111 protein-coding genes, 1 tRNA gene and 1 pseudogene (1 of these 113 only partly in view) are annotated in these 103,719 nt (G+C 64.4%); 57 read left to right on the top strand and 56 right to left on the bottom strand.

Features of this window, described 5'->3' with window-relative positions; all coding sequences use genetic code 11:
• The 3 genes from KUL97_RS05895 to KUL97_RS05885 all read right to left on the bottom strand — a co-directional run.
• Positions 1-325: S-layer homology domain-containing protein (locus KUL97_RS05895; RefSeq protein WP_217796002.1), on the bottom strand; the 325-nt coding region annotated here is incomplete at its 3' end.
• A 197-nt stretch (positions 326-522) separates the two neighbouring features.
• Positions 523-996 carry a PPC domain-containing DNA-binding protein gene (locus KUL97_RS05890; RefSeq protein ID WP_217796001.1) on the bottom strand — a complete coding sequence of 158 codons (474 nt, stop codon included), beginning with the start codon at positions 994-996 and terminating at the stop codon, positions 523-525.
• A 644-nt stretch (positions 997-1,640) separates the two neighbouring features.
• Entirely contained in the window at positions 1,641-1,946 is a 306-nt protein-coding gene (locus tag KUL97_RS05885) for a PilZ domain-containing protein (protein WP_368656105.1), read from the bottom strand.
• 161 nt (positions 1,947-2,107) lie between these two features.
• Between KUL97_RS05885 and KUL97_RS05880 the strand changes: the two genes are divergently transcribed.
• Positions 2,108-3,106, top strand: a complete 999-nt coding sequence (locus KUL97_RS05880; protein WP_217795999.1) for an NAD(P)-dependent alcohol dehydrogenase — start codon at positions 2,108-2,110, stop codon at positions 3,104-3,106.
• A 61-nt stretch (positions 3,107-3,167) separates the two neighbouring features.
• Here the strand turns inward: KUL97_RS05880 and KUL97_RS05875 are convergent, their stop codons facing one another.
• Complete coding sequence (locus KUL97_RS05875) at positions 3,168-3,386, bottom strand: hypothetical protein (protein WP_217795998.1); 219 nt, start codon at positions 3,384-3,386, stop codon at positions 3,168-3,170.
• A 240-nt stretch (positions 3,387-3,626) separates the two neighbouring features.
• On the bottom strand, positions 3,627-3,785 hold the full coding sequence (locus tag KUL97_RS05870; protein WP_043717650.1) for a chlorophyll a/b-binding protein: 159 nt from the start codon (positions 3,783-3,785) through the stop codon (positions 3,627-3,629).
• A gap of 568 nt (positions 3,786-4,353) precedes the next feature.
• Between KUL97_RS05870 and KUL97_RS05865 the strand changes: the two genes are divergently transcribed.
• Both KUL97_RS05865 and KUL97_RS05860 read left to right on the top strand, forming a co-directional pair.
• Positions 4,354-4,554: a hypothetical protein gene (locus KUL97_RS05865; protein ID WP_217795997.1), complete on the top strand. Its 201-nt coding sequence runs from the start codon at positions 4,354-4,356 to the stop codon at positions 4,552-4,554.
• Positions 4,555-4,605: 51 nt separating this feature from the next.
• Positions 4,606-4,788, top strand: a complete 183-nt coding sequence (locus KUL97_RS05860; protein WP_217795996.1) for a hypothetical protein — start codon at positions 4,606-4,608, stop codon at positions 4,786-4,788.
• Positions 4,789-5,095: 307 nt separating this feature from the next.
• Here the strand turns inward: KUL97_RS05860 and KUL97_RS05855 are convergent, their stop codons facing one another.
• Positions 5,096-5,329, bottom strand: a complete 234-nt coding sequence (locus KUL97_RS05855; protein ID WP_217795995.1) for a hypothetical protein — start codon at positions 5,327-5,329, stop codon at positions 5,096-5,098.
• A 116-nt stretch (positions 5,330-5,445) separates the two neighbouring features.
• On the opposite strand from KUL97_RS05855, the gene KUL97_RS05850 reads away from it, so the two are divergent.
• The 4 genes from KUL97_RS05850 to KUL97_RS05835 all read left to right on the top strand — a co-directional run bounded on the left by KUL97_RS05850 (position 5,446) and on the right by KUL97_RS05835 (position 8,387).
• Positions 5,446-5,742: a hypothetical protein gene (locus tag KUL97_RS05850; protein WP_217795994.1), complete on the top strand. Its 297-nt coding sequence runs from the start codon at positions 5,446-5,448 to the stop codon at positions 5,740-5,742.
• On the top strand, positions 5,739-6,446 hold the full coding sequence (locus KUL97_RS05845) for a cupin domain-containing protein (protein ID WP_217795993.1): 708 nt from the start codon (positions 5,739-5,741) through the stop codon (positions 6,444-6,446). Before KUL97_RS05850 ends, KUL97_RS05845 begins: the two co-directional genes overlap by 4 nt.
• Positions 6,447-6,470: 24 nt before the next feature.
• Positions 6,471-6,692 carry a hypothetical protein gene (locus KUL97_RS05840; RefSeq protein WP_217795992.1) on the top strand — a complete coding sequence of 74 codons (222 nt, stop codon included), beginning with the start codon at positions 6,471-6,473 and terminating at the stop codon, positions 6,690-6,692.
• A gap of 159 nt (positions 6,693-6,851) precedes the next feature.
• Entirely contained in the window at positions 6,852-8,387 is a 1,536-nt protein-coding gene (locus tag KUL97_RS05835) for a SulP family inorganic anion transporter (RefSeq protein WP_217795991.1), read from the top strand.
• 3 nt (positions 8,388-8,390) lie between these two features.
• On the opposite strand, the gene KUL97_RS05830 is transcribed toward KUL97_RS05835, so the two are convergent.
• Positions 8,391-9,053 carry a hypothetical protein gene (locus KUL97_RS05830; protein WP_217795990.1) on the bottom strand — a complete coding sequence of 221 codons (663 nt, stop codon included), beginning with the start codon at positions 9,051-9,053 and terminating at the stop codon, positions 8,391-8,393.
• Between the two features lie 103 nt (positions 9,054-9,156).
• Between KUL97_RS05830 and KUL97_RS05825 the strand changes: the two genes are divergently transcribed.
• On the top strand, positions 9,157-10,332 hold the full coding sequence (locus tag KUL97_RS05825; RefSeq protein ID WP_217795989.1) for a sirohydrochlorin chelatase: 1,176 nt from the start codon (positions 9,157-9,159) through the stop codon (positions 10,330-10,332).
• A 339-nt stretch (positions 10,333-10,671) separates the two neighbouring features.
• Positions 10,672-10,995: a DUF2811 domain-containing protein gene (locus tag KUL97_RS13885; RefSeq protein ID WP_217795988.1), complete on the top strand. Its 324-nt coding sequence runs from the start codon at positions 10,672-10,674 to the stop codon at positions 10,993-10,995.
• Positions 10,996-11,150: 155 nt separating this feature from the next.
• Here the strand turns inward: KUL97_RS13885 and KUL97_RS05815 are convergent, their stop codons facing one another.
• The 3 genes from KUL97_RS05815 to KUL97_RS05805 all read right to left on the bottom strand — a co-directional run bounded on the left by KUL97_RS05815 (position 11,151) and on the right by KUL97_RS05805 (position 13,135).
• Complete coding sequence (locus KUL97_RS05815; RefSeq protein WP_217795987.1) at positions 11,151-12,785, bottom strand: GMC oxidoreductase; 1,635 nt, start codon at positions 12,783-12,785, stop codon at positions 11,151-11,153.
• Positions 12,785-12,958 (bottom strand): hypothetical protein, encoded by a 174-nt coding sequence (locus tag KUL97_RS05810; protein WP_217795986.1) that lies wholly within the window; start codon positions 12,956-12,958, stop codon positions 12,785-12,787. The genes KUL97_RS05815 and KUL97_RS05810 overlap by 1 nt, the downstream gene beginning before the upstream one ends.
• Positions 12,959-13,058: 100 nt before the next feature.
• Positions 13,059-13,135, bottom strand: a tRNA-Met gene (locus KUL97_RS05805).
• A gap of 107 nt (positions 13,136-13,242) precedes the next feature.
• Between KUL97_RS05805 and KUL97_RS05800 the strand changes: the two genes are divergently transcribed.
• Positions 13,243-13,923 (top strand): transaldolase family protein, encoded by a 681-nt coding sequence (locus KUL97_RS05800; protein ID WP_217796069.1) that lies wholly within the window; start codon positions 13,243-13,245, stop codon positions 13,921-13,923.
• Between the two features lie 86 nt (positions 13,924-14,009).
• On the opposite strand, the gene KUL97_RS05795 is transcribed toward KUL97_RS05800, so the two are convergent.
• From KUL97_RS05795 to KUL97_RS05780, 4 genes are read right to left on the bottom strand one after another with little or no spacing between them, the layout of a single operon-like run.
• Positions 14,010-14,990, bottom strand: coding sequence for an asparaginase (locus KUL97_RS05795; protein ID WP_217795985.1), 981 nt, complete (start codon positions 14,988-14,990; stop codon positions 14,010-14,012).
• A gap of 21 nt (positions 14,991-15,011) precedes the next feature.
• Positions 15,012-15,545, bottom strand: coding sequence for a CGLD27 family protein (locus KUL97_RS05790; protein ID WP_217795984.1), 534 nt, complete (start codon positions 15,543-15,545; stop codon positions 15,012-15,014).
• Positions 15,546-15,557: 12 nt separating this feature from the next.
• Positions 15,558-15,992 (bottom strand): ribosome silencing factor, encoded by a 435-nt coding sequence (rsfS, locus tag KUL97_RS05785; RefSeq protein ID WP_217795983.1) that lies wholly within the window; start codon positions 15,990-15,992, stop codon positions 15,558-15,560.
• Entirely contained in the window at positions 15,985-16,620 is a 636-nt protein-coding gene (locus tag KUL97_RS05780) for a DUF3318 domain-containing protein (protein ID WP_217795982.1), read from the bottom strand. The genes rsfS and KUL97_RS05780 overlap by 8 nt, the downstream gene beginning before the upstream one ends.
• Positions 16,621-16,702: 82 nt before the next feature.
• On the opposite strand from KUL97_RS05780, the gene carB reads away from it, so the two are divergent.
• The 4 genes from carB (at position 16,703) to KUL97_RS05760 (ending at position 23,307) form a co-directional block, all read left to right on the top strand.
• Positions 16,703-19,996 carry a carbamoyl-phosphate synthase large subunit gene (gene carB, locus KUL97_RS05775; protein ID WP_217795981.1) on the top strand — a complete coding sequence of 1,098 codons (3,294 nt, stop codon included), beginning with the start codon at positions 16,703-16,705 and terminating at the stop codon, positions 19,994-19,996.
• 161 nt (positions 19,997-20,157) lie between these two features.
• Positions 20,158-20,835, top strand: a complete 678-nt coding sequence (locus KUL97_RS05770; protein WP_217795980.1) for a DUF3386 domain-containing protein — start codon at positions 20,158-20,160, stop codon at positions 20,833-20,835.
• 49 nt (positions 20,836-20,884) lie between these two features.
• Positions 20,885-22,231: a sodium:alanine symporter family protein gene (locus KUL97_RS05765; protein WP_217795979.1), complete on the top strand. Its 1,347-nt coding sequence runs from the start codon at positions 20,885-20,887 to the stop codon at positions 22,229-22,231.
• Between the two features lie 74 nt (positions 22,232-22,305).
• The gene (locus KUL97_RS05760) at positions 22,306-23,307 is read left to right on the top strand and encodes a hypothetical protein (protein ID WP_217795978.1); all 1,002 of its coding nucleotides are present in this window, start codon (positions 22,306-22,308) and stop codon (positions 23,305-23,307) included.
• A gap of 6 nt (positions 23,308-23,313) precedes the next feature.
• Here KUL97_RS05760 and KUL97_RS05755 read toward each other — a convergent pair whose 3' ends face one another.
• From KUL97_RS05755 to KUL97_RS05745, 3 genes are all read right to left on the bottom strand, one after another.
• A complete protein-coding gene (locus tag KUL97_RS05755) occupies positions 23,314-24,012 on the bottom strand; it encodes an SDR family NAD(P)-dependent oxidoreductase (protein WP_217795977.1) in 699 nt (232 codons plus the stop codon).
• 3 nt (positions 24,013-24,015) lie between these two features.
• Positions 24,016-25,377 carry a glutathione-disulfide reductase gene (gene gorA / locus KUL97_RS05750; RefSeq protein ID WP_217796068.1) on the bottom strand — a complete coding sequence of 454 codons (1,362 nt, stop codon included), beginning with the start codon at positions 25,375-25,377 and terminating at the stop codon, positions 24,016-24,018.
• Between the two features lie 94 nt (positions 25,378-25,471).
• Positions 25,472-26,320, bottom strand: coding sequence for a shikimate dehydrogenase (locus KUL97_RS05745; protein ID WP_368656100.1), 849 nt, complete (start codon positions 26,318-26,320; stop codon positions 25,472-25,474).
• A 122-nt stretch (positions 26,321-26,442) separates the two neighbouring features.
• On the opposite strand from KUL97_RS05745, the gene KUL97_RS05740 reads away from it, so the two are divergent.
• On the top strand, positions 26,443-27,708 hold the full coding sequence (locus KUL97_RS05740; RefSeq protein WP_217795976.1) for a glutathione S-transferase family protein: 1,266 nt from the start codon (positions 26,443-26,445) through the stop codon (positions 27,706-27,708).
• Between the two features lie 3 nt (positions 27,709-27,711).
• On the opposite strand, the gene KUL97_RS05735 is transcribed toward KUL97_RS05740, so the two are convergent.
• A complete protein-coding gene (locus tag KUL97_RS05735; RefSeq protein WP_217795975.1) occupies positions 27,712-27,885 on the bottom strand; it encodes a hypothetical protein in 174 nt (57 codons plus the stop codon).
• A gap of 78 nt (positions 27,886-27,963) precedes the next feature.
• Between KUL97_RS05735 and KUL97_RS05730 the strand changes: the two genes are divergently transcribed.
• Positions 27,964-28,500 carry a DUF2808 domain-containing protein gene (locus KUL97_RS05730; RefSeq protein ID WP_217795974.1) on the top strand — a complete coding sequence of 179 codons (537 nt, stop codon included), beginning with the start codon at positions 27,964-27,966 and terminating at the stop codon, positions 28,498-28,500.
• A 186-nt stretch (positions 28,501-28,686) separates the two neighbouring features.
• Positions 28,687-29,046: an AraC family transcriptional regulator gene (locus KUL97_RS05725; RefSeq protein WP_217795973.1), complete on the top strand. Its 360-nt coding sequence runs from the start codon at positions 28,687-28,689 to the stop codon at positions 29,044-29,046.
• Here the strand turns inward: KUL97_RS05725 and KUL97_RS05720 are convergent.
• Positions 29,043-29,468, bottom strand: a complete 426-nt coding sequence (locus KUL97_RS05720) for an SgcJ/EcaC family oxidoreductase (RefSeq protein WP_368656099.1) — start codon at positions 29,466-29,468, stop codon at positions 29,043-29,045. The genes KUL97_RS05725 and KUL97_RS05720 overlap by 4 nt on opposite strands.
• Before the next feature lie 51 nt (positions 29,469-29,519).
• On the opposite strand from KUL97_RS05720, the gene KUL97_RS05715 reads away from it, so the two are divergent.
• Together KUL97_RS05715 and KUL97_RS05710 are read left to right on the top strand one after the other, a co-directional pair.
• Positions 29,520-30,167 (top strand): ParB-like protein, encoded by a 648-nt coding sequence (locus KUL97_RS05715; protein WP_217795972.1) that lies wholly within the window; start codon positions 29,520-29,522, stop codon positions 30,165-30,167.
• 37 nt (positions 30,168-30,204) lie between these two features.
• A complete protein-coding gene (locus tag KUL97_RS05710; RefSeq protein ID WP_217795971.1) occupies positions 30,205-30,678 on the top strand; it encodes a universal stress protein in 474 nt (157 codons plus the stop codon).
• On the opposite strand, the gene KUL97_RS05705 is transcribed toward KUL97_RS05710, so the two are convergent.
• The 6 genes from KUL97_RS05705 to pyrC form a co-directional block, all read right to left on the bottom strand.
• The gene (locus KUL97_RS05705; protein ID WP_217795970.1) at positions 30,675-32,174 is read right to left on the bottom strand and encodes a peptide ligase PGM1-related protein; all 1,500 of its coding nucleotides are present in this window, start codon (positions 32,172-32,174) and stop codon (positions 30,675-30,677) included. The genes KUL97_RS05710 and KUL97_RS05705 overlap by 4 nt on opposite strands.
• Positions 32,175-32,294: 120 nt before the next feature.
• Positions 32,295-33,605 carry a carbohydrate porin gene (locus KUL97_RS13880; RefSeq protein WP_217795969.1) on the bottom strand — a complete coding sequence of 437 codons (1,311 nt, stop codon included), beginning with the start codon at positions 33,603-33,605 and terminating at the stop codon, positions 32,295-32,297.
• Positions 33,606-33,653: 48 nt separating this feature from the next.
• Positions 33,654-34,685, bottom strand: coding sequence for a phycobilisome rod-core linker polypeptide (locus tag KUL97_RS05695; protein ID WP_217795968.1), 1,032 nt, complete (start codon positions 34,683-34,685; stop codon positions 33,654-33,656).
• Between the two features lie 86 nt (positions 34,686-34,771).
• Entirely contained in the window at positions 34,772-34,942 is a 171-nt protein-coding gene (locus tag KUL97_RS05690; RefSeq protein WP_217795967.1) for a hypothetical protein, read from the bottom strand.
• A gap of 78 nt (positions 34,943-35,020) precedes the next feature.
• Positions 35,021-35,347, bottom strand: coding sequence for a hypothetical protein (locus tag KUL97_RS05685; protein WP_217795966.1), 327 nt, complete (start codon positions 35,345-35,347; stop codon positions 35,021-35,023).
• 92 nt (positions 35,348-35,439) lie between these two features.
• Positions 35,440-36,537, bottom strand: a complete 1,098-nt coding sequence (gene pyrC, locus KUL97_RS05680) for a dihydroorotase (protein ID WP_254896202.1) — start codon at positions 36,535-36,537, stop codon at positions 35,440-35,442.
• Positions 36,538-36,592: 55 nt separating this feature from the next.
• Here pyrC and KUL97_RS05675 point away from each other — a divergent pair, with 55 nt between their 5' ends.
• On the top strand, positions 36,593-36,763 hold the full coding sequence (locus KUL97_RS05675; RefSeq protein ID WP_217796076.1) for a hypothetical protein: 171 nt from the start codon (positions 36,593-36,595) through the stop codon (positions 36,761-36,763).
• Here the strand turns inward: KUL97_RS05675 and KUL97_RS05670 are convergent.
• Together KUL97_RS05670 and KUL97_RS05665 are read right to left on the bottom strand one after the other, a co-directional pair.
• Complete coding sequence (locus KUL97_RS05670; protein WP_217795964.1) at positions 36,732-38,570, bottom strand: EAL domain-containing protein; 1,839 nt, start codon at positions 38,568-38,570, stop codon at positions 36,732-36,734. The genes KUL97_RS05675 and KUL97_RS05670 overlap by 32 nt on opposite strands.
• Before the next feature lie 33 nt (positions 38,571-38,603).
• On the bottom strand, positions 38,604-40,319 hold the full coding sequence (locus KUL97_RS05665) for a bifunctional diguanylate cyclase/phosphodiesterase (protein WP_217795963.1): 1,716 nt from the start codon (positions 40,317-40,319) through the stop codon (positions 38,604-38,606).
• A 133-nt stretch (positions 40,320-40,452) separates the two neighbouring features.
• Here KUL97_RS05665 and KUL97_RS05660 point away from each other — a divergent pair, with 133 nt between their 5' ends.
• From KUL97_RS05660 to KUL97_RS05650, 3 genes are read left to right on the top strand one after another with little or no spacing between them, the layout of a single operon-like run.
• A complete protein-coding gene (locus KUL97_RS05660) occupies positions 40,453-41,457 on the top strand; it encodes an ABC transporter substrate-binding protein (RefSeq protein ID WP_217795962.1) in 1,005 nt (334 codons plus the stop codon).
• Positions 41,454-42,425, top strand: coding sequence for an ABC transporter substrate-binding protein (locus KUL97_RS05655; RefSeq protein WP_217795961.1), 972 nt, complete (start codon positions 41,454-41,456; stop codon positions 42,423-42,425). The genes KUL97_RS05660 and KUL97_RS05655 overlap by 4 nt, the downstream gene beginning before the upstream one ends.
• Positions 42,422-43,630, top strand: a complete 1,209-nt coding sequence (locus KUL97_RS05650; protein WP_217795960.1) for a diguanylate cyclase — start codon at positions 42,422-42,424, stop codon at positions 43,628-43,630. The genes KUL97_RS05655 and KUL97_RS05650 overlap by 4 nt, the downstream gene beginning before the upstream one ends.
• On the opposite strand, the gene KUL97_RS05645 is transcribed toward KUL97_RS05650, so the two are convergent.
• Genes KUL97_RS05645 through KUL97_RS05630 form a run of 4 tightly spaced genes read right to left on the bottom strand, consistent with a single transcriptional unit; the run spans position 43,631 to position 46,659 of the window.
• Positions 43,631-44,194 (bottom strand): potassium channel family protein, encoded by a 564-nt coding sequence (locus KUL97_RS05645; RefSeq protein ID WP_217795959.1) that lies wholly within the window; start codon positions 44,192-44,194, stop codon positions 43,631-43,633. It abuts the gene before it with no gap.
• Positions 44,194-45,324, bottom strand: coding sequence for an FUSC family protein (locus KUL97_RS05640; RefSeq protein WP_217795958.1), 1,131 nt, complete (start codon positions 45,322-45,324; stop codon positions 44,194-44,196). Before KUL97_RS05640 ends, KUL97_RS05645 begins: the two co-directional genes overlap by 1 nt.
• Positions 45,314-45,502, bottom strand: coding sequence for a hypothetical protein (locus KUL97_RS05635; RefSeq protein WP_217795957.1), 189 nt, complete (start codon positions 45,500-45,502; stop codon positions 45,314-45,316). The genes KUL97_RS05640 and KUL97_RS05635 overlap by 11 nt, the downstream gene beginning before the upstream one ends.
• Positions 45,499-46,659 (bottom strand): HlyD family efflux transporter periplasmic adaptor subunit, encoded by a 1,161-nt coding sequence (locus KUL97_RS05630; RefSeq protein WP_217795956.1) that lies wholly within the window; start codon positions 46,657-46,659, stop codon positions 45,499-45,501. The genes KUL97_RS05635 and KUL97_RS05630 overlap by 4 nt, the downstream gene beginning before the upstream one ends.
• Before the next feature lie 161 nt (positions 46,660-46,820).
• On the opposite strand from KUL97_RS05630, the gene KUL97_RS05625 reads away from it, so the two are divergent.
• Genes KUL97_RS05625 through selD form a run of 3 tightly spaced genes read left to right on the top strand, consistent with a single transcriptional unit; the run spans position 46,821 to position 50,561 of the window.
• Positions 46,821-48,257: a TolC family protein gene (locus KUL97_RS05625; protein ID WP_254896201.1), complete on the top strand. Its 1,437-nt coding sequence runs from the start codon at positions 46,821-46,823 to the stop codon at positions 48,255-48,257.
• Positions 48,258-48,266: 9 nt separating this feature from the next.
• Positions 48,267-48,449 (top strand): hypothetical protein, encoded by a 183-nt coding sequence (locus KUL97_RS05620; RefSeq protein WP_217795954.1) that lies wholly within the window; start codon positions 48,267-48,269, stop codon positions 48,447-48,449.
• Positions 48,450-48,452: 3 nt separating this feature from the next.
• The gene (gene selD, locus KUL97_RS05615; RefSeq protein WP_254896200.1) at positions 48,453-50,561 is read left to right on the top strand and encodes a selenide, water dikinase SelD; all 2,109 of its coding nucleotides are present in this window, start codon (positions 48,453-48,455) and stop codon (positions 50,559-50,561) included.
• On the opposite strand, the gene KUL97_RS05610 is transcribed toward selD, so the two are convergent.
• The 4 genes from KUL97_RS05610 to KUL97_RS05595 form a co-directional block, all read right to left on the bottom strand.
• Positions 50,558-51,352: a hypothetical protein gene (locus KUL97_RS05610; protein ID WP_217795953.1), complete on the bottom strand. Its 795-nt coding sequence runs from the start codon at positions 51,350-51,352 to the stop codon at positions 50,558-50,560. The two genes, selD and KUL97_RS05610, sit on opposite strands and share 4 nt — an antisense overlap.
• 67 nt (positions 51,353-51,419) lie before the next feature.
• Complete coding sequence (locus KUL97_RS05605) at positions 51,420-52,106, bottom strand: response regulator transcription factor (protein WP_217795952.1); 687 nt, start codon at positions 52,104-52,106, stop codon at positions 51,420-51,422.
• A gap of 52 nt (positions 52,107-52,158) precedes the next feature.
• Positions 52,159-52,389: a DUF3136 domain-containing protein gene (locus tag KUL97_RS05600; RefSeq protein ID WP_217795951.1), complete on the bottom strand. Its 231-nt coding sequence runs from the start codon at positions 52,387-52,389 to the stop codon at positions 52,159-52,161.
• A gap of 4 nt (positions 52,390-52,393) precedes the next feature.
• Complete coding sequence (locus tag KUL97_RS05595; RefSeq protein ID WP_217795950.1) at positions 52,394-52,612, bottom strand: CP12 domain-containing protein; 219 nt, start codon at positions 52,610-52,612, stop codon at positions 52,394-52,396.
• Positions 52,613-52,735: 123 nt separating this feature from the next.
• On the opposite strand from KUL97_RS05595, the gene KUL97_RS05590 reads away from it, so the two are divergent.
• Together KUL97_RS05590 and KUL97_RS05585 are read left to right on the top strand one after the other, a co-directional pair.
• Positions 52,736-53,263 carry a hypothetical protein gene (locus KUL97_RS05590; protein WP_217795949.1) on the top strand — a complete coding sequence of 176 codons (528 nt, stop codon included), beginning with the start codon at positions 52,736-52,738 and terminating at the stop codon, positions 53,261-53,263.
• A 41-nt stretch (positions 53,264-53,304) separates the two neighbouring features.
• On the top strand, positions 53,305-53,658 hold the full coding sequence (locus KUL97_RS05585; RefSeq protein WP_254896199.1) for a hypothetical protein: 354 nt from the start codon (positions 53,305-53,307) through the stop codon (positions 53,656-53,658).
• 12 nt (positions 53,659-53,670) lie between these two features.
• Here KUL97_RS05585 and KUL97_RS05580 read toward each other — a convergent pair whose 3' ends face one another.
• Positions 53,671-55,290 (bottom strand): choice-of-anchor I family protein, encoded by a 1,620-nt coding sequence (locus KUL97_RS05580; protein WP_217795947.1) that lies wholly within the window; start codon positions 55,288-55,290, stop codon positions 53,671-53,673.
• Between the two features lie 229 nt (positions 55,291-55,519).
• Here KUL97_RS05580 and KUL97_RS05575 point away from each other — a divergent pair, with 229 nt between their 5' ends.
• From KUL97_RS05575 to KUL97_RS05565, 3 genes are read left to right on the top strand one after another with little or no spacing between them, the layout of a single operon-like run.
• On the top strand, positions 55,520-56,110 hold the full coding sequence (locus KUL97_RS05575) for a lipase family alpha/beta hydrolase (protein ID WP_368656098.1): 591 nt from the start codon (positions 55,520-55,522) through the stop codon (positions 56,108-56,110).
• Positions 56,111-56,161: 51 nt separating this feature from the next.
• Positions 56,162-57,268 carry a glycosyltransferase family 2 protein gene (locus tag KUL97_RS05570; RefSeq protein ID WP_368656097.1) on the top strand — a complete coding sequence of 369 codons (1,107 nt, stop codon included), beginning with the start codon at positions 56,162-56,164 and terminating at the stop codon, positions 57,266-57,268.
• A gap of 5 nt (positions 57,269-57,273) precedes the next feature.
• Positions 57,274-57,786, top strand: coding sequence for a hypothetical protein (locus KUL97_RS05565; RefSeq protein WP_217795946.1), 513 nt, complete (start codon positions 57,274-57,276; stop codon positions 57,784-57,786).
• Here KUL97_RS05565 and KUL97_RS05560 read toward each other — a convergent pair.
• The 5 genes from KUL97_RS05560 to KUL97_RS05540 form a co-directional block, all read right to left on the bottom strand.
• Complete coding sequence (locus tag KUL97_RS05560) at positions 57,755-59,932, bottom strand: beta-glucosidase (protein WP_368656096.1); 2,178 nt, start codon at positions 59,930-59,932, stop codon at positions 57,755-57,757. The genes KUL97_RS05565 and KUL97_RS05560 overlap by 32 nt on opposite strands.
• Positions 59,933-60,460: 528 nt before the next feature.
• Positions 60,461-60,802 carry a hypothetical protein gene (locus KUL97_RS05555; protein ID WP_217795945.1) on the bottom strand — a complete coding sequence of 114 codons (342 nt, stop codon included), beginning with the start codon at positions 60,800-60,802 and terminating at the stop codon, positions 60,461-60,463.
• Positions 60,786-61,004 carry a hypothetical protein gene (locus tag KUL97_RS05550; protein ID WP_217795944.1) on the bottom strand — a complete coding sequence of 73 codons (219 nt, stop codon included), beginning with the start codon at positions 61,002-61,004 and terminating at the stop codon, positions 60,786-60,788. Before KUL97_RS05550 ends, KUL97_RS05555 begins: the two co-directional genes overlap by 17 nt.
• A 277-nt stretch (positions 61,005-61,281) precedes the next feature.
• Complete coding sequence (arsJ, locus tag KUL97_RS05545; RefSeq protein ID WP_217795943.1) at positions 61,282-62,541, bottom strand: organoarsenical effux MFS transporter ArsJ; 1,260 nt, start codon at positions 62,539-62,541, stop codon at positions 61,282-61,284.
• On the bottom strand, positions 62,541-63,566 hold the full coding sequence (locus tag KUL97_RS05540; RefSeq protein ID WP_217795942.1) for an ArsJ-associated glyceraldehyde-3-phosphate dehydrogenase: 1,026 nt from the start codon (positions 63,564-63,566) through the stop codon (positions 62,541-62,543). The genes arsJ and KUL97_RS05540 overlap by 1 nt, the downstream gene beginning before the upstream one ends.
• A gap of 146 nt (positions 63,567-63,712) precedes the next feature.
• Here KUL97_RS05540 and KUL97_RS05535 point away from each other — a divergent pair, with 146 nt between their 5' ends.
• Positions 63,713-64,045 (top strand): metalloregulator ArsR/SmtB family transcription factor, encoded by a 333-nt coding sequence (locus KUL97_RS05535; RefSeq protein ID WP_217795941.1) that lies wholly within the window; start codon positions 63,713-63,715, stop codon positions 64,043-64,045.
• On the opposite strand, the gene speD is transcribed toward KUL97_RS05535, so the two are convergent.
• Positions 64,042-64,458, bottom strand: a complete 417-nt coding sequence (speD, locus tag KUL97_RS05530; RefSeq protein WP_217795940.1) for an adenosylmethionine decarboxylase — start codon at positions 64,456-64,458, stop codon at positions 64,042-64,044. The genes KUL97_RS05535 and speD overlap by 4 nt on opposite strands.
• 227 nt (positions 64,459-64,685) lie before the next feature.
• Here speD and pstS point away from each other — a divergent pair, with 227 nt between their 5' ends.
• Together pstS and KUL97_RS05520 are read left to right on the top strand one after the other, a co-directional pair.
• Positions 64,686-65,663, top strand: a complete 978-nt coding sequence (gene pstS, locus KUL97_RS05525) for a phosphate ABC transporter substrate-binding protein PstS (protein WP_217795939.1) — start codon at positions 64,686-64,688, stop codon at positions 65,661-65,663.
• Between the two features lie 80 nt (positions 65,664-65,743).
• Positions 65,744-66,487, top strand: coding sequence for a winged helix-turn-helix domain-containing protein (locus tag KUL97_RS05520; RefSeq protein ID WP_217795938.1), 744 nt, complete (start codon positions 65,744-65,746; stop codon positions 66,485-66,487).
• Positions 66,488-66,820: 333 nt separating this feature from the next.
• Here KUL97_RS05520 and KUL97_RS05515 read toward each other — a convergent pair whose 3' ends face one another.
• Positions 66,821-67,840: a PstS family phosphate ABC transporter substrate-binding protein gene (locus KUL97_RS05515; RefSeq protein ID WP_254896198.1), complete on the bottom strand. Its 1,020-nt coding sequence runs from the start codon at positions 67,838-67,840 to the stop codon at positions 66,821-66,823.
• 193 nt (positions 67,841-68,033) lie between these two features.
• Between KUL97_RS05515 and pstC the strand changes: the two genes are divergently transcribed.
• From pstC to KUL97_RS13725, 5 genes and pseudogenes are all read left to right on the top strand, one after another.
• Positions 68,034-68,990 carry a phosphate ABC transporter permease subunit PstC gene (gene pstC / locus KUL97_RS05510; protein ID WP_217795937.1) on the top strand — a complete coding sequence of 319 codons (957 nt, stop codon included), beginning with the start codon at positions 68,034-68,036 and terminating at the stop codon, positions 68,988-68,990.
• 5 nt (positions 68,991-68,995) lie between these two features.
• Positions 68,996-69,910, top strand: coding sequence for a phosphate ABC transporter permease PstA (gene pstA, locus KUL97_RS05505; protein ID WP_217795936.1), 915 nt, complete (start codon positions 68,996-68,998; stop codon positions 69,908-69,910).
• A gap of 39 nt (positions 69,911-69,949) precedes the next feature.
• Positions 69,950-70,774, top strand: coding sequence for a phosphate ABC transporter ATP-binding protein PstB (gene pstB, locus KUL97_RS05500; RefSeq protein WP_217795935.1), 825 nt, complete (start codon positions 69,950-69,952; stop codon positions 70,772-70,774).
• A gap of 57 nt (positions 70,775-70,831) precedes the next feature.
• Positions 70,832-71,089: a hypothetical protein gene (locus KUL97_RS05495; protein WP_254896197.1), complete on the top strand. Its 258-nt coding sequence runs from the start codon at positions 70,832-70,834 to the stop codon at positions 71,087-71,089.
• Positions 71,090-71,359: 270 nt separating this feature from the next.
• Positions 71,360-71,914 (top strand): annotated as a pseudogene (locus KUL97_RS13725) (ArnT family glycosyltransferase); the annotation flags it as partial.
• Positions 71,915-72,857: 943 nt separating this feature from the next.
• Here KUL97_RS13725 and ppk1 read toward each other — a convergent pair.
• The gene (gene ppk1 / locus KUL97_RS05490; RefSeq protein WP_217795934.1) at positions 72,858-75,110 is read right to left on the bottom strand and encodes a polyphosphate kinase 1; all 2,253 of its coding nucleotides are present in this window, start codon (positions 75,108-75,110) and stop codon (positions 72,858-72,860) included.
• A gap of 50 nt (positions 75,111-75,160) precedes the next feature.
• Complete coding sequence (locus tag KUL97_RS05485) at positions 75,161-75,472, bottom strand: hypothetical protein (protein WP_217795933.1); 312 nt, start codon at positions 75,470-75,472, stop codon at positions 75,161-75,163.
• 218 nt (positions 75,473-75,690) lie between these two features.
• Here KUL97_RS05485 and KUL97_RS05480 point away from each other — a divergent pair, with 218 nt between their 5' ends.
• The 6 genes from KUL97_RS05480 to KUL97_RS05455 all read left to right on the top strand — a co-directional run bounded on the left by KUL97_RS05480 (position 75,691) and on the right by KUL97_RS05455 (position 83,449).
• Positions 75,691-76,227, top strand: a complete 537-nt coding sequence (locus tag KUL97_RS05480) for a hypothetical protein (RefSeq protein ID WP_217795932.1) — start codon at positions 75,691-75,693, stop codon at positions 76,225-76,227.
• Positions 76,224-76,985: a phosphatase PAP2 family protein gene (locus tag KUL97_RS05475; RefSeq protein WP_254896196.1), complete on the top strand. Its 762-nt coding sequence runs from the start codon at positions 76,224-76,226 to the stop codon at positions 76,983-76,985. The genes KUL97_RS05480 and KUL97_RS05475 overlap by 4 nt, the downstream gene beginning before the upstream one ends.
• A gap of 83 nt (positions 76,986-77,068) precedes the next feature.
• Positions 77,069-78,526: an NAD(P)/FAD-dependent oxidoreductase gene (locus KUL97_RS05470; RefSeq protein ID WP_217795931.1), complete on the top strand. Its 1,458-nt coding sequence runs from the start codon at positions 77,069-77,071 to the stop codon at positions 78,524-78,526.
• A 45-nt stretch (positions 78,527-78,571) separates the two neighbouring features.
• On the top strand, positions 78,572-80,023 hold the full coding sequence (locus KUL97_RS05465) for an MFS transporter (protein ID WP_368656095.1): 1,452 nt from the start codon (positions 78,572-78,574) through the stop codon (positions 80,021-80,023).
• Positions 80,024-80,061: 38 nt separating this feature from the next.
• Complete coding sequence (locus KUL97_RS05460; protein WP_217795930.1) at positions 80,062-82,599, top strand: glycogen/starch/alpha-glucan phosphorylase; 2,538 nt, start codon at positions 80,062-80,064, stop codon at positions 82,597-82,599.
• Positions 82,600-82,609: 10 nt separating this feature from the next.
• Complete coding sequence (locus KUL97_RS05455; protein WP_217795929.1) at positions 82,610-83,449, top strand: sigma-70 family RNA polymerase sigma factor; 840 nt, start codon at positions 82,610-82,612, stop codon at positions 83,447-83,449.
• 1 nt (position 83,450) lies between these two features.
• On the opposite strand, the gene KUL97_RS05450 is transcribed toward KUL97_RS05455, so the two are convergent.
• The 3 genes from KUL97_RS05450 to KUL97_RS05440 all read right to left on the bottom strand — a co-directional run bounded on the left by KUL97_RS05450 (position 83,451) and on the right by KUL97_RS05440 (position 88,454).
• Entirely contained in the window at positions 83,451-85,505 is a 2,055-nt protein-coding gene (locus KUL97_RS05450) for a PhoX family phosphatase (protein WP_254896195.1), read from the bottom strand.
• Between the two features lie 101 nt (positions 85,506-85,606).
• On the bottom strand, positions 85,607-86,620 hold the full coding sequence (locus tag KUL97_RS05445) for an esterase-like activity of phytase family protein (protein WP_217795927.1): 1,014 nt from the start codon (positions 86,618-86,620) through the stop codon (positions 85,607-85,609).
• Positions 86,613-88,454, bottom strand: a complete 1,842-nt coding sequence (locus KUL97_RS05440; RefSeq protein WP_217795926.1) for an NAD-binding protein — start codon at positions 88,452-88,454, stop codon at positions 86,613-86,615. The genes KUL97_RS05445 and KUL97_RS05440 overlap by 8 nt, the downstream gene beginning before the upstream one ends.
• A 105-nt stretch (positions 88,455-88,559) precedes the next feature.
• Between KUL97_RS05440 and KUL97_RS05435 the strand changes: the two genes are divergently transcribed.
• Entirely contained in the window at positions 88,560-88,928 is a 369-nt protein-coding gene (locus KUL97_RS05435) for a Crp/Fnr family transcriptional regulator (RefSeq protein WP_217795925.1), read from the top strand.
• Between the two features lie 13 nt (positions 88,929-88,941).
• Here KUL97_RS05435 and corA read toward each other — a convergent pair whose 3' ends face one another.
• Positions 88,942-89,940, bottom strand: coding sequence for a magnesium/cobalt transporter CorA (gene corA, locus KUL97_RS05430; RefSeq protein WP_254896194.1), 999 nt, complete (start codon positions 89,938-89,940; stop codon positions 88,942-88,944).
• Positions 89,941-90,390: 450 nt separating this feature from the next.
• Between corA and KUL97_RS05425 the strand changes: the two genes are divergently transcribed.
• Entirely contained in the window at positions 90,391-90,576 is a 186-nt protein-coding gene (locus KUL97_RS05425) for a hypothetical protein (protein ID WP_217795924.1), read from the top strand.
• Here the strand turns inward: KUL97_RS05425 and KUL97_RS05420 are convergent.
• The gene (locus KUL97_RS05420; RefSeq protein WP_217795923.1) at positions 90,567-90,824 is read right to left on the bottom strand and encodes a hypothetical protein; all 258 of its coding nucleotides are present in this window, start codon (positions 90,822-90,824) and stop codon (positions 90,567-90,569) included. The genes KUL97_RS05425 and KUL97_RS05420 overlap by 10 nt on opposite strands.
• 94 nt (positions 90,825-90,918) lie before the next feature.
• On the opposite strand from KUL97_RS05420, the gene KUL97_RS05415 reads away from it, so the two are divergent.
• Positions 90,919-91,860 carry a CHAD domain-containing protein gene (locus KUL97_RS05415; RefSeq protein WP_217795922.1) on the top strand — a complete coding sequence of 314 codons (942 nt, stop codon included), beginning with the start codon at positions 90,919-90,921 and terminating at the stop codon, positions 91,858-91,860.
• A gap of 89 nt (positions 91,861-91,949) precedes the next feature.
• Positions 91,950-92,570 carry a Crp/Fnr family transcriptional regulator gene (locus KUL97_RS05410; protein WP_217795921.1) on the top strand — a complete coding sequence of 207 codons (621 nt, stop codon included), beginning with the start codon at positions 91,950-91,952 and terminating at the stop codon, positions 92,568-92,570.
• Positions 92,571-92,574: 4 nt separating this feature from the next.
• Here the strand turns inward: KUL97_RS05410 and KUL97_RS05405 are convergent, their stop codons facing one another.
• From KUL97_RS05405 to KUL97_RS05390, 4 genes are all read right to left on the bottom strand, one after another.
• Positions 92,575-93,723: a HAMP domain-containing sensor histidine kinase gene (locus tag KUL97_RS05405; protein WP_217795920.1), complete on the bottom strand. Its 1,149-nt coding sequence runs from the start codon at positions 93,721-93,723 to the stop codon at positions 92,575-92,577.
• Positions 93,724-93,726: 3 nt separating this feature from the next.
• Positions 93,727-94,431 (bottom strand): response regulator transcription factor, encoded by a 705-nt coding sequence (locus tag KUL97_RS05400; protein WP_303246108.1) that lies wholly within the window; start codon positions 94,429-94,431, stop codon positions 93,727-93,729.
• Between the two features lie 68 nt (positions 94,432-94,499).
• Positions 94,500-94,688: a hypothetical protein gene (locus KUL97_RS05395; protein WP_217796075.1), complete on the bottom strand. Its 189-nt coding sequence runs from the start codon at positions 94,686-94,688 to the stop codon at positions 94,500-94,502.
• 79 nt (positions 94,689-94,767) lie between these two features.
• A complete protein-coding gene (locus KUL97_RS05390; protein ID WP_217795919.1) occupies positions 94,768-95,481 on the bottom strand; it encodes a rubrerythrin family protein in 714 nt (237 codons plus the stop codon).
• Between the two features lie 147 nt (positions 95,482-95,628).
• On the opposite strand from KUL97_RS05390, the gene KUL97_RS05385 reads away from it, so the two are divergent.
• The 6 genes from KUL97_RS05385 (at position 95,629) to KUL97_RS05360 (ending at position 101,351) form a co-directional block, all read left to right on the top strand.
• Positions 95,629-96,858 carry an FAD/NAD(P)-binding oxidoreductase gene (locus KUL97_RS05385; protein WP_217795918.1) on the top strand — a complete coding sequence of 410 codons (1,230 nt, stop codon included), beginning with the start codon at positions 95,629-95,631 and terminating at the stop codon, positions 96,856-96,858.
• A gap of 162 nt (positions 96,859-97,020) precedes the next feature.
• Positions 97,021-97,557, top strand: a complete 537-nt coding sequence (locus KUL97_RS05380; RefSeq protein ID WP_368656093.1) for an NADPH-dependent FMN reductase — start codon at positions 97,021-97,023, stop codon at positions 97,555-97,557.
• 6 nt (positions 97,558-97,563) lie between these two features.
• Positions 97,564-98,328: a pirin-like bicupin family protein gene (locus tag KUL97_RS05375; protein ID WP_217795917.1), complete on the top strand. Its 765-nt coding sequence runs from the start codon at positions 97,564-97,566 to the stop codon at positions 98,326-98,328.
• A 76-nt stretch (positions 98,329-98,404) separates the two neighbouring features.
• Complete coding sequence (locus tag KUL97_RS05370) at positions 98,405-98,692, top strand: hypothetical protein (protein ID WP_217795916.1); 288 nt, start codon at positions 98,405-98,407, stop codon at positions 98,690-98,692.
• Entirely contained in the window at positions 98,692-99,090 is a 399-nt protein-coding gene (locus KUL97_RS05365) for a hypothetical protein (protein ID WP_217795915.1), read from the top strand. Before KUL97_RS05370 ends, KUL97_RS05365 begins: the two co-directional genes overlap by 1 nt.
• Positions 99,091-99,182: 92 nt before the next feature.
• Positions 99,183-101,351 carry a glutamine synthetase III gene (locus KUL97_RS05360; protein WP_217795914.1) on the top strand — a complete coding sequence of 723 codons (2,169 nt, stop codon included), beginning with the start codon at positions 99,183-99,185 and terminating at the stop codon, positions 101,349-101,351.
• On the opposite strand, the gene KUL97_RS05355 is transcribed toward KUL97_RS05360, so the two are convergent.
• The gene (locus KUL97_RS05355) at positions 101,324-102,529 is read right to left on the bottom strand and encodes an FAD-dependent oxidoreductase (RefSeq protein WP_217795913.1); all 1,206 of its coding nucleotides are present in this window, start codon (positions 102,527-102,529) and stop codon (positions 101,324-101,326) included. The genes KUL97_RS05360 and KUL97_RS05355 overlap by 28 nt on opposite strands.
• Positions 102,530-102,615: 86 nt before the next feature.
• Between KUL97_RS05355 and KUL97_RS05350 the strand changes: the two genes are divergently transcribed.
• Positions 102,616-102,867 (top strand): hypothetical protein, encoded by a 252-nt coding sequence (locus KUL97_RS05350; RefSeq protein ID WP_217795912.1) that lies wholly within the window; start codon positions 102,616-102,618, stop codon positions 102,865-102,867.
• A 9-nt stretch (positions 102,868-102,876) separates the two neighbouring features.
• Here the strand turns inward: KUL97_RS05350 and KUL97_RS05345 are convergent, their stop codons facing one another.
• On the bottom strand, positions 102,877-103,377 hold the full coding sequence (locus KUL97_RS05345; protein WP_217795911.1) for a DUF308 domain-containing protein: 501 nt from the start codon (positions 103,375-103,377) through the stop codon (positions 102,877-102,879).
• A 99-nt stretch (positions 103,378-103,476) separates the two neighbouring features.
• Between KUL97_RS05345 and cysK the strand changes: the two genes are divergently transcribed.
• On the top strand, positions 103,477-103,719 hold the 5' end (the start) of the coding sequence (gene cysK / locus KUL97_RS05340; RefSeq protein WP_217795910.1) for a cysteine synthase A. 735 nt of this gene lie beyond the right edge of the window; only the first 243 of its 978 coding nucleotides appear in the window; its start codon is at positions 103,477-103,479; the stop codon falls past the right edge of the window.

The following is a 103,719-nucleotide window of genomic DNA, read 5'->3' as shown; positions in this document are numbered from 1 at the left end:
GGCAAGCGTTCAGCAGGGCGGCCGCTTCAAAGCGGGTCATCGCACGGCTGCCGCGGTAGGTGCCGTTGGGGTAGCCGGCCACACAGCCGTAGCGCTCGATCAGGTTGCTCAGAGCCTGATAAGCCCAGTCGGTGGGCTGCAGGTCGGAGAACTGGGTGATCGAAGTCACCTGCTCCAGGCTGTTGCGTGATGCACTGGCGCCGTACTGGCTGACGCCAGCGATGTTGAGATCAGCGGCGGATGCAGGCCGGTTGGCGCCAACAGCCAGAGGAGCGATCAGTCCTAAGGCAGCAGGCGCCAGAAGAAGCTTCTGGAACAGGTTCATGGTCCTCATATCAATCGAGGGGGCGAGCCAGATCGAGCCCAGGCCTGAAAATGATAACGGTTCTCGTCGGCTCTGTCTTGGTGCCCTGCTGCGACGATCCGTTTGGTGAACCAGGCCTCCCAGGCGGCTAAGCGCACAAATCTGGAGCTTTTGGCCCTAGCCGCCAACAGCAACAGCTTCGATCGAGACCAAGCTCTTCATTCGACGTGATTGACCCATGTCTCCCCGGCGTTGCTCGGGGGCTTTTGATTGAACACCGGGTTCCCCGATGAGGCGGTTCGGCCGATCACCAGTTCGTCGTACCCGGTGGCGGCGTCATGGCTTCGGCGGAGGCGTTGCTCTGCTGGTACCACAGCGAGCAGGAGTTCCGCGGTGGTGCGCACCAATGAACCGTGGCAAAGGTGCCCGCCCATCACCCGGCCCTGGGCATCTGCAACAACGGCGTGCAGATGGGCGCTATCGTCACTGATCGAACCGGCCAGGCTGAGCAGCTCTAGATCTGCCTCGATCTGTTTGATCTGTTCAGTGCCGGCGTAGCGCAACATCGCCACGGTCAACGAGCCGATACCACTCACCACAAATGCGCCTGGTAAAGCAGCGGCAGTAATGACCTCCTCTAAGCAGAGGCGGAGGTCATCACCGGCGGTGAGCCGTAGGGGGAGCATCGGCATGCCAATGGAGGCCCTAGACATCCTGAGCAGTCATGAGATCACACAACCCAACCTGCTCCTGCCCGGCGTCAAAAGCAATGCGTGTCACTCCCGCTTGCCTGGTGCCATGGACGGGGCGAGTCTGTATGTATCAACCAAGGAGGGCCCGGATGGACGACACGCCACCGCGCCACCAGCAAGAAGCACGCTGACCTCAGGCCCCTGCTCCAACAGTTTTTACCCAGCCGCTGGCTTTCATCTCGTGCCCCTGACTGATTGACACTCCGTTTGCACCGCTGCAGGTGCCCCAGGAGAACCAAGCGCTCACACCTGGAACGTTCGGCCCTAGGTGCCAACGCCAGCAGCTTCGCCTAACGAACGCCATTGGAATGTTGATGAATCCTTGACCCTCTGACGTTGCTCGGGGGGGGGGTGGTGTCTGCCGTTCAAAGCCAATTCAGGGCATGTAGTAGAAGCGCGTCATCATCAGGCCTGGAGACATTCCGCTGTTTTGGCTCTTTGAGGCAGTGTTTCTGATGGCGTTCGGTAGTGTGGTGATGAGGGCGTCATGCTCCACGGGAGATGAGGCAGGGTTTGAGGCCCTGCTTTTTCTTGTTGAGATCAACAGTCGCGCAATCTCGCAGCTTGGTTGTGAAGAGTTGCCTTCAGCAAGCCTGACGCAGGCCTGCAGCTATTTCGATGAGTTCAGCACCAATGGTGGTTGTTCGCTGTTGCTGGCGGCACCAAGCAACGGTTGCCAGATAGGAGCAACGCGTGCCGGGATGATGGATCGCCAGCTGCATCCCAGGTTCCAGCCCACTCACGGTTGCCAGTGAGAGCTTGATGCCCGATGGGCTGTAATCGAGCACCTGGGCACAACGTGAGCCGAACACCGCGCTGTCGACGCTGACATTCCAGGTGCGATGCAACGTTGAACGGGCCTCAGATCTCCGCTCGTCATGGATATCCACGTGGGCCTCCGCTCTGCAGTCTTCTGTTTGTGCTCTAGGCCGGCTTGCCAAAGAAAAGCAAGAGGATTTCTGCTCAGCTGAGATCTTGGAGTTATCTTCGCTGCCCCAGTGGCGCCATGGGGCCTGAGGCTTGTAGAAAGAAGATGTGATGCCGTTGCGTTGTGTCAATCACTGTCTGGCAGGCTCAGGAAGCAGGCGGACGGCTCGAGCGCGCTGAGCGCCCGATGCTCGAGCCGTCCGCCAATGAGCTGGTGATGGAGGTGCTGCACTGCGGCCTCTGCCACAGCGACCTCTCGATGCTCGACAACCATTGGGGGATCAGCGACTACCCATTGGTCCCCGGCCATGAGGTGGTGGGTCGGGTCGTTCGCGTTGGTGAGGGTGTTGACCCCGGCGTGATCGGTCAGCTGCGCGGTCTGGGCTGGATCAGCGGCAGCTGCTGCCATTGCCCCCAGTGCCTGGGCGGCACCGGCAACCTCTGTGGGTCGCTGGAGGCCACGATCGTGGGCCGTCAGGGTGGCTTTGCCAGCCACGTCACCGCCCGTCAGGACTGGGCGATTCCTCTGCCGGAGGGGATGGATCCAGCTGCGGCTGGTCCGCTGTTCTGCGGTGGGATCACGGTGTTTGCGCCGTTGATCGATGAGGCGGTGTCACCAACGGCGCACGTGGCCGTGATTGGGATCGGCGGGCTGGGTCATATGGCTCTGCAATTCGCGCGGGCCTGGGGCTGTGAAGTCACCGCTCTCACCACCAACCTCAGCAAGGCGGAGGAAGCCAAGCGCTTTGGTGCTCATCATGTGCAATTGCTCGAGCGCCTCCCTGATCTGGCTGGTCGGTTTGATCTCGTGATCAATACGGTGAATCCTGCTCTCGATTGGGGTGCGGTGATGGGGGCTCTGGCCCCGCGAGGTCGCCTGCATCAGCTCGGTGTTGTGCTCGATCCGATTCAGGTCAATGCGAATGATCTGATCACGGCGCGGCGCTCGATCACTGGCAGCCCTACATCCTCACCGGCGAGCTTGTTGAAGATGGTGGATTTCTGCGTGCGTCATGACATTCGCCCTCAGGTGGAGCGTTTGCCAATGGACCGCATCAATGAGGCGATTGAACGCTTGCGCCGCGGCGATGTGCGCTATCGCTTTGTGCTCGATGCGGTGTAGCTCGCCTCAATAGCGGCTCGATCAGTCTGATTTCACGCTTCTGTGGCAGTCACCTGCGCTACTACTCCAATGCTGGCTTGACTTCACTCACTCGCTTATAGGGCGGTGGGGTGAGATGCATCAGTTGGGCCGCATAGTCCTCGGTGAACGCCGCTTGCATCTGCCAGGCCCGTAACAGGGTTTTGGCGACGGATCGCAGCTGTTCGATGTCATCGCAGCTCTCGATGGCACGCTCTTGCATCGCAATCGCGAATTGCCGGCTGAGAGAGGTCTCTTTCATGGTGAGGAGCAGTGTCTTGCTTGAACGTTGAACAAGTTGGATGACCCACTGATCAATACGTCAGCGCCCTGTTTGCCCGAGGCTCGACCAAAGCCAAGCTCCCAGGCATGACACCGCCGCACCGAACGCAAGAAACGCAATCAGCAGGTCGGAGCGTTCCATCCGCTCAGGCTGCGGTGCGGTCAACAAGGGCTGTGACCAGCCAGGCCGTGATCAGCAGAGCGGGAATCATCAGGTTCATCAGCCCAGACCCAGCTGGCCGAGGATGCCCTTGCCGCTCAGCGCCTCGGTGGCGATGGCGATCACGAACCCAAGCATGGCCAGGCGGCCATTGAGGGATTCAGCAAAGGGGACAAAGCCCGTGCGCTGGTAAGGGATCTTGAAGTCAGAGCTGGCCATGGCGGTCAAGCATTCGTTACGAAGCTTAATGCGTTTTGTGGTGACCGTGTCGGCCGCCTTGCGCGGCCTTGTGCTCTGGTGGCGACTCAAAGGTGGGGCTGCCAGTTGTTGAGCCTCGAGAGCCGATCAGCAACTTGGAGTAAGAGGCCCCCGGCGCTTCATGATGTGCCGCTGGAGCCCGCGCCTGCAGCGCGTTCAACCGCCGTGTCGTGATGGACCATCTGAACGCAGGCACCGTGCAGTTGGGCCTATTTGCTCTGGTCTTTGGTGGTTTGCAGGTCTGGTGGATCAGCAGCACGCTGCGAGGCAGGCGCCTGGCCAGGCCGATGCATGAGCAGGAGTTCAAGCGGAGCCTGGAGAGAATCTGGGCTCGGGATCAGCAACGCCGGTGAGCCCAGCCGTGCCGTGCTTTTGTTTGTTGCATGGCACCACCCACCTGAGCCATGACCGAGCGGTGCTCGTTTCACGGGCCAGGCGTGGTCATCACCCCCTGGTTTGTCTTCACAGCGGGCATCGGGCTGCACTCCTCACACCGCAGCCCACCCCATTCACCGGTCGGAGCCCATCCGTGACAGCGTTTTCCGTGTTCTTCTGCGATCAGGAGCGCTGCAGCATCCAGCCGGTGCGGGCGATGGATCCCGAGCACGCCATCGCCCAGGTGCGCACGCAGGTGCCGCAACTGCGCCGCGTGGCCGTCATTCCCGATGAACTGCTCGAGGGTGTGGATCCGCAGCAGCTGCTGCAGGAGTGGATCCAGGCCAGCGTCTGAGGCGCTGTCCAGCGGCGATTGAGGTGTATTCGGCAGCAACCCGGCTTGCCCATGGAGCCCCCCGAGGATCTCGAGCTCGCCAAACAACCCAACCTGCCCCCGCTCGGGCCTCAAGGCAATGCGTGTAAATCCCGATTGCGCGGCGCCCTTGGGCGGCGCGATGGTGTGTGCATCAACCAAGGAGGCGCCCGGATGGACGACACGCCACCCCGCTACCTGTCAGAAGCACGCTGACTGAAGGCCCCTGCTCCAACAGTCTTCACCCAACCGTGGGCAGGTCGTTCAGCTGGGCATGAGGAGGAATGGCATGAATCGCCGCCTCCGCCTGTGCGCCTGACTGATCGACACTCCGTTTGCACCGCGCTAGGTGCCCCAGGAGACCCAAACAGCCCGCACCTGGAACGTTCGGCCCCAGGCGCCAACGCCAGCAGCTTCGCCCAGCGAACGACCACGATTTCACGATTGATTGCTTCATGACCCCTGGGCGAATCGCTCAGGGGTTTTTGATGTGTGTGTTGCGATCAGCTCTGCGATCAGCTCATCACCGCTGGCGCGCTTGTAATTCGCGGCAATAGGTAAGCCAGCCCGCGATCCCACCGCCCGCTTCGTCGGCTTTCAGAGGAGGCAAGCCGAGCAGGTGCACCGCCTCGGCTCGGCTGATCTCCAAGCGTTCATGCCGGCGGCAGATCGTCAGCTGCTCCTCGATGGAGAGTCGCGGCTGGCTGGCCCGGCTGCAGGCGCTGAGCGCACTCGCTACGGCCACCAGGGCCGCCAACCAGCCTGCGGTTGCTTGTGATGAACGGGCGTGGCGCAATGGAAAGGCTTGTTCCATGTCCACATCCCTAACCCCTGGCCCAGCGCGCCAGAGTGCGCTCCCGTGCCGCCTCCGCCATGACGCCCACCCGTGAGCAGATCCTTGCCGCCTCGGCCGGTTGGGTGGCGGTGCTGCTGAATGTGGTGCCAGGCCTGGGTGCCGGCTACCTCTACCAACGCCGCTGGAGGGCCTACTGGATCACCTCAGCGATTGCCACGGCGTGGTTTGTGGCCGGGGCGCTGCTGGGGCAGGACGCCGATGCCGCCGCCGAAGCGCAGAACCAGCTGGTGGGCTTGATCGGCCTGTTGCTGTTGGCTGGGGTGAGCGCCACGGAGGCGGGCTTGGCGGTGAAGCGGGTGCGTGAGAACGGATGAGCGGGGCCAAGACGCAGCAGCAGCCCGTTCTTGCGCTCCATGGCGATTGGCGTGAAGCGGTGGCGGTGAATAGCGCCGCCTTGCCTTGGGCGGCCTCGCCAGCGCCCGGGGTGGAGCGGCGCCTGTTGGAGCGCCTCGGCGGTGAGGTGGCCCGAGCCACCTCAGTGGTGCGCTACGCCCCGGGCAGCCAGTTCGCCCAGCACAGCCACGGCGGCGGCGAGGAACTCCTCGTGCTCAAGGGCACGCTGGCGGATGAGCAAGGCACCTACCCAGCGGGCACCTATCTGCGCAATCCACCCGGCTCGGCCCACGCCCCCGGTAGCCGCGAGGGCTGCACTCTGTTGGTGAAGCTCCAGCAGATGCATCCCGACGATCGGCAGCGGGTGGTGATCGACACGCGATCGGCCGCCTGGCATCCGGGCCTGGTGAAGGGGCTCGAGGTGCTGCCCTTGCATGGCTTTGGCAGTGAGCAGGTGGCGCTGGTGCGCTGGGCGCCCGGCACCCAGTTCCAGGCCCACAGCCATCCCGGCGGCGAGGAGATCTTCGTGATCGAGGGCGTGTTTCAAGACGAGCACGGCATCTATCCCGCCGGCAGTTGGTTGCGCAATCCACCGGGCAGCGTGCACCGCCCCTGGAGTGAAGCCGGCTGCACGATCTGGGTGAAAACCGGTCATTTGCCGGCCACGACAGGCCCCTTGGGCTAAGCCCGAAGGAGAGGCTCTACTCGGATGAAAGCTCTACTGCTCAGTTGTTTCCTGCTGGTTGCTGCTCCGGCGGCCATGGCCGAACCGCTGCCGCCGCCGCTGGAGCCGCCCCCGGCGGCGGCCGAATCCACCTCAAATCCCGGGTTTGCTTCCGATGTGGAGGTGGCCCTCGACGATCTCACCCGCCTGCAATGCGGACTGCTTGGGCTGCTGCTGATCAACTCCCAGCCCTGCCCAGTGCCGTGAACCCAGAACAGCTGCAGAGCCTGCAGGTGTTGGCGCTGGCCTTGGTGCCCATAGCGCTGATCTGGTGGGCGTGGCTGCGGTTGCTGCGTTGAGATCAGGCCGGTTGGGGTGATCGGTGCTCACTGATAGGGTCCGGCCAGCGGGCGTGGTGATGCGTTGATGGTTTCCCTCAAGCAATGGTGGGACCGGCCCCACCGCGACATCCTCTCAGGATTGGTGGTGGCCTTCGCGATGATCCCGGAGGCGATCGCCTTCTCGGGCATCGCCGGCGTGGATCCGCGGGTGGGCCTGTTCGGGGCGTTTCTGCTGTCGGTGACGCTCGCGATCGTGGGTGGCCGCACCGCGATGATCACCTCCGCCACCGGCTCCACCGCCCTGTTGATGACGGGCTTGGTGCAGCAGGGCAACGGCCTGGGTGAGGGCATGGGCCTGCAGTACCTGCTCGCGGCGGGCATCCTCACCGGCGTGCTGCAAATTGCCTGGGGCTATCTGCGCCTGGCGCACCAGATGCGGTTCGTGCCGCAGCCGGTGATGGCGGGATTCGTGAATGCGCTGGCGATCCTGATCTTTCTGGCACAGCTGCCCCAGCTGGGCCTGGATGTGTTCCACCCCGAAAAGGTGGTGGTGTCTGGCGCTCAGCTGCCGGCGGTGTGGGGCTTGATGGCGCTCACCCTGGTGATCATCTATCTGCTGCCGCGCTTCACCACCGCTGTGCCGTCGGCGCTGGTGGCGATCCTGATCACCACGGGGCTCTCGATCCAGCTCGGGCTGGATTTGCCCACGGTGGCCAGCCTTGGCACCCTGCCGGATGGTCTGCCGCAGCTGGGTCTGCCCCAGGTGCCGTTCAACTTCGAAACCCTCGGGCTGATCCTGCCCACGGCCCTGGCGATCTCGCTGGTGGGCCTGATGGAAACCTTCCTCACCCAAGACATCCTCGACGACATCACCGACAGCTCCAGCCACAAGAACGCCGAAGCGCGCGGCCAGGGCATCGGCAACATCGTGAGTTCGCTGTTCGGCGGCATGGCCGGCTGTGCGTTGGTGGGTCAGTCGGTGATGAATGTGGGCTACGGCGGCCGCACCCGCCTCTCCACGCTCACCTCAGGCGTGAGCCTGCTGGCGATGATCCTGTTGGCCAGCCAGTGGGTGAATCAGATCCCGATGGCCACGCTCGTGGGCGTGATGATCATGATTGCGATCAACACCGCCAACTGGGGCTCGATCAGTGGCATCCGCCGCATCCCCAAGAGCGACACGGCCGTGATGCTGCTCACCGTGGTGGTGACCGTGCTGACCCACAACCTGGCGGTGGGTCTGATCTCCGGTGTGGCCTTGGCCGGCATCCTGTTCAGCCGCAAGGTGGCCAAGGTGATCGAGGTGAGCAGCGAGGAGCTGGCGCCGGATCACCGGCTCTACCGGGTGCGCGGGCAGCTGTTTTTCGTGAGCAGCATCTACTTCCGCCAGGGCTTTGAGCTGCATGAGCACCCGGCCCGGGTGTCGATCGATATGGCGGAGGCCCACATCTGGGATCAGAGCGGTGTCACCGCCCTCGACCAGGTGATTCGCCGCCTCAAGCTTGGAGGGAGCTCGGTGGAGGTGGTGAACCTCAATACCGAGAGCACCAACCTGTTCGCGCTCATCGGTGTTGCCGAAGAGGCAGGTGGCCGCGGCGGGGAGCTGGCGGCGGGGCACTGAGCCTCAGGGCATCCAGTCGGCCGGGGGCTCTGGCTTATCGGTGTCCTTCAGCGAGGGGAACAGCTCGCGGATCGCAGTGGTGATGCGCGCACGGGCTTCCTGGCGGAAGGCCTCAGCAGCATCAGCGCTGAGCACTGGGTAGCTGGTGTCGGTGTTGCCGTCGCCGCGCAGGGGTTTCCAGCTGGTTTTCTCGCGCTGCTTGAGCTCTTCGAGCGGTGCCACGAAATCGAAGCTGGCAGTGCGGCCGCTGGCTGCGGCCTGGGCCACCAGTTGCTCGCGAATCGGCAGCAGCTCCTTGGCCTTGAGCGTGTCGGGCAGGCCCAGCACCGGCTCGTAGTAATCGATGGTGCGCAGCTCCTCCTGCAGCACGATGGGCCAAGCGCCCACTTCTCCTTCGCTCAGCGGCGCAGATTGCATCGCCTCGAGGTAGAAGGCCAGCCAGCGGTAGTGCGACTTGTCTTGGGTGCGTTTCTTCTCAGAGCCCTTGGCCACGATCTTGGGCAGGGCGGCTTCGGCCTTGCGCAGGAACTGGCGGTCTTCCCGCTCCAGGTTGATCGCGCCCCAGCGCTGGCGGTATTCCCACAGCTCCTCGTAGCGGCGCACGTCTTCAGCGCTCCAGCCCAGCTCCTTCAGTTCACCGGCGCGGTTGCTTTCTCCTTTCTGCACGGGTGGATTGATTGTTTGGAGGCACCCTAGGTGGTGGCTCTTCCTGGACTGATCAGGGCTGGATTGTGTTGTGCCGATAGGGTCGGTTCAGGAATGTGTTCCCATGAGCAACCCCGCGCCGCAGCTTCATGTCGATGCTGGTCTTAGCGCCATTGAGGGCGGCCCGATCGGGGTGTTGATCTGCGGCCACGGCAGCCGAAACCGGCAGGCGGTGGGTGAGTTTGCGCAGCTGGCGGAGGGTTTGCGGTCCAAGCTGCCCGGGGTGCCGGTGGAATACGGCTATCTGGAGTTTGCGCGGCCGATCCTGCGCGATGGCCTCGAGAGTCTGCAGGCGCAAGGCGTGAAGCGGGTCCTGGCGGTGCCGGGAATGTTGTTCGCCGCCGGCCACGCCAAAAACGACATCCCCTCGGTGCTCAATACCTTCAGCGCTGAATCGGGTTTGCGGATCGATTACGGCCGCGAGCTGGGGGTCGACCTGAGCATGATTCAGGCCGCCGGCGCCCGGATTCGCGAGGCCCTCAATGCCTCTGATGCCGCCGCGGTGGGCCGTGGGGAAGCGCCGGTGCCCCTCAGCGACACGCTGCTGGTGGTTGTGGGGCGCGGTTCGTCGGATCCCGATGCCAACTCCAACGTGTCAAAGGTGGCGCGGATGTTGGTCGAGGGCTTCGGGTTTGGCTGGGGTGAAACCGTGTATTCGGGGGTCACCTTCCCGCTGGTGGAACCCGGCCTGCGCCATGCCGTGAAGCTCGGCTTTCGCCGCATCGTGGTGTTCCCTTACTTCCTCTTCTCGGGGGTGTTGGTGAGTCGCATCCGCCAGCACACGCAGTTGGTGGCATCGGATCACCCGGAGCTGGAGTTTGTGGAGGCCAGCTACCTCGGTGATCACCCGCTGGTGATCAACACCTTCCTGGAGCGGGTGCAGGAGGTGGTGCGCGGTGAGACGCAGATGAACTGCTCCCTCTGCAAATACCGCGCCCAGGTGCTTGGCTTTGAAACCGAGGTAGGTGCCCCCCAGCAAAGCCACCACCACCACGTGGAGGGCCTGGTGGAGGCCTGCACGCTCTGCGAGCACGAGTGCACGGGGGCCTGTCAGCCCGATGGCATCCCGATTCCGCTGGGGCATAGCCATGGGCATGACCACAGCCACGACCATGGCCATCACGACCACGCGCATGACCACGGCCACACCCATGCGCCGTATCCCCATGCCGATCACCCGCTCGGACCGCGCACGCTTTACAAACCGCGGCCGAAACCGGAAGACAACCGGGGGGTTTGAGCGGCTCAACCGTCTCGGTTGCGGGCTGGTCGCACGAGACACGCAGCCATAAGCCCTGCTGATCGTTTCGGGGTTTCCCCAAGGTTGCCGCCTTTTCCCCAGTCCGAGCTGCTGTTTTCCACAGGCGCTGGGCGCTCCCGGCTTGTGAGAGCGCTCCTCTGGGGATTGCGCCATTTCGTTCAGGTTGCGCTTGACAGCCTTGCGCCCATGGCTAGAGCGCGTTAGCCGCTCGTCGGTGCGGCGCTGCGGGGAGCTGCTGCGGCGGGCTGTCTCGCTGCGTCTCGGGGTGGTTTTGAGCTGCATCTGCCCCTTTGACGCGGCCCGCTCCGGTGTGGATTGATGGCAGCACCGACGCATGGAGATCGCTTGGAGCCGGAGCAGCAGGTGCAACTGGAGCCAGCCCAGGCAGCGGGCGCCCGCGACCACCTCAGCCGTTGCCTCGAGCAGGACGACGCCACCGGTGCTGCCCGCATCAGCCTGGAGGCCGAGGTGCCTGAAGCCCTGTTTGACGGCATGCGCGCGTTTCTCAGCAGCCGCCCCGAGTGGGATCAATACCGCGTGATCACCTCCGCCCTGGCCGGGTTTCTGTTTCAAAACGGTTGCGGCGATCGCTGCGTGGCGCAGCACTATCTCAATGGCCTATTCATGAAGCCCGGCGAGTGATCTGCGTCGGATCGCAGCACACAAAAAAGCGGGAGTGCCGAGCTCCCGCCTGGTGTTTCTCCCTTGCCCGACCCGTTGAAAGGTCGCCTGCATAGTGTGCGGGGTGCCAAACACCACCGATGTGGTGGTTGCAACCAAACCACGGGCTCCGTCAGCTAAAGCTCACCGCGTTTCAGGGCCTCAGCGGCATGGGCGCAGGCGCGCCAGCTCAGGGCCATGGTGGTGAGCGTGGGGCTCTGCCAGCCGGCGCTCGGCCAGGCGCTGCCGTCGCACACCAGCAGGTTGGGGGTGCGCCAGAGCTGGTTCCAGTGGTTGAGCACCCCTTGCGCTTCGCTGGCGGCCATCGGGGCGCCCCCCAGCTCGTGGATGTAGTAGCCGGGTGGTGCGGCACCGGGCGCCATCGCCAGGCTGCCGCGCACCAGCGGCTCGATCAGCGGCATCACAAACAGATCCGCCAGCGGCGCGATCCGGCCGCCTGCGCTGTCCACCACCGCCTGCATACGCGCCTGCATGTGCTCCACCATCCGCTGCTCGTTGGCGCTCCAGCGGCAGTGGATATGGGCGATGGGGATGCCCCAGGCATCCGTGCGCTCGCCGTGGAGGCTCACGCCGTTCTCCGGGCGGCTGAGCACCTCGCCATGGCCGATCAGGAAGCCCACGGCGGCGTTGCGTTGCCGCTTGAGCAGTTGCGGAGGGTCGAAGCGCTGGATGCCGCACCAGAGGCCGTAGCCGCGCCGAAAGGAGGTGGTGTCGCTCCCGGGTGTGCCGAGGTTCACGGTGTTGGGGATGAAGCAGCTGCCGGCCCCCGAGAGTTCCGTGGCGCCCGGTGTTGGCTGCTCCGGCAGTGCAAAGAAGCAACTGGCCGACACGTGATCCATCAGCCCCTGCCCCAGCAGGCCGCTCACCTCCTCAAGACCGCCCACCTGTTGGGAATGGAGCAGCAGCCGCAGGCTCTCGATCGTGGAGGCGCAGAGCACCACTAGCGGCGCTTCGCTGCGCTGGCGCTGCCGGGTGCGCCCGTGGATCCACTCAACCCCGGTGGCCCGCCCGCTGCGCGGATCCACCTGCACGTGGCTCACCACCGCCTCGCTCTGCAGCTGCACCCGCCCCGTGGCAAGAGCCGCCTTCAGGGCTCCGCCCTGGGAGCAGGAGCGCGGCCAGGGACCATCGGCGGGGCGGCGCAGCGCAAAGCCCCGCGAGGGAATCAGGGGTAAATCCAGATCGCGCTGGATGCAGCGCTGGAGATGCTGTTCAGCCGGGGTGAGCGCCAGGGCGGGCTTGGGGGCGCCGCTGGGGTCGGGCAGTTGCGGCAGGCCATCGCACTGGCCATGGATCTGCAGCAGTGCTTCGAGGCGTGTGTAGTAAGGGGCGAGATCGGCATGGCGGATCGGCCAGCTCGCACCATGGCCATCGCGCTCCGCGGCTTGAAATTCAGCGTCGGAGAGGCGCAGGGTGATGCCGCCCCAGGTGAGGCTTTTGCCGCCCACCTGCCGGCCGCGGGTCCAGAGGAAGGGCTGCCCGTCTGGGGTGCTGTAGGGGTTCTCCCACTCGTTCACGTAGAGATCGGGGTTGGCCTTCCAGTAGCCGGGGTGCTGGGCGGCCAGGCTCTGGCGCCCGCTGCTCACGGCGGCCAGTCGCTTGAGGCTGTTGGCCGGTTCGCTGCCAAAGGCCCGCGGGGCGCTGAGCTCGGGGCCGGCTTCGAGCACCAGGACCCTCAGTCCTGCTTCCGCCAGGGCCAGGGCCGCCACGCCACCGCTGGCGCCGCTGCCCACCACGATCGCGTCGGCCATCAGGAGGGTGTGGCGGTGCGCTCGCTGGTTGCGCTCGCGATCAGGCTGCGCAAGGCGAGCAGTCCATCACCGATCAGGTCAACGCTCAGCCACACCAGTGCTGCCGCGAGGATCAGCGGATGGGTGGCGGCGGCTTTGTCGGCGAGCGAGGTGGTGGTGGGTGCGCTGTCCATGGGCTTGCGGAGTGGAACGCCGAACGAGCAATCGCAAGGGGGGCGATCTCAGAACATCAAAAAGCCCCGACCGATCTTGCGATGGCCGGGGCTTTTGGTGTGGTGGCGGGGGGCGGATTTGAACCACCGACCTTCGGGTTATGAGCCCGACGAGCTACCAGACTGCTCTACCCCGCGGCGACCCAAGAACTATACATCGCAGGGTGTCTGGGCTGCTTGTGTTCGTGATGGACGGCAGCATGGGATCCGCTGTACGTGGCTGTGATGCGGCAGCGCCCCCGCCGATGGCCTTGCGTCTGCTCCTCGACAGTGCCGATCCCAGCGCCTGGGCTGAATGGCTGCCCTCCGGTCTGTTCCGCGGTGTCACCACCAACCCCACGCTGCTGCGCCGCGCCGCCCAGCCCTGCAACCTCGAACATCTCGCCGGGCTCACGGCTCGGGCCCTGGAGCTGGGGGTGCAGGAGCTGCACCTGCAGGCCTGGGGCACTGATCTGCTCGCCTGCGGTCGCGCCCTGGCGAAGCTCGCTCCAGGCCGCATCTGGGTGAAGCTGCCGGTCACCCGCGCCGGTGCCGCTGCCGCGGGAGCCTTGATCGCAGAGGGCTGCCCCATCACCTTCACCGCCTGCTACGAACCCGCCCAGGTGCTCCTGGCTTCCGCCCTCGGCGCCGATTACATCGCTCCCTACCTCGGCCGCATCAGCGACCAGGGCCGCGATGGCCACGCCGAGCTCACCCGCATGCAGCGGATCGTTGAGACCCTCAACCGGGAGGATCCCGATGGGCCGGCTGCCGCCCCGCTGCGGCTACTGGTGGCCAGCCTGCGCTCCCCCAGCGATCTGGCCCGCCTTGCGGCTGAAGGGCTCGACACGTTCACCATCAGCCCTGCCATCGCCGAAGCCCTGTTCGCTGTGGAGCCCACCCTCGCGGCGGCTGCCCAGTTCGAGCGCGACGCCGCAGGCACCTGAATCACGGGCGTCCATGGGTGGGCTCACATTGCGCCAGATGTGGGCGCACCTGCGGACAGCCCCCGGAAGGATGGGCCCGGCCGGGTTCAGCGACCGTTGTCGAAGCGCAGTTCGCCGCTCACCTCAAGCTTCACGCCTTCGTTGGGGTGGAGGAACTGCTGACCGAGCTCCTCGAGGGTCATCGGCGTGAGCCACTCGAGCTGTTGCATCAGGTGCAGAGCCACAGCGTGTTTGGCGCGGCTGGCGCCGTCTTCCACCTTGATGGCGAGGCCCAGGCCTTCGCCCACGCGGCTGAGGCACTGGATGCCTTCGGCGCCCCCTTTGCTCAGCACTTGGCCGTGGCCGCTGCGCATCACCACCGTGTCGAAGCGGCCTTCGCCGGCCACCAGATCGGGGTGGGCAAGCATCGCCCGGCTCAACCGCTCCAGTTCCGGCTGCTCGCTGGCGCCCAGGTGGGCGAAGAGCAGCGCCATCTGGGAGAGCTGTAGCTGCAGGGTGGGGGCGCCGCAGTCGTCGCGGGCGGCCAGCAATTCAGCGGCGGGCATCCCGAGCAGTTCGCCCACCCGCTTGACCACCTGCTGCTGCAGGGGGTGATCCAGCTGCAGGTAGCTCTCCAGCGGCCACTGCATGCGTTTGCAGGTGGCCAGGAAGGCGGCGTGTTTGCCCGAGCAGTTGTGCTCCAGCGGGCTTTGGCGGCCCTTTGGCGTAGGGCACTGCAATTGCTCGCTTTCGAGATCCGATTTCCACAGGATCTTGAAGGCTTCACGGGCCTGTTCGGCTTCTCCGGCGTGGGAGGCGCAGGCGATCGCCAGGGCGCGGTCGTCGTGGTTGCCCTGATCGGCGGCGCCGCTGCTCACGAACACCTGGGCCTGGAAGGGCTTGAGCGCCGAGCGGATGAAGCTGAGTTGTTGGGGATCGCCGGCGCGCATCAGCACCCGGCCGCGCTGGTCACACACCACCGCATGCACCCGGTGCAGCGACTCATGGATGCCATTGCGGGTGAGACGCACCTCGAGGGGCGGCACGCTTGGGCGTCCGCTGGTTCCGAAGCTGCTCGAGAAGCTCATGCAGGGCTCAGGCCCGATCGCTCAAAGAGCCTGACAGAGGCTCGCCCCCACCAGCATCAGTGCGGCAATGATCGCCATGGCTTGCTGCAGCCGCCAGAGCACAGGCTTCACCTCGTGGGTGGCCACCAGCAGATCCTGTTGGCGCCACTCCACCGGCTTCTCCCAAACCTGTCCGTCGTACCAGCCCGATTCCTCGTATTCCACCGAGGTGGCCATCAAGCGGCGCTGCAGGGTGGTCCAGCCCAGCCATTGCCGCACCAGCAGCAACATCGGCACCACCAGGCCCGCCACCGCACCCGCTACCACCAGCTGGGGCAAGTTGTGGCGCAGGGGCACGCTGCCGCTGGCCACAAGCATGGTGAGCGGCAGCACGATCAGCCAGGCGCGAATCAGCGGCGTGGCCAAACCCCGATCGCCGTTATGCGGCCATACGAAAAACCAGCTGGCCTGCAGCTCCTTGTATTGCTCTAGGGGTCGTTGCTCCCGCGGCACCGGACACACCGTTGAGCGGAGGTTTGGTGCGCTCCGATCACGCGCTGGTTCGTTGCCGGCCATCGGGGCCCGGCCTCAGGCCGGCGGTGCTGATTCCGACCCTAGAAACACCTCCTTCTCGCCGTGGCCCCAGAAGGATTCGAGGTCGTAGTAGCTGCGCTCATCGGGGGTGAGGGCGTGCACGATCACCTCGCCGTAATCCAGCAGGATCCAGCGCCCTTCCTTGAGGCCCTCTTTGCGCAGGGGCAGGCGGCCGCCGCTTTCCTCCTCGATCTTGTCTTCCACCGAGCGGGCGATGGCGCGCACCTGCACATCGGAGAAGCCGGTGGCGATCACGAACCAGTCGGCGATCGAGGAGATCTCCTCCACCCGCAGCAGCACGATGTCGCCGGCCTTGCGGTCGTCGCAGGCTTCCGCGGCCAGCAGGGCGAGCTGATGGCTGTCGTCGAGGTTGAGCCGGGGGCGGCTGGGGTCGGGGCTGGGTTTTTCGGGGCTCACGGCCTCAGCCATACACGTTCTCGCTGCTCACGGATTGACGGGACCCCTGTTGTTGCGCCATCTCGGCGCGGGCCTTACCAGCACTCTTGCGCAGCGCCTCTAGCCGGTCTTCGTAGAAGCCGCGCTTTTTCTTTTTGCGGGTCTGCTCCACCAGCTCCTTCAGGGCGCCGCCCAGGCTCTTGTAGGCATTGGGCAGGCTGTAGCCGAAGCGGCAGGCCAGATCGATGGCCCGCTCGTCGGCAGCGATGGCGTCTTGCAGGCGCTTCTCGGAATTGTTTTTCAGATAAAGGCGGTAGCCGGCGAAGCCGGAGAGGCCGAGGGCCATCAGCAGCAGCAGGCCGTCCTGCACCCACAGCTCACCGATCGCACCGCCCAAGCCGATCGCCAGGGCCGCCATCTCCCAGCCGTCGCGGGGCACGGCGTCGTTCTGGATGCGGCCCACCTCATGCCAGAAGAGCAGGTTGCGGTGGTCGATCGCCAGCTCATCCCACTTCTGCAGGTCGAGCTGAATCTCCACCTCATCGCGGCCGATCTCCTCGATGGTGATCAGCGGCGGATCGGCCGAAGCGGCGGCTTCCACAAACACCCAGCTCTGCATCTCGGGAGGCAGCAGCCCCTTCAGGCGCTGGAGTTCGCTCATGCCGGCTTCATCACTTGCTTGAAATCAGAGTAGCCGCGCCCGCGTGAGAGGGTAGGGAGGTTTGCCTGTCGGACATCCGCCCATGCCCCGTCGCACGGATCTGCGTCGCATCCTGCTGCTGGGTTCCGGGCCGATCGTGATCGGGCAAGCCTGTGAGTTCGACTACTCGGGAACCCAGGCCTGCAAGGCCCTGCGGGCCGAGGGATTTGAGGTGGTGCTGGTGAACAGCAACCCCGCCTCGATCATGACCGATCCGGACATGGCGGATCGCACCTACATCGAGCCGCTCACCCCCGATGTGGTGCGGCGCGTGATCGAGCAGGAGCGCCCCGATGCGCTGCTGCCCACCATGGGCGGCCAAACCGCCCTCAACCTGGCGGTGGCCCTCGCCAAAGACGGCACCCTTGAGAAGTACGGCGTTGAGCTGATCGGCGCCAACCTGCAGGCGATCGAGAAGGCGGAAGACCGCGATCTGTTCAAGCAGGCGATGGAGCGCATCGGCGTGGCCGTGTGCCCCTCCGGTATCGCCACCACCCTCGAGGAAGCCGAGGCGGTGGGTGAGCAGATCGGCAGCTACCCGCGCATCATTCGCCCTGCTTTCACCCTCGGCGGCAGCGGTGGTGGCATCGCTTACAACCCCGAGGAGTTTCGGGCGATCTGCCTGAGCGGCCTCGATGCCAGCCCGGTGAATCAGATCCTGATCGAGCAATCGCTGCTCGGCTGGAAGGAGTTCGAGCTCGAGGTGATGCGCGACACCGCCGACAACGTGGTGATCGTCTGCTCGATCGAGAACCTCGACCCGATGGGCGTGCACACCGGTGACTCGATCACCGTGGCCCCGGCCCAGACCCTCACCGACCGCGAATACCAGCGCCTGCGCGATCAGGCGATCGCGATCATCCGCGAGATCGGTGTCGACACTGGCGGCAGCAACATCCAGTTCGCGATCAATCCCGCCAACGGCGATGTGATTGTGATCGAGATGAATCCGCGCGTCTCGCGCAGTTCGGCCCTGGCTTCAAAGGCCACCGGCTTCCCGATCGCCAAGATCGCCGCCCGTCTGGCGGTGGGCTACACCCTCGACGAAATCCTCAACGACATCACCGGCAAGACGCCGGCCTGCTTCGAGCCCACCATTGATTACGTGGTCACCAAGGTGCCGCGCTTCGCCTTCGAGAAGTTCCGCGGCAGCCCGGCGGTGCTCACCACGGCGATGAAGTCGGTGGGTGAGGCGATGGCGATTGGCCGCAACTTCGAGGAGTCGTTCCAGAAGGCGATCCGCTCGCTTGAAACGGGGCATGCCGGCTGGGGCTGCGACCGGCCTGATCCCACCCCTGAGCGCTCCGAGCTCGACCGCACCCTGCGCACGCCGTCGCCTGATCGCATCTTTGCGGTGCGCACCGCGATGGTGAACGGCTACAGCGACGCCGACATTCACCGGATTTCCTCGATCGATCCCTGGTTCCTGGCCAAGCTGCGCCGAATCATCGAAGCGGAACAGCGTTGGCTGAAGGGCTCGCGCCTGGAGGATCTCGATGCGGAGGCGCTGCTCGCCCTCAAGCAGTTGGGCTTCTCCGACCGTCAGATCGCCTGGGCCACTGGAGCCCAGGAGCTCGCGGTGCGGGAGCAGCGGCAGCGCCTGGGGGTGAATGCGGTGTTCAAAACCGTGGACACCTGCGCTGCGGAATTCGCCTCCACCACGCCGTATCACTACGCCACCTATGAGCGGCCGCTGGAGCGCCTGCGCGAGGACGGCACGCTCGAGCTGATTGCCCCCGAAAGCGAGGTGCAGCCCGAAACCCGCCGCAAGGTGATGATCCTCGGCGGCGGCCCCAACCGCATCGGCCAGGGCATCGAGTTCGACTACTGCTGCGTGCATGCCTCGTTTGCGCTGCAGGCCGAGGGCTTCGCCACGGTGATGGTGAACTCCAACCCCGAAACGGTGTCGACCGACTACGACACCTCCGATCGCCTCTATTTCGAGCCGCTCACCTTCGAAGACGTGCTCAACGTGATCGAGGCCGAGAAGCCCGAAGGCGTGATCGTGCAGTTTGGCGGCCAGACACCCCTGAAGCTGGCGATCCCGCTGCTGCGTTGGCTCGCCTCGCCGGCGGGCCAAACCACCGGCACCCGCATCTGGGGCACCTCCCCCGAATCGATCGACACCGCGGAAGATCGCGAGCAGTTCGAGGCGATCCTGCGCAAGCTCGATATCCGCCAGCCCCGCAATGGCCTGGCCCGCAGCGAAGCCGAGGCCCGCGCCGTTGCTGATCGCGTGGGCTACCCGGTGGTGGTGCGCCCCAGCTATGTGCTGGGCGGCCGCGCCATGGAGGTGGTGTACGGCGAGGAGGAACTCAACCGCTACATGGTGGAGGCGGTGAACGTGGAGCCCGACCACCCGGTGCTGATTGATCAGTACCTGGAGAACGCCACCGAGGTGGATGTCGATGCCCTCTGCGATGCCACCGGCCGCGTGGTGATCGGCGGCCTGATGGAGCACATCGAACCCGCCGGTGTGCACTCCGGCGACTCGGCCTGTGCCCTGCCGGCCGTGAGCCTCGAGCAGGAAGCGCTCGCCACCATCCGCCAGTGGAGTGAAGCGCTGGCTTTGGCGCTGCAGGTGAACGGTCTGATCAACCTTCAGTTCGCCGTGAAGGATGGCCTCGTGTACATCATCGAAGCCAACCCGCGCGCTTCCCGCACGGTGCCGTTCGTGGCCAAAGCCACCGGCGTGCCCCTGGCGAAGGTGGCCAGCCAGATCATGTCGGGCAAAACGCTCGAGCAGATCGGCCTCACCAGCGAGCCCGTGCCGCCGCTGCAGGCGGTGAAGGAAGCGGTGCTGCCGTTCAAGCGTTTCCCCGGTGCCGATTCCTTGCTTGGCCCCGAGATGCGCAGCACCGGTGAGGTGATGGGCACCGCTAGCGGTTTCGGCCTGGCCTATGCCAAGGCTGAGCTGGCCGCCAGCGAAGCTCTGCCCACCAGCGGCACGGTGTTCCTCTCCACCCACGACCGCGACAAGCCGGCTCTGCTGCCGGTGGCCCAACGCCTGGCGGCCCTCGGTTTCCGGCTGGTGGCCACCGAGGGCACGGCCCGCTGGCTCTCGGAGGCAGGCCTCACGGTGGAACCGGTGCTCAAGGTGCACGAAGGCCGCCCCAACATCGAGGACGCCATCCGATCCGGTGAGATCCAACTGGTGATCAACACCCCGGTGGGTCGCCAGGCCGCCCACGACGACAAATACCTGCGCCGCGCCGCCATCGACTACGCCGTCACCACCGTGACCACCCTCGCCGGCGCCCGCGCCGCCGTGGAAGGCATCGCCGCCCTCCAGGCCCAGCAGCTCCAGGTGAACGCACTGCAGGACATTCACGGCTGAGGGGGGTAGCCGCCTCACTTCACTAGTGCGTGCGGGATGTTCGGGCTGCGTGGATCGGGTTCCAGTCGCCGGTGGCTGGGATGAACCGTCAGGTCTATGTCTTCCATAGGCAGGCGCCCAGCTCAACCCCGTAGCCTGAAAACCCCGTGCCTGACATTGCCGTGACCCTCGCCCCCAGCCCCGCCGCGATCACCGCCGGCAGCGATTGCACCGCTGCCTTCCGCGCCGCCTACGAGAACCGCTACACCTGGGCGCCTGGCTTTGCTGGCTACAGCGGCCGCTGCGTGTGGGAGCAGGGCGACCAGCGGGTGGAAGGCACCTTCAAGGTGGGCGCTGATCTGAAGGCCCAGGTGGAAGGCATCGACAACGAAGAGATCCACAAGGCGATTGCCTCCCAGCTCTGGGAGGTGTGCATCCACCGCGTGCGCCGCAGCTTCGAGCAGACCCACGGTGAGAACACCTTCACTGCCGGTGACACCGATGCCGTGGGCACTGAGGTGATCGTGGGCGGCAAGAACGCCGGCGATCGTTACCGCATCAACAACGACGTGGTGACGATGGTGCACCGCCACATCCACGGCACCGTGGTGACGATCTTCACCGAAAGCACCACCGACACGGGCAGTGGCTACCTCAGCCACAGCTACACCAGCCAATACGCCGATCCCGCCAGCGGCGCCGCCCGCGGTGGCAAGAGCACCTTCACCGACACGTTCGTGCCCCTCGCTGGTGAAGGTCCGTGGGTGCTGAGTGAGCGTGTGGTGGAGACCGAGGCCTTCGGTGACACACCGGCCGGCCGTCAGGTGTTCCGTTTCGAAGCACTCAGCCCCAACAGCTGAGTTGCTGCAGATGTGACACGATCCCGCAAGTTTGGCTGCGGGAGGCCCGTTGAAAGACCTGCTGGATCAAATCAATAGCGTCGTGTGGGGGCCGATCACCCTCTGGTTGATTGGCCTCACCGGCTTGTATCTCTTGCTGGGGCTGCGGTTGATGCCTCTGCGGCGCATCGGCTTTGCGGTGCGGCAAACCTTGCGTTCGATCCGCCACTCCGGCGGTGAAGGTGACGTCAGCGCCTTTCAGTCGTTGATGACGGCCTTGGCGGCCACGATCGGCACCGGCAACGTGGCGGGTGTGGCCGGCGCCATTGGCGTCGGTGGCCCTGGAGCCGTGTTCTGGATGTGGCTGATCGCCCTGGTGGGCATGGCCACCAAGTACGCCGAGTCGCTCCTCGCTGTGCACCACCGCGAGGTTGACGAGCTGGGTGAACACGTCGGCGGACCGATGTACGTGATCCGCAATGGCCTCGGCCCGGCATGGAACTGGCTGGCGGTGCTGTTCGCCGTGTTTGGCACCTTGGCTGGTTTCGGCATCGGCAACGGGGTGCAGGCCCATGAGCTCGCCAAAGCCCTGAATATTTCTCTGGGCGTTCCGCCTTTAGCCACCGGGATTGTGTTTGCGGCGATCACCTTCGCCGTGATCATTGGCGGCATTGAGCGCATCGGCCGTGTGGCCTCCGCTGTGGTGCCGTTTATGGCGGTGATCTACGTGGGTGGTGCAGCCACGATCCTGTTGTCGCACATGGCGGAGATTCCGGCAGCCCTCTCGCTGATCCTCCACGACGCCTTCAGCGCTCAGGCCCTGGCCGGCGGCGCCCTCGGCGTGATGATTCAGAAGGGCATTGCCCGCGGTGTGTTCTCCAACGAAGCCGGCCTGGGCACGGCCCCCATTGCCCAGGCCGCGGCCAAACCCGGTGATCCTGTGCTGCAGGGTTCGGTGGCCATGCTCGGCACCTTCATCGACACGATCATCGTCTGCACGATGACGGCCTTGGTGATCGTGACCAGCGGCGCTTGGTTGCCGATGGAAGGCGTGGATACCCCCACGGGAGTGGCACTCACCATGGCGGCGTTCGACTGGGGTCTGCCCGGCGGCGCCTGGCTGGTGACCTTCGGCACGGTGTTCTTCACCGCCACCACGATCCTCGGCTGGGGTTACTACAGCGAGCGTTGCCTTGAGTTTCTCGTGGGCGTGAAAGGGATCAAACCCTTCCGCCTGGTGTGGGTGGCGGTGGTGGTGATCGGTGCGGTCGCCAGTTTTGATCTGGTGTGGACCGTGGCCGACATCCTTAACGGCCTGATGGCGATCCCCAACCTGATCAGCCTGCTGCTGCTCAGCGGCACCGTGTTCCAACTCACCCGCCGCTACGACTTCAGCGCCGCTCGTTTCCGCGACTAAGCCCGCCGGGATCCATCTCCATTGACCGCTCTACCGCCCGTGGCTAGCTACCGGGCAGAGCGGTTTTTTTGTGGATGGCACCTGCTGTTGCTCCAGCGCCGATGGGCTCGATCACCGATCCCTCTCTGCGGCCCGATGAAGCCACCGCCCGCTGCGCTCTCGGGGGATTGCTGGGTGTAGCCCAAGCCTGTGGCGGAGGCCCCGAGATTGATCCGGCGGAGCGCCGCACGATCGAGGCCATTCGCGATCACCTTGCCCATCAGCCCCAGATCGATCTCGACACCCTTACGCCGCTCACACCCGAAGCCGTCGCGGAGCAGATCACCGATCCGATCTGGCGTGAGCGCATCCTCCGCGGCATGACCGTGGTGGCGCTGATGGACGGCCAGCTCACTGAGGAGCGCCTGGCCTACCTGCGCCGGGCCGCGGCGGCACTCGGAGTTGGTGAGGCGGTGGTGAACACCTACGCCAACCTCGTGCACGAGCGCATGGGGCTGGTGCGGCTGGATATGGCCCGCCGCGGCTTCCTGGCCGGGGCGGTGCGTGATTTCCTGGGCCGGGGTCGCCTGGAAGCGGCGATGCAGCTGGCCCGCTATGCGCTCAAGCAGAACGATCCGGCCCTCGCTGCCCGCTACCGCGCCCTCGGCACATTGCCCGCGGGAACACTGGGACATGCCTACATCCAGTTCATCACCACCAACGGGTTCTCGGTGCCGGGTGAACCGGGCGGCCCGCCGCCGCCGATCGCCCGGCATGACTGCATGCATGTGCTGGGTGGTTACGGCACCAGCCCAGCCGAGGAGGGTGGCGTGGCTGGTCTGCAGGCCGGGATGAGCCGGGAGAGTGATCCCTTCTTCTCGATCCTGTTGGTGCTGGCGGAATTCCAGTTGGGGCGCTCGGTGGTGCCGATCGAAACCGGCGACCATCAGAACGACCTCGATCCCGATGTGCTGTTCCAGGGATTGGAGCGCGGTCTGCAGATGAACCACAACCTGATCGGCGACTGGGATCTGTTCGCCGATGCGGCCGTGCCCGTGGAGGAGCTGCGCCAGCGCTACGGCATTCCCCCGCGCTAACGCTGATCAGGTTTCCAGGTTGCAGCTCACCGCCAGCTCGAAGGGCACGCAGCTGTTGGGCAGCTCCAGCAGCTGGGCGGTGAGTGAGGCGATATCGCCCGGTTGGCTCATCGCTTCCTTCGGCATCGCGTTCACGGCGGCGGCCATGTCGGTGTTCACCCAGCTGGGGCAGATCGCCGTCACGCGGATGCCCTGCTCCCAGCCCTCGTTGCGCATGGTCTGGCAGAGGCCCATCAGGGCGAATTTGCTGGCGGTGTAGCCAGCCAGGCGACCCTTGGAGCGCTTGCCGCTCATCGACACCAGCACCACGATCCGCCCGGAGCCATGGGCGGCGAGCTGGGGCCAGGCGGCGCGGGTGAGCCACCAAGGACCCATCACGTTCACGTCCCACAGCTGTTGGATCTCGCGTTCCTGGCCGCTCTCGAACAACAGCGGCACCCGCGAGAACACCCCGGCGCTGTGGATGAGGGTGTCGATCGCGCCGAACTGGTTCACGCTGGCCGCCACCCAGGCTTCAGCCGCAGCGGGATCTTCGGCGTTGTAGGGCTGCAACAGCACGTTGGGGTGATCCAGGGCCGTGCCCCGCAGTGCCGCCGGGTTGCGCACCCCCAGGCTGAGGCGATGGCCATCGGCGAGCAGACGTTCGGCGATGGCCCGGCCGATGCCGCGGCTGGCGCCGCTGATCAGGATCGTGCGTGAGGTCACGGGTTAGTTCGGCATGGTGACGAACTCCTCCGCCACAGTGGGATGCAGAGCCATGGTGCGATCGAAGTCGGCCTTGGTGGCGCCCATGCCGATAGCAATTGCCGCCATCTGAATGATCTCGGCGGCGTGCTCACCCACCATGTGACAGCCCACCACCTTGCCGCTGGACTGCTCCACCACGAGCTTGAGCAATACCTTCGGGTCGCGGGCCGGCAGTGCCTGGCTCATCGGCCGGAAGCGGGCCCGGTGCACCTTCACACCATCGGCCCCGTAGCGCTCGATCGCCGCTTCTTCGGTGAGGCCCACGCTGGAGAGTTCCGGCTGGGAGAACACGGCGCTGGCGATCAGTGCGTGATCCACCTGGCGCGGTTTGCGGCCCCAGATCGTGTCGGCCAGGGCGCGGCCTTCATCGATGGCTACGGGGGTGAGGTTCACCCGATCCGTCACATCACCCACGGCGAAGATGTGGGAGACATTGGTGGCCTGCTCGGCGCTCACCGGGATGCGATGCCCCTCGATCGCAACGCCGGCAGCCTCCAGGTTCAGGCCCTGCAGGAAGGGCCGGCGGCCGGTGGCCAGCAGCACGCCGTTGCAGGGCAGGCGTTCGCCGCTCTGGCTGATCACCGTGAGATCCCCAGGTGTGCCTTCGATCGCGGCAGGGCTGTGGGTGAAGCGGATGTCGATCCCATCGGCTTCCATCGCCTCCTGCACGGCACGGCTCGCTTCGAGGTCGAAGCCCCGCAGTAGGTGATCGCCGCGCACGAGTTGGGTCACCTGCACGCCGAGGCCATTAAGGATGCAGGCGAATTCGCAGGCGATGAAGCCGGCGCCCACCACCACCACCCGCTCCGGTAGGCGTTCAAGCTCAAACATGTCGTCGCTCACCCAGCCCAGTTCGGCGCCAGGGATCTCGGGGCGGTGGGGGCGGCCGCCCACGGCGATCAGGATCCGATCGCCCCGCAGGCGTTGCAGTTCGGACCCGCTTCGATCCACCACGCTCACCGTGTTGGCATCGGCGAAACGGCCCCAGCCGCGCACCAGCTCCACGCCCGCTTTCTCGAGGAAGCCGATGTGCAGTTGGTTGAGCCGATCCACCTCGGCGCGCACCCGCTGCAGCAGCTCAGCGCTGTTGTGGGATGTCTCGCCGATGCTCCAGCCGTAGCTGGCGGCATCGTGGAGGTGATGGCGCATGGCCGAGCCGTACACCATCAATTTCTTGGGCACGCAGCCGCGGATCACGCAGGTGCCACCCACGCGATCCCCCTCCACGATCGCCACCCGGGCGCCATAGCTGGCGGCGCGCTTGGCGGCGGCCAGCCCGCCGGAGCCAGCACCGATCACCACCAAGTCGAAATGCTCACTCATGCCGGAGGGTGGCGCATCGCCAACAGCTGCCACTCAAGCGTAACAGTATGACGATTGACGCATAGCCGAATGCTTGTTTGGGTTGTTCTTGGCCTCACTCCCCCAGTGCGTCCGCCACGGCCTTCTGGAACACGGCTTCCTCGGGGACGACGCCCGTCCAGCGCTCGAAGATCTGCATCGCCAGTTGCACCAGCATCTCCACGCCATCCACCACGGGGCAGCCGTGCGCGCGAGCGGCGGCGAGGAAGGGTGTGATGCGGGGGTTGGTGATTACATCCACGGCGATGCAGCCCGGCTCCACGCTGGCCCAGTCCACGGGTACCGGTTCGAGGTCGGGGGCGCAGCCCAGGTGGGTGGCATTCATCAGCAGATCCGTGCCGGCGGGAACCTGCAGCGGCGCTTGCCAGCTCTGCCAGTGGCAGGGCACGCCGCTGGCCCGCTGCACCAGCTCCGCCACTTCGCGGCCCTGAGCTTCGCGGCGGGTGATCAGCGTCAGCTGAGCGGCGCCGGCCCAGGCGAGTTCCACCGCCATGGCGCGGCCGGCGCCCCCGGCGCCGAGCATCACCACCTTGCGGCCTTTCAAGGGAGCGACCTTCTCGATCGCCTTCACCACGCCCTTGCCGTCGTTGTTGTGGCCGATCAGGCGGCCACCCTCGATCGTGATGTAGTTGGCGGCGCCGATCGCACGCACGTCATCGTCGACGGCATCGAGCATCGGGATCACGACCACTTTGTAGGGGACGGTGATGCCCACGCCGCGGTAGCCGAGGGGGGCCAGAGCGGCGATCGCCTTGGCCAGGTCCTGCTCGGAGGCGATGTCGTTTTTCCAGAACTGCCAGTGCAGGCCGTAGTAGGCATACACCGCATCGAACATCCGATCGATCGGGTTTTCGGCCACCGGATGGCCGAGCATGCCGGTCATCTGTTTCTGGGGAGGAATCACGGCCTCACGGCTCTGCTGGTCTCAGGCTGATCAGCGGGAGCGCCACTGGCAATGCTGCGCAGGTGGGGGATCCGTCGCCTGGGTGCTCACAGCACCGCAGCCAGTTGGTTCATGCTGTGGCGATGGAACCACTCAGCTGGGAACAACTCGCAGACCAGTTGGCTCCGATCAGCGAAGCGGAGCTGCAGCGCCAGAGGGTGGAGGGGCCCACCAATGCCCAAGCGCGTCTGCGCCTGTTTGGCAGGCCGGAAGCGGAGGTGCGCGTCACCCTCTACCGCGACCATCACGCCTGGTGCCCCTACTGCCAGAAGGTGTGGCTGTGGCTGGAGGAGAAGCGGATCCCTTACCGGATCCGCAAGGTCACGATGTTTTGCTACGGCGAAAAGGAGCGCTGGTTTAAGCAGCTGGTGCCCACCGGGATGCTGCCGGCCCTGGAGCTCGACGGCCACCTGATCACCGAGAGCGATCTGATCCTCCAGGCCCTGGAGGAGAGCTTCGGGCCCCTGGGAGAGGAGGGGCTCCAGCACCCGGATGTGTTTGCCCTGCGTCAGCTGGAGCGTCGGCTGTTTCGCGCTTGGTGCCAGTGGCTTTGCTATTGCGAGGGCGAAGGCCCCCACACGGCTCCGGCAGAGCAGCACTTCATCCGCATGGCAGGCCTGGTGGAGGAGGCGTTGCAGGCCACGGATGGGCCCTTCTTCCGCCCGCACTTCGGCACGGCTGATGTGATCTTCGTGCCCTATCTCGAGCGGATGAATGCATCGCTTGCCTACTACAAGGGGTATGGCCTGCGTAGCCAGCACCCGGCGATCGATCGCTGGTTTGCGGCCCTGGAGCAGCGCTCCACCTACCTGGGCACCCAGAGCGACATCCACACCCACGCCCACGACCTGCCACCGCAAATGGGCTGTTGCCTCGCCAGCGGCGGGGCCCAGCAGCAACACGTGGCGCGGTTGATCGACCAGGGCCCCTGGCCTGCGGCCGATCCGGCGGTGGTGGAAACGCGGCAACCCGCACCGGTGGGTGCAGCCCAGGAAGCCCTGGGCCGGATGTTGCGTCACCGCCGGCGCCTCTTGGAGGTGAACCCCGAAGGCCTGCTCTGCGGTGCTGCGGCGGCGCAGGCCCTGGATCAGGCCCTGCGCTGCGCGCTCACCAATCTGCTGCGATCCCCCGCGGACCCAGCCGTGGCCCCTCCGGCGGGCACGGCGGCTGGATTGCGCTACTGGCGCGATCGCATCAGCGTGCCGCGTGACATGAGCCTGCATGCGGCCCGGCGGATGCGCATCGCCCTGGAGAGCACCGCTGCGCTCGCTGGCGATCAACAGGGGCCGGAGCTGCCGCGGCAGCACCGGCGCGACCAAAACCCGGTGCCGTTTGTGCAGGCCGCTTGAGGCTCAGCGCCCGTTGAGCTCCTCGCGCTTGCCCATCAGATAGCGCACCAGCTCCTCTTGCAAGGTGAGCAGCTCGCGGGTGCAGCCCCGGAAGGCGGCGCGGTGGCGGATTTCGTCGTGGCGCGTGTTGAGATCGCGCAGCATCAGGTCGATGGCGTCGAGTTCAGCTCGGTTCATCGATCTGGCGGATAAGCCTTCCGACCCTATCAACGGCCTGAACCGCCGCTACCTTGCAGGGAACGCGTTTGGTCGAGGATGGTCAACCCCTGGATCGTGCCGGCGGTGGTGGCGCTGCAGCTGGCGGCCGCACCGGTTCAGGCCCTTGAGCTCGATGGCCAAACCTGGTTTAGGCGCCCCCCCTGGAAGGTGACCTTCACCAACTACTACGCCTATGTGGGCCAGACCGCGGCCACCTACTACTTCACCGTGACCCTGCCGGAGCAGGCCGGCGCCGGCCTCGGCAGTTTGGTGATTCAGCAAACCCGTGGGGTGGACCGCAGTTTCCAGTTTGCAGCGGATCGCACCCGCGCCTTTGTGGGCTTGCCCCGCCGGGAGGGGGCTGTGATTCCTGTGCAGGCGGCGTTCAACCCAGAGCAGCGCCGCATCACGGTGCAATTCCCGCAGCCGCCCCAGCCGGGACAAACGATCACGGTGGCGCTCAAGCCCTGGAATAACCCCTTCCAGGCGGATACCTACATGTTTGCGGTGCAGGCGCTACCGGCGGGCCCCAATCCGGTGGCGTCGTCGCTGGGCTTCGCCACGATGCCGATCTTTGATGGCGTCCGGTTTTAAGGGCGGGATAAGTAGCTATTGCAACTAGATTTTCAATACAGAGTCTGCATAACCGTTCACTCTGTGTTGTGGCTCAGCTTGCGGGGTGTCTTGCCTCGATACGTTGTCTTTAAGTTCTACCTTGGCTGACCACGCGTGGCGCCTCGCTCCTTGCTCGTCGCTGCGTCGTCGCCCGATTCGGGAGTAATGGCAACCCTGGCTGCCTATGTGGCCGAGCACTACGCCAGCCCCCTGCGGATGGCCGACTTGGCCCGCCATTGCCATGTGAGCGTGCGAACGCTGCAGAACCTTTGCCATGCCCACTGCGGTGAAGCACCCCTGAAGGCCCTACGCCGCTTCCGCTTGCATCAATTGCATGCCCAAGTGCTGGCACGCCCCTGGACGCCCCTGCGCCAGCACTATCTCAATTGCGGCCTCACCGGCTCATTGGCCGATCGCGATTTATTCCTCGAGATGTATGGCGTCACCGTGCGTGAGCATCAAGATGGCTGCCGCTACAAAAGCTCCATCAACCCCGCTGCTGGCGAGATGGCCCGCAGCGCTTAAGCGCTGGGCAGCAGCGAGGAGTGGTGGTGCTGAATCTGCCAGCGCCCATCGCTGAACACATACACAAAGGTGTAGCGAGCCTTCGCCTGATGGCCATCGGCAAAGCGGAAGCTGTAGGTGCCGGCGCTCATCGCCTCATTGCAGCCCAGCTGGATGCTGCGGCTGTCGATGTGGCCCTGGGGCTCTCCGGCCAGAAATCCCACGAAGTAATCCCGGATGCCGGCGGGGGTGGTGCGCGGTTCGGGCGAGAGGGTGGGCAGCAGCAGTGCATCGCCGCTGTAGAGCGCCACCACCTGATCGGGATCACCGCTGGCCAAGGCGCTGTTCCACTGGTCAAACAACTGGGCCACCTCCCGCTCGCTGATGGGGGTGCAGGCCTGGGCGGCGAGGGCGGGCGCAGCCCAGCCCAGCCAGAGCAACACCGCCAGGCAGGCGCTGATCCACGCCCCTGCAAATCGGCTTAAGGTCGGCCGATGGCGTTGCGGTTGCCCCCCTACCAACCCCTTCCGGCTCCTGCCGACGAGCTGCTGGAGGTGCCCCTCGCGGCGCTCCATCCCACGCAGCTGTGCGTAGGCATGGCCGAGATCCGCAGCCGCCAGGCGGATTTCGCGGCCGATGACCCCAAGGAGCGGCGCCGCTACCTCAAGCGCAAACCCACGCCTTTGGTGCGGAGCGCCTCCGGTGAGCTGTGGATGGTGGATCGCCATCACCGCCTGCGGGCCTTGCTGGAGCTCGACCCCTCGGCCACCGCCTTTGGTTATGTGGCCTTGCAGCTGGAGGTGTCTGAGCGCCAGGCGGTGCTTGAGCAGCTGCACCAGCGGGGTTGGCTCTACCTCTACGACGGCCGCGGCCTTGGGCCGCTGCATCCCACCGCGTTGCCCACCAGCCTCGCTGGCACCCAGGACGACCCCTACCGCAGCCTGGTGTGGAAGCTCAAGCGCGAGGGCCTGGTGGCCGCAGCTCCGCTGATCCCCTTTCATGAGTTCCGCTGGGGAGCCTGGCTGCGCAGCCGCAACCTGCCGCACTTCAGCTCGGAGCGGCTGGAGCCCGCCTTGCCGGCGGCGCGGGCGCTGGTGCGTTCCCAAGCGGCTTCCCATTTGGCTGGTTGGATCGCTGCTTAGTACCTAGCGTTCCGGTAGACGTCGCGCCGCGCTTGCCATGGTTCGTCATCTGTTGGTGCCGATCGACGGCTCTGAGCTGTCGGATGGGGCCGTGCGCACCGCCTTGGAGCTGGCCAAGCCCATCGGCGCGCAGGTGAGCTTCTTCCATGTGCAGCCCAGCTACTACGGGCGCCCGGATGTGGCCATCTACGGCGAAGGCTTGGTGCTGGATCCAGCCCTGAGCGAGCAGTTCAGCCAGGCCAATGCCCGCTTCGCCGCCACCATCCTGGAGAAGGCCCTGGAGCAGGCGCGATCAGCCGGCGTGGAGGCCTCAAGCGACACCTGCGTGTGCCCGCTGGTGCATGAGGCGATCCTTGAAGCAGCCGATCGGTTGGGGTGCGATCTGATTGCGATGGCCTCCCATGGCCGCCGCGGCTTGGCGGGGTTGTTGATCGGTAGCGAAACCCAGCGGGTGCTCACCCACGCCAAGCTCCCGGTGCTGGTGATTCCGGCTCAGGCCCCCCAGGCCTAACCGCCTGCCTGCAGCTCGCGGGCCCGGCCGATCAGGCCATCGGCGGTGGCTTGGTACACCGCTTCGGCTTCTGCGGCGCTGCGGCCGATGCAGGTCATGCCGAGCTTGCCGTATTCCGATAGGCAACCCAACAGGTGAAACACGCTGCCCCGCAGCCGGGCTGGGTCGTAATGCAGATCGGCTTCGGCCACGATGTCGATCAGATCGGCCGGCAGCAGGCCCCGCAGCTGTGGATCGGTGAGGTTGTCGGTGGCGGTGTAGTAAACCGCCTGGCCGGTGGGGGCCATGAACAGTCCCGTGGCCGGATCCAGCTGGCCGGTGGTGATCGCCCGCAGGGCCATGGTGGGGTGCGTTGTGCCCCCCTGGCGCAGGTTTACCTCAATCGCCTGCAGGTCCCAGGTGCCATGGAGGCGGCGGGCGATGAAATCCACGGCGTAGCGTTCCAGGGCGCCTTCAGCGGCGAGGGCTTCTCCCACCGCCTGGCCGTAGCGCATCAGCTCCAGGCGGTAGACGTCGTCGGCGGGAAAGCGGCAGCCCAGGTAGGTCTGCCCGCCGGCGCCACCGAGGATCTGCTCATGGGTGGAGACCAGCTCCACCGCCCCGCCCGGGTGGATCGTGCCCTGCACGCTGGGGGAGCTGAGGGCCTCGCCGCCATCGAGCCAGGCTTCCACCAAGGCCCCCTGATCGGCCAACAGCTCCTGCCACAACGCGGCCGGCATCGGCAACTGCTCCAGGGCGGCCCGCAGGCGCGAGCGCCGTTCACGGCCGCTGAGCTCCGCCAAGGGCAAGGCCGCGAGCTCCAGGCAGGCGTTGCCCTCGCCGCTGATTCCCTCATTGAGCTTCACCACACAGCGGCGCAGCTCGGGGTGCGCTTCCCAGAGGTCGGCCGTGGCCTCCGCTAGGTCGCTGAGGTTGTGGGCAAGGTCGCTGCCGGGGGGATGGGGCACGCCGCAGCGCGCAAACAGGGCGCGGCTTCCGGCCTTGCTGCCCCAGTAGCCCAGGGCAGGGTCTGTGCCGAGCAGCGGCACCTGCAACAGCTCCGAGAGCTGTTTTTCCAGCTCCGTCACCACAAAGCAGCTGATGAAGCTGCGGCCGGGGCGCAGCAGCTCGCGGATGCGGCCGAGCAGGGCGGGCCGCTCCAGCAGCTTGGCGGTGAGGGGACGGTTGGAGGCGTCGTCGGTGTCGAACAGATGCAGGCGCCGGCGCGCGTGGGAGGTGGGCACGCCCGGCATCAGCTCGAGCACCGCATCCACCACCAACTCCGGCAGGAGTTTGCTGGTCACGTAGATGGCCCGCACCCCTGGATCCCGCAGGCGCATCAGCGCGAACAACTGGCGCTCCTCGTAGTGGTGGGCGCCGGTCACCAGCGCCATCAGGGCCTGGTCCATCGAGAGGGAGGGCACCACCAGCACATCGAACTGGCCCCCATCGCCGTTGTGCTCACAGCCCCAGTCGGGTTGCAGCTGCGCTTGAAGCTCCCGGAACGACAGGGCCATACAACAAGTGGAGGCGCAGCAGGCACGCCTCCACTCTGGTCGCTGTGTGTGAAGGCGCCATAGCTTCGCTGCCCCGCTGATGCCGCAACCGGCTGCTGGAGGCGATGGCCTCGGGCCGGCTTAAAAGTTGAGCTGCAGTTGCACACCCGCCGCCAGGATCCCCGGCACCGGCTGGGGGGCGCCGCTGGGATTAAAGATCCACTGGAGGGTGGGCTGCAGGTTGAAGCTCTCGTTCAACTGGATGCGATAGCCCAGTTCGAGCATTCCTTCGTAGGGGCTATCGCTGAGCTGGTTGCTGAGGCCGCCGCGGCCGATGCCGAACAGGGCCACATCCAGGGGCCGGCTGGGTAGGGGGCCCTGAATCACCAGGCCACCGCCCACAAAGGTGGGGGCCACATCGAGGCTCGAGTCGGGGGAATAGGCGCCGCCGATCCAAAGGCGATCCGCCAGGCCCAGGGGCAAGCCGCTGGGGAGCGTCACGCTCCCGTAGATCCCATTGCCGTTGGCGCTGGTGAGAAAGCCCCCCAGGCTGATCAAACCATTGGGCAGTTGGTTTTGCACGCTCACCGGTGTGCTGCAGGCAGCTTTCTGGCGTTGAACGCCACGCTCGCTGCGGCAGGCCTTCAGCGGAGCCGCCGTCATCGAGGCCGGCTCGAGATCGAGCTGCAGAAACTGCGCCGTGCCCACGCTGGGGCCAACCCCGCTATTGGTCACCCCCAACCAGCGGGAGATCAAATCGGTGCTGCTCAGATCGAACAGCCCGTAGCGCACGGTGATCTCCTTGCTGGGATGGCCACTTACCACCCCACCGAAGGCGCTGAAGGGGCTGATCGGCAGATCCGCCACCAAGATGTTGAGGGTGTTGTTGAACGCCGAGTGCACGTAGTTGCCGAAGATCGGCACTTCCACGAAATCCGGGTTGAGTGGCAGGATCCCCGCCTTGAAGCTCAGCCAGCCCTCTCCAGCCTTGCGCTCAATCGAGGCCTCCGTGCCGTAGAAGCCGGCTGGATAGGCCACCTGCTGGAGGGGGAACAGGGCGCCGATGGCGCTGTTGTAGAAGGCGTCGCCGGCGTCGTGATTCACCACAACGCGCAACTGCCAATGCTCGAACTCGCTCCAGCTGCTGCTGGGTTGGTTGAGGCCACTGCCGAGGTTGAGCTCGAGGCTGCTTTGTTGAATCCAGCTGCCGGCGGAGCGTTCGCCACCGATGGGATTGAACAGCGGCTCAGCGGTCACGCTGAACTGCAGATCCATCCAGTCGGGCAGCTGCAGCAGCGTTTGCAGCGTGGGCCAGTCGTTGGCGAGCGCCAGGGTTTCGGGCTCAGGCTCCTGGGCGCCGGCTGGGATGGGCCCCGCCAGGGCGATGGCAGCCAGCAGGGCTGGCAGGCCGCGGCGGAGCGTGCGCATGCCGGAGGTGCGAGGTGCGGCCACAGGATCTGACCTGCGGCCGCATTTGGCAACAACTCGTTGCCGTTGGCCTCAGCCCTTCTTCTGGCGGCCGCGGCCCTTGGCTGCGGCTTTGGGCGCTTCTGAGGCCTGCACTGGCGCCAGCTCAGCCTCGCCGCTCACCACCACGCTCACCACGCGGCCGCCCTGGCGGATCACCCGCTGCAGAGCCTCGTTCATGCGGCTGAAGGGCACGCGAGTGGTGTAGGCGCCGTGGCGCACGAAGCGGTTGTTGGCGATGCCGCTGGCGGTGATGGTCACCACGCGGCTGCCCTCGCCGGCGGCACCGGCGCTCGGGCTCGACACCAGGAGCTCCTGGCTGCGGAAGCCATAGGCGGGGGTGCCATCGATGCGGCGGGCGCTGCTCAGCTCCGCCACCGGCAGGTCGCTGCCGCTGGCGGTGGCGGCCCGGAAGGGGCCATCAGTGCTGATGTGGGCGTAGCGGCTGGCGGCCGACACCGCGACGGGCACGGGGCGGTTCTGATGCAGGGCCTGGCCCAGCTTGAACTGGGTGCCGCTGCCATCGCCTTTCACGGATGCGGCGGCACCGCGGGCCAGCTGCATCAGCCAGGAGAACTGGCGCCCCTCATGGCCGGCGGAGTAGGTCCAGCCGTGCAGGTGCGGCACGTTGTCGTTGCCGAACTTGCGGTTGTATTCGTCGCTGTCGAGGTAGGAATCGATCTCAGCGTCGTAGCCCTGCTCTTGCAGGATCGTGAAGTGGTGCAGCATCTCCTCTTTGTTGTGAGGAGCGCGGCCCAGCAAGTGTTTGTGGTTGAGCTCGATGAAGCGATAGGGGTTGCAGTTCTCGAAGAAGCGCGCGCGATACAGCGCGCTCTTGGCCACGGTGCGCACTAACTCGCGCACGTTGAGGTAGCCGTTGCGGAACAGCGACTCAGCGCCTTCCAGGCGCTCATTGCTCATCAGATATTGGCCGCCCAGCACCTGCTGATACACCGCACGGATGATCGCGTTCTGGTCGTCGGTGGAGGCGTGCGGCCGGCTTTCTTTGCGTTGGCCAGCGGCGAAGCGCTCGATGCCCAGGGCAGGTGCTTGAACGAGAGCCATAACGTTCGGGCGGCGGGGAGAAACCATCCGGACCGTAGGGGCACTGTTTGGTGTTGTCTGCCAAACATTGCGAGCTCTTTACGGCCTCAGGGGCGGATTTCTTCCAGCACCTGGCCGCTGCTGCACACGGTGCGGCAGGCGCGTTGTTCGGCGCGGCTCAGTTTGCGAGCGGCGATATAGGCCAGCAGGGGATTGGGGTAGGTCTTGCTGGTGTTCCAGCTGCCATCGGTGGCTTGCATCAAAACCTGGGTTTGCATGGAGCTCGGCCTCCAGTGATCCACTGGGCGGAACCTATGGAGCGGCGACCCCCTTCTCAGGTAACAGCGGTTACCGATTCAAGATTTGCTTCCGATTTGCGCGGTCCCCGGGTTGGCGCGCTGCAGCTGTTCGGCGATCTGTTGGCAGCGGGTGCCCGCACGCAGCTGCGGTTCAGAGCTGCGCACCTCGAGCTGGGCCTCACGCGAGCGGGTGCAGTTCCAGGAGGCGAGCACGGTGACCCGCTGGGCCATGGGCAGGCCGCAGTTGGGGCGATCGGAAGCCAGCACCTGGCTGGCGCTGCTCACGTGGGGGTCGATCACCAACCCCAGTTGCTGCAAGGGTTCAGCCAGGGCATCGAGGAGAGCATCGCTGTCCACGCTGGCAATCCAGGAAAACAGAGCCATCCATACCGCTGGTCTTGCGAACCAGTTAACGATGCGCTGCAAGCTGCATCAAGTGCTTTTCGGCACAGAATGATTAAGACAACGTAAAAGCTCTAGCGCGTTCTGCTGGAGATGTGCCAGTGGAGTTGCTCGCCGGCATGGAAGGGCACCAGGCGGCTGGGTTCCGGGGTGCCGTTGGCCAGCTCCAGGATGGCCGGTAGGCCGGGCTCCTCGGGGCCGGGTTCGCGGCACTCCAGCGTGACGTGGCCAGCATTGAGCGGCAGGCCGTAAAAACGCGGGCCGTTCAGACTGGCGAAGGCCTCCAGGTGATCCAGGGCGTGTTCGTCGCTGAACACCTGGGCGTAGCTCTCGAGGGCGTAGGGCGCGTTGTAGATCCCGGCGCAGCCGCAGCTGCTCTCTTTGGCATGGCGCAGGTGCGGTGCTGAATCGGTGCCCAGGAAAAATTTCGGGTTGCCGGAGGTGGCGGCTGCCCGCAGCGCCAAACGGTGCTGCTCGCGCTTGGCCACCGGGAGGCAATACATGTCGGGCCGCAACCCCCCTTGGAAGAGGGCATTGCGGTTGATGTGCAAGTGGTGGGGGGTGATCGTGGCCGCGAGGGTGCTGGGGCCCGATTCCACAAACCGCACCGCATCGGCGGTGGTGATGTGCTCGAGCACCACCTTCAGGCCTGGATGGCGCTCCAGCAGAGGCTTGAGCTGCCGCTCGATGAACACGGCCTCCCGATCGAAGATGTCCACCGCCGGATCGGTCACCTCGCCGTGGATCAGCAAGGGCATGCCGATGCGCTCCATGCAGGTGAGCACCGGGGTGATGTGGCTGAGATCCCGTACGCCGGCGTCGGAGTTGGTGGTGGCTCCGGCTGGATACAGCTTGGCGGCGGTGAACACCCCGGCGGCGAAGCCGCGCTCCAGTTCGGCTGGCGCGATCGTTTCGGTGAGATAGGCCGTCATCAGCGGCGTGAACGCCTCTGCGGCCTCGGATCCGGCGCTGCGCTCCAGTGCCGCCAGGATCCGATCGCGGTAGGCGCTCGCCTGCTCCGTGCTGGTGATCGGCGGCTTGAGGTTGGGCATCACGATCGCCCGGGCAAATTGGGCGGCGGTGTGTCCCACCACGGCCTGCAGCAGCGCTCCATCCCGCAGATGCACGTGCCAGTCGTCGGGCGTGCGGATCGTGAGGGTCTGCCTGGGCATGGATGCGGTCATCGCGTAGAGCCCTCGTGCTGCGCTGCCTTTAGTTTCGGTGTTGATGGAGCCTGCAGCCCCGGAGCAGTTGGTGGCGATCCGGGTGCAACCCCGAGCCAGCCGTGATCGGGTGCTGGAGCTGGCGCGCGGAGCCAGCGGCCGCAGCAAGTGGATCCGTGTGGAAGGCTGGAGCGCGGATCAGGTCAGAGCGGCACTGCTGAGCTCTGGTGGGTGAGCAGCAGATTGAGGGTGTCCTGAAGGGGCATCGGTTTGGCCAGCAGGTAGCCCTGGCCCCAGTGGAAGCCCTGGCGCTGCAGCCATAGCCGCTGCGCGTCCGTTTCCACGCCTTCGGCGGTGGTGTGCAGCTCGAGCGCCTCGGCCATGGCCTGGATCACTTCCAGGATGCGGTTGCTCGGTTGCTCCGGTGCGTCGAGCAGTTTTACAAAGCTCATGTCCACCTTGAGGCTGTGGAACGGGAAGCGATTCAGCCGGCTCAAGGAGGAGTACCCGGTGCCGAAATCGTCGATGGCCAGCAGCACACCCCGCTGATGCAGTTGCTCCACGGTTTGGGCGATGTCTGCTTCCGGCTGCTGCAGATTCACCTCCAACAGTTCCAGTTGCAGCTGCCAGTGCTGGGGCAGTGGTTCGGCGTCGATCAGAGCGAACAACTGTTGCAACAGCGCTGGATTTTCAAGCAAGGCGCCGGAGAGGTTGAGGCTGAGCACCATCGGCCGCTGCGGCTCCACCCGTGCCATCACATGGCTGGCGGCGATCGACTGGCGGATCATCTGCAGATCCAGCTCACCGAGCAGCTCAGCGCGTTCCGCCGCCTCCAGAAACAGGCTCGGCAGGAGCAGGTCGCCATCGCTGCGGCGCCAGCGGGCCAAGGCTTCCACCCCCTTCACCTCCAGGCTGCGGAGATCAAAGAGGGGCTGGAAGTGGGGTTCCAGTTGGCCCTGGCTGAGGCCTGTGCGGAGCTCCGATTCCAGTTGCAGATCCTGCTGAGCCTGGATGCGGCTGGCGAGATCAATGCAGCTGTAGTGGCTGCCGGGCCGGCGGGCCGCGTTGCGCAGGGCGATGGCGGCATCGCTGAGCAGATCAGCCGCGTTGTTGTAGTTGCCTTGCACCAGCGCCGCACCCACCGCCACCTGGGAGCTCAGCAGTTGTTGCCCCACCCCGATGGGTTCCTGAAGCCGTTGGGTGATGGCCGCAGCCTGGGCGCAGAGTTGCTCTTCGGTGGCGGTGAAGGGGGTGAGGAGCAGCCACTCCTGGTCGTTGAGCTCACAGCAGCTGGCGTTGCTGGGCAACACCGCCTCCAGCCGCTCCAATTGGGCCTCACGCAGGGCGCCGGCGCTGGATTCCCCCAGGGCATTGGCGATGCGCCTGAGCTCTTTGAATTCCAGCCGCAGCAGCCCGAAGCAGGCTTGGTTGGCTTGGGTGAGCATCAGCTCCACCATGCTGATCAGCTGCTCTTTGCTGGTGAGCACCGGGTGCAGCCCTGGTTGGGCTGCCTGGGCCGGGGGTGGTTGATTCGCCTGCTCCAGTAGCCGGCTCTGGCGTTTGAGCTCCATCTGCCGCACGCATAGCCGCGCCAGCCGCTCCATCGCCTGGATCTGGGAGTCACTCAGGTGGCGGGGCTGTTGATCCACGGCGCAGAGGCTGCCCAGGGCCAAGCCATTGCTGGAGATCAGCGGGAAGCCGGCATAGAAACGGATGTGCGGCTCCTGCAGCACCAGCGGGTTGTCGCAGAAGCGCGGATCCTCCAGTGCGTCGTTGATGATCAGCGGCGATCGCTGCAGGATCGTGTGCCCGCAGAAGGAGATGTTGCGTGGGGTTTCCTTGGCATCGAGCCCGATGCAACTTTTGAACCACTGGCGGTTTTCATCCACCAGCGAGATGATGCCGATCGGTGTCCCGGCAATGTCGCGAACCAGAGCGCCAATGTCGTCGAACGCCTGCTCATCCGGGCTGTCGAGCACGCCATAGCTGCGCAGCTCCTGCAGCCGTGCTTCGTCGTTTGAAGGGATAGGGGCCTGCAGCATCGGTGCAGGATCAGCCGAAATGCTTCGCCAAAGCTAAGCAGCTTGTACGGGGTTGTCAGGTCCCATGGGGGATGGTGCCGTTGGAGCGCCGATGAACGCCTCGAGCTCCTCAGCCGGCATCGGCTTGCCGAGCAGGTACCCCTGAAAACTGTCGCAACCGAGTTGAAGCAACTGCTCTCGTTGGCTCTCGGTTTCCACCCCCTCGGCCAGGCAGCTCAGCCCCAGTTCGTGGGCCATCAGGATCGTGGCCTTCACGATGCTGCGATCGGCGCTGTTGTTCGGGAGATCCTGCACAAAACAGCGATCGATCTTGAGACGTTGTAATGGCAACCGCTGCAAGCTCGCCAGAGAGGAGAAGCCGGTGCCGAAGTCGTCGATCGCCAGACTCACGCCGGCGGCAGCGAGTGTCTGCAGGGTGTGGGCGGCGGCCTCGGGATTGCTGATCAGCGCGGTTTCGGTGAGTTCCACCTCCAGATGCTCCGGCAGCACCTGCCACTGCTCGCAGAGACTGAGCAGGTGTTGATCCAGGGGCTCCTCGCCCGGATCCAGCTGGTGGCCCGACACATTGATCGCCAGCCGCGGTAAGCGCCATCCCTTGCGCTGCCAATGGCTCAGTTGGGCGATGCCTTGCTCGAGCACCCAGCGACCCAAGGGCCGGATCAAGCCGCTCTGCTCGGCCAAGGGGATGAAGCGGTCGGGCGGGATGGCTTCGCCGCGATGGGTGTGCCAACGCAGCAGCGCTTCCGCCCCGATCAGGCGTTGCTCGCGATCCCACTGGGGCTGGTAGTGCAGGTGCAGTTCCTGCCGATCGATGGCGCGGGCGAGGCGCTGCTCCAGATCGAGTGTTTCGCGGATCCTCTGGCTCAAGGCGGTGGAGTAGGCGCGAATGGCGCCTTTGCCCTGCCGTTTGGCTTCGGTGAGAGCGGTGTTGGCCCACTGCAGCAGGCTCGAGGCATCGCTGCCGTGGTCGGGGGCGATGCTCACGCCCACGCAGGCGCTCATCTGAATGGGCAGGGGCGCCTCCAGCCTGGGCACCACCTGGTGCAACGACCGTTGCAGCTGTTCGGCAAGCTGCAGCGCCTCCGCGAGGCTGCTCACATGCTCGCTGCGCACCACCAGGAAGGTGTCGCTATCGAGCCGGGCGAGCCAGTCGCTGGCTTGCAGTTGCTGCCGCAGGTAGTCGCCGCTCCAGTGGAGGAGTTGATTGCCCACCTCCACGCCAAAGCTGTCGTTGATGCTCTGGAAGTTGTCGAGGTCGAGGCAGAGAATGGCGACCTGGCGGTTGTAGGGAAGCTCGCGGATGCGTTGCTCCAGGTAGGCAATGGAGGCCAGGCGGTTGGGTAGCCCTGTGATCGCATCGGTGCGGGTGGCTTGCTCGAGCTCCAGCTGCAGATTGCGCTGCAGGGTGAGGCTTTGCAGGGTGCCAATGCTGTAGAGCGCTTTGCCGTCGTCGTCGCAGATGGTTTCACCGCGATGCAGCACAAGGGCGATGCGCTCGTTGGTGAGTTGCAGGCGATGTTCCAGGCGAAAGGGCTGTCCGCTCAACCACGACTGGCGCACGCTGGCCGCCACCAGATTGCGGTCGTCGGGATGCACACGCTCGAGCAATCCCTCAAAGCTGGCGCTGAGGTGCGGGTCGGTGTCCAGGATCCGGTAGGTCTGGGGCGACCAGAGCACAGCGCCAGTGCCGTGATCGATCCGCCAACTGCCGCAGTGCTGCAGGCGCTCAGCCTCTTCGAGCAGCGCCAACGTGCTGGCCGTCAGCTCCTCGTCTCGTGAGGTTGCGTTTCGCACCCCAGATCACCCCGAACGCTGCAGCTTAGTGAGCGCGGCGCGCTTGGCTTTTGTATTGCCAGAACCCAAGCCCTACCTAGCCTGGGACATGACCAACAGCCTGGCGCGCTTCATTCAGCGGCGGTTCGGGAGGGGATCCTTGGCTGCCTGTAGCGCCGTGACCTCCGCGTTGGCGCTGGGGGGGTGTCAGCTGGCTCCCGCCAGCATCGAGGTGCCAGTGTCCAACTGGCCTGGCTACGAAACCATGTATCTGGCCCACAAGCTGGGCCTCGATCGCCCTGAGGGCATCACGATCAAGCCGCTGCAGTTTCCCGATCCGCAGACGATCGTGCATGCCTACCTGCGGGGGGATGTGCCTTTGGCTCAGCTCACCACGGTGGAAGCGGTGGACCTTTGCAGCCGTGCCCCGAGCCGCTGCCCGGTGATCGTGCTGATCCTGGATGAATCGCGCGGCGGGGATCAGATTGCCGTGGCGCGTTCCGTGCCCAACCTGGCCGCGCTCAAGGGCCAGCCCGTGGCCGTGACCTTCTCCACCCTGGGCCCCTACGTGCTTAGCCGTGCCCTGGAGCAGCAGGGGTTGGCGATGGGGGATGTGCAGCTGCGCAATATTCCGTTGGCCCAGATGCCTGCGGCCCTGCGCAGTGGTGATGTGAAGGCGGCGGTGTTTTTCCCGCCCTTCAGTGACTACGCCGCCCGCGATGGGCTCTCGCGCACCCTGTTCGACAGCCGCGCCATTCCTGGTGAGGTGTTCGACGTGCTCGCGGTGGATCCGCAGTATCTGGCTCGCCATGGCGACACGATCACGGCTTTGATTCGCGCCTGGGCTGCGGCCCGTGACGAGGCCCGCCGCAACCCCGATCGAGCCATTGCCCTGGCGGCACAACGGGAGCAGCTCAGCCCTGAGGAATACCGCCAGGCCGAGCAGGGGTTGGTGTATTTCAACCTCGATCAGCAGCGGCCGATGCTCCAGCCCGGTGGCGTGTTGGCTCGCAATCTCAAGGCTGTGCAGGCCGTGCAGGAGCGGCTCCAGCTCACGGCAGCCGGTGCGCCCGTGCCCAAGGTGGATGCCCGCTATGTGGAGGCGGCCCGATGAGGCAGCCTCGCCGGATCAGCGCCGTGTTGGCATCAGCCGGTTTGGCCCTGGCGCTTGGGGCCTGCACGCTCCCATGGCAGCAACGCCAGGTGCGGCTGGCGATCGTTGACTGGCCGGCCTACGAATATTTCTATCTGGCGAGCCGCAAGGGGTTGGATCGCCAGCAGGGCTATCGCCTGCAGGTGGATCAATTCGGCTCCCTGCAGGATCAGCGCCGCGCCTTCAGCCGCGGTGATGTGGAGGCGATCGCCTCCACCTTGCCGGAGGCGATCGCCATCTGCCGTGAGGTGCCGGTCCGCTGCCCGTCGATCGTGCTGGTGCTCGATGAGTCCAACGGGGCCGATCAGGTGGTGGCCGCCGCGCGCTGGCGGTCGCTGGCGGCGCTCAAGGGGCAGCGGGTGGGGCTCGAGCGCAGCGTGCTCGGCGAATACATGCTGCTGCGCGCTGTGCATGGTGAGGGGCTGGGGCTGGCGGATTTCAAGCTCCGCTACGACGGCCCGAAGGCCCTGGTTGCCCAGCTGCAGCGCGGTGTGGTGGAGGCGATCGTGACCTACGCCCCCCATAGCGATGCTGTTGCGGCGGATCCGCGCTGGCGGGTGTTGTTCAGTTCCAGCGAGATTCCTGGTGAGGTGGTGGATGTGCTGGCGGTGAGCCCTGATCTCCAGCGCCGTGATTCCAAGCTGGTGGCGGCTCTGGTGCGCACCTGGTGGGCGGCTCGGCAGTTTGCCGCCGATCAACCCCAGCAAGCTACGGAGCTGATGGCACACCGTCAGGGGGTGACCCCCGAGCAATTCCGCAACTCCCAGCGGTTGATCCGGTATCCCGATCGCTCTCAGCAGGCGGCGTTGCTCGCTCCATCGGGACCCGTGCAGCGCACCCTGGAGCAGTTGCAGCGCCAGATGCGCGAGGCCAATCGCCTCCCGCAGGCCACCCCGCTGCCGACGCTCACCCCGGAGCTGGTGCCATGAGAGGACCACTGCGCGAACGGGTGAACCGTCGCCTGTTGGCGATTGCCCTGGCGGCGGCCGCCCTGGGCTCGACGGTGCTGGCCAGCGTGAGCGGGGCGCTTGTGTTGCACGCCACCTTGAAAGAGGCCGAGAACCATACCCGCTCGATCGAGCGTGATCTCTCCGGCAGCGTGACCAGTTTTCAGCCCTTGTATGAGGTGCAGCGCCAGTTGCAGCTGGCCGCCTCCTCGCGGGAATTGCGCTCCGCTCTGCTTCTGGATCAGCGGGGCATGGTGCTCGCCGCTAGCGACAACGCCCTGGTGGGCCATTCGGTGCAGGCGCTGGATGCTGAGGCTGGTTTGGGCGATCTGCCGGAGCATCTGCGGGCCTGCTTCCCCGCCTCCAGCGCTGGCTTCTGTGTGGCGGATCGGGCTTCAAGCCTGCTCGATGGACCGATTCCCTGGTTTGGTGGAGACCACATGATCCGCGTGTTGCCCACGCCGCTGGCCCTGGAAGGGCTACCGGCCTTTGGCCAACAGGGTCTGCTGGTGATCGAGCTCGATCTGCAGCCGCTGGTGGGTCAGGCCCTGCAGCTCACGGGTTTGGTGTTTCTGGCTGGTCTGGTGCCGCTGTTTCTCACCGCGGCGGCGCTGGTGCTGGTGGTGCGGCGCCAGTTGCTCCCCGAGTTGATCAACCTCGCCCAGACCGACAGCCTGTCCGGTGTGCTCAACCGTGGCGCGTTTCTGGAGGCGGCCGCACAACGGCTCGATCTGAGCGCCGTGGATCAGCCCCTGGTGGTGGCCCTGATCGACATCGATCACTTCAAAACCATCAACGACACCTACGGCCATGCCGCAGGGGATGAGGTGATTCGGCGGATGGCTGATTTTCTCAACGGTGCTGTGCGCCGTGGTGATCTGGTGGGCCGTTTGGGTGGTGATGAGTTCGCCCTGCTGGTGGCCGCGGCTGCACCCCAGGCCCAGGACCTGCTCGAGCGCTTGCGCCAACGGGTGGCCAGCCACCGCTGGACCCTGGCCGATGGCTCTGAACCGCAGCTCACCCTCTCGATTGGGATGGTGGAACAGGGCAGTGAAGGCCGCAACAAGCTCGGCGAGTTGCTCCAGGCGGCTGATGCGGCCTTGTATGTGGCCAAGGATCAGGGCCGCAATCAGGTGATGGACCTTGAGCGCCTGCATCCCCGCGGCTGGTCGGTGCAGCCCGCTTGATCAATCCCGCTGCCGTTGGTGAAAGCGAAGCTCCAACATGTGCTGCACCACGTACACCAACAGCGCCGTGCTCCACCCGGCCATCAGCAGGCCGTTCAGCGCCAGCCCCACGCTGAGTAGATGCCAACACTCCGGTAGCACCAAATCGCCATAACCCACTGTGGTGAAGGTCATGGCGCTGAAATAGAAGCTGCTCTCCAAGGTGTTGAACAGGTTCAGGGCTCTCAGCAGCAGCGCCCAGACGAAGATGTCGCCCGCGAGGCCAAGGGCGGTGAGTCCGGCCCCGGTGAGCATCCCGAGCGAGCGCCTGCTGGCGTGCTGGGCACACCACCGCATCAGCTGCCCCGCGTGGGTGAGCTCGGCGATCACCAGGGAGATCCCCATCTGCCACAGGCTCGTGATCGCCAACATGATCACGCTGATGCCGATCAGCACAGCGGCGTTGGGGGCTGAACACGCCGTTGCTGGAGCGGTTGCGGCGGCCTTGGCCGCCAAGGGCATCGCACAGCCAAGCCCGGCCAGCAGCAGGGGGAACTGGCGGCGCAAGATCAAGCGGAGTGGCATCACGCGGGCGGCGGGAGTTGCGGGGGGGGTAAGCCCAGCCAGCGGGCTTCTTCGCCGGCTGCCGGCAGCAGGCTCTCAAGCCGCCTCAGCTGTTCAGGGCTGCGGGCCGTGGCCGTGAGGGCGTTGAAGCGGCGCAGGGCGGAGTTGGGAAAGAACAGCAGCCCAATCAACAGCGCGAGGCTGCTGCCCATGAGGTAGTCGATCCAGCGGTTGGGGATGTACCAAGCCACGAGGGGGCCGTAGCCGATGAAGGCCACACCACTCGAGATCAGCGCTGTACGTAGATAACTGCGGCGGTTGAGGGCGGCCACCAGGGCTGCGGTTCCGCCCATCACCAACCCGATCGAGAGCTCGCTGATGCCGATGGTGTTGAACACAAGCAGCGGCATGAGCACTCCCAGGCTCACACCCACCATCCGGTCGCGCACCCGCGCGAGAGTGGCGCCGATGCTCTCGTTGAGCAGGAGCACCACCCCGAAGTAGAGGTATTTCGGTGTTAGAGCTCCAAGCCCCTCGCCGATCGCATAGGCCAGGCTGGCGAACACCAACTTGCGCCAGAAGAAGGGCGAACTCAAGCCTGCACGGATCCTCTCCTCAAGGGGAGGATCTGATGTCTCCTCGGCCTCGCTGCCTGGCTCAATCGTCAGCTCCGGCGGCGTGAAGATCAGCTGAATCAGCGTGCCCGTCGCCAGACCGATCACGATCGCCAGCATCTCGTTTTGCCAGCCTTCCCAGCTTGGGGTGCCCAGCAGTGGAAGCACGCCGGCGCAGGCCACAACCCCGCTCAGCAGGCGCAACTTGCTCGGGAGCAGCAGGGTGATCAGTTGCATCAGGGCTGCCACCAGCCCGAACACGAACACTTGCGGCACGTTCGATAAGCCAAGCCCGAGGCTGACGCCGATCCCCAGGCACACCCCCACCAGCACCAGCAGCACCGGGTAGATCAACGCAGGCCAACGGCTGAAATCAGGCCGCACCACGAGCGCGCCGATCAAGGGGCCGTAGGCCAGGGATTCACCGCTCAGACCAACCCCTTTGCAAAGGGCATTGCTCAAGGCCGCCGCCAGGCCGATCACCAGGGCCGCCCTCAGATCGAGGCGCAGGCTGGCGGCAGGAGCATCAGTCGCCATTGGCGGGAGGGCGTTTGACGACCTGCACCCAGCCCACCAGCAGCACGATCAGCAGCAAGGCCAACCAGAACCAGAGCCTGGGCGGTTCGCTTCTGGCCGTGATCAGCAATAGCACCAGGGTGAGCCAGGGTGCCGGCTGGCGCCAGGGTTTGAGCCAGCGCTGCAGGGAGTGATTCATCGTTCCGTGCCTCCGAGCCAGCGCAGGAACGGCAGCACGAAACTCACCGGCCGGCGCCGCTCCACCCGCACCTCAGCCTTCGCGGGCGTGCCGTTCTCCAGGGCGATGTCGGGCCCTTGGCTGCCGCTCCAGCGCAGCCCGGAGGGTGTATTGGCGGTTTCCAGATCCACGGTGACGAGCCGCACCGGCGATGTGGCCTTATCGGGCAGCACCGCCAACGGATCGCCGCCTTCGCCAAATGCCGCCTGGCGGCTGCGGGCGATCAAGCTGGTGGCCAGGGTGAGGTCGCCAACGGCACGCGAGACCTCAGCCAGGTCGGCGGTGGCGGGGGAGATGTCCACAATCCGGCCCTCCACCAGGCCGTAGCGCTGGGAACTGCCGCCATAGCGATCGCGGGTTTGCAGCTGCAGATCCAGTTGGATCGGCATGCCGGTGCGCAGCCTGGCGATGTCGCCATCGCTGAACAGGGCGATCGCCGTGCGTTCTTTGCCGCCAGCGCGAGGCTCAGGGCCCAGCCCCACCGTGCCGAGCCGTTGGCCGGGGATCACGGCCTGGCCAGGGTTCACGCTCAGCCCCAGCACCATGCCATCGCGGGGAGCGAGCACCAACTGACTTTCGCGCTGGGCCTGAAGCTCAGCTTTGGTGGCATCGAGCTGGGCAATCTGAGCCTGCAACTCCTTGATCAGGCTTTCGTTGCGCAGGTATAGATCTTGTGCGCCTACCCATAGGGGACTGTATTTGGGAATCACCTCGTCGCGCCGGAGGTTCTCCAGCGCTTGGAGTTGTTGCCCAACCGGTTGATTGGCGACACGCAGGGTGCCGATGCGCGATTCGATGGTGGTTTTCTGGCGATCGAGCGCAGCGATTTGATCCAGGAGCGCATTGCTACCAGGGCCCACGGTTCCACCGCCCGCTGCCTGCTGATCGATGCGGTTGATGGTCGCCAGGAGCTCGCCTTTGCGCACCTGATCGCCCACTTGCCGGTGCAGTTCCTGCACCTGGCCCGGCGATCGGGCGTAGATCCCAACGCGGCTCTCGGGAGGGAGCAACACCGCGCTTCCCTCCACCTTCACGGGCACCGATGGCGACAGTGCCCATACAGCACAGAGCGCGCTGACAGCGGTCATCGGCAGCACCTGCGGGAGGCGTTCGCTCACCACCGCCATCGACCCCAACGCACAGAAAAGCTGTTTGCTGCCGGTAGGGTACCTGGCAATTCAGGTTTGATGGCTTGCGCTGCCGATCGCGCCACCGGTTGAGAGCTGTGTCTTGGGTGCTGGCACCTCTCGCGGCCCTTGCCCTGAGGCCTGCCTGCGCCATGCCACTACCCGCCGGTGCGGCTCCGGTGCCGAACGCTTCCGCACCAGCTACGCCACAGCCTCTATCCCTCACGCTCGATCAGGCCATCGCGTTGGGCATGGGCCGATCGTTGGCCCTGCGCAACAGCTCATTGTTGATCGATGAGAGCAAGGCCCTGCAGGGCCTGGCCCGCGCCCGCTTCATGCCCAAGCTCGATCTTGTTGGTCTGGGCACCTACGGCCAGGTGGGCACCGATATCGGCTTCATCTCAAACCTGCCCGCCATTGGCGATCTCAACTTCGAGCTGGGCGGCGACGGCTACGCGGTGGTGCAGAACACCTTTGTGAATGTGGGGCTGGCCCTCACCCTGCCGCTGGTGGATTTCAGCCGTGGTCCGCTGCAGAAGGCTGCCCGGGCTGGCGTGGCAGCAGCCGAGGCGGAGGGGAATGAGCAGCAACGGCGCACCCGCTTCGCCATCCAGAGCGCCTATCTCAACGCCCAGCTCGCCGAGGCACTGATTCCTGTGTGGGAGAGCGCGCTGCAGGTGTCAACGCGGCTGCTCAGCGATGCCCGTGCCATCCGCCGCGAAGGCTTGGCTGCCCGCATCGACACGCTCCAGGCCGAAGCCTTGGTGGAAACCGACCGCCAGGGGTTGGCGGAGGCCCAATCCCAGCGCACGATCGCCCTGAGCGCCCTGGCGCGGGCTCTCGATCTTCCGCAGCAGCAGCAGGTGATCCTTCAGGAGCCGCTTCGGCCTGGCCCGGCCTGGAGCCTCGGCCTGGACGCCACCTTGGAGCGGGCGTTGCAAGAGCGGCCAGCCCTGGAGGCCCTCGATCAGCAGCGCCAAGCCAACCTCGCCCGCATCCAGGTGGCCCGCGCCTCGGGCCTGCCCCAGCTGGGCCTGCTGCTGGGCGGCGGCATCAGCGGCGACTGGCTGAATGTGCCGGTGCTCAACACCAGCCCGCGGGTGAATGTGAACGGCGCGCCCGGCCCGGATCTCCCCACCGTGAACACCAGCGGCAGCGCCTCCGGCAGCTTCTACGACTGGGGTGCGGTGCTGGGGCTGCGCCAGCCCCTGTTTGATGGCGGCCTCACCCGCCAGGCCGTGGCCCTGGCCAAACGCCGCGCCCAGCAGAGCGAGGTGGCGATTGAGCTGGCGGAGCAGGCCATTACCCAGCAAGTGGAAACCTTTTATTCCGGTCATCAGGCCGCCGGCCCGCAGATGCGGGCGGCGGCTGCGGCTGCGGCCGCCGGCTCTGAAGCCGTGCGGGATGCATTGCTGCGCTACCGGGCCGGGGTGGCTCCGATCACCGAACTGCTGATCGCCCAACGCAACCTCCAGGCGGCCCGCTCCGCTGAAGCGGTTGCGATCCACCGCTGGAACCTCAGCCGCGCCGGCCTGGAGCTGGAAACCGGCACCATCGCACCGGAGAGCGGCTCGCCGGCATCTCTTTAGAGTGATGGCATGACCGACCAGGCCTCACCACCCGTCACCCCAGCCAGTGAGCGCATCACCGAGCAGCTCAGCCGCTTGATTCCGCTTGTGAATGGTCGTTCCAGGGTGGCTCGGGTGGGGTCGTCCCACGGGCGCGATGGATTGCCGTCGCTGCTCAGCTGGGATGACGACGGTCAGCTGAACGTGGACTGACCGTTGCACGCCGCAGCGCTGTTGGTGTTGGCTGGTTGCGGCCACACCCACGCGCTGCTGCTGCGCCGCTGGATCATGCGGCCCGCCAGCCGCCCCGCTGATGTGGCGGTGTTGCTGGTGAACCGCACCAGCACGGCGCTCTATTCCGGCATGGTGCCCGGCCTGTTGGCGGGGCTCTATCCGCTGGAGGCTTGTGCCATTGATCTGCGCGATCTGTGCCGCCGCGCTGGCGTGGGCTTTGTGCAGGCGGAGATCACCGGCGTGGCCCTAGAGCGCCGGGAGCTGCTGCTTGAAGGCCGCCCGCCCCTGCGCTTTCACACCCTGAGCCTGAATGTGGGCTGTATCACCCGCTGGCCCGCTGAGGCCAATGGCGCGGTGCAAATCGTGAAGCCGCTCGAGCCCTTTCTGGCCTGGTTGGAGCAGCGCTTGGCGCAGCTCCAGCAGCCGGATGCCGACCCACGTCTGCGCATTCGCGGTGGCGGTGCCGCGGCGGTGGAGGTGGCCCTGGCCCTGCGGGCCCGCGGGTTTCAGCCGGAGCTGCTGCTGCGGGGTGAGCATCTTCAGCTGGGTTCGGCCGCGGCGGAACGGGCGGCTGAGCAACTGCTTGCCCGCGCTGGGATTGCCTTGCAGCGGGGCGTGGCGGATCAGGTGCCCGCCGATCTGGCCTGCACGGGCAGCCAGGCGCCGGGTTGGCTGGCGGCCAGTGATCTGCCGGTGGAGGCGGCCACCGGCCGAGTGCTCACCAACGCCACCCTGGCGGTGCCGGGCGTTGAGCGGGTGTTTGCCAGCGGCGATTGCGCCGTGATTGCGGCAGACCCCAGGCCTGCAGCCGGGGTGTGGGCGGTGCGCGCGGCGCCGATCCTCGCGGAGAATCTGCGGCGCCAGCTGGCGGATCCGCCCCGGCCGCTGCGCCGCTGGCGGCCGCAGCGATGGGCCTTGCAGTTGCTCGGCGATGGCGGGGGGGCTGGCTCGGCTTCGCCGCAGGCCCTCGCGCTCTACGGGCCATGGCAACGGGGCCCCGCGCGCTGGTTATGGCGCTGGAAAGACCGCATCGATCGCCGCTTCATGCAGGGCTTCGCCCCGGCGGCGGCCATGGATGCGGCTGCCACACCGATGGCCTGCCGCGGCTGTGCGGCCAAGCTGCCGGCTGCCCCGCTGGAGGCTGCCCTCGGGCGGCTCTCCCCCACCGGCGATCACCCCGCCGCGGAGGACGCCGCCTGCGTGGAGACCAGCACGAGCGGTGCCTTGTTGCTGCAGAGCGTGGATGGCTTTCCGGCCCTGCTGGATGACCCCTGGCTCAACGCCCGGCTCACCACCTTGCATGCCTGCAGCGACCTATGGGCCTGCGGGGCTCGGGTGCACAGCCTGCAGGCGGTGGTGACCCTGCCGGAGGCGGCGCCGGCGTTGCAGGAGGAATGGCTGCTGCAGAGCCTGGCGGGGGTGCGTTCGGTGCTCGAGCCCCAGGGGGCAACGCTGTTGGGCGGGCACACCCTTGAGGGGCGCGATGGTGCTGGGCTGGGGCTGAGCCTGGTGGTGAACGGGTTGGTGGCGCCGGAGCGCCACTGGCCGAAGGGGCCATTGGCCGCAGGCCAGCGGTTGTTGCTCACCCGGCCGATTGGGTCGGGGGTGCTGTTTGCGGCGGCGATGGTGGGTGCGGCGCGGCCCGCCTGGATTGATGCGGCCCTGCAGGTGATGCAGCAGAGCCAGGCGCCCCTGGTGGAGCTGCTCGCGGCCCACGGCTGCCAGGCCTGTACCGATGTGACGGGCTTTGGCTTGCTCGGCCATCTGGGGGAGATGCTCGGCCCCGCTCAGCAGGTGCTGTTGGATCCCGAGGCGATCACCGCTCTGCCTGGGGCATTGGAGCTGTTGGGGCAGGGGTTCAGCAGCACCCTGGCGCCCGCCAATGCGCGGGCTCTAGCTTGGCTGGAGCCTCCCGGCCCGCTGCAGCTCAGCGGCGCCTCCACGGCTGCCCAGCAGCAGCTGTGGATCGACCCGCAAACCTGCGGTCCGCTGCTGGCGGCGCTGCCTGAGGCCTCAGCCCCGGCGGCCCTGGCGGCGGTTCAGGCGGCTGGCTTCCACCAAGCCGCCTTGATTGGCCAGGTGATGGGTTAGTCGCGCACCAGCCAGCCGGCGGTGAGGTCGTCTGGATCGCGCTGCAGGTAGAAGTAGCCGCGGGCGCCGGAGCGGCCCTTCACCAGCAGCGCACGGTAGTTGTAGCCAACGCCCTTGGCGTCTCGTTCGCTGAGGCTGCCCCAGCAGCTGCTGGGATCCAGCTTCAGTTGGCCGCTGTAGCTAGCGGTTTCACCCACGCCGCCATAGCTGGAGAGCGCCAAGCCGTTCACCGCACCATCACGCCATTGCTCCCGTTGCACCACAGCGTTGGGGCTCCAGCCACCGTTCCGCCAGGTGAGCCCCACCTGGCTGCTGAGCACCAGGCCATTGAGATCGGATGCCTGGCAGCGGCCGGGTGCCATCGGCAACCAGCGGCTGGTGATCACGCTGCCGGCGTTGCGGTTGAGGCTGTAGAGCGGGCGGCCTTTGCCATCGAGCACCACTTCACTGCGCTCGCTGCCCCAGGGCAATTGGCGCTCCAGCTGCAACACGCAGCCCGCTGCCAGACGCGCCGTTCCGCTGTAGCTGGCCTGGCGCTCAGCGCGGCCGAGCCGCTCCACCACCGTTCCCTGCAGCGTTCCGCCAGCGAGCCAGCGCTCTTCGCGCAGATGCGCCGTGGGGGTGTTGCGTCCGTTGCCGTTTTGCACCCCCATGCCCATCACGGCGTAGCGCCCGAGCATCGGGGTGGGGCAGCTGCTGGGAGCTGCCTGGGCCGGAGCCGCCAGCGCGGCGATCGGCAGGCTCAACCCCAGGGCCGCCACAGGAATCAAAGCCGACAGACGAGGCGCCATGGGCTGTTGCTGCATGCATCGACCCGCAGTATGGGCGCGTTGTGGGGCTCTGCCTTTGGCAGTTGGTTCAGATCTGAACCATGCCGCAGCGCATCCCTTTGAGCACGGCCTGCACCCGGTTGTTCACCTCCAGGGTTTTGAGCAGGCGTTTGGTGTAGGTGCGGGCTGTTTCTTCGCTCACCACCAGTTGTTCGGCGATTTCGCGGTCGGTGAGGCCGCTGGCCAGCAGATCGAGCACCTCGTATTCGCGCGGCGTCAGCCGCGGGCAACTCAGATAGGGGAGCTGGCCGGAGCGGAGGGAAGGGCTTCGGTAGGAGTGATTGCCCATGACGGCCATCACGGCTGCTTCGAGCGGTTTCTGGTCTTCGATGAAATCCGCTTCCGCCACCACGGCCTCCAGCCAACTGGCTTCGGCGTATTCCACCGGGATGGCATCACCGAGGGCCAACACCACCACCTTCAGTTGGGGTTGCAACTGGCGTGCCTTGCGGGCCAGTTCAAATCCGTTGCCGTTCTCCAGAAAGTCGGTGCAGATCAGCAGTTCATAGGGCTCTTGCTGGAGGTAGCTGAGGCAACTCTGCTCATCGGTGACGGCGCAACCGATCAAGGTGGACGAGCTAAAGCTTTCACACAGGCAGCGCAGAAAGAAACGCCCCTTCAGGGCAAGGGCGACCTTGCCCTGCACGGCTACCGACAACAGCACCTCATCGAGATGGCCGTTGCTGAGGCTGTCGAGATACGGCGTGAAGTCCATCGCGCAGCCCCAGGCGAGTGGTCATCATCGGGCCCAGGAGTGCTGGATGCGCTCAGGTCGCAACCTTTTGTTCGTCTCGCGTCAGTTGGGCGTAGAGATATTGGGGCGACTTGTAGTGCTTGGGTAAGCAATGATGCAGTGTCTCGAGTCGCCCCCAACACACGGTGCGCTGAATCTTGTTGAGGGTTCGCTTCTCAGCGATCAACATCTTCAGGGCTTTGCAATACAGCTGGTAATTGGCCTCCAATTCGCCAATGGTGATCCGCGCATCCTGTTGGCTCATGGGTTCAGTCGTCGTACACGAGGCACTCAGGGGCTTGTGGGTTGAGGTCGCAATACACCTCCAGCGGTGAGGGATCCTTCTGCTCGCCGGGGTGGTGCTGCTGGTAGGCCTCCAGATCCTTGAGCTCGCTCGCGAGGTGGTTGATCTTGGCCGTGTCACCGCTCTGGCGGGCCTGATCGAGCTCAGCCTTCAGCTTGGCCAGGTGGGCTGCGATGTTCTCCAAGGATCCGCTGTGATCGGCTCGCTACAGCTACGAGCAATGCGGCGGCAGTCGCTACCCCCATTTGGGGGCAACCCGTCAGCCCTGGGCTTCTGCTGTCAGAGTGGTTAAAGCCCCAGGGTTCGTGTGATCCGCCGATTCCGGCTGCTGCCCCTGCTGGTTGTGGTGTTGTTGGCGAGTTGCCGCTCAACAGCTCCTTCGCCCCAGGAACGCGAGCGTCTGGCGGAGCAGCAGCGCTTGCTCAGCCTCTGCACCCGCAATCAAGAGCGCCTACCCCTGTTGCTTGATCGCTTTCAGGCTGCCCAGCAACAACGGGCCGAGATTGAATCGGCCACCTACACCCCCAGCCCAGGCCCCAAGCCCCTGGATCCGGAGGAGCAGCGCCGCCTCACCATCTACGACCAGCAAGCCGAGCAAGACGTGTATGAGCAGGCTGTGGAGACCTGGCGGCGCCAGGAGGCGGAGCGCCGAGAGCGCTGGGAGCGCGAGCAGGCCAGCCAGGAGGCCTCAGCGGCTGAAGCCCTGAATCGCGCCGCTACAGCCCTGCGTCAGGTGCATCCCGAGCTGCTTCTGGCAGGGCCTGGTGCTGCACCGCGGCTGAACGAGCCGGAAGTGGAGCGCTTCCGGAGCTGCCAGCCGGAGCGTTTTCGGTGAGTGGCGGTTGGTGGCGATGGGCCGCGCGACTAGCGCTGTTGATGGGTCTCGAGGCTCCGGCGCTGGCCCAGCTCCTGGAGCCTCCACCGTTGCCGTCGGTGCCGGTGAGTCCGGAGTTGGCCAGCTGCGTCAGCCGTTTTGGTCATACCGGATGCGCGGCGCGTTTGTATGCCCGCCTGCTGTGCGACACGCTTCGCCCTGAGGGGGCTGGGGTGACCTCCACCGAAACGCTGGACCAGATGGAGCAGCAACTGGCGGAGCAATTCGAACAAGCCGCGATTGATTTCAAGGGGATCAGCCCGGAGCAGGTGGAAATCGCAGCGGTGCGCTACTACTCCCCCATGCTCTGCCCCGAGAAGAGCCCCCAGATCCGGCAGCTGTTTAGCGCTTCATGAGGTGAGGCAGGCTCAGATCATGCCGAGATTGAAGCGGAACGCATCGAGAGTTCCGCTCACTTCGTTGGCCACCAACAGATGGCCGCCGCGGTTGCCGCCTGAAACCCAGTGGAGCCCTTCCGGTGACAGCGACTCAGCCGCACTGAAGGCGCCCACATAGGAAGGCTTGTTGGGCTTGGTGATCTCAAACACCGGAATGAAGGTGCCCAGTTCCTCCGGATCGTTCTGGTTGTAGGGGCGCTCCAGGCCGATGAAGGCAAAGCGGCGTTTGCCGATCAAGGCCGTGACCACCGACTCCGGTTCAACGCTCTTGTCGTCGCTGCGGCCATCGTCATAGAAGCCTGCGGCGTTGGTGATTTGGTCTAGCAGGTTGCCGGAGTCGTACACCAGCTTTCCGTTAGCGGTGTAGATGCTGAAGCTCCGCCCACCGAAGGTCTTCACGCCTGTGATCGAATCGTTGGCATCCTTCACGGTTTTGAGCCGCCCTTCGCTGATGAGGGTGGCATCACCCTCGCTCAGCTTCCCTGCACGCAGTTCATCGCTGTAGAACTCATCGTCGCTCACGGGTCCGTACTTCAGGGTGATGAACAGTTCATCGCCTTGATCCGCTTCGAAGTTGCCGCGGTTGCCCACGTCTGCAGCGCCATACACGTAGATGGTGGCTCCAGTGAGCTCATCCTCGATCGAGCTGAGTGCACCCTCAACGAGATTGTCGCCATAGGAATAGGTGGTGCCATCGGCGAGGGTGGCTTCAAAATTCACATCGTCGGGTCTCACGCGGCCATCGCCTTCATTGGCCGTGATCACATAGGTCTTGCCCTGATGGCGGAAGGTGTCCAAGCCATCGGCCATCCGCAGACCGAAGACGGTGCGCATCCCGGGTGCATACACGCCGTCTTTGTCTGTGGTGTCGATCTCGGTGCCAGACCAATCCTTCAGTCCCTGGCTGAAGATGTCTTTGATCTTGCCTTGTTTGATGTCAACGCGGGCGATGGCGTTGTTTTCCTGCAGCGTGATGAAGGCTTCCCGCCCGTCATCGCTGATGCTCACGTATTCGGGTTCGATATCTTGCAGCGGATTGGGGTTCTCTCCGCTGATGCGGACTCCCCGGCCTCGCAATTCTTCGGTGCTGTAGCCAGAGAAATCGAGGCTGCTCACCTTCGAACGGCCGGGCTTGCGCGCGTTGATGCGCACCACTGAGATGCTGCCTTCGGGGTCGACGCCATCCTCGGTGCCGTAGAACTCGTTGGGTTCGCCCTCATTGGCGCTTACCAGAGTTTTACCATCCGGTGTGAAGCTGATTGAATCCGGTAGGTTGCCAACCTCAACGCTTCCTTTCGGTGTGGCACCGTTATTATTGATCTGGTAGAAGTAAATGCGGCCGTCGTTACGATCGTTGACTGCTACAGCGACGGCGATCAGCCCATCCTTGTTGATGTCTACGCTCTGCGCATTGCCCGGTAGATCCAGCTCGCCGACCACCTTGGGGCTGTTCAGTCCTTTCCTATAGCTCACCAGCGAGAGGGTGGATCCACCCGTGATCACGGCAGCAATGCTGCGATCGTTGTCATACGCAACGATCTCTGCGCCACCGAGGTCCACGCTTGATTGTGGTGCGCGAAGAAATGCCATAACGGGTTTAGTGCTGTTTCTAGACATCCTCCTGCGACGTTTTTTGAGCCGGTAAAGCGCTGGTTAATGAACTGCGGTCATTCGTTTAAAGCGTTTGTGGTGTCACACGTGAGTGTTTCCCGGTTAACGACTGCCGGTGAAGGCGGAGATCCGCACCGCGCCCTGCGCCTGAGCATTGGTCTGATTTGTCTTGAATTGAGATCCGGTCTGGTGTTGGAGGTTGGCGCGCGTGCATCCACCCCTGGTTTTGGTGCATGGCCTGCTGGATACCCCGGAGGTGTTTCGGGCACTGCGTGAGCAACTGGGTGGACGGCGGCCCGATCTGTTGATCCCAGCCCTGCCGCTGCGCTTCGGGTTGACCCCAGTGCACGAGGCCGCTGTGCAGTTGCAGCGGCAGATCGAAGCGGTTGCACCTGGTGAGGGACCCATGGACGTGCTCGGTTTTTCCATGGGTGGGGTGATTGCCCGCAGCTGGATCCAGCAGCTGGGCGGCCGGCGGCGGGTGCGCCGCTTCATCAGCCTGGGCAGCCCGCAGCAGGGCACCTGGACAGCCCAGCCCTGGCCCCGCCGTGTGTTTCGCGGGTTGGCCGATCTGCGGTGCGGCAGTGCGTTGCTGCAGGAGCTCAACACCAACCTCGAAGGGTTGCGTGGGGTTGAGTGCCACAGCTTCTATTCGGCTCTCGATCTGGCGGTACTTCCGGGTTGGCGAGCCGTGTTGCCGGTGGGAACAGCCCGCGCGCTGCCCGTGCTCACCCATCCGCAATTGCTGCGTGATCCCGCCGCCTTGCGGCCGCTGGCGCAGGAATTGCTGCGCATCTGAGTCAGGGCTGATTCAGCGCGATCTCGCGGCATAACTTGCGGATACAGATCGGTGCTCACCGCAGTGGATTGGCTCGGTGTTTCTGTGGTGGTGCGCTGGTTGCTGGGGTGGTGGTTGTCGCGCCATCTCGTGCCCTTGCCCCAGGCGTGCCTGCAGAACCAACCGGCGGTGTCGGTGTTGGTTCCTGCCCGCAATGAAGAAGCCACGCTGAATCATCTTTTGGAGGGTTTGTGCAGCCAAACTCTCCAACCGCTTGAAGTGATCGTGATTGATGATCATTCCAGCGACGCCACCGCTCGAATCGCCCAGGCGGCGGTCCAGCTGTTGCCCCTGAAGCTGGTCCAGCCGCCTCCGCTTCCCCCGGGCTGGTGCGGCAAAACCTGGGCGTTGCACAACGGCGTGCAGCAGAGCGCCGGGGAGGTGTTGGTGTTTCTCGATGCCGATACCGAACCCGCGGCGGGGCTGTTGGAGAGCCTGGTGGCGCAGCAGCAACGGCTGGGCGGGTTGGTGTCGGTGCAGCCGTTTCACCGCACCGAACGGCTTTACGAGCAGTTGTCGCTGCTGTTCAACCTGGTGGGGTTGATGGCTGTTCCGCTGGGGCCCCGTTGCGGGGTTGCCTTCGGACCGGCCATGGCGACCAGCCGTGAGCATTACCTACGCAGCGGCGGCCATCAGGCGGTGGCGAGCAAAGTGGTGGAGGACTGGTTCCTGGCCCATCGCTATGAGCAGGCGGGCTTGCCGGTGAGCGCCTTCATCGGTGATCACCAGATCGCCTACCGCATGTATCCGGGCGGGTTGGGGGATCTGGTGGTGGGGTTCGACAAGAACTTCGCCACAGCCGCTGGTGAGGTGCGCTGGCCCTGGATGCTGGCGGTGGTGTTGTGGCTCTCGGGTCTGTTCTGGGCGGCCTGGTGTTTGCCGGCCTCGCTTCTGGGGTGGCCGATGGTGGGCGACCCTCAGCCTTGGCGCCATGCCACGGTCTATGGGGCCTATGCCCTGCAACTGATGGTGATCACCCAGCGGGTGGGTCGCTTTCGCTGGAGTCCGCTGGTGTTTCCGGTCCCGGTGCTCTTTTTTCTGGGTGTGTTTCTGATGGCGATCGTGAACCTTGAGCGGGGATCGGTGCAGTGGAAGGGCCGCAGTGTGAGTACCCGTTGATCGCCATGGTTGCTCCTGCATCCCTGCTGCCGGTGATCAGTTCAGCGGGCCTGTGGCTCGGCGGCTCGCTGGTGGTGGGAGCCTTGGCCAACCAGCTGCCGCTGGCCTGGCTGAGCGCAAGGCCTGCGGCAGTCTCGCCTGCGCTGTTGGCTGCGCGGCTGGAGGCCTACCAGCGGCGCCTGAAGATTCGCCAGTGGAAGCACTGGATGCCCGATGCCGGCAATGCGCTCCCCGGCGGCATCACCAAGGCCAGCCTGGCGCGGCGCGATCAGCCGGCTCTGCTGCGGTTGATGGCAGAAACCCGCCGGGCCGAGCTGGTGCACTGGGCTCTCTGGCCGCTGTGGCTGCTCACCCTGCTCTGGCTACCCGGCCCGGGTGTGGCCCTCAACGCCGTGTTTGCCACCCTGTTCAACCTGCCTTGTCTGCTCCTGCAGCGCTACAACCGGCTGCGCCTGCAGCTGCTGCTGGCCCGAAGAACGCCAGCCCTCAGCGCTCCAGCCAACCGCCCTTCAAGGTGATCGCGCCGGAGAGGGCGGTGTGCTCGCTGTGGTCGGCCACCACAAGGCGATGTTCGCCATGCTCGAGCACCCAGCCATCCTGGGCCGGATCAAACACGGCCAGTTGGCGTAGGGGGATCTCCAGCTCCAGGCGGCTCTGCTCGCCGCGCTCCAGCTCCACCCGCTGGAAGGCCACCAGGGTGCGCGGTGGGCGCTCCATCAGTAGGCCTGGTGCTTCGAGATACACCTGCACCACCGCAGCAGCACGCATCGCGCCGCAGTTGTGCAGCCTCAGCCCCAGCTCCACGGCGTGCTTGCCCTGCTTCAGGCTCAGATCAGACCAGGCAAAACGGCTGTACGACAGCCCGAAGCCGAAGGGATAAGCGGGGGGGTGCCCATCACGCTGCAGGCGGCGGTAGCCGTGCCACAGGTCATAGCTCACCTGCAGAGCCCTGGGTTCGATGCTTGGCAACTGGGCTTGCTCTGCTGGTATTGCGAAGGGCAAGCGCCCCGAGGGGGAGACCTTGCCCAGCAGCACATCCGCTAGGGCATGGCCGCCTTCTTGGCCGGGATACCAAAGCAGCAGCAGCCCGGCCACCTGCTGATCCCAGGGGCCGGTGAGGATCGCGCCGCCGCCCATCAAGGCCACCACGGTGCGGGGGTTAGCTGCCGCAACGGCCTCGATCAAGGCGATCTGATCCGGGGGCAGGCGCAGATCACTGCGATCGCCGCTGGCAAAGTTCCCCCCCGGTGTGGGTGAGGCGTGGCTGGTGATCCAGGCCATGCTCCGGGCCACCGCAGGCCACCAGGGTTGCAGGCGCCGGCGGCCCAACAGCTGCAGCAGCCATTGCGGCGGAGGCACCAGTGCCAGCACCGGAGCGATGTCGCCAGGGTGAATGTGCTCGCCCTCCAGGCGCCAATCCAGGCCGGCCACCACCAAAACAGCCTCACATTGCGCTGCGATCGCAGCCGCTTCTGCAGGGTTGCGGCCGCTGTTGCTTTGGATCACGAGTTCCGGCGCCGCCTGGCGCAGCCCCTCCAGGGGAGTGGTGATCTGGCCGGGTTGGGGGCGTGTATCGGAGGAGCCGTGATCCCCGAGGTTTGGCTTGTGGGCGAGCTCGCCGATCACCGCCAGCGATTGCAAGTTTCGCCAGGGCAATTCCCCAGCCTGGTTGCGCAGCAGCACGATCGATTCGGTGGCGGCCTGGCGTGCCAAGCGGCGATGGGCGGGGCAACCCCGCACAGCGCTGGGCTCATCACCCGGTGGCACCGCCAGCTGAAGCCTGAGCTGCCGGCGCACGGCGTCGTCGAGGCGCTGCTGCGGCAGGCGGCCATCGGCCAGGGCTTCTTCGATGCAGCCTTCCCACACCATCCGGAAGGGCATCTCCAGATCCTGGCCGGCTTGCAGCGCCTTCACGCCATTTCTGATCCCGAAGATGAAATCGCTCACCACCACCCCCTCAAATCCCCAGCGCTGCTTGAGGATCTGCTCCAACAGCTGTGGGTGCTGGCCGCACCATTCGCCGTTCACGCGGTTGTAGGCGCTCATCACCGATCCCGCGCCTGCTTCCACGCACGCTCTGAACTGCGGCAGGTAGAGCTCGTGCAGCGCTCGGGAGCTGATCCGCGCATCCACCACAAAGCGGGTGTGATCGATGGAATTGAGCGCCAGGTGTTTCACGCAGGCCACGGTGCGGCGCTGCAGGCCGCGAGTGATCGCAGCACCCATCGCGCCCACATGGATGGGGTCTTCGCCATAGGTTTCCTGGGCACGGCCCCAGCCGGGAAAGCGCAGCAGGTTCACGCACACCGCCGCAACCCAGTTGGCTCCAAAACTGCGCGCTTCGCGGCCAATCGCCTCACCGATCCGCTCTTCCAGCTCTGGGTTCCAGCTGGCACCGCGGGCCATCGCCACGGGGAAGGTGGTGGCTCCCCCATGCAGCACCACACCTCGGGGGCCATCGACAAACCACAGCCCTTTCAACCCCAGCCTGGGAAGTACACCCGCGGGCCAGGGGTGGCGATGGGGCGCATCCCGCAGGGCAATGGAAGCCATGCCTGGCCAAAACCCAGTGGAGCCGCTGATCAACGCCAGCTTCTCCTGCAGCGTGAGCTGCTCGAGCAGAGCCTCAGCGCGAGCTTGATGGGTGGGGGCGGCGCTGCTCACCCCCGAAACCTATGGCGATCGCACTAAGCCCAGAGGGTTTGCTGAGCCGTTGGAGCAGGCATGCCGCAGAAAGCTCTGACGCCCTGTTCAGATCAGCGGCAGCTCAAATCAAGAGCACGTCAAACCACCTGCAGCTGGATAGGACAGGCAGAGTGACTGTTGCCTGCATGGTGGGATTGGCGCGCAAAGGCCTGCATGTGCTGCCGGCAATGGTGTTGTTGCCCTACGTGGCTTGTGCCTTCCGGCGGATGCAGCGGGTTGGATGCGTTGCAGGAGCCGATGTTTGCATCAGGCCCTCTAGGGTGATGAAACCTCTGGCTGACAGGTCGCGTTGACCAGCTGCGAATCCTGTCAGCACTTTGTTCCGCCGATGGGGCCGCAAGGTGTCTGTCAGATCTGGCACAAAACGATGACAGCCGCTGAAGCTGCCACCCTCACCTGCGCCCTCTGGGAAAGACGGAAGGCGAACCCTTCAGGACGAGGGAAGCAGCCTCGCGGCATTGGTTAAAAACCAGGCTTCGATGCCGTTTATTGGCTTTCCCGCGCTTGCGGATTCAGCGATTGCTCCAAGAGATACGCGGCAAGATTGCTGAGCGATCGCCCCTCTTCGGTGCTGCGTTGCTCCAGTGCGCTGAAGACGGTGTACGGAATGGTGATGGTCAGGCGCTTAGGGGAGCGGCTGCGGGAAGCACTCAGACTCTTTGGTGTGCCACTTGCATAGACCACGGACTGCTCTCGTGTGGACTTCTTCAGTATGTCTTTCGATTTGCTCGGGCGCCAATGATTGGCTGTCAAGTTCTGTGATGGTTTGAGTGGAAAGGTGTCGTTTTCTCGAAACTCGGCTCTTGTTCGATCAGCTTGATTGAGCATCCGAGCTGGTTTGGCTGCTGTTTTCGTTCGGCTGCCGGCTCTGGAGGGCTTGATCGAGGATCTCGAGGATCAGCTCGGCTTCTGTGCGCTCGGTTCCCCGTGCAGTTGCCCGTAGCCACTCCATGGCCTCGGCCGAGAGCTCGAGTTCCAGTTTCTGCGGGAACTTGCTTGGATCAAGATGCCAGCCTTGCTCATCAGTCATCGTTTGTTTGGTCTTGATGAGATGAATCTACGCCTGCATCGCTGATGCGAAGTCCGTAACCTCCGGTGCTGGACAAGTAGAACTTGATAGCGTCGTCTATCACCTCGTTCAGGCGCCGGTTCTCACGCAACGACAGTAACTTAAGGGCTAGGTGATCTTTTTCGTCTAGGGCGATGGTGAGGCGGGGCATCGCGTAAGCAAAGGAGGAACACAAATCCTTTGCAAGACGATGTTACTCAATGTGCAGTGCATTATTTCACTGTAGTGTCGCTGCACTTCAGTGCGGCTGCACGGGTGGCAGCCTGGTGCTCGTGCCGAAGGCGAGGGCCACGAGCACGCACGACATCCACAGGCAGGCCTGCATCCCACCCAGGAGGAACAGGGCTCCAGACAGCAGCGTGCCCAGAAGCCGCCCGGCGGCATTGGCCATGTAATAGAAGCCCACATTCAGGCTTACCGATTCGGCATCGGTGTAAGCCAGCACCATGTAGCTGTGGATCGAGGAATTCATGGCGAACACCACGCCAAAGGCCGCCAGCCCCGCCACGATCGCCACGCCCGGGTGTGCCACCTCGCGCCAGAGCGCGATCGCAATCAGCGCCGGGATGGCCGTGAGCACGCCACTCCAGAACTCCACCGCTGAAACTCCCGGTGGTTTGCTCTGGCCCCAGCTGCGCCGTAGGGCAGGAGCTGAGGCCTGCACGATCCCATAGCCGATCACCCACAGGCCCATGAAGCCGCCCACCTCCCAGAAGCGCCAACCCAGGGCGGCCTGCAGGAACACGGGCAAGGCCACCACAAACCACACATCCCTGGCGCCGAAAAGGAAAAAGCGGGCCAGGGAGAGCACGTTGATGCCTTCGGATTTGGAGAACAGCGCCGTGAACGTGGGCTTCTGTTTCATGCGGCCGATCTCGGCCGGAAGCACCAGGGTGAGCAGAAAGGCTGTGAACAGGCCGGCTGCCATCGCTCCCACGGCCGCGTTGAAGCCGATCGTGGTGAGCAACAAGCCGCCGAGGAAGAAGCCCACGCCCTTGAGTGCGTTCTTCGAGCCGGTGAGGATCGCCACCCACTTGAACAGCTGCGCCTCGCCGCGGCTTTGGTCGTCTGTGGTTTCGGGCACCACGGTTTTGATGGCGCTCTTGGCACTCATCTTGTTGAGGTCTTTGGCGATGCCGCTGATCGCCTGGGCCACCATCACGTAGGCCACGCTCCACCATTTCGGCCAGGTGTCGGCCACCGGGATCAGCATCAGCAGCGCGGCCACCTGCATCAAGGTGCCGCTCCAGAGGGTGAGCCTCAGGCCGAAGCGCGCCCCAAGCCAACCGCCGTAGAGGTTGGTGATGATGCCGAAGAATTCGTAGAAGAGAAACAGAAAGGCGATCTCAAGGGTGGTGTAACCCAGCGCGTGGAAATGAAACACCACCAGCATGCGCAGGGCGCCGTCGGTGAGGGTGAAGGCCCAGTAGTTGGCCGTCACGATCCCGTATTGCTGCAGCGCTGAGAGGGAGCGCTGGCCCGTGGAGAGGAGGCCCATCAGCGTGCCTCGAGCTCGGCGATGTGGCAGGCCAGATCCGCCATGCGGGAGCTGTACCCCCACTCGTTGTCGTACCAGGCGTAGACCTTCAGCTGGGTGCCGTTCACCACCATCGTGGAGAGGGCGTCGATCACAGCACTGCGGTTGTCGTTTACATAATCAACAGACACCAGCGGCCGGGTTTCGTAGCCGAGGATGCCCTGTAAGGCTCCGTTGGCGGCCGTTTCAAAAGCGCCATTCACCTCTTCCACGCTCACTGGGCGCTCCAGTTCGAACACCGCATCAGTGAGGGAGGCGTTGAGCAGCGGTACACGCACCGCATGGCCGTTGAGCTTGCCTTGCAGGTCGGGAAAGATCATCCCAATCGCTTTGGCTGACCCGGTTGTGGTGGGGATCAGGCTCTGCATGCAGGAGCGCGCCCGGCGGAGATCGCTTTTGAACGCATCCACCACCACTTGGGTGTTGGTGACATCGTGAAGGGTGGTGATCGAGCCGTGCTTGATGCCGAAGCTCTCGTGCACCACCTTCACCACCGGCGCGAGGCAGTTCGTGGTGCAGGAGGCCGCCGTCACCAACCGGTGCTGCTCAGGGTTGTAGAGGTGATGGTTGATGCCGTAAACGATGTTGAGCGCTTCGGCTCCGGCGATCATTCCTTTCACCGGGCAGGCCACCAACACCCGCTTCATCCCCACTGCATCGAAGTAGGGCTGCAAGGTTTCGGGTGTTTTGAACTTGCCGCTGCACTCGAGCACCAGCTCAACGCCCGCTTCCGTCCAGGGCACGGCTGTCGGGTTGCTCTCGCGGGTGTAACTCACCGGCTGAGTACCTACAACAAAACCGCGGCTGTTGGCTTGCAGGGCTTGGTGCCAGCGGCCATGCACCGAGTCGAAGGCCAGAAGGTGCGCAGCAGTCGCGGCATCGCCGGCGCTGTCGTTCACGTGCACCAGCTCGATACCGGGCCGTCCCCAGAGGGCTCGGAACACCAGCCGGCCGATGCGGCCAAAGCCGTTGATGCCAATGCGCATGGGACCTGTGCGGCAAGGGGAAGAGCGACGAACGGACCATAGATCAACCAAAGTTGATCTATCAAGCCTGCTTGATCTGGGCTGTCCAGGGCCGCCTTGTCTTGGGTTTGCTCCCTTAACCTCGCCTTGGTCAACGCCGTTGTGCCGTGCCGCTCCCCGCCTTGGTCGCCGTCGAACCGCTGGAGCAGGAGCAGGCGCGTCAACTGCTCAAGGCCCTGGCCGATCCCTTGCGGTTAGACGTTGTGCAGGCGTTGGCCGGCGGTGAACGCTGCGTGTGTGATTTGGTGGCCGACCTCAACCTGGCCCAATCGCGTTTGTCGTTTCACCTCAAGGTGATGCGGGAAGCCGGTTTGATCGAAGCGCGCGAGGAAGGGCGCTGGGTGTATTACCGCCTGCGCTCTGGCGCGCTTGAGCAGTTGCAGGGCTGGCTGGCAGCGTTGGCCACCGATTGCCAGGCCCCGGCGCGTTGCTGTGGTTAGCCGCCTGGTAAGGCCGTGTCTCTCAAGAAGCTGCTGAGCTTGTAATGGTCAGCAGCCAGAGCCTCCACCAGGGTTAGACAGGCGCGATCCGGCATGGTGTGGTCTCCGCACGTAAACACATCCACCGCTGCGTATCCCGATTCAGGCCAGGTGTGGATGGATAGGTGGGATTCGGCCAAGAGCACAAGCCCGGTCACGCCCTGGGGCTGAAAGTGGTGGCTGATCAGGTGCAACACCGTGGCACCGGCTTCGCGAGCGGCGCTGGCAATGGTGGTGCGGATGAAGGCCTCGTCGTTGAGCTTGCCTGGATCGCAGTCGTAGAGCTCGAGGATGCAGTGCTTGCCAACGGGCTGGGAGGAGCTGGTGTTGGCCCATCCAGGATTGGGATGGAGGCTGGAGAGAGAATTGTTCATCCATTCGGTTTGAACCACGTTCAACCTAAACCGTCTGGATGCAGCAGACTCGGGCCAAGGTTTTGCTTGCAGGAATCGAAATCGAGCGGATGATTCGGCGCCTCTGGTGTTCACCCATACGCGCCGCTGTGGTTCACAACCAAACATTCACGCGCTCTTAACCAATCGCTAACCTCCTGCCCGCCGCGGCTGTTTAGACGTTGGAAGCTCCTGAACGGTTGCTCTCCATGTCCTTCGCGAAGAAGGCTCTCTGCTTCGGCGTGCTCTCCAGCCTTGGTATCGCTGCAGCAGCCTCTGCACAATCCGTACTCAACGGTGCCGGTGCATCCTTCCCGGCCCCCTTCTATCAGCGCGCTTTCGCTGGTGCCGCTTCCAAGGGCATCAAGGTGAACTACCAGTCGGTGGGCTCCGGCGCCGGCGTGCGTCAGTACGTGGCTGGCACTGTGGATTTTGGCGCCTCCGACGAGCCGATCAAGGCCTCGGAAGCCGCCAAGGTGAGCCGTGGTGTGGTTCAGTTCCCCGCCGTGGGCGGCACCATTGCCATCGCTTACAACAAGCCCGACTGCAAGGGCCTCAAGCTCAGCCAAAAGCAGGCTGTTGACATTTTCCTGGGCAAGATCAAGACCTGGGATCAGCTCAAGTGCGGTAAGGGCCCCATCACCGTGGCGCACCGCTCGGATGGCTCCGGCACCACCTTTGCCTTCACCAACTCCCTGAGCGCCTTCTCCTCCGAGTGGAAGAGCAAGGTGGGCGAGGGCAAGAGCGTGAAGTGGCCTGTGGGTGTGGGCGGTAAGGGTAATGAGGGTGTTGCTGGTGTTCTCAACAACACCACTGGCTCGATCGGCTACGTGAACCAGGCCTATGTGAAGGGCAAGCTGAAAGCTGCGGCCCTGCAGAACAAGGCTGGCAAGTATGTGATGCCCACCCTTGCTGGTGGTGCTGCTGCCCTGAACAACATCAAGCTCGACGCCAACCTGGCTGGCGAAGATCCCAATCCCGCCGGCGCCAGCAGCTATCCCATCTCCACCCTCACCTGGATCCTGGCTTACCAGAAGGGGAACGGCGCCAAGGCTGGCAAGATCCGTGAGGCGATGCTTTACCTGCTGGGCCCCGCTCAGGCTCAGGCTGACGGCCTCGGCTATGTGCCCCTCAAGGGCGACATCCTCAAGAAGGCCAAAGCCGCTGTGGCCAAGATCGGCGCTTGATCTGAGACAAACCTGGATCGCTTGGGGGGCTGATGGAGCCCCCCTTTTTTTGCCTCAGACCTTTCATCACCGCTGATTCAATGGCTGCCACCCCCCAGCCGGCCTGGATCCGGCTTGTGGCTGATGATCCAATCTGGAGAGAACAATGTCACCTGGCGCTGATTCAGGAGGGATTTCGGGTTGATCAGCAACCCGCTCCCCAGCAGTTGAAAGACCTGCTCAGCGCTCCGCTGGTGGGTGAACGACCGGTGCTTTGGGTGGTGAATCTGCCCAGTGAGCGCCACGATCTGGTTGCCACCTTGGCGCTGTTGCAACGCTGGCGCCGCCGTGATTTGCTCACGCCACTGCTGCTCTTGGCTGATGCGGCAACGGAGGAGGAGCGTGTGGAGTTGTTGGATACCGGCGCTGATGACGTGCTGGTGCGGCCTTTCGGTCTACGGGAGTTGGTGGCGCGGTGCCGGGCCATGCTGCGACGGGTGCGGCGCATGGAGCAGAGCGTCCGTTTATCCCAGGCGGGCACGGTGCTGGAGGCCGGCTCTCTGCAGTTGTTCCGCGAGCAATGCAGGGTGTGCGTGGATGGTGAAGAGGTGAACCTCACACCGCGGGAATTTCGCCTGCTCGAGTGCTTCATGCTCCAGCCGGGGCGTGCCCTGAGCCGGGATCAATTGATTGAGCAGGTGTGGGGTGCCGACTACTGCGGCAACAACAAAAGCGTGGACGTACACGTGCTCTGGTTGCGGCGCAAGCTTGAGCAGCCAGGCCAGCCGTCGTTGTTCATTACTGTTCGCGGTATTGGTTATCGCTTTGCCGCTCCCCCTCGCTAGGCAGTGAGGCGAGGTAGCGCTGCCGCTGCCGGGAGATCAGCGCTTCATTGCAGGGATGGCTGTCAGCTGTTGTGGAGTCGGCCGGGTTGGATGTTGTGGCTGGATCGGTTCGGGGAGGGGTGCTCATGGTGTTCATGGCGCAGGGGAGGTGGCTTGATCACGGAATTCACCCAGCAGCAACCCGCCACAAAACTGATGCTGCCTTGGCCTGTCTTAACCAACATGTTCAACCCTTCGAATCAAGCCAACCTAACGCTTGACATGGCGCTTCAAGTAGCAATGCGCACCATTTGCGGCTGATCGGCGGCTGGGTGTCGCCTGCAACACCTTGCATTAGCGATATTGCGGCCGCTTGTGCAGATCAAAGCTGCGCTCGAGGACCTGCCCCACGGTGAACCCGATGGGGAGGTTGCCGGCAAAGGCGCTGCCCAGCACATTGCGGTACAGCTTGTTGGTGACCAGCCGATAGGTGGAATCCTGCAGCGGAATCACGCCAGCCTGTTGGGCAATCTTCACGCCGCGCTGCAGGGTGCCGCTCACCATCGCTCGGATCGCGGGGTTGCTCTTTAGAGCCTGATCATTCACGTAGAAAAACAGGGGCCGCGAGAGCGGCAGATAGAGGGAACTCTGCACCGACTCCACACTGGGCAGCACCGTGCCCTTCATGCCCCGCACGGCCAAGGCCCGCAGTTTGCTGCGATTGGCTTGGTAGTAGTCGTAGCCGAAGTAGCCCAGGGCCCCTGGTTGGCTGGCCACACAGTTCACCAGCACATTGTCGTCTTCGCTGGCGGTGTAGTCCTGCCTGGAATTGGTCGTGCTGCCATTGATCGCCTTGTTGAAGGTGTCGTAGGTGCCGGAATCCTTGCCTGGGCCACAGAGCTTGATTGCTGTGTTGGGCCATGCCGGGTTCACTTGGTTCCAGCGCTGGATCGTTCCTTGGGCTTTGCGATTCCAGAGCGTGCGCAGTTGGGCTGTGCTGATCTCTTTGGCAAAGCTGTTTTTGGGATTCACCACCACCGTGATGGCATCGAAGGCCACCGGTAGCTCGATGAAGCGCACACCAGCGGCAGCGCAGCGCTTGAGTTCCTCGCTGTTGATCGGCCTGGAGGCGGCGGCGAGACTGAGCTTGCCGCTGCAAAATTCGCGAAAGCCCGCACTGGTTCCCACCGATCTCGCCCTAAACGTCACGTCTTTGGGCAGGAGGCTTTTCGTCTTGGCGATGGCAGCCACGCTGAAGGGATACACCGTGCTTGATCCCGAAATCCAGATGGTTTTGCTGCTTGTGGAGGCCTGTTGGGCCAATCCGGCGCCGCTCACCGCTGCCAGGCCAACGGCAAACAGGGGGGCAACCAAGCGCGCAGCAACCACGGGTGGAAAGGAACGCATGGCGCCACTCTGACCAGCCAATGGAGCCACCTCGTTAAGCCCTGGTTAATGAATGATTCAAGGAACGGGTGCGATAAGCATCTCGATTCGCTCTCTTAACCGGCTCTTAAAACCACGAGTGCTGATGCGTGGGAGCTTGGGTGCATGAGGCCTGTTGCCGATGCCGCTTGCCGAACCAAATGATCTCTTCTCTCTGAGGCGCCGCCCCCCCTCTGAGAAGCTGGTCGACCAGGGCTTCCGCCAGCTCTCGGTTGGCCTCGCTTCGATTGTGGGCTTGGTGCTGTTGGGCATTTTGCTCACGGTGTTAACGGGGGCTCATCAGGCCATTGGCGCGTTCGGCCTGCGCTTTATCACCACATCCGATTGGGACCCGATCGGCAATCAATACGGTGCCTTCACCGCGATCTACGGCACGATCGTGACCTCGATCCTGGCCCTCGTGATCGCGGTGCCCCTCGGGGTTGGCACCGCCATCTTCATCACTGAAAATCTGATTCCGCTGTGGATCCGTCAGGCCCTTGGCCTGATGGTGGAGCTGCTGGCTGCCATCCCCTCGGTGGTGCTAGGCCTCTGGGCCATTTTTGTGATGGAGCCTTTCCTTCGTCCCCTGCTTGAGGCGCTTCATGTGTACCTCGGCTGGCTCCCGTTCTTCTCCACCACGGCCCAGGGACCCGGCGTGGCGCCCGCCATTCTGATTTTGGTGGTGATGATCCTTCCCATCATCACGGCCATTTCCCGTGATTCCCTGCAGCAGGTTCCCCCTGAGCTGCGTCAGGCCGCCTACGGCGTTGGCACCACTCGCTGGGGCGCGATCCTGCGGGTGATTCTCCCCGCCGCCGTTTCGGGCATCACCGGAGGGGTGATGCTGGCACTGGGCCGGGCCATGGGCGAAACGATGGCCGTCACCATGATCATCGGCAATTCCAACAACTTCAGCTGGAGTCTGTTGGCTCCCGGCAACACCATTTCCTCGATGCTCGCCAACCAATTTGGTGAGGCCGATGGTTTTCAGGTGTCGGCGCTGATGTATGCCGCGTTGGTGTTGATGGTGCTCACGCTGGTGGTCAATATCCTGGCGCAGTGGATCGTGCGTCGTCTGAGCCTCAAGTACAGCTGATTGCCATGACGTCTACAGCTTCACCGTTGGCTCCTCTGCAGCCAGAGTTCCGCCGCTCTTCACTGCGCTTCAATGGCTCCCTTGCGCGTAACCGCTGGAACCTGCTGTTCACAGTGGTGGCATCTGTGTTCGCGCTGATCGCCGTGCTGCCTTTGCTGCTGGTGCTCGGCTATGTGCTCGTGAAGGGTGGATCGCTCCTGAGCCTTTCGCTGCTCACTGAGTTGCCACCTCCGCCGGGCCTTGAGGGCGGCGGGATTGGCAATGCCATCGTTGGCACCATTGTGGTGACCTTGATCGCCAGCTTGATCGCCATTCCCGTGGGCGTGGGTGGCGGCATCTATCTGGCTGAATACTCCCGCTCCGGTTGGTTTGCCCAATTCGTGCGCTTTGGCACCAATGTTCTCTCGGGAGTGCCGTCGATTATCTGCGGCGTGTTTGTGTACGGCTTGATCGTGAGCACGCGCCTGTTTTTCGGCCAGAGCTACAGCGCGATGGCAGGTGGTGTTGCTCTCTCGGTGTTGATGCTGCCCACGGTGATCAAAACCACCGACGAAGCTCTGAAACTCGTGCCTCAGGAACTGCGTTGGGGCGCCGTTGGGATCGGTGCCTCCCGATTTGTCACGATCACGCGGATCACGCTTCCGGCGGCCTTCACGCCGATTGCAACCGGTGTCGTGCTGGGCATTGCTCGAGCTGCCGGTGAAACCGCACCACTGATCTTTACAGCCCTCTTCTCCCCCTTCTGGCAGGAGGGCCTCTTCAACCCGATCGCCACCATGTCGGTGTTGATCTTCAACTTCGCGATCATGCCCTATGAGGCCCAGATCGCCTTGGCCTGGGCAGCCTCGTTTGTGTTGGTGGTGATGATCCTGGCCGCCAACCTGTTCGCCCGCTGGTTGGGTCGTTTCGCCCGCGCCTGAGTTCTCGTTTCCTTTTTCGCACCTCACTAAGCCTGTGCCATGACCACCTCCATGCCTTCTCCATCTCATCTGCAGCAATCCGGCTCCGAGTTCTGCATGGAACTTGAGAATGTCGGCATCAGCTACAGCGGCAATGAAGCCGTGAAAGGTGTGTACATGCAGATTCCGCGCGGAAAGGTCACTGCTTTTATTGGCCCTTCCGGTTGCGGCAAGAGCACGGTGCTGCGCGCCCTTAACCGCATGAACGACCTGATCGAAGGGTGCGCCATCAAAGGGCGTGTGATTTTCGATGGCCAGGATCTGTATGCACCGAATGTGGATCCTGTGGAGGTGCGCCGCCGCATCGGGATGGTGTTCCAAAAGCCCAATCCCTTCCCCAAGAGCATTTACGAAAATATTGCCTTCGGTGCCCGTATCAATGGCTATCGCGGTGATATGGATGAGTTGGTTGAACGTTCTCTGCGGAAAGCCGCCATTTGGGACGAAACCAAAGACAAGCTCAAGGAAAGCGGTTATGCCCTCTCCGGCGGCCAGCAACAGCGCCTCTGCATTGCTCGCGCCATTGCAATCGAGCCGGAAGTGATCTTAATGGATGAGCCTTGTTCAGCCCTCGACCCCATCTCCACCCTCAAGATCGAGGAAATGATGCATGAGCTCAAGAAGAGCTACACGATTGTGATCGTGACCCACAACATGCAACAGGCCGTGCGCGTCAGCGACATGACCGGCTTCTTCAATGTCACCCCCAAGGCAGACGGCGACGGAAAAGTGGGTTGCCTGGAGGAATTTGCAGAGACTGAAACGATCTTCAATGCACCGAGTCAGCAGGCAACGCAGGATTATGTCTCGGGTCGATTCGGCTGATCATGGTGAACGTCAACTCCCAGCCACTCGCTTCCTGGATCATGGGTTGTTCCTTCTATGACTGAGTCTCCAAAGCCGCTGTCTGATGGAGAGGGCATTCATTCTCCCCTCGAAGGATTCAGTCATTACCGTGGTGACGACTGGACCCCCGAGCGTGTGGCCTTTCATCAGAACCTCGAGCAGTTCGCAGATCGTGTGGGCTTGATCGTTGGTCTTCAGGGCAATGGCAAGATCAGTCAAGAAGCTGCTTACGACGAAATCAAAAAGCTTTGGAACAGCTTGCGAGGCAGCCGCTCCTCTCTCTTTCAGCCGTGACGGATCAAGTTCGCTTTCTGTTTGCCTTGGCGACTGCCACATGTATTCATGTCGCCGCACTCAGTCATGGATTCGGATTATCCAGCGTTGTCACCGGTGACATTCACCCCTATTTACGCCCCCTGATTGTTGCCAAGCCGTAAATCGTTTCCGTTGTGGGGTGTGGCCCTGGTAGCTGCATTGCTCGCCCTGTTGTTGTTTGTCTGGGATCTCGGAGGTATCGGGCTGGTGGACGAAACTCCACCGCTCTTTGCAGCATCAGCGCGTGGGATGGCCGAGAGCGGTGATTGGTTGATCCCTCAGGTGAACGGATTGCCCCGCTACGACAAGCCGCCCCTCGTGTATTGGCTGATGGCGGCCCTGTACTGCCTTCCCGGTCACAGCCGTTGGGATGCGTTGGGCTCGTGGTCGGCGAGCTTGCCTTCGGCCTTGGCATCGGGTGCCACCTTGCTGCTGGTGATGGTGCTCATGGCGTGGTGGGAGCGCCGTGTGCTCACGCGACCACAAGGGTTGTGGTTGGTGGCAGGGCTGTTCTATGGGCTTAGCCCGTTGGTGATGCTCTGGAGCCGTATCGGTGTGAGCGACAGCTTGCTCACCGCCTTGGTGGCGTTCGCCCTGTTGAGTTCCTGGTGGTCGTGTCACAGCGCCCGGATCCCATGGTGGCTGTGTTGGCTGGCCCTTGGCCTCGCCACCCTCACCAAGGGGCCTGTGGCTCTGGTGTTGTTTGCCCTGGCCTGGGCTGGATGCGCGCTGCTGGATCGAAACCTTCCGGATGTTTGCCGGCGTCTCCAGCCGCAGCGCGGTCTGCTGATCACCCTCGTGGTGGCAGCCCCCTGGTATGCCGGCGCGCTGTGGCGAGAGGGCCCGGCCTTTGCCCAGAGCTTTTTTGGGTATCACAACCTTCAGCGTTTCACCGAGGTGGTGAACCGTCACGCGGCTCCTTGGTGGTTTTACGGGGCGATGCTGATCGTTGCCAGTCTTCCCTGGAGCCCGTTGGTTCTGTTGGGGCTCTGGCGCGGCCTGCGGCGAGGGCCGGGTTTGCCGCGTTTTGCCGCGTGTTGGTTGCTGGCGGTGTTGCTGCTGTTCAGCGTGTCGGCAACCAAACTTCCCAGCTACTGGTTGCCCGCCACGCCAGCGGCTGCCCTGTTGGCGGCTTCTGTGTTGCGGGAGCGTGATTGGGTTGTGCGCTGGTGCGTGCGGCTAGGCGCTTTCGCTTCCCTGAGCCTTGGCTTGGCCTTGGCATTCGCCCCGCAATGGCTCGCTCAAGTTGGCGATCCAGATCTGGTGGGTCTGGCGCCTGCTGTGCTCGCCTCCGGTGTGCTCACCCCGGCGCTGGTGTTGCTTGTGGCGGGTGGTTTGCTTGCACTCTGGTTCAGCATCCCCAGCCCTGCTGAGCGGTTCACCTGGCCGGTATTGGCGGTTCAGGTGAGCTGGCTCTTGCTTGTTCCTGCCGTGTTTTTGCCGCTGCTTCGGCTGGGGGATGGCTTGCGTAGCCAACCGATCCGCTCGCTCGCCCTTCGTGCCCGTGCTCTGCAGGGCGCTGAGCAGCTACAAGGGCAGCCGATCGCACTCTTGGGTGTGATCCGCCCGAGCTTTCACTTCTATTCCCGCGCACCGATTGCCTACGAAGGAACGAGTGCCCAGGAGCTGGTGAATCTTGAGGATCGTCTACGCCATGAACCGCGCTTACAGGCGCCTCAGCGCAGCAGTCACATCCTGGTGGCGGCGCCGCTGCACCTCGCGCAGCACCGCCACTGGGGGCCTTTGCTTAGCCCGCTGCTGGCGCAAGAGGGTCGCTTTGGGCTGTGGTGGTTGGATCGCCGCAGGTTGGAACGGAAGGCCCAGGTGTTGGTGCAGCGTCAGCGGTTGGCTCCCACCTGGCAAGCGCCTCAGCCCGAGCGCTTTTGAGCGACCAGAGCTCCATCAGTTCCTGCTGGGCCAGGGGGCCCGGCGCCTCGGGGTTGCGCACCACATAGCTGCCATCGGCTTGCATCAGCCAGCCGTGGGCATCGTCGAGGTAGAGCTGCAGCAACCACTCCAACTGCAGGCTGATCTGGGGATCAAGAACAGGCACCACCGCCTCCACGCGTCGATCCAGGTTGCGGGGCATCCAGTCGGCACTGCCGAGGAACAGTTCAGCGTCGCCGTGATTGGCGAACCAGAACAGGCGGGAATGCTCCAGTAGTCGTCCGATCACGCTCACCACACGGATGTTTTCACTCACGCCTGCGATCCCCGGCCGCAGGCTGCACATGCCGCGCACCACCAAATCAATGCTCACTCCCGCTTGGGAGGCTTCGTAGAGCAAGGCGATGATGCCTGGATCCACCAAGGCATTCATCTTGGCTTTGATGGCGGCGGGCCGGCCAGCGCGCGCATGCTCGATCTCGCGCTGAATCAGCTCCTGCATGCGTCGCCGCAGGGTGACTGGTGCCACCAGTAGGCGGCGGAACTCCTGCTGTTTGGAGAAACCGGTGAGGTAGTTGAACAGATCCACCAGATCGCTCACCAGCTCGTTGTTGCAGCTGAGGATCCCAAGATCGGTGTAGAGGCTGGATGTTTTGGAGTTGTAGTTTCCGGTTCCGATGTGACAATAGCCCTGCAGATTATCCTGTTCACGGCGCACCACGAGCGTGATCTTGGTGTGGGTTTTGAGGCCCAGCACGCCGTACACCACATGCACGCCTGAGCGTTCCAACTGCCGTGCCCACTGGATATTGTTGTCTTCATCAAAGCGGGCTTTGAGTTCCACCAGGGTCATCACTTGCTTGCCGTTTTCGGCGGCTCGGATCAAAGCAGCGATGATTGGCGAGTTTTTCGATACCCGATAGAGCGTCATTTTGATCGCCAGCACGTGGGGATCGTCGGCGGCCTGGTTGATGAACTCCTCCACAGAGGTGGAGAACAGATCAAACGGGTGATGCAGCAGCACATCACCGCGGCGAATCACGCGGAAGATGCTCTCAAAATCCTGATTCTGCAGTGAGCCATCCTCCAGCTGGCTGCTCTGGGTGGTGCGGAGCTGTTTGGGGGTTCGGCCTCGAAACGGCGCATCCTTGAGCTGGGGGGCGTTGATCGCCAGCAAACCCATCAGATCGTCCAATCCCAGCGGGCCATTGATGCGATACACGTCGAAATCGTCGACTTCCATGCCGCGCATCAGCTGCTCCACGAGCTCTGGCGGCATTTCGTCGGCCACCTCCAAGCGCACCACTTCGCCGCCCATGCGCCGTTTGCGCAGGCCCTGCTCGAGGGCCTCCATCAGATCGTCGGCTTCGAGCTCACGCAGCTCGAGATCAGCATCTCGGGTAACCCGGAAGAAGTGATGGCCCTCGATCAACATCCCCGGGAACAGGCGTTGCAGGTTGAAGGCCACTAACTGCTCGAGGGGCAAGCCCATGAACAGCGGCTGCGGTGTTCGGCCCCCGTGGAGTTCAGGCGGAATGCTCACAAAGCGCGGCAGGTTTTTCTGCGGAACCTTGATGCGTGCGAATTGTTGTTGTTGGGTGTTTGGGTCGCGGATGGTGACCGCGATGTTCAAGCTGAGATTGCTGATAAATGGAAAGGGATGGGCTGGGTCAACCGCCAGGGGCGTCAGCACCGGGAATACACTGGTGTGAAAGTAGCTGTTTGCCCAATCTTTCTGCTTGCGCGATAAATCCTCGTAATCCAGTAGCAAAATGCCGTGGTTGGACAGGTTGCTTTTCAGATCACGGCGGTAGTGATCTTGCTGTTGTTGCAACAGGGGTTCCAGCTGCTCACGGATGGCATCCAGTTGCTGCCTTGGCGTCCTTCCATCCTCGCTAAGGCTCTGCACGCCTGCGTGCACCTGCGACTGCAGTGACGCCACCCGAACCATGAAGAATTCATCGAGATTATTGCTGAAGATGGCACTGAACTTGGCCTGCTCCAAGAGGGGCGTTTGTGGATTCAGGGCCTGCGCAAGCACGCGTTTGTTGAATTCGATCCAGCTCAGCTCACGATTGAGATACAGCTCGTGCGGCGGCTGAGCGGTGGCCATGGTTTGCCAGAGGGATGAGCCTTTTTTAGGAGTTCAAGGTTGCGGTCAGGTTATGGCTTGGTTGGCTGGAGCAGGCGCCGTAGCCGTAGGGCCACATCCCAGCAGCGGGTGGATTCCGGGTGATCGCTCTCCTGGCTCGCCACGCTGATGTGGCAGAGGTTGGTGCGTGAATCCTTCCAGTGCATCGTCACCACAACGGCTTCGGCCTGGCAATGGCGAGGCAGCCCTGCTTCCCTCAGCAGCAGGTAGCCATCGCGGCAATGCCGGCGCTGCAGTTCAAGGTCCAGGCTGTTGGCGATCAAGGGGCGCAGGCGCAGGATGCTCGCCTGGTGCACCTTGGCTGTCCATGCGAGTTCGGGCATACCGATCGAGAGCCGGCCCCATTGATTGTTTCGTTGTTCTGGCTGATGGGCAGGTGTTGCGTTGCACCTTGGGGTGTCGCCCCCGCGATCGTGGATCTGCAACCTTGCAGCACACTGAAGCTGCATCTCTGCGGTGTTTATCCGGTTTGCGCCCGTTTGTTGCTCTGTTCACGGCGTGTGGCCTGGCTTCGCTGTTCGTGGCTTGGTGTGAGCAGCCCGTGCGGTCCCGCCCCGCCCAGGTGTTGCTCATGCGCCATGGCCACAAGGCGCCTTCTGATCGCAGCTACAACCTTTCGCCGGCAGGTCTGCAACGGGCACTGGCGCTGGCCAGCGTTCTACCGGCCTGTTTTGGAGCGCCCACGCAGATCACCACGTATGCGTTGGATGCCGAAACCAGTAAGAACGCCCGTAGTTATCAAACGGCTGTTCCGCTTGGTGTTGCCAGTGGTGTGAACATTCGGATCGACCGCTCATCTCTTCAGGATTCCCGGCGTTCAGGAGAACAGATTCTCCGCAATCCAGCCCTGCAGGGTGGCTTGGTTGTGCTCTTCTGGGAACACCGCCATCTGCCCCTGCTCGCTGCTGGCCTGGGGTGGGATGCCATGCCACCGATCGCCGACGACGATTTCGACACGCTCTATCGCTTCATCTACGCCAAGGATTCCTCAACACCCTTGGTGACCCGCTACAGCCAGGCTGCCTTGCTGGATGGCTCCCAGCGATGTTCGGCGCTCATTCCTCGATCCCGTCCATGACTCCCATCGTTCCCCCTTGCCTTGTGCAGCGCTCGCTGTTGCTGGTCGCTTCCTTGATGGCGATGTCGCTGGCTTCGCCTGCTGCTCGAGCCGAACCACCGGTCGCCCAAGGTGTTGATTTATCGATCGCCCCCCTCAGCCGGGTTGTGGGATTGCCACCGCGTTCGGATAGCGAGCTCGCCCGACAAGATCTGGCCATCCTGCTCTGGCTGCAGGGGGCGCGCACACCGGAGATGGCTGCCAACACATGGACCTTGTTGGAGCGCAACACCGGCAGCTTCAGCCGGGCGCTTGGCGTTGATGTGGTGAAGACCACGCCAACGATCAACGCGGCGCTGAAGGCTTTCCTGAAGCCCGTAGATGCCGTGAAAGACACGCTGAAAGATCGCTATCAGCGCCCTCGGCCGTTCGTCGCTGATACCAGGATCCAGCCTTGCCTGCCTCTGGAGCAGGGTTATTCCTTCCCCTCTGGTCACGCCACCTGGTTTCGGGCCGCGTCTGAGCTGTTGGCCGATCTGGTGCCCGAGCGACGCCTGCGGCTGGTGGAGGTGGGGCGTCATGGCGGCAACAGCCGCGTCTTATGCGGTGTGCATTACCCCAGCGATGTGCAGGCTGGCCAGCGTCTGGGTGTTGCTGCAGCCGCCCAATTGATCGCCACCCCGCAATGGAAGGCGTTCAAGGCGGATCCAGCGGTCATCGCTGAAGTGGAAGTGATTCGCAACGTCCCCGCGGCGGCCCTGCCAGAACTGGTGCGCTGAGGCACGGGTCGCCCGGCTGTGTTGCACAGCACAGGCCCGCCGCTTGCCCCTCAATACCTTCGGCCTATCTGCCTGAGTGCACCATGGCCGAGCGCTTTTTTCTAGAGCTGGAGTCGCCCGAAACATCCACATGGCCCCATGTGGTGGTGGTGGGCGGCGGTTTTGCCGGCCTGCGGGTGTGCCGCGCGCTCAAGGGAGCGAAGGTGCGCGTCACGTTGATCGATAAGCGCAACTTCAATCTCTTTGCGCCCTTGTTGTATCAAGTGGCCACGGGCTTGGTGTCCCGCGGCGATGTGGCGATTCCTCTGCGGATGCTGGTGGGCGACCAACGCAATCTGCAGATTCTGCTGGGGGAGGTGCGTCAGATCGATCCGGTTGAGCGCAGCGTTGCCTTTAACGGTACCCATCTCCGTTACGACCATCTTGTGCTGGCCACTGGTTCCGGCAGCACCTATCTCGGCCATGAGGAATGGCGCGCCTTGGCACCGCCGATGAAGATCCTGGAGCACGCCGAGGAGATTCGCCGCCGTTTGCTCATGGCGCTCGAAGAGGCGGAGCGCACGGTGGATGCCAAGCAGCGCCAGTTTCTGCAAACCGTGGTGGTGGTGGGCAGTGGCCCCTCCGGTTGTGAATTGGCCGGCTCGGTCGCGGAGCTGATGCGGCGCGCCTTGGCGAAGGATTTTCGCCGTGTTGATCCTGAGCAGACCCGGGTGGTGTTGGTGGTGTCGGGAGGGCGGGTGCTCAAGGAGATGCCTGAGCTGTTGTCGGAGGCTGCGGCCGCCAATCTGCAGGCCAAGGGCGTTGAACTGGTGCTGGGCCGGGTCAGCGACCTGCAGCCCGGTGCGGTGGTGATCCGCCTCGTGGATGGCGACGAACGGGTGGTGCAGGCAGCAAACGTGTTTTGGACCGCCGGTGTGCGCGCCTCCAAGCTCGGCCAGCGACTGGCGGACGCCACCGGTTGCGCCCTGGATCGCGGCGGTCGTGTGATCGTGGAGCCCGATTTCTCGATTGCTGGTCACCCGGAGATTCGGGTGATCGGTGATCTTTGCCACTACGCCCACGCCAGTGCCGATGGGCAAGCCATCCCTGGCATGGCTGGCCCGGCCACGCAGATGGGCCAGTGGGTGGGCCGTGATCTTCGCGCCAAACTCGAAGGCCGCCCACATCAGTCCTTCCGCTATGTGGATTTCGGCAGCATGGCGGTGTTAGGCCGCCTGAGTGCCGTGGCCAACCTGCGGGGAATCAAGCTTGCGGGCTTTCCCGGCTGGGTGCTGTGGGCCCTCGCCCACTTGGCGTTTATGCCTGACGACGAAAACCGCATCACCCTGTTGGTGAAGTGGCTCTGGGCAATCGTGAGTGAGCAGCGCAGTTCACTGCTGATCACCGGCCTTCCCAATGACAACCAACCCGGGCAGGGGCCTGCTCCTTTCCCGATGGGCTGGGAGAACGAACCCTCGTTTGCCGATCTCCTTGGCCCGATGGCGGAGGCGGTGGAGCAGTTTCAGCGCCGTGAACATGAACGCGCCTTGAGCGAATGTTGACCTCCGCTTAACGCGCGCCTCCGCCGCCCTTGCCATGGTCAGGGGGTGACTCTCTCCGTCATGGGCCACCCCAAGAGTGTTCAGGCTTTCATCGAAGAGATTCCCAGCTGGGATGACGGCGACCATCTGGCCGGTCCACCCCTGTCCTCGATGCAGTGGCTGGTGTGGGCTCTGGCCACCGCCGGAAAGTTTTTCGAGGGAATGATCGTGTTCATGCAGGGGGTTGGCCTGCCCCTGATCAGCGAGCAGTTTGCGCTCACAGATATCGATGAGGGATTGATCACCGCTGCCACCCTCGCGGGAATTCTGTTTGGTGCCCTGCTTCTGGGGGGGCTCGCCGACCGGTTGGGCCGGAAGCCAGTGTTCATCGGCGAGATGGTGCTGCTGTTGGTCGCCTTGCTGGTAGCGGCCTTGGCTCCTTCGAAACAGGTGTTGATCGGCAGCCTGTTCGTCACCGGATTAGCCCTTGGTGCTGATTACCCCACCGCGCACCTGGTGATTTCGGAGAGTATCCCCTCGGCCATCCGTGGCCGGCTGGTGCTCGGTGCCTTCAGTTTTCAGGCGGTGGGAGCGGTGTTGGGTACAGCCATCGCTGCGGTGATCCTGGGCGCGAAACCTGATCTCGATGCGTGGCGCCTCTTCTACCTCGTACCTGTGATCCCGGTGGCTGGGGTGATCTGGGGTCGTTTGTTCTTGCCGGAAAGTAGCCACTGGTTGATCACGCGTGGTCTCACCACCAAGGCGGAGAAGCAGCTTCGTAAGTTGCTGAATCGCCAGAACTTGCGGCTCAAGAGTGTTCAGGTGGAGAGCGAGTCTGGTCGCCCTCATCGCAAGGGCTCCTGGGATCAGCTGTTCATCGGGAAGTATTTGCGAGGCACAATCCTTGCCTCGCTGCCCTGGTTTCTGCAGGATCTATCCACCTATGGGATCGGCATCTTCACCCCGGTGATCATCGGCCTGGCCTTTGGTCATGTCAGCCACGACCGGAATGTGGCCTCGATCATTCATGCAGATCTGATTGGCGCACGGGGCACTGCGCTGATTGATGTGGGCTTCCTGGTGGGCATTGCGGTGGCGATTGTGCTCGCGGATCGCTGGGGCCGTATCCCCCTGCAGGTGATCGGTTTCATCGGCTGTGCTGTTGGTTTGTCCTTGGCAGCTTTGGGTGGTGGCGGCGATCAATCCACTGATCGCTTGGTGTTGATCGTGGCTGGCTTCTTGATCTTCCAGTTCATGACCAACTTCGGCCCTAATGCCACCACCTATCTTCTGGCTGGAGAGGTGTTCCCTACGCGTATTCGCGGGCTTGGCGCTGGTTTTGCGGCCGCCAGCGGCAAGGTGGGCGCCGTCCTCACGGCATTTTTCTTTCCCACGCTGCTGAAGGCTTGGGGTACCGAGCGGCTGCTGATGGCCCTAGTGATCACCTCCTTGCTGGGAGCGGTTGTCACCTGGCTTTACCGAATTGAGACCAAAGGCCTGGATATGGAAACGCTCTGACGGGTGTCACCACATTGCTCTCTGATCTTGCTTCTCCCATGACCACCACCCCAAAAATCGCGCTGCCGGCCAGCTATGGCGACGCGCAACGCACCGGACTCACCGCTGACGATCTGTTTGATGGCATCACGGAGCATCTGTTCTTCAGCCAGGGTGCCAGCACCACGTCGCCGACCGATCACGATCTCTACATGGCCTTGAGCTATGCGGTGCGCGATCGCCTCATGGCACGGCATCTGGCCTACAAGGATCTGCAACGCCAGCACCCCACCAAATCGGTGGCCTACCTGTCCGCTGAATTTTTGATGGGTCCCCAACTGGGAAACAACCTGTTGATGTTGGGGATTCGCGAGGAGGCACAGGAGGCGATGGCCCGTTTTGGCGTCGCGAATCTTGATCGGATCTTGGCGGTGGAAGAGGAGCCGGGCTTGGGGAACGGTGGGCTGGGTCGGCTTGCAGCGTGCTATGTGGAATCTCTGGCCAGCCTTGAGATCCCAGCCACGGGGTATGGCATTCGTTACGAGTTCGGCATCTTCGATCAGCTGATTGAGAATGGCTGGCAGGTGGAGATCACCGATAAGTGGCTCAAAGGGGGATGGCCCTGGGAGGTGGTGTATCCGTATAAGTCGTGCCGGGTTGGTTTTGGCGGCAGCACACGCACCTTCCGCGATCGCGACGGACGGTTGCGGGTGTGTTGGGAGCCAGCCGAGCAAGCGCTTGGCATCCCCCATGACGTGCCTGTGCTGGGCTATGGGGTGAACACCTGCGGCCGCGTGCGTCTTTGGCGGGCTGTGGCCACAGAAAGTTTTGATTTTCGTGCCTTCAACAGTGGCGATTACCACGCAGCCGTTGAAGACAAAGTGAATAGCGAGACGCTCTCCAAAGTGCTCTATCCCAACGATGGCACTGATGCAGGGCGGCGCTTGCGGCTCAAGCAGCAGCATTTCTTTGTGAGCTGCTCATTGCAGGATATGTTGCGCAGTTTGCAGGAGCGGGGGATTCCAATTGCGGAGTTTGAGAACCACTGGACTGTGCAACTCAATGACACCCATCCAGCGATCGCCGTCGCTGAATTGATGCGCTTGCTGGTGGACGAGCATCAATTGGACTGGGATCAGGCCTGGACGATCACCACCCGCTCACTCGCTTACACCAACCACACCCTCTTGCCGGAAGCCCTCGAATGCTGGGGCTTGGGCCTGTTTGCAAGTCTGCTGCCGCGGCACCTCCAGATCATCTATGAACTCAACAGCCGCTTCCTCCAGCAGGTACGGCTGCGTTATCCCGGGCGTGACGACATCCTCAGCCGGGTGTCGTTGATTGACGAGCGGGGCGGCAAATCCGTGCGCATGGCTCACCTGGCTGCCCTGGGATCGCATCACATCAATGGTGTGGCGGTCCTGCACAGCCAGCTTGTGCAGCGGGATCTCTTCCCTGATTTCGCGGACCTTTGGCCGGAGAAATTCACCAACATCACCAACGGGGTGACACCGCGTCGTTGGCTCGCTCTTGCCAATCCACCCTTGGCCTCCCTGCTCAGTGAGTGTTTGGGACAGGGCTGGCCAGTGGAACCGCAACGCTGGCATGAGCTGGAGTCCTTCGCTGATGATCCGGGCTTTCTCGATCGTTGGGGAGCCTGCAAGCTGGCGGCCAAGCGCCAGCTCGCCAGTTTGATTGCTGATCGTCATGACTTGCTGGTGGATCCCACCTCGTTGTTTGACGTGCAGGTGAAGCGGATTCATGAGTACAAGCGTCAGCATCTCAATGCTCTTCAATTGGTCGCTCGCTATCTGCGCATCAAGAAGGGCCTCACAGAGGGGATGGTGCCGCGCACGGTGGTGTTTGCCGGTAAGGCGGCTCCGGGTTATTACCTGGCCAAGCTGATCATCCGTTTGATCAATGGCATCGCGGATGTGGTGAATCGTGATCCCGACTGTAAGGATCTTTTGAAGGTTGTGTTCCTGGCTGATTTCAACGTGAAACTGGCCGAGCACGTCTACCCGGCCGCGGATCTCTCGGAGCAGATTTCCACCGCCGGCCTGGAGGCATCGGGTACCGGAAATATGAAATTCATGATGAATGGTGCGATCACGCTGGGCACTCTTGACGGCGCGAATGTGGAGATCCTTGAGCAAGTGGACCACGACCATTTCGAGCTGTTTGGGCTCACTACCGACCAGGTGGCTGCCTGGCGCTCTTCGGGCTATCGCCCCTGGGATGTGCTCGAGGCTTCACCAGGGCTTCAGGAAGTGTTCAACCTCCTCGATTCTGGTCAATTCAGCGACGGCGATCGTGGCTTGTTCTCCCCGTTGCTGCAGGGTTTACGGCAGTCGGATCCTTTCTTTGTGCTGGCTGATTTCGATGCTTACCTGCAGGCTCAGCAGCGCGTTGATCGACGTTGGCGCGACCCGAGTGGTTGGAGACGCTCCTCCCTGATGAACACGGCTCGCAGTGGCTTCTTCTCCTCGGATCGCTCGGTCCAGGAGTACGCCGACCGGGTTTGGAACGTGAAGCCTCTGCCCGTTGAGCTCGCTTGCTCGTTGATGGAGCCGTCGCCCCACCAGCTGTCCGACTGATTGAGACGCCATGGCGGTTCAAGACAGCACCCGTGCCTGGCTCGACGGCGTCGGCCGTTTGCCCCAGGGATCTTCACAGCTGGTGATCAGCCGGGGTCAGCAGATTCGCGCGGCTGACGATCCCGATGCCACGCCTTCACAGCGCCGGGCCGCAGCCCGGGCCCGCAGCCGCATGATCAAAGAAAATCTGCGGCTTGTTGTGTGTATCGCTAAGCCTTATCACGCACGGATCCAGAGAAGTGCGGCGCTGGAGTTTTCCGATCTGCTCCAGGCCGGTTCGATCGGTTTGATCCGAGCCGTGGAGAAGTTTGATCCCGCCCTGGGCTACTCCTTCTCCACCTATGCCAGCTGGTGGATTCGCCAGTCGATTCGCCGAGAGATCGAGGCCAGTGGTAGTTGCATCCGCCTGTCAGCTCGCCAGCAGCAGTTGCGGCTCAAGGCGCATTTTGCGCCGCCGGGCCTCAGCCACGGCGAACTGGCTGAGTATCTCGGTGTGGATCCACAGCAACTCAACGAGCTTCAACAGGCCTGGAAGGCCTCGCAGCTGGACAGCCTTGATCGGCCAATCGAGGTGGGCAGCGAGACCACCAAGCTGGGCGATTGCCTCGCTTCTCCGGCCGATGTGTCGCTCGATCAGCAAGACCTCCACGACGCGGTGGCGCGCTTTCGCAGGCGGGCACCGGCAGAGATCGCTGTGTTCGATCGCCTTGTGCAGGGTGAAAGCCAGAGTGAAGTGGCCCGCAGCATGGGGATTAGCCGCCAGGCCCTCAACCGCAGGTTGGAGCGCTCCACGAAACGGCTGCGGCTGCTCGATCCTGCCGCCCGTGAATTGCTTGCGGAATGGGCATGACTCAACCGCTCGACAGCAGTGGTCCGCCTTGATGGCGGCTCACGGCCACGATCCCTGGTCGGGGCACACGCCCCGGCACCCCTGATGGCCAGTTTGAGCCCAAGGGCACTGTGCGCAGCTGATCAAAGCGTTGCCCGGATCGGTCCTCCAAGGTGAAGGCCTGCATTTCGATCTGATCAGGGCGATGGCTGCCGTTCTGTTCGCCGGGATGTTGCACCGCCAGGAACAAGGTGTGCTCCTCGCCGTCAAAGCAGGGCCCGCAGAGTTCGCATTCCATCGGGCCGCTGGCAAACAACACTGCCTCCTGTTGTTCAGCCGCCGATCTGGGAAAGATCCAACAGGCGTTTTTTCCGAAGATGTCGCCCTGAGCGCTGCTGAACGAGCGATCCGTCACCATCCACACGTTGCCTCGCTGGTCGATGGCCAGGTTGTCGGGGTTGGCGAATCCGAGCCCCCCTTCCCAGGGTGTGCCACCGGTGGCGGCCATGCGCCACTGGATGTTGCCTCCGGGTTTCGCGCCATCCGCTGGGGCGTCAGTGAGGCGCATCAGCCAACCAAATGGCCAGGGGGTTTGACCCTGAGGCCCCCGGAAGATGGCTGGATCTGGTTGGCCCGTCTCATCGGAACCACCCATGGTGAAGGTGATCAACAGATCACCACTGATCGGATCAAGATCGGTGTCTTCTGGGCGGGCTGTTGGGGTGGCACCGATCGCGTTGGCGGCTAAGTGGGCATCGATCAAGATCGCTCCCTGCTGTTCATCCCCCTCGCCAACGTAGAGATCAGCCAGGGTCGAGAACTGTGCGCAGTAGCGCTCTCGATCTGCCTCCGTGCGCAGGCGCTCAGCGCCGGCACGGCTGCGATCACTGTGGGGCACCGTCACGCTGGAGGCGCTACTGAATGGCTCCTGATCCATGGGCTTCCAGGGTGCAACCGCTGTCTGCGGGGCCAGGAGCAGCCACCGCCCCGTGCCATCGGCCACGAATTGCGCCACTTCCAATCGTCCGTGTTCGAGGAGCCGTGAGTTGTTGCGATCGCGGGGATCAACAACCGGATCGCGGCTCACAAAGCGGTAGAGGTGGCCGCCGTGCCGATCACAGGCTGTGTACACAACCAGGGGTTCACCGGCTCTGGCGCGCACCGCTACCGCCTCATGCCGGAATCGCCCCAGCCAGGTGTGCTTCACCGCTGGCCGGCTCGGCGTTTGTGGATCGATCTCCACCATCCAGCCGTATTTGTTCCCGGCCAGCCCAAAGGGGTTGCCCAAGCCCCCGATGCGCTGGCGGCTGAATTCAAAGGGGCACTCTGCTGGCGCTAACGAGCTGCCGTCGGCATACACCGCCTCCGGCACCTGGGATTGGAAATTTTCTTCTGCCGAGAGCACCGTGCCCCAGGGTGTTCGCCCTCCGGCGCAGTTGGCGAAGGTGCCGATGATCCGATCACCAAGGCCGTCGTCGTAGCCCAGCCGGTTGTGCCGCCGAAACACCGCCGCTGCCGGGCCGGTGCTGCGCATCCTTTGGTTCGGATCCTTGAGGCCGCTCAGTCCATGAATGCGCCGCTCCAGTGCAGTGGGTGCATGGCGCCAACGCCCATTGGCGTCTCGCTTCAGGCTGGCGACGCCAATTCCAAGATCTTCCAGAGCGGCGGTAGCCACCCGTTCCGCCAGGCTTCGCAAGCGTGCATTGGCTGGTAGCCCAGGGATGTGGGCACGGCCCCCAGCCTGTTTCAGCAACTCCTCCAGCTCGGTAAAGGGCAGGTTGCTGCCGTGAGCTTCCGCATAGCCCTCGCGCCAGATCAGGGCACTGATGTATTCGAAGTTGATCGTGAGTAGCGCATGGTCTGGATTGAGGGGCGTGAAGGCGAGGTAGTCGTTGTTGAACCCCATCACGCCCTCGCCGAGCTGATCTCCCCAGCTCAGCAACAGATCCGCGCGGAAGCCTGGAGGAACGTCGAGCCGATCGTTGAGCGTGATGCGCTGGTAACTCAGCCGCTGTTGCTCGGCATCGAGTCCATCGCTGGGCAGCGGGATTGGTCCTTGGATCGATGGCCAGCGCATGGTCTTGGCTGGCCGAGCAAGCGCTGGGTGATGGCTGGCTGGTCCGATCGCCAAGCTCGCAGTGCCGAGCCCCAGCAACTCGAGCAGCGTTCGCCTCTGCATCAGCGGCTGCTGCCAGGGAGTTCTGGTGTGCAATGGCTGGAATGACGGGGGCTGAGGCGTGCCAACCGGCTGGTTTGAAAGGGATTGCGATTGTCGTCGCTCACCAGCAGCAAGCTCGGTTGTCCAGGCGACAACGTGGGGCCAAGGCTGAGGCCCTCCCAGTTTTCGGGAGTCAAGCCGCTCGCCTGCAGATCCCACTGCTGGAGGGGCTGTTCAAGGTGTTGTGGTGCAGGTAGTCGATAAAGGCGCAGCTGATTGCTCCACTGCAAGGGATCGGCGTAGTGGCGCCAGAGGGTGAGCAGCAGTGGGGGATGTGGCTTCGGTGGATGCAGAACCAGTAGATCGGTCAATCCCCACTGGCCCCCTGCCGGTGCAGCTAAGGCGCCCTGTTCATGGGCCTGCGGGGGATCCCGCCTGGGATCGCGGCCGGCGGGCCAGGCCCAGCGCAGCAGGCGGACCTGATCCGCAGGATCGTGGAGGAGCGGCCGTTCCGCGGCCATCAGCAGGGCTAGGGGGGCGTTGGAGCGGCTCAGCCTGGCCAACGATTCCGGACCGGCGTTGCTCGCCAGGCCTTGCTGCCAGGCCGGTGGAAGCGCGACGGCGGCTTGGAGTTCTCCGTTGCTGAGCGACACGCGGAGCAGCTGTGGCGCCCGCTCACGGCTGCGTCGCCCTTCCGTGGCGATCCAGGCCTGATCGCCTTCGATCACAAGGCCCTCGCCATCCAGCTGTTGGGTCACAGACGGCGGCACCTGGAGCTGCAGGCTCCTCACGCGGTCAGGGTGGCGGCCATCGCTTGGCAGCGTCCAGGCGCTCAGCTCGCCCTCCGGCAGGTCGCTCAACAGCCAGAAGCGTTGCCGGCCGGGTTCCATCTGGATCGCGGAGTACCCCCCACCAGGCCCCGGTAAGGCCAGATCTTGCTCAACGGACCAACCCGCGTTCAGTGGGCAGGGAAGCAGCTGGCTCACCAGTCCCCAGCCAGGGCCCAACAGCAACGCCTGCAGCCAGTCAGTCATTGCTGCCCTCAGGCTGGGTTGGTGCATCGGCCCTGCACATCCGCGTCTGAACACGCAGGCGTTGCAGGTCGCGTTGCATCAGCTCCGCGAGATCGCGGTCCAGGGGTTTGCTGCGTTTCCAATGGCCGTCGAGCCAGCCTTGCACCTGCCCAGGTGCCAGATCGAGATAGCGGGCGAGACACTGCTGCACCACAAACCGTTCATGGGGATGGGGCTTGCAGCGCAGCTCCACACACCACTGGGGTGGTTCGCGCTCACCGCATTCCACCCGCCGCAGGCTGTCGAGGGTGGCCAGCACTGTGATGGCATCCCCCGCCAACAACGACCAATCGAGGGGCGGAATCGCCCGGGCCTGCGGACGCTGGCGGCGTTGGTGACGCAACACCGTCATGCCGTAGCCGTTTTCCACCCGCGCCACCGTGAGCCCGCAGAGCTGATCCTCCGGTTCAATCCTGTAGCGCACCACCAGGTGGTTCACGCCTTGGATCTGCAACACCCGCTCCACACGCTCACCAAAGGCGGTGGCCACCAATGCATCAGCGGCCAGATCCACCGCAGAGATCACCGTGATTCCGCCAAGCATGCGACCCAGTTGATCGCTGGCTTCCATGGCGTGGGCGAGCACCGCCAGCCTGCAGGCCGGATCCTTTTCCTGCAGGGCCAGTGCCGCATGCACGTTGTTCAGGAGGTGGTTGCTCAGTAGGCCAATGCCCACCACCTGGCAGTTGTTCAGGCGCTCCAGTTGACGATCCAGGGCGTTCATCCCCTCGCTGAGACTGGCTGTTTGAACACCGATGCGTTCGCTCTCCAGCAGCGTGCGAATCGGTTCCACCACCTCTGGCCCATCCACGATCACCACCTGCCGGCTCCCGCTCTTCACCCGTTCCCGGCGGCGTAAGCCCAGCCGTTCGCTCAGCAGGCGCTCGAGGATCAGGGCTACCAAGGCCGAGGTGAGCAGGGTTCCGAGCAGGGCGTAACTCAGACCAGCCAGCAGCTGCCACAGGCTGCGCTGCGAGAGCAGCATCACCGGGTCGACGAATTCACCCTGCAGCAGCCCCAGGGTGATCAACAGCGATCGCTGCCATCCCCCCGCCTGCCCGGAGAACAGCGCCAAACCCAGCACGATGGCCGCCACAACGAGCGGTGCAAGCCAATGCATCGGGCGCCGCGCCAGGGAGCCCCAAGGGGGGCGCCATCGCCGGATCCGGCCTGGGAGTTGCCACCAGCTGGCACCTTTGGAGTGCTGCACAGCGCTGCCCCCTTGGCGCACGATGATCCACAGATCGGATCGGCCCGCGGCATTCGGCCGCACGGGCCTGCAGGCCAGGGCTGTCGCTGCTTCTTCACGGCTCACCACGCTGATGGTTTCGCCTTCGCTGTGGCTGTCGAGTTGGATCAACCCCTCATGGGGCTGCACCGCACTGGCCACGGCTCCAGCCGTGAGCACCAGGGGATCGACAACGGCCACTTTCGGGAGCCGTTGCTCCAGGAGACGGCCGATGGATTGCTCGCCGGATCTGGAGCGCACCACGACGTCGGCATCCGGATTCAACAGGCGCACCTGCAGGGCGGCCTCCAGGTTCACCTGGCTGTCAGCGCTGAGCAGCAACACCGATCGGCATCGGCGGATTCCTGCGCGCTCGAGCACCTGGGCCTGGCGCATATCTCCTTGCACCACCAGGCTGATCCGCTGGCTTAAGTCAGCGCGCCGCCATTGCGGGCTGTGCAAGTCAATGGCCCGCAGCGGCACATCGAAGGGCAGCAGACGTTCCAAACAGGCCTGCCCCAGCGCCCCGAGCCCGCAGATCAGAACAGCCCCGTCGCCGATCGACACCCTGGCTCAAGCCCGCCGCCATCACCGTAGAAACCGCCTCAGCGGCTGTCCTTCACCGTCTCTTTATCAAAGCGCGGCAAGGTGGTGCCAGGTGCATCACCTTGCATGAACTCTGGTCTGCTTCACACCATGCAGGCCCTGGCCAGCAGCTTGCCCTTGCGTGCGCTGGCACCGGGTGAACTGCTGTTCGAAGCAGGCGAGCCGGGAGTCTCGATCTTCTGCGTGATCAGCGGCTCGGTCGAGCTGCGTTGGAGTGCGGATGGGTTTGAGCAGTTCGGGCCGGGTGAGGTGGTTGGTGTGGGTGCGTTGGTGAGCGATCAGCATCGCCGCCATGGCACGGCTCGGGCGCTTGAGGCCACGGAATTGATCGAGATGGGCCGTGAGCAATTTTTGTTTGCTGTGCAGGAAACGCCCTTGTTCGCGATCGAACTGATGGCGAACCTCGAGCGGCGGATGCGCGGGCTTGATCACTGATTCTTCGAGGCGCTTAACGCCGCGGCGCTGTCCAATCCTCGAACCAGCCGCGCCGCCATAGGTAGATCGCCTGCATCGTGGCGATGGCACCCATGAGCAGCAGCGAAGCGATATAGCCATAGCGCCAATGCAACTCCGGCATGTTGTCGAAGTTCATGCCATAGATGCCGGCGATGAACGTGAGCGGGGCAAAGATCGTCGACACAATCGTGAGGGTTTTCATGATCTGGTTCATGCGATTGCCCGTGCTGGCCATGTGGGCTTCGGTCACCGCATCGCACTGATGGCGAAGGATTTCACAGCTCTCAAAAATCTGCTCAACGTTCTGGGCCATTTCCTGAAATCCCTGCAGGCCATCGGGTCCCATCACCGGTTGGTTCTGGCGGAGAAACAGCAGGATTTGATGGCGCAGAGGCCACAATTGCTGGCGAATGCGCCGCAGGTTGGTTCTCAGTTGGTAGGTGCGGGTGAGCACCCGCGGCCGCGGGTCACGCAGGGCCGCTTCCTCGAGATCATCCAGCCGATTGGCCATCTGCTCGAGCATTGGAAAAATGCCATCGAGGATGTTGTCCACCATGTAGTGGAGAAGATCGTCGAGATCTTCGGCTGCTGCGATCGGCGTTTTGTGCAGTAGCCAATCGGTGAGTGAGGCGAAGGGCTCACCGCTCGGTGCCTCCTCGATCGAAATCAGGCAGTTGTGGGTGAGCAGCATGCTCACCTGATCACTCACCAGGTTGAGGGGATCCCGGGAGAAGCGCAGCCGGTGCAGCACCACCGCGATCACATCGCCCATGGAATCCACCCGTGTGGATTGTGGAGTGTCGAGCACCAGCGGGCTGAAGGCTGAGGGGATCCGGCAGATCTCGAGCGCCTCGCGGATCAGGTGCGGTTGCCCCATGCCGGTGATCCGCAGCCAGATCGGCACCCGTTGGCTCAAGAGATCCTGCACTTGCTGGTGGCTGTTGAGCCGGCAGAGCTGCGGACCCTCTGGCCACAGCACCAAGGCAGACATGCAGGTGGCTGCGCGCCCCCCAGCCAGGTAGAGGCTGTTGGGCATCTGGCCCGGCCTCTCCTCCAGTCGGCGTGAATCGAGCGAGCCCGGCGTCGGCCTCAGTTGGGGGAGGCTTTGCATAGGGGCGCTCGTTCATCCATCGGCAACGGTGCCAGCTGCTTTGAACCGTTGGATGTGAGCGTCCATACGGGCAGGCCGTGTTGTCTGCCACAGCCCACCTCGCTCCAATCCATTCGAATCAGGTGGCGACAGCCAGCCTATTCATGCAGAGCGTTTTGAACTGGCTTCCGAACTGGCTTCCTTCAGTGGCCTGTTGCATGGCGATTCAGGCTTTCTGCCTGGGTGCCTTGCACGTGCTGGATCCCGCTCAGCCGCGTTCCGATCTTCAGAATCTGCACCGAATGAGTGGCAGAACTGCGCCTACGCTGGTGAAGAGTGGTTTGAAGCCCCGTGTCTGAGCGGCCCGGTCGACAAGACGATCTCCAGAGCCTGGAGCGTTTTCGCGATTGGCTTCAGAGCCTGGTTGCCGCGCAGCAGCCGCTGGAGGAATGGTCGATGAGCCGTGAACAGCTGCGCGAGCGCTGGTTACCCCTACTGCAGCAGCGTGACCGCTCCTCGAGCAGCCTCTATTTCTGAGGTTTGGCGAGCCCTTCAGCCAGAGACTGGCTGAGCTGACGGTGGAATTGTTGATAGTCGCCACTGCTGAGCAGGGTGCGCCGGGTGGCTTCATGCCGGCAGGCGGCTTGCAGTAACCCAAACAGCATTAAGGCCTCCTGCTGATTGAGGCAGAGCAGATGGTGTGTGGATGGCGAATCGGCGACGCAGGTGGTGCTGGCGTCGTGATCCTCTGCCAGCGGTTCTCGAATCAGTGTGGACAGCTTCACGCAGGAAGGCTTTTCCCAGGAACGTAGCAGCGCTCGTGTTCACCCCAAAGCCATAACCATGCCTTAACTCCTTAACCTCTTGATTGTGTTCAGAGTGAGCCTTTCGCGGCTCCACGCTGTGGGCGATCTGGATCAGGCTGTGCTGTCGGGCGGTGAGAGTTGTGGCGCCTACGCAGCGTTGCTGCTGGAGCAGCGTTCGCGCCGTTTGGTGGCCTTGCAACTGGATGTGCTCGCCGACCGCGACCCTGAGCCGCTGCACCAACTGCGGGTGTGCTGCCGCCAGATCCGCAGCACGGTGGAGCAATTCCAGCCGGCTCTGGAGTTGCCCGAGGCGGTGAGTGCCCAGCGCCTGGCCCGCATCGGCTCCGATCTCGGGCTGGCCCGCGATCTCGATGTGATGCGCGATCGGCTTCAGCAGCGCTGGTTGCCGTTGCTGCCCGAGCGGGAGCAAGCCCCCCTGCGCAAGCTGCTCAAGCAGCTGAAGCGCGAGCGCAAGCTGGCTTTCACCAGCACCACCGACACCCTCAAGGGGCGCCGCTATCTCAAGCTCCTCGCGCGGCTGCAGGCCTGGCTGCGGGAGCCGGTGCTCACGCCCATGGGTGCCGAGCCGATCGCGGCCTGGTGCCCTGAGCTGCAGCAGGTGGTGCTGGCGGGCCTGTTCACGCTGCCCGGTTGGTGGGTGGAGCGACCCCATGAGCTGGATGGCGCCCTGGCGCTGCATCAATTGCGCCGCCGGATCAAACGTGCCCGCTACGGCCTGGCCAATCTCAGCCCCTTGGCGCCGGAGCTTTATCAGCCTTGGTTGCTGCAGCTCAAGCAGATGCAGGCCGCCCTGGGCGAGCTGCAAGACCTGCGGGTGCTGATGCTCACGCTTGAACGCCTGCTCGAGGAGCAGCCCGATGCCGCGCTGCCCAGCCTCTGCAGCCTGATCCTTGAGGCCCGTGATCAGGCCTGGACCGCCTGGCTGGCGGCCTCGGCTGAGTTGCGCACCGCGGCGGGCAGGCAGGGCTTGCTGAAACTGCAGCTCAACCGCTAACCCAGCCTTAACCCAGCCTCTACCCGAGCTTTGCTCAAGGGCTGGTGATGCTCCATACAGTCCGCGGGTCCCGTCGGCACAACAGCTCGATGGTTTACACACCAAGCGGTCAGCAAGGTCTTCGCAGTTCGCTCGAAGAGGTTTATCAGCGCCGCGATCTGGTGCATCTCGGAGCCGGTAGCAAGGTTCCTCTGCTGCGCAATCACGTGTGGCTGGTGACCCGCGGCATGGTCAAGCTCAGCTGCATGAACGAGCAGGGCGATGACCTGCTGCTCGGTTTGGCTGGTCCCAACGAGATCTTTGGTGAACCCCTCACCAACATTGATCTCTATGAGGCCACCACCATCGGCGACAGCGATCTGCTTTGCCTGCCGATGGACGAGATCGAGTCCACACCCCATCTGGCCATCACCCTGGTGAAGGCGATGACCAGTCGCATGCGTCAGTCGGAAGCACTGATTGCGCTGCTCGGTCTGCGCCGCATCGAAGAGCGGGTGCGTGGCTTCCTGGAGCTGCTCGCCCAGGATTACGGTCAGCCCTGCGAGCAGGGTCTGCTGCTCAACCTGCGCCTCACCCATCAGGACATCGCCAATGCCCTGAGCACCACCCGCGTCACCGTGACCCGGGTGCTGGGGCTGCTGCGGGAAGAGGGCTGGCTGCAGCTCGATGACCAGCGTCAGCTAGTGGTGAGCCACCTGCCACGCAGTTGATCACTCAGGCGGCGCGCGGCACGAGCAGTTCGAGCAACGCGCCGCCATCGGGGTGATTGCTGGCCCGCACCATTCCCCCCTGGGAGAGGGCAATCTGCTGCACGATCGCCAGGCCCAGCCCGCTGCCGCTGCGCGGAGAGCGGGCTCGGGAGGGGTCGCCGCGGTAGAAGCGCTGGAACATGCGCTCAAGATCCGTGTCGCTCAGGCCGGGGCCGTGGTCGCGTACCGCCACCATGCACCAGCGGTTGCGGGTGCTGATCTCTACTTCAATCGCTGCCTGATCGGGGCTGTAGCGCAGAGCGTTATCCAGCAGGTTGAGCAGGGCCTGGTGGAAGCGGGCAGGATCGGTGGCTGCCTGGACGCTGCCTTCCGTGCCATCGGCTGCGGCAGAGCTCAGCGTTAGCTGCACGCCGCGTTCGCCAGCCATGGGCTCGAGGGTGCTCCACACCTGCTGCAACAAGGCCACCGGATCCACCACCGCCTGGGGGTTGGATTCGGTGAAGGGTGTGTTGTCGAGTCGGGAGAGATCGAGCAGATCGCTCACCAGCACCTGCAGCCGCTCCAGTTCCCGTTGCAAGCGCTGCACCAGCACTGCCTGGCGACCGTCGGCTTTGAGGGCCAGGCTGTCGCCCACGAGGCGCAAGGCGGTGAGGGGCGTTTTCAATTCGTGGGCCACATCGCTCACCCACTGCTCCTGGCGTTCGAGTTGGCTCTCCAGGGGGTTGCGCCCCTGCAGAACCACGGCCACCCAGCCGTGGTCGCCCGGCATCACCCGCACATCCAGGTTGCTGCTGCGCAACGGCCAGGAGCTGCGCTGGGCCATCCCTTTCTCTCGGGCCAGGTTCACCAGGTGGAGCAGTTCATCGGAGGGATCAAGCAGCGCAAACGGTTCACCCCGAAGCCCCAGGCCTGAATCCTCCAGTTCGAGCAGCCATTCGGCGCGGGGATTGAGCCCGCCGATGCGGTTGTCACCGTTGATCAGCAACCATCCCTGCGGCATCTCCTCCATCCACTCCCGCAGCTGGGTGTCGGGTGGGTCGAGGGGGCTTCGGCGGCTGCGACGTTTCAGGCGTGGCTTGCGTTTGAGCCAGAGGGCGAGGCCGGCTCCAGCGCCGCCGCCGATCAGGAAAGCCAGGGCGTGGGTTGCGCTCACCGGTTAGCCGAAGCGATAGCCAAAGCCGCGCACGGTGACCAGCTTGGCGGGGGTGGAGGGATCGTCTTCGATCTTTTCGCGCAACCAGCGGATGTGCACGTCGACGGTTTTGCTGTCGCCGATGTAGTCGACACCCCACACCTGCTCGATCAATTGCTCGCGGCTCCACACGCGCCGCGGGTTTTGCATGAACAGTTCGAGCAGCTTGTATTCCTTGGGTGAGAGGCGAATCTCGATCCCGGCCCGGGTGACCCGGCATTCCCCTGGGTACAGCTGCAGATCCAGGTGTTCGAGGCTGTTGGTGGTGGGGAGCGGCGTGCGCTGGCGCCGCAGCAGGGCGCGGCAGCGGGCCACCAGTTCGCGCATGCCAAAGGGTTTGATCAGGTAGTCGTCGGCCCCCACTTCGAGGCCGAGCACCCGATCGGTTTCGGTGTCGCGGGCACTCACCACCAGGATCAGGGGAGGCGTCGTGCCCTGGCGCAGCTGGCGGCAGAGATCGAGGCCATTGATACCCGGCAGCATCAGATCGAGCACCACAAGGTCGTAGCTGTCCCGGCTGAGCAGATCCCAGGCGCTGCGGCCATTGGTTGCGGCTGTTACGGCGAAGCCTTCCATCTCGAGGGCTTCCGCCACGGTTTCGCGGATGGTGTCGTCGTCCTCCACCACCAGCAGCCGCGCCATGGGTGTGGCGTCGTCAACCTGATTCATGCGCCAATTCTGGGCGTGAACCCCTGTGTTGCTCGATACCAAGCCGTGGGCTGTCTCCCTGGCCTGCCTCAATCCTCGCTGCTGTCGGGGTGGAGGCTGCACTGCGTGAGCGAGGGATCGGTGAGGCGCTCCAGCACCCGCTGCAGATCCACTGGGGAGAGTTCACCGTTTTGGCCCCATTTGAGGCTGGTGCTCGGAGCGGCGTCCTGCGGCTGGGAGTTCGCGGGCGGCCCGTTTGGGGTGAGATCGGCGTTCATGCCGCTCGTTCTGTGCTGGAACGCACACTAAGTCGGCCAGGGGCTGGCGGAGTTGTGTTGTGGCCAGCCCCGTCAGGGTTCAGGCGGCCTGCAGTTCAGCGGGCCGGTAGGGGATGAAATTGGCCTTACGGGTGCCGCAGATCGGGCAGCTCCAGTCATCGGGGATCGCTTCGAAGGCGGTGCCGGCGGCAATGCCCGATTCCGGGTCGCCCACGGTGGGGTCGTAGATCACGCCGCACACTTTGCAGATCCACTGGCCGCTCACCGGTGTGGCGGCCTCGCCGGCGATGCCTTGTCCCTGCAGCGCTTCCAGCGCCACGCTGTAGCGATCGGCGTGGTGGTGCTCCACGGGCGTCAACAGGCCGAAGTTGCGCGCGGCGGTGCGGAAGATGCCGGCGTGGTCTTTTGATTCGCTGATCTGCTCGTTGAATTCGGCTTCAGCGCCGCCGTCGCGGTCGGCGCGGGCCTGGGCGGCGAACTCCGGATACATCGTTGTGTATTCGTAGGTTTCACCCTCGATGGCCAGCTCCAGGCAGCGGCTGAGCACGGCCTGTTTTTGGGCGTCGCTCAGGGCAGCGGGGTCGTCCACCACCAGTTCGGGGTGCAGCAGGCGGAAGTGCGCGAAGGCGTGCTCGGTTTCCTGGTTCGCCGTGTCGCGGAACAACTTCGCCAGTTCGGTATGGCCGAGCTGTTTGGCCACATCGGCGAAGAACAAATACTTGCGGTTGGCCATGCTTTCGCCGCCGAAAGCCGCTTCGAGATTGGCCTGGGTGCCGGGTTTGGAGAGGTCCATGGTGGGTGGGGTGCGCCTGGTGCGCGGGTCGATGCAGCGAGCATAACCCGGCTTAGACGAAGTCGGTACGACTTCGCATAATTTCGGTGCGTGGCCAGCGCTGGCGGGTCTGGTTAGATCTGGGACAGCAATTCAGATCCCAGGGTCATGGGTCATCACCAGGTGTTGATCGTGGGCGGTGGTGCGGGCGGCATCACCGTGGCCGCGCGCCTCAAGCGCTTCCGCCCCAGCCTGGATGTAGCCATCCTTGAGCCCTCCAGCGAGCACTACTACCAACCGGGTTGGACCCTGGTGGGTGGCGGTGTGTTCACCGTGGCGCAGACCCGCCGCCAGGAATCGGACCTCATCCCGGCGGGCGTGACCTGGATCCGCGACGCGGTGGCGGGCTTCGACCCTGACAACAACAGCGTCAGCACCAGCGGCGGCCAGACCCTTACCTACGACGCCCTGGTGGTCGCCACCGGCCTGAAGCTCAATTGGGATGCGATCAAGGGTCTGCCTGAGGCGTTGGGCAAGGGCGGGGTGTGCAGCAACTACTCCAAGGATTTCGCCCCTTACACCTGGGAGTGCATTCAGAACTTCAAGGGCGGCAATGCGGTGTTCACCTGCGCGCCGATGCCGATCAAGTGCCCCGGCGCGCCCCAGAAGATCGCTTACATGGCCGACGACGCGATCAAGCGCGATCCCGCCGTGGCCGCCAAGAGCAAGGTGATCTATGCCACGGCCACTCCAGGCATCTTTGGGATTCCTGCCTATGCCGCACCGCTACGGGAGGTGGTGGCCCGCAAAGGCATTGATGCGCGCTACAGCCACACCCTGATAGAGGTGCGGCCAGCCAGCAAAGAAGCCGTGTTCAAGGTGGCCAAAGAGGGTGAGGAACCCCGCGAGGAGGTGATCAGCTACGAGCTGCTGCATGTGACGCCGCCGATGGCGGCGCCGGATGTGGTGGCCCAGAGCCCCCTGGCAGCCTCCAGTGGCTTTGTTGAGGTGGATAAGCACTCCACCCAGCATGTGCGCTATACGAACGTGTTCGCCATTGGTGATGTGAGTGGCATGCCCAACTCCAAAACCGCGGCAGCGGTGCGTGGTCAGGCGCCGGCGCTGGTGACCAACCTGCTGGCCCAGCTCGATGGCGGCAAAGGCAATGGCTCCTACAACGGCTACAGCTGCTGCCCGCTGATCACCGGCTACGGCAAAACGATCATGGCTGAGTTCAATTACGACGCCCAGCCCGAGCCCTCCTTCCCCCTCGATCCCACCAAGGAGCGCTGGAGCATGTGGGTGATGAAGACCACGATCCTGCCCTGGGTGTACTGGAACCGCATGCTCAAAGGCGCTGATCACGAGAAGCGCTTCATCCCAGGCGTGAAGCACTGATCGCTCACGTTTGGGTCACCACACCACGTTGTGGGGCGCTCTTGTGTTCCTGCCGCTAGTTACCGCACGATCACAAGTAGGCAGGGCGATCCAGACCTTCAGCCGCACCAGGCTGCAGATCTGCACGTGCCCTTGCTGCGCATTCCACCGTTGAGCCCAACCGTGACGACACCTGTGCCCTGCGATCTCTTGGTGATCGCCGCCAGTAATGGTGAGAACCTCAAGCTGGCGGAGCGCTTTGGTGCAGAAGCCAAGACCCAGGGTCTACATGCGGAGGTGTTGGATCTCACGGCGTTGGATCTGCCACTGTTCACACCGCGGGCCTTGGCTGCAGGCGCGCCGCCTGATCTGGCGCCCCTGCAGCAGCAGCTCGGCGCTGCAACGCGCTGGGTGATCTGCGCACCGGAATACAACGGTTCCATCCCGCCGGTGCTCACCAGCGCCATCGCCTGGTTGTCGGTGCAGGGTGACGATTTCCGCGCTCTGTTTAACGGCCGGCCTGTGGCGATCGCCACCCATTCCGGCGGTGGGGGCCACGCGGTGATGGCGGCGTTGCGTCTGCAGTTGGCCCACCTCGGCGCCCATGTGGTGGGCCGGCAGTTGGTGAGCAACAGCGTGAGCGGCGCGAAGGATGCGTCGATCGCCGACCTGATCCATCGCCTCAAACAACTTCAACCCCTCCAGCCCTCAGCCGATTGATTGGCCATGACAACCACACCCTTCGCCATACCCGCGAGTCATCTCGCTTTGGCCCAGGCCCTGGGCGCTGATGGCCTGGTGCTCCGCCCTGCTACCGAGCGCTTTCACAGTCAGCTGGATTGGCTCGATAGCTGGCACAGCTTTTCGTTCTCCAGCCACTACAACCCGGCCTGGATGGGCTTCGGCCCCCTGCGTGTGATCAACGACGACACCATCGCCGCCGGCCGGGGCTTCGGCATGCACCCCCACCACGACATGGAGATCATCACGGTGATGGTGCAGGGGGAATTGCACCACCGCGATTCGATGGGCCACGCGGAGGTGCTGCGCGCCGGTGAGGTGCAGCGCATGAGCGCCGGCACCGGTGTGGTGCACAGCGAGATCAATGGATCGGATCAGCCCTGCCGCCTGCTGCAGATCTGGGTGGAGCCAAGTTCAACGGGTATCGCTCCGGCTTATGAGCAGAAACCCTTTCCGCTGTCGCCGGGCTGGACGCCGCTGCTCGATCCCCAGTGCCAGGACGGTGCCCTGGCAATTCATCGGCCGGTGCGGTTGTGGAGAGGGCAGCTGGAGCCCGGGGGGCAGCTGGAGCTCCCTGAGCTCACAGGGCAAGCCTGGATCCAGATGATCGACGGAGCACTGGAGCAGCCCTGGTTGCTCCAGCGCGGGGATGGGCTTGGTTGGCGGCCTCAGCCCGCCGGCGCTGCGGCGCAGCCCCCACTCAGGGGTGGAACCGCCGGCGCCGACCTGCTGCTGTTTGAGCTGCACTGAAGCGCTGCTGACGCGGGCACCGCTGCCTGTGCTCCAGGGCACCCGCCTTCGCCGCTGATCCGATCAGATTTAGGCCATGGCTTACGCGTCCCGGCCAGCGATCTCCACCCGGCTCTACCGGTTGACCGACCGCCAGGGCCTGCCCCATCCCGTGCTCGATGAGTGCTTCGAGAGCCTGGAGCTGGCCTTGGAGGCAGCGATGGAGTGGCTGGAGTTGCAGGGTTTGGTGGATGAGCGGGCAGATCAGCGCGAACGGGAGCGTCAGCTAGCTCTGCACGTGGGGGTGGAGATGAGCACGCCAAGCGGTTGCTGGCGCACCCTGCGCCATGCCGGTTTCATGGCGTGGCGTTCTTCCGGCTGTTGATGCGCGCGAACCAAAACCTTGATCGTGATCTGGCCTGGGCCGGTTTGCTGCTGAATGCAGCTGGTCTGCCCTGGTTGGTGCAACTGCTCACCAGCGGTGGCTCGATGGCGGCCGCCAATTGGGCTGTGGGCCTGAGCGCGATCCTGCCGGCGCTGGTGCTCGGGGTGGTGGCCTCGGCGGCGTTGGTGAAAGGTCGCCGTTGGGGGCGCGTGGTGGCGATCGTGGCCCTGGGGCTCTCCCTGGCGGTGACCCTCAGCTACGGCGTGGTGTGGCTGGTGCTGGTGCCCCTGGCGCGGCCGCTGATGGCCACCGGGCTGGGGGTGTTGGTGGTGGTGGAGCTGTTGCTCCTCATCTATTGGTGCCTGCCTCGGCCCTGGTGGCGCAGCGGCGTGCGCTGAGCCCGGGTGCATTAGATCGCAAATTGGTATCGCTTGATACCAATGAGTCTCCCATGCGCGCCTTGCATGGTTTGGATTGATACACATTGGCCATGCCCAGCGCTGAGCGTTTTGCTGCCCTGCAGACCATCCAGCGGCGCAAGCCCGCGGCGGTGCAGGCCCCTTCCGCTCTCCAGGACATCTGGGCCAGCGATGTGTTCACTCTCGATCGGATGAAAGAGGCGCTGCCGCGCAGCGTGTTCAAGTCGATCCAGGCCACGATCCGCCAGGGCGGTCGGCTCGATCCTTCCGTGGCCGATGCCGTGGCCGGCGCCATGAAGGACTGGGCCACCAGCCGCGGCGCTCTCTATTACGCCCACGTTTTCTATCCGCTCACCAACCTCACGGCCGAGAAGCACGACGGCTTCATCGTGCCCAAGGGTGATGGCCGCGCCATCACCGAATTCACCGGCAAGCTGCTGGTGCAGGGTGAGCCCGACGGCTCTTCGTTCCCCAACGGCGGTCTGCGCTCCACCTTCGAGGCCCGTGGCTATACCGCCTGGGATGTGACCAGCCCCGCATGGCTGATGCGCACGCCCAACGGCGTGACGCTGTGCATCCCCACCGTGTTTGTGTCGTGGACCGGTGAGGCGCTCGACAAGAAAACCCCCCTGCTGCGCTCCAACGCCGCGGTGAACGCCCAGGCGCGCCGCGTGCTCAAGCTGCTGGGTGAGAAGGAGATCGCTCCGATCAACTCCAGCTGCGGCGCTGAGCAGGAGTATTTCCTGGTGGACAACGCCTTCATGGCGCTCCGCCCCGACCTGCAGCTCTCCGGCCGCAGCCTGTTTGGCGCGCCGCCGGCGAAGGGTCAGCAGTTCGACGACCACTACTTCGGTGCGATTCCAGAGCGGGTGCAGGTGTTCATGCAGGACGTGGAGGATCAGCTCTATCGCCTGGGTGTTCCCGCCAAGACCCGCCACAACGAGGTGGCACCCGGTCAGTTCGAGATCGCCCCGGTGCATGAGGCCGCCAACGTGGCCACCGATCACCAGCAGCTGATCATGACCGTGCTCAAGAGCACGGCCAAGCGCCACGGTTTCACCTGCCTGCTGCATGAGAAGCCCTTCGCCGGCGTGAACGGCAGCGGCAAGCACGTGAACTGGTCGATCGGCAACAGCACCCAGGGCAACCTGCTCGATCCCGGCAAAACCCCGCACGAGAACATGCAGTTCCTGCTGTTCTGCGGCGCTGTGATCCGCGGCGTGCACCAATACGGCCCGCTGATGCGCGCCGCCATCGCCACCGCCAGCAACGATCACCGCCTCGGCGCCAACGAAGCGCCCCCGGCGATCATCTCGGTGTACCTCGGCAGCCAGCTCGAGGATGTGTTCAACCAGATCAAGGCTGGTCAGTTGAAGAGCTCCACCAGCGGCGGGCTGATGCAGCTCGGGGTGGACAGCCTGCCCGAGTTCCCCAAGGACGCGGGCGATCGCAACCGCACCTCGCCCTTTGCCTTCACCGGCAACCGCTTCGAGTTCCGCGCGGTGGGCTCAGGCCAGTCGGTGGCCGGCCCGCTGGTGGTGCTCAACACCGTGCTCGCTGATGCCCTCAGCTGGGTGGCTGATCAGCTCGAAGCCCGCCTGGCCAAGGGTGAAAGCATCGAGCAGGCCAGCTTCGGCGTGCTGCAGCAGATCACCCAGGAAAACGGTGCTGTGATCTTCGGCGGCGACGGCTACTCGAGCGCCTGGCACGAGATGGCTGTGAAGGAGCGCGGCCTCGAGAACCTGCGCACCAGCGCTGATGCCCTGCCGGTGCTCAAGCGCGATGCGATTCGCGATCTGTTCACCCGCCAGAACGTGCTCAGCCCCGTGGAGCTGGAGAGCCGTTTTGAGGTGTACGCCGAGCAATACATCCTGGCGATCGAGGTGGAAGCCCGCCTCGCGCTGCGCATCGCTCGCACCTCCCTCTACCCCGCAGTGAGCGCCTACCTCGGCGAACTGGCTGGTTCCCTGCAGGAACAGGAGGCCATCGGCCTGCAGCCCTCCAAGGCGATCGCGCAGCAGATTGCTGGTCTTAACCAGCAACTGGTGGATCGGGCTAACGCCCTGGAAGCAGCGCTGGGTTCGGCTCCCCACGGCGCCGAAGCGCACATGCGCCATTGCGCCGATCAGCTGATGCCGCTGATGGGTGAGCTGCGGGCCGCCGCGGATGCCCTTGAGGCGTTGGTGGACGACGCTGCCTGGCCGCTGCCCACCTACCAGGAGATGCTGTTCGTGCGCTGAGGCAGGGCGCCTGGGATCCCTTCGCGGAGTGGCCCTTGGCGCTGGCGCCAGATCCGGCTGGCCACAGGCCCGATCAGGGGGGCCAGCCCGGCCAGGCTGTGGCGCAGCACAGCGTTGTGGCCCACCAGGTGACCCTGGCGGGCTTCTGCGCTCTGGAGTGCCTGCATGCGGCGGATTTCTGGCCGGCGCTGCTGCTCCACCTGGGCCGCCGCCGCATCCAGCTCCTCGGCTGAGCCGGCGCGGCTGAGCCGTTGGCCCGCCACCACCCCGTCGCGCAGGGCCATGTTGATGCCCTGGGCCCGCACCGGGCTCATCGGGTGGGCTGCATCGCCGAGCAGCAGCAGCCCTGGTGTGTGCCAGGACTTCGCCATCCCCACCTGCACCGACACCCGCTGGGGGGGTGAGAGCTCCCCACCTCGCTCACGCAGCACAGCGGCAAAGGCTGGTGGGAGCAGCTGCGCCAGGCGTTCTGGCCAGAGCGGGTTTTCGGCGGAGGGGATGTCTTGATCCGCCTGCAGCAACCAGGCGAGTTGCAGGTCCCCGCGGGCGCCGATGCAGGCACTGCCGATCTGGCCCCCCGCCAGCAGCGTGTTGAAGCTGCCGTCGAGCTCCGCTGGCAGGGGGCCAGGCAGCTTGAACCAGAGCAGCTCGAGCCCCACGCCGCTTGATTGCAGGGTCAGCCCCGCCTGCCTGCGCAGCAGCGACCCCCGGCCATCGCAGCCGATCACCAGATCGGCCTCCAGAGATTCACCGCTGGCGAACTCCACACCGCTGATCCGGCCTTCGCGCTGCAGCAGGCGTTTCACGGCTTGGCCCGGGAGCCAGCGGAACCGAGGCTGCTCCTGCGCCAGCTCCAGCAGATGCTCAAGGAGTGCTTCTTGGGCTACCAAGGTGCAGGGCTGCAGCGAGCCCATGGGTTCGGCCACATGGAAGAGCTGCCGCCCTTCCACCCACACGCTCCAGCCCGCCAGGCTGCGGTGGGGCAGCTGCTGGTGCAGGTTGCCGAGGCCGAGATGGGCGAGGGCCTCGAGCCCACAGGGCATCAGCGCCTCGCCGCGAAACTGGCGGCTGAAGTGCCGGCTGGCCTCCACTAACGCCACGGGATGGCCAGCGCGTGCCAGCTGCAGGGCAACGCTCAAGCCAGCCGGTCCCGCACCCACCACCACGAACCGGTTCATCAAGCGGCCTGCAGGTTGTACGGGAACTGTTGGTCGCTGCCCGTGTTCGTGGCTAGAGCGTGGATGTTGCCTTGTCTCACGCTGAGATGACCCTCAAGTTCTGGAGGCCCTGGATCGATCCCCATCGCTGCGGTGAAGGGTCCCAGGCGGAGCGATATGTGCTTCGTGCTGGCTGCGATGCCCAGTTCCTTGGGATTGCCCCGCGCAATGAGCTGATCGAGCCGGTGCCCGATCCCCATCGGGCCTGGGTGTTTCACACCCACGAACGGGCGGTGGCCGCCGCCCGTGACATCGCCAGCCTGTTCGGCCAGCCCGTGGATGTGGTGAAGCTGGAGTGACCCGCTGCTTCAGGCCTCGGCAGGGGCTGTAAGCAGGCGGAAGGCGCTGAAGAACAGCGAAATGCCGAACAGGGTGCCCACGGCCCAGAGGCTGTCGGATGGCCATTCCGCCACCAGCAGGCCGCCAAGGATGGCGGTCACGACGCCGTCCATCAGCACCAGGCCACGGGCTTCGCCCTGGCTGGCGGCAGCGGCGGCCAGTTCCATCACCCCTTCAAAGATCAGCAGCAGGCCCACAAACAGGGTGAGGCTGATTTCGCTCTCGATCGGGTAGGCCACCACCCAGATGCCGGCCACCAGGTAGAAGAGGCCGGAGAGGGCACGGAAGATCTTGCCCTTGGTGCCTTCGGCTTGCCCCAAGCGCAGCAATTGGGTCACACCCGCCACGGCCGCGATCACACCGATGCTCAAGGTGAGCGCTGTGGCCGAGAGGAAAGGCAATGCGATCGATGCAGCGGCCGCCACGAAGAGCAGCACAGCCGTGATGCGACGCAGGGTTGTCGGATTCACCGGGGGAGAAGGCTGGAACGCAACAGGTTAGGTGGGTTTTGCCCGGCTGCCGGAGCCCTCATTAGGGTGCGGGGATTGTCTGTGTTCACCCGCCGACCGATGGCCGCGATCTTCAGCGACAACAGCCTCACGATCGGTCGTACTCCGCTGGTGCAGCTCAATCGCCTCACCGAGGGCTGCGGAGCACGGGTGCTGGCCAAGATCGAGGGCCGCAACCCCGCCTATTCGGTGAAGTGCCGCATCGGCGCCGCCATGGTGGATGCCGCCATCCGCGATGGGCTGCTGGGCCCCGGCAAGGAGCTGATTGAACCCACCAGCGGCAACACCGGCATTGCCCTGGCG

The sequence above is a fragment of the Synechococcus sp. HK05 genome (assembly GCF_019104765.1).
Taxonomy (GTDB): Bacteria; Cyanobacteriota; Cyanobacteriia; order PCC-6307; family Cyanobiaceae; genus Vulcanococcus.
The sequence above is the reverse complement of the archived record's forward strand: the minus strand, read 5'-3'. Positions and strand labels throughout refer to the sequence as shown.

Bases quoted from the DNA above. Each gene is read 5' to 3' on its own strand.
- KUL97_RS05890 (WP_217796001.1), bottom strand. From the start codon at position 996: ATGCCGATGCTCCCCCTACGGCTCACCGCCGGTGATGACCTCCGCCTC.
- KUL97_RS05875 (WP_217795998.1), bottom strand. From the start codon at position 3,386: ATGAAAGAGACCTCTCTCAGCCGGCAATTCGCGATTGCGATGCAAGAG.
- KUL97_RS05870 (WP_043717650.1), bottom strand. From the start codon at position 3,785: ATGGCCAGCTCTGACTTCAAGATCCCTTACCAGCGCACGGGCTTTGTC.
- KUL97_RS05860 (WP_217795996.1), top strand. From the start codon at position 4,606: ATGGAGCCCCCCGAGGATCTCGAGCTCGCCAAACAACCCAACCTGCCC.
- KUL97_RS05850 (WP_217795994.1), top strand. From the start codon at position 5,446: ATGACGCCCACCCGTGAGCAGATCCTTGCCGCCTCGGCCGGTTGGGTG.
- KUL97_RS05845 (WP_217795993.1), top strand. From the start codon at position 5,739: ATGAGCGGGGCCAAGACGCAGCAGCAGCCCGTTCTTGCGCTCCATGGC.
- KUL97_RS05840 (WP_217795992.1), top strand. From the start codon at position 6,471: ATGAAAGCTCTACTGCTCAGTTGTTTCCTGCTGGTTGCTGCTCCGGCG.
- KUL97_RS05835 (WP_217795991.1), top strand. From the start codon at position 6,852: ATGGTTTCCCTCAAGCAATGGTGGGACCGGCCCCACCGCGACATCCTC.
- KUL97_RS05825 (WP_217795989.1), top strand. From the start codon at position 9,157: ATGAGCAACCCCGCGCCGCAGCTTCATGTCGATGCTGGTCTTAGCGCC.
- KUL97_RS13885 (WP_217795988.1), top strand. From the start codon at position 10,672: ATGGCAGCACCGACGCATGGAGATCGCTTGGAGCCGGAGCAGCAGGTG.
- KUL97_RS05815 (WP_217795987.1), bottom strand. From the start codon at position 12,785: ATGGCCGACGCGATCGTGGTGGGCAGCGGCGCCAGCGGTGGCGTGGCG.
- KUL97_RS05810 (WP_217795986.1), bottom strand. From the start codon at position 12,958: ATGGACAGCGCACCCACCACCACCTCGCTCGCCGACAAAGCCGCCGCC.
- KUL97_RS05800 (WP_217796069.1), top strand. From the start codon at position 13,243: ATGGCCTTGCGTCTGCTCCTCGACAGTGCCGATCCCAGCGCCTGGGCT.
- KUL97_RS05795 (WP_217795985.1), bottom strand. From the start codon at position 14,990: ATGAGCTTCTCGAGCAGCTTCGGAACCAGCGGACGCCCAAGCGTGCCG.
- KUL97_RS05790 (WP_217795984.1), bottom strand. From the start codon at position 15,545: ATGGCCGGCAACGAACCAGCGCGTGATCGGAGCGCACCAAACCTCCGC.
- rsfS (WP_217795983.1), bottom strand. From the start codon at position 15,992: ATGGCTGAGGCCGTGAGCCCCGAAAAACCCAGCCCCGACCCCAGCCGC.
- KUL97_RS05780 (WP_217795982.1), bottom strand. From the start codon at position 16,620: ATGAGCGAACTCCAGCGCCTGAAGGGGCTGCTGCCTCCCGAGATGCAG.
- carB (WP_217795981.1), top strand. From the start codon at position 16,703: ATGCCCCGTCGCACGGATCTGCGTCGCATCCTGCTGCTGGGTTCCGGG.
- KUL97_RS05760 (WP_217795978.1), top strand. From the start codon at position 22,306: ATGGCACCTGCTGTTGCTCCAGCGCCGATGGGCTCGATCACCGATCCC.
- gorA (WP_217796068.1), bottom strand. From the start codon at position 25,377: ATGAGTGAGCATTTCGACTTGGTGGTGATCGGTGCTGGCTCCGGCGGG.
- KUL97_RS05740 (WP_217795976.1), top strand. From the start codon at position 26,443: ATGGAACCACTCAGCTGGGAACAACTCGCAGACCAGTTGGCTCCGATC.
- KUL97_RS05735 (WP_217795975.1), bottom strand. From the start codon at position 27,885: ATGAACCGAGCTGAACTCGACGCCATCGACCTGATGCTGCGCGATCTC.
- KUL97_RS05730 (WP_217795974.1), top strand. From the start codon at position 27,964: ATGGTCAACCCCTGGATCGTGCCGGCGGTGGTGGCGCTGCAGCTGGCG.
- KUL97_RS05725 (WP_217795973.1), top strand. From the start codon at position 28,687: ATGGCAACCCTGGCTGCCTATGTGGCCGAGCACTACGCCAGCCCCCTG.
- KUL97_RS05715 (WP_217795972.1), top strand. From the start codon at position 29,520: ATGGCGTTGCGGTTGCCCCCCTACCAACCCCTTCCGGCTCCTGCCGAC.
- KUL97_RS05710 (WP_217795971.1), top strand. From the start codon at position 30,205: ATGGTTCGTCATCTGTTGGTGCCGATCGACGGCTCTGAGCTGTCGGAT.
- KUL97_RS05705 (WP_217795970.1), bottom strand. From the start codon at position 32,174: ATGGCCCTGTCGTTCCGGGAGCTTCAAGCGCAGCTGCAACCCGACTGG.
- KUL97_RS05695 (WP_217795968.1), bottom strand. From the start codon at position 34,685: ATGGCTCTCGTTCAAGCACCTGCCCTGGGCATCGAGCGCTTCGCCGCT.
- KUL97_RS05690 (WP_217795967.1), bottom strand. From the start codon at position 34,942: ATGCAAACCCAGGTTTTGATGCAAGCCACCGATGGCAGCTGGAACACC.
- KUL97_RS05685 (WP_217795966.1), bottom strand. From the start codon at position 35,347: ATGGCTCTGTTTTCCTGGATTGCCAGCGTGGACAGCGATGCTCTCCTC.
- pyrC (WP_254896202.1), bottom strand. From the start codon at position 36,537: ATGCCCAGGCAGACCCTCACGATCCGCACGCCCGACGACTGGCACGTG.
- KUL97_RS05675 (WP_217796076.1), top strand. From the start codon at position 36,593: ATGGAGCCTGCAGCCCCGGAGCAGTTGGTGGCGATCCGGGTGCAACCC.
- KUL97_RS05670 (WP_217795964.1), bottom strand. From the start codon at position 38,570: ATGCTGCAGGCCCCTATCCCTTCAAACGACGAAGCACGGCTGCAGGAG.
- KUL97_RS05660 (WP_217795962.1), top strand. From the start codon at position 40,453: ATGACCAACAGCCTGGCGCGCTTCATTCAGCGGCGGTTCGGGAGGGGA.
- KUL97_RS05655 (WP_217795961.1), top strand. From the start codon at position 41,454: ATGAGGCAGCCTCGCCGGATCAGCGCCGTGTTGGCATCAGCCGGTTTG.
- KUL97_RS05650 (WP_217795960.1), top strand. From the start codon at position 42,422: ATGAGAGGACCACTGCGCGAACGGGTGAACCGTCGCCTGTTGGCGATT.
- KUL97_RS05645 (WP_217795959.1), bottom strand. From the start codon at position 44,194: ATGCCACTCCGCTTGATCTTGCGCCGCCAGTTCCCCCTGCTGCTGGCC.
- KUL97_RS05640 (WP_217795958.1), bottom strand. From the start codon at position 45,324: ATGGCGACTGATGCTCCTGCCGCCAGCCTGCGCCTCGATCTGAGGGCG.
- KUL97_RS05635 (WP_217795957.1), bottom strand. From the start codon at position 45,502: ATGAATCACTCCCTGCAGCGCTGGCTCAAACCCTGGCGCCAGCCGGCA.
- KUL97_RS05625 (WP_254896201.1), top strand. From the start codon at position 46,821: ATGCCACTACCCGCCGGTGCGGCTCCGGTGCCGAACGCTTCCGCACCA.
- KUL97_RS05620 (WP_217795954.1), top strand. From the start codon at position 48,267: ATGACCGACCAGGCCTCACCACCCGTCACCCCAGCCAGTGAGCGCATC.
- KUL97_RS05610 (WP_217795953.1), bottom strand. From the start codon at position 51,352: ATGGCGCCTCGTCTGTCGGCTTTGATTCCTGTGGCGGCCCTGGGGTTG.
- KUL97_RS05605 (WP_217795952.1), bottom strand. From the start codon at position 52,106: ATGGACTTCACGCCGTATCTCGACAGCCTCAGCAACGGCCATCTCGAT.
- KUL97_RS05600 (WP_217795951.1), bottom strand. From the start codon at position 52,389: ATGAGCCAACAGGATGCGCGGATCACCATTGGCGAATTGGAGGCCAAT.
- KUL97_RS05585 (WP_254896199.1), top strand. From the start codon at position 53,305: ATGGGTCTCGAGGCTCCGGCGCTGGCCCAGCTCCTGGAGCCTCCACCG.
- KUL97_RS05580 (WP_217795947.1), bottom strand. From the start codon at position 55,290: ATGGCATTTCTTCGCGCACCACAATCAAGCGTGGACCTCGGTGGCGCA.
- KUL97_RS05565 (WP_217795946.1), top strand. From the start codon at position 57,274: ATGGTTGCTCCTGCATCCCTGCTGCCGGTGATCAGTTCAGCGGGCCTG.
- KUL97_RS05555 (WP_217795945.1), bottom strand. From the start codon at position 60,802: ATGCTCAATCAAGCTGATCGAACAAGAGCCGAGTTTCGAGAAAACGAC.
- KUL97_RS05550 (WP_217795944.1), bottom strand. From the start codon at position 61,004: ATGACTGATGAGCAAGGCTGGCATCTTGATCCAAGCAAGTTCCCGCAG.
- arsJ (WP_217795943.1), bottom strand. From the start codon at position 62,541: ATGGGCCTCCTCTCCACGGGCCAGCGCTCCCTCTCAGCGCTGCAGCAA.
- KUL97_RS05540 (WP_217795942.1), bottom strand. From the start codon at position 63,566: ATGCGCATTGGCATCAACGGCTTTGGCCGCATCGGCCGGCTGGTGTTC.
- speD (WP_217795940.1), bottom strand. From the start codon at position 64,458: ATGAACAATTCTCTCTCCAGCCTCCATCCCAATCCTGGATGGGCCAAC.
- pstS (WP_217795939.1), top strand. From the start codon at position 64,686: ATGTCCTTCGCGAAGAAGGCTCTCTGCTTCGGCGTGCTCTCCAGCCTT.
- KUL97_RS05520 (WP_217795938.1), top strand. From the start codon at position 65,744: ATGGCTGCCACCCCCCAGCCGGCCTGGATCCGGCTTGTGGCTGATGAT.
- pstC (WP_217795937.1), top strand. From the start codon at position 68,034: ATGCCGCTTGCCGAACCAAATGATCTCTTCTCTCTGAGGCGCCGCCCC.
- pstA (WP_217795936.1), top strand. From the start codon at position 68,996: ATGACGTCTACAGCTTCACCGTTGGCTCCTCTGCAGCCAGAGTTCCGC.
- pstB (WP_217795935.1), top strand. From the start codon at position 69,950: ATGACCACCTCCATGCCTTCTCCATCTCATCTGCAGCAATCCGGCTCC.
- KUL97_RS05495 (WP_254896197.1), top strand. From the start codon at position 70,832: ATGACTGAGTCTCCAAAGCCGCTGTCTGATGGAGAGGGCATTCATTCT.
- ppk1 (WP_217795934.1), bottom strand. From the start codon at position 75,110: ATGGCCACCGCTCAGCCGCCGCACGAGCTGTATCTCAATCGTGAGCTG.
- KUL97_RS05485 (WP_217795933.1), bottom strand. From the start codon at position 75,472: ATGCCCGAACTCGCATGGACAGCCAAGGTGCACCAGGCGAGCATCCTG.
- KUL97_RS05475 (WP_254896196.1), top strand. From the start codon at position 76,224: ATGACTCCCATCGTTCCCCCTTGCCTTGTGCAGCGCTCGCTGTTGCTG.
- KUL97_RS05470 (WP_217795931.1), top strand. From the start codon at position 77,069: ATGGCCGAGCGCTTTTTTCTAGAGCTGGAGTCGCCCGAAACATCCACA.
- KUL97_RS05460 (WP_217795930.1), top strand. From the start codon at position 80,062: ATGACCACCACCCCAAAAATCGCGCTGCCGGCCAGCTATGGCGACGCG.
- KUL97_RS05455 (WP_217795929.1), top strand. From the start codon at position 82,610: ATGGCGGTTCAAGACAGCACCCGTGCCTGGCTCGACGGCGTCGGCCGT.
- KUL97_RS05450 (WP_254896195.1), bottom strand. From the start codon at position 85,505: ATGCGCTGGCCATCGATCCAAGGACCAATCCCGCTGCCCAGCGATGGA.
- KUL97_RS05445 (WP_217795927.1), bottom strand. From the start codon at position 86,620: ATGACTGACTGGCTGCAGGCGTTGCTGTTGGGCCCTGGCTGGGGACTG.
- KUL97_RS05435 (WP_217795925.1), top strand. From the start codon at position 88,560: ATGAACTCTGGTCTGCTTCACACCATGCAGGCCCTGGCCAGCAGCTTG.
- corA (WP_254896194.1), bottom strand. From the start codon at position 89,940: ATGTCTGCCTTGGTGCTGTGGCCAGAGGGTCCGCAGCTCTGCCGGCTC.
- KUL97_RS05410 (WP_217795921.1), top strand. From the start codon at position 91,950: ATGGTTTACACACCAAGCGGTCAGCAAGGTCTTCGCAGTTCGCTCGAA.
- KUL97_RS05400 (WP_303246108.1), bottom strand. From the start codon at position 94,431: ATGAATCAGGTTGACGACGCCACACCCATGGCGCGGCTGCTGGTGGTG.
- KUL97_RS05395 (WP_217796075.1), bottom strand. From the start codon at position 94,688: ATGAACGCCGATCTCACCCCAAACGGGCCGCCCGCGAACTCCCAGCCG.
- KUL97_RS05390 (WP_217795919.1), bottom strand. From the start codon at position 95,481: ATGGACCTCTCCAAACCCGGCACCCAGGCCAATCTCGAAGCGGCTTTC.
- KUL97_RS05385 (WP_217795918.1), top strand. From the start codon at position 95,629: ATGGGTCATCACCAGGTGTTGATCGTGGGCGGTGGTGCGGGCGGCATC.
- KUL97_RS05375 (WP_217795917.1), top strand. From the start codon at position 97,564: ATGACAACCACACCCTTCGCCATACCCGCGAGTCATCTCGCTTTGGCC.
- KUL97_RS05370 (WP_217795916.1), top strand. From the start codon at position 98,405: ATGGCTTACGCGTCCCGGCCAGCGATCTCCACCCGGCTCTACCGGTTG.
- KUL97_RS05365 (WP_217795915.1), top strand. From the start codon at position 98,692: ATGCGCGCGAACCAAAACCTTGATCGTGATCTGGCCTGGGCCGGTTTG.
- KUL97_RS05360 (WP_217795914.1), top strand. From the start codon at position 99,183: ATGCCCAGCGCTGAGCGTTTTGCTGCCCTGCAGACCATCCAGCGGCGC.
- KUL97_RS05355 (WP_217795913.1), bottom strand. From the start codon at position 102,529: ATGAACCGGTTCGTGGTGGTGGGTGCGGGACCGGCTGGCTTGAGCGTT.
- KUL97_RS05350 (WP_217795912.1), top strand. From the start codon at position 102,616: ATGACCCTCAAGTTCTGGAGGCCCTGGATCGATCCCCATCGCTGCGGT.